Annotated in this window: 89 protein-coding genes and 2 pseudogenes (1 of these 91 running past the window's edge); 47 read left to right on the top strand and 44 right to left on the bottom strand. The window is 74.8% G+C overall.

The window, feature by feature from the left end:
* Both ACFU74_RS01960 and pntB read left to right on the top strand, forming a co-directional pair.
* Positions 1-1550: the 3' portion of a Re/Si-specific NAD(P)(+) transhydrogenase subunit alpha gene (locus ACFU74_RS01960; RefSeq protein WP_380750256.1), read on the top strand. Its footprint begins 22 nt before the window's first position; only the last 1550 of its 1572 coding nucleotides appear in the window; the start codon falls outside the window, past its left edge; the stop codon is at positions 1548-1550.
* 5 nt (positions 1551-1555) lie between these two features.
* A complete protein-coding gene (gene pntB, locus ACFU74_RS01955; RefSeq protein ID WP_380750229.1) occupies positions 1556-3013 on the top strand; it encodes a Re/Si-specific NAD(P)(+) transhydrogenase subunit beta in 1458 nt (485 codons plus the stop codon).
* A gap of 61 nt (positions 3014-3074) precedes the next feature.
* On the opposite strand, the gene ACFU74_RS01950 is transcribed toward pntB, so the two are convergent.
* Together ACFU74_RS01950 and ACFU74_RS01945 are read right to left on the bottom strand one after the other, a co-directional pair.
* Positions 3075-3782: a DUF3152 domain-containing protein gene (locus ACFU74_RS01950; RefSeq protein WP_380750226.1), complete on the bottom strand. Its 708-nt coding sequence runs from the start codon at positions 3780-3782 to the stop codon at positions 3075-3077.
* Positions 3783-3961: 179 nt separating this feature from the next.
* Positions 3962-4699: a class I SAM-dependent methyltransferase gene (locus ACFU74_RS01945; RefSeq protein ID WP_380750223.1), complete on the bottom strand. Its 738-nt coding sequence runs from the start codon at positions 4697-4699 to the stop codon at positions 3962-3964.
* A gap of 273 nt (positions 4700-4972) precedes the next feature.
* On the opposite strand from ACFU74_RS01945, the gene ACFU74_RS01940 reads away from it, so the two are divergent.
* Both ACFU74_RS01940 and ACFU74_RS01935 read left to right on the top strand, forming a co-directional pair.
* A complete protein-coding gene (locus tag ACFU74_RS01940; RefSeq protein ID WP_380750220.1) occupies positions 4973-6151 on the top strand; it encodes an FHA domain-containing protein in 1179 nt (392 codons plus the stop codon).
* A 31-nt stretch (positions 6152-6182) separates the two neighbouring features.
* On the top strand, positions 6183-6575 hold the full coding sequence (locus tag ACFU74_RS01935; protein WP_380750217.1) for a hypothetical protein: 393 nt from the start codon (positions 6183-6185) through the stop codon (positions 6573-6575).
* 17 nt (positions 6576-6592) lie between these two features.
* On the opposite strand, the gene ACFU74_RS01930 is transcribed toward ACFU74_RS01935, so the two are convergent.
* The 6 genes from ACFU74_RS01930 to ACFU74_RS01905 form a co-directional block, all read right to left on the bottom strand.
* Positions 6593-7276, bottom strand: coding sequence for a pyridoxamine 5'-phosphate oxidase family protein (locus tag ACFU74_RS01930; RefSeq protein ID WP_380750214.1), 684 nt, complete (start codon positions 7274-7276; stop codon positions 6593-6595).
* 91 nt (positions 7277-7367) lie between these two features.
* Complete coding sequence (locus ACFU74_RS01925) at positions 7368-7712, bottom strand: hypothetical protein (protein ID WP_380750211.1); 345 nt, start codon at positions 7710-7712, stop codon at positions 7368-7370.
* 269 nt (positions 7713-7981) lie between these two features.
* Positions 7982-9187 carry a PP2C family protein-serine/threonine phosphatase gene (locus tag ACFU74_RS01920; RefSeq protein WP_380750208.1) on the bottom strand — a complete coding sequence of 402 codons (1206 nt, stop codon included), beginning with the start codon at positions 9185-9187 and terminating at the stop codon, positions 7982-7984.
* A 75-nt stretch (positions 9188-9262) separates the two neighbouring features.
* Positions 9263-9880, bottom strand: coding sequence for a DUF1707 domain-containing protein (locus tag ACFU74_RS01915; protein WP_380750205.1), 618 nt, complete (start codon positions 9878-9880; stop codon positions 9263-9265).
* Between the two features lie 97 nt (positions 9881-9977).
* Positions 9978-11240 carry an MFS transporter gene (locus ACFU74_RS01910; RefSeq protein WP_380750253.1) on the bottom strand — a complete coding sequence of 421 codons (1263 nt, stop codon included), beginning with the start codon at positions 11238-11240 and terminating at the stop codon, positions 9978-9980.
* Positions 11241-11408: 168 nt separating this feature from the next.
* Positions 11409-13235, bottom strand: a complete 1827-nt coding sequence (locus tag ACFU74_RS01905; protein ID WP_380750202.1) for a CocE/NonD family hydrolase — start codon at positions 13233-13235, stop codon at positions 11409-11411.
* 318 nt (positions 13236-13553) lie between these two features.
* On the opposite strand from ACFU74_RS01905, the gene ACFU74_RS01900 reads away from it, so the two are divergent.
* From ACFU74_RS01900 to pflA, 4 genes are all read left to right on the top strand, one after another.
* A complete protein-coding gene (locus tag ACFU74_RS01900; RefSeq protein ID WP_380750199.1) occupies positions 13554-14429 on the top strand; it encodes a universal stress protein in 876 nt (291 codons plus the stop codon).
* A 160-nt stretch (positions 14430-14589) separates the two neighbouring features.
* Positions 14590-17238 carry a bifunctional acetaldehyde-CoA/alcohol dehydrogenase gene (gene adhE, locus ACFU74_RS01895; RefSeq protein ID WP_380750196.1) on the top strand — a complete coding sequence of 883 codons (2649 nt, stop codon included), beginning with the start codon at positions 14590-14592 and terminating at the stop codon, positions 17236-17238.
* 26 nt (positions 17239-17264) lie between these two features.
* Complete coding sequence (pflB, locus tag ACFU74_RS01890; RefSeq protein ID WP_380750193.1) at positions 17265-19544, top strand: formate C-acetyltransferase; 2280 nt, start codon at positions 17265-17267, stop codon at positions 19542-19544.
* A gap of 73 nt (positions 19545-19617) precedes the next feature.
* Positions 19618-20346, top strand: a complete 729-nt coding sequence (pflA, locus tag ACFU74_RS01885; protein WP_380750190.1) for a pyruvate formate-lyase-activating protein — start codon at positions 19618-19620, stop codon at positions 20344-20346.
* 28 nt (positions 20347-20374) lie between these two features.
* On the opposite strand, the gene ACFU74_RS01880 is transcribed toward pflA, so the two are convergent.
* Complete coding sequence (locus ACFU74_RS01880) at positions 20375-21703, bottom strand: hypothetical protein (RefSeq protein ID WP_380750187.1); 1329 nt, start codon at positions 21701-21703, stop codon at positions 20375-20377.
* Positions 21704-21938: 235 nt separating this feature from the next.
* On the opposite strand from ACFU74_RS01880, the gene ACFU74_RS01875 reads away from it, so the two are divergent.
* Positions 21939-22361 (top strand): I66 family serine proteinase inhibitor, encoded by a 423-nt coding sequence (locus ACFU74_RS01875; RefSeq protein ID WP_380750184.1) that lies wholly within the window; start codon positions 21939-21941, stop codon positions 22359-22361.
* Positions 22362-22385: 24 nt separating this feature from the next.
* Here the strand turns inward: ACFU74_RS01875 and ACFU74_RS01870 are convergent, their stop codons facing one another.
* The 8 genes and pseudogenes from ACFU74_RS01870 to ACFU74_RS01835 all read right to left on the bottom strand — a co-directional run.
* Positions 22386-22760: a VOC family protein gene (locus ACFU74_RS01870; RefSeq protein ID WP_380750181.1), complete on the bottom strand. Its 375-nt coding sequence runs from the start codon at positions 22758-22760 to the stop codon at positions 22386-22388.
* 10 nt (positions 22761-22770) lie between these two features.
* Positions 22771-23646, bottom strand: a complete 876-nt coding sequence (locus ACFU74_RS01865; RefSeq protein ID WP_380750250.1) for an alpha/beta fold hydrolase — start codon at positions 23644-23646, stop codon at positions 22771-22773.
* 146 nt (positions 23647-23792) lie between these two features.
* Complete coding sequence (locus tag ACFU74_RS01860; RefSeq protein WP_380750178.1) at positions 23793-24728, bottom strand: LysR family transcriptional regulator; 936 nt, start codon at positions 24726-24728, stop codon at positions 23793-23795.
* 214 nt (positions 24729-24942) lie between these two features.
* The gene (locus ACFU74_RS01855; protein ID WP_380750175.1) at positions 24943-25665 is read right to left on the bottom strand and encodes a DUF981 family protein; all 723 of its coding nucleotides are present in this window, start codon (positions 25663-25665) and stop codon (positions 24943-24945) included.
* A gap of 305 nt (positions 25666-25970) precedes the next feature.
* Entirely contained in the window at positions 25971-26873 is a 903-nt protein-coding gene (locus ACFU74_RS01850; RefSeq protein ID WP_380750172.1) for a hypothetical protein, read from the bottom strand.
* Complete coding sequence (locus tag ACFU74_RS01845; RefSeq protein WP_380750169.1) at positions 26870-27226, bottom strand: PadR family transcriptional regulator; 357 nt, start codon at positions 27224-27226, stop codon at positions 26870-26872. The genes ACFU74_RS01850 and ACFU74_RS01845 overlap by 4 nt, the downstream gene beginning before the upstream one ends.
* A 91-nt stretch (positions 27227-27317) precedes the next feature.
* Positions 27318-28271 (bottom strand): annotated as a pseudogene (locus ACFU74_RS01840) (chitinase); the annotation flags it as partial.
* Positions 28272-28466: 195 nt separating this feature from the next.
* A pseudogene (locus tag ACFU74_RS01835) lies at positions 28467-29000 on the bottom strand (carbohydrate binding domain-containing protein); the annotation flags it as partial.
* Positions 29001-29227: 227 nt separating this feature from the next.
* On the opposite strand from ACFU74_RS01835, the gene ACFU74_RS01830 reads away from it, so the two are divergent.
* From ACFU74_RS01830 to ACFU74_RS01815, 4 genes are all read left to right on the top strand, one after another.
* Positions 29228-30532, top strand: a complete 1305-nt coding sequence (locus ACFU74_RS01830) for a hypothetical protein (RefSeq protein ID WP_380750166.1) — start codon at positions 29228-29230, stop codon at positions 30530-30532.
* Between the two features lie 9 nt (positions 30533-30541).
* Positions 30542-31861: a hypothetical protein gene (locus ACFU74_RS01825; RefSeq protein ID WP_380750163.1), complete on the top strand. Its 1320-nt coding sequence runs from the start codon at positions 30542-30544 to the stop codon at positions 31859-31861.
* Between the two features lie 102 nt (positions 31862-31963).
* Entirely contained in the window at positions 31964-32485 is a 522-nt protein-coding gene (locus ACFU74_RS01820; RefSeq protein ID WP_380750160.1) for a pyridoxamine 5'-phosphate oxidase family protein, read from the top strand.
* Positions 32482-33465, top strand: coding sequence for an ROK family protein (locus tag ACFU74_RS01815; protein ID WP_380750157.1), 984 nt, complete (start codon positions 32482-32484; stop codon positions 33463-33465). Before ACFU74_RS01820 ends, ACFU74_RS01815 begins: the two co-directional genes overlap by 4 nt.
* A 169-nt stretch (positions 33466-33634) precedes the next feature.
* Here the strand turns inward: ACFU74_RS01815 and ACFU74_RS01810 are convergent, their stop codons facing one another.
* From ACFU74_RS01810 to ACFU74_RS01780, 7 genes are all read right to left on the bottom strand, one after another.
* Positions 33635-35161, bottom strand: a complete 1527-nt coding sequence (locus ACFU74_RS01810) for a GMC oxidoreductase (protein WP_380750154.1) — start codon at positions 35159-35161, stop codon at positions 33635-33637.
* Entirely contained in the window at positions 35158-36639 is a 1482-nt protein-coding gene (locus ACFU74_RS01805) for an FAD-dependent oxidoreductase (RefSeq protein ID WP_380750151.1), read from the bottom strand. The genes ACFU74_RS01810 and ACFU74_RS01805 overlap by 4 nt, the downstream gene beginning before the upstream one ends.
* Positions 36636-37058 carry a hypothetical protein gene (locus ACFU74_RS01800; protein ID WP_380750148.1) on the bottom strand — a complete coding sequence of 141 codons (423 nt, stop codon included), beginning with the start codon at positions 37056-37058 and terminating at the stop codon, positions 36636-36638. Before ACFU74_RS01800 ends, ACFU74_RS01805 begins: the two co-directional genes overlap by 4 nt.
* The gene (locus tag ACFU74_RS01795) at positions 37055-38485 is read right to left on the bottom strand and encodes an aspartate aminotransferase family protein (RefSeq protein WP_380750145.1); all 1431 of its coding nucleotides are present in this window, start codon (positions 38483-38485) and stop codon (positions 37055-37057) included. The genes ACFU74_RS01800 and ACFU74_RS01795 overlap by 4 nt, the downstream gene beginning before the upstream one ends.
* Positions 38482-39885 (bottom strand): NAD(P)/FAD-dependent oxidoreductase, encoded by a 1404-nt coding sequence (locus ACFU74_RS01790; RefSeq protein WP_380750142.1) that lies wholly within the window; start codon positions 39883-39885, stop codon positions 38482-38484. Before ACFU74_RS01790 ends, ACFU74_RS01795 begins: the two co-directional genes overlap by 4 nt.
* On the bottom strand, positions 39882-41117 hold the full coding sequence (locus tag ACFU74_RS01785) for a DegT/DnrJ/EryC1/StrS family aminotransferase (protein WP_380750139.1): 1236 nt from the start codon (positions 41115-41117) through the stop codon (positions 39882-39884). The genes ACFU74_RS01790 and ACFU74_RS01785 overlap by 4 nt, the downstream gene beginning before the upstream one ends.
* A gap of 149 nt (positions 41118-41266) precedes the next feature.
* Positions 41267-42493: a GNAT family N-acetyltransferase gene (locus ACFU74_RS01780; RefSeq protein WP_380750136.1), complete on the bottom strand. Its 1227-nt coding sequence runs from the start codon at positions 42491-42493 to the stop codon at positions 41267-41269.
* A 374-nt stretch (positions 42494-42867) separates the two neighbouring features.
* Between ACFU74_RS01780 and ACFU74_RS01775 the strand changes: the two genes are divergently transcribed.
* Both ACFU74_RS01775 and ACFU74_RS01770 read left to right on the top strand, forming a co-directional pair.
* Complete coding sequence (locus tag ACFU74_RS01775; RefSeq protein WP_380750133.1) at positions 42868-43179, top strand: hypothetical protein; 312 nt, start codon at positions 42868-42870, stop codon at positions 43177-43179.
* A 135-nt stretch (positions 43180-43314) separates the two neighbouring features.
* Complete coding sequence (locus ACFU74_RS01770) at positions 43315-46401, top strand: amino acid adenylation domain-containing protein (RefSeq protein ID WP_380750130.1); 3087 nt, start codon at positions 43315-43317, stop codon at positions 46399-46401.
* A 7-nt stretch (positions 46402-46408) separates the two neighbouring features.
* Here ACFU74_RS01770 and ACFU74_RS01765 read toward each other — a convergent pair whose 3' ends face one another.
* The gene (locus tag ACFU74_RS01765) at positions 46409-47350 is read right to left on the bottom strand and encodes a GlxA family transcriptional regulator (RefSeq protein WP_380750127.1); all 942 of its coding nucleotides are present in this window, start codon (positions 47348-47350) and stop codon (positions 46409-46411) included.
* A gap of 71 nt (positions 47351-47421) precedes the next feature.
* Here ACFU74_RS01765 and ACFU74_RS01760 point away from each other — a divergent pair, with 71 nt between their 5' ends.
* The 3 genes from ACFU74_RS01760 (at position 47422) to ACFU74_RS01750 (ending at position 50311) form a co-directional block, all read left to right on the top strand.
* A complete protein-coding gene (locus ACFU74_RS01760; protein ID WP_380750124.1) occupies positions 47422-48054 on the top strand; it encodes an HD domain-containing protein in 633 nt (210 codons plus the stop codon).
* 77 nt (positions 48055-48131) lie between these two features.
* Positions 48132-49262, top strand: coding sequence for a hypothetical protein (locus ACFU74_RS01755; protein WP_380750121.1), 1131 nt, complete (start codon positions 48132-48134; stop codon positions 49260-49262).
* A complete protein-coding gene (locus tag ACFU74_RS01750) occupies positions 49259-50311 on the top strand; it encodes a polysaccharide pyruvyl transferase family protein (protein ID WP_380750118.1) in 1053 nt (350 codons plus the stop codon). Before ACFU74_RS01755 ends, ACFU74_RS01750 begins: the two co-directional genes overlap by 4 nt.
* A gap of 7 nt (positions 50312-50318) precedes the next feature.
* Here ACFU74_RS01750 and ACFU74_RS01745 read toward each other — a convergent pair whose 3' ends face one another.
* Genes ACFU74_RS01745 through ACFU74_RS01735 form a run of 3 tightly spaced genes read right to left on the bottom strand, consistent with a single transcriptional unit; the run spans position 50319 to position 54402 of the window.
* Positions 50319-51269 carry an ROK family protein gene (locus ACFU74_RS01745; protein WP_380750115.1) on the bottom strand — a complete coding sequence of 317 codons (951 nt, stop codon included), beginning with the start codon at positions 51267-51269 and terminating at the stop codon, positions 50319-50321.
* Positions 51266-53389: a beta-galactosidase gene (locus ACFU74_RS01740; protein WP_380750112.1), complete on the bottom strand. Its 2124-nt coding sequence runs from the start codon at positions 53387-53389 to the stop codon at positions 51266-51268. Before ACFU74_RS01740 ends, ACFU74_RS01745 begins: the two co-directional genes overlap by 4 nt.
* Complete coding sequence (locus tag ACFU74_RS01735; protein WP_380750109.1) at positions 53386-54402, bottom strand: zinc-binding dehydrogenase; 1017 nt, start codon at positions 54400-54402, stop codon at positions 53386-53388. The genes ACFU74_RS01740 and ACFU74_RS01735 overlap by 4 nt, the downstream gene beginning before the upstream one ends.
* A 50-nt stretch (positions 54403-54452) precedes the next feature.
* Here ACFU74_RS01735 and ACFU74_RS01730 point away from each other — a divergent pair, with 50 nt between their 5' ends.
* Positions 54453-55310 carry an SDR family oxidoreductase gene (locus ACFU74_RS01730; protein ID WP_380750106.1) on the top strand — a complete coding sequence of 286 codons (858 nt, stop codon included), beginning with the start codon at positions 54453-54455 and terminating at the stop codon, positions 55308-55310.
* Here ACFU74_RS01730 and ACFU74_RS01725 read toward each other — a convergent pair.
* The 3 genes from ACFU74_RS01725 to ACFU74_RS01715 are packed head-to-tail and all read right to left on the bottom strand — an operon-like array spanning position 55307 to position 59430.
* Positions 55307-56542 carry a hypothetical protein gene (locus ACFU74_RS01725; protein WP_380750103.1) on the bottom strand — a complete coding sequence of 412 codons (1236 nt, stop codon included), beginning with the start codon at positions 56540-56542 and terminating at the stop codon, positions 55307-55309. The genes ACFU74_RS01730 and ACFU74_RS01725 overlap by 4 nt on opposite strands.
* 9 nt (positions 56543-56551) lie before the next feature.
* Positions 56552-57460, bottom strand: a complete 909-nt coding sequence (locus ACFU74_RS01720) for an inositol monophosphatase family protein (protein WP_380750100.1) — start codon at positions 57458-57460, stop codon at positions 56552-56554.
* Positions 57457-59430, bottom strand: coding sequence for an aminotransferase class III-fold pyridoxal phosphate-dependent enzyme (locus tag ACFU74_RS01715; RefSeq protein ID WP_380750097.1), 1974 nt, complete (start codon positions 59428-59430; stop codon positions 57457-57459). The genes ACFU74_RS01720 and ACFU74_RS01715 overlap by 4 nt, the downstream gene beginning before the upstream one ends.
* 212 nt (positions 59431-59642) lie before the next feature.
* Between ACFU74_RS01715 and ACFU74_RS01710 the strand changes: the two genes are divergently transcribed.
* Genes ACFU74_RS01710 through ACFU74_RS01700 form a run of 3 tightly spaced genes read left to right on the top strand, consistent with a single transcriptional unit; the run spans position 59643 to position 62130 of the window.
* On the top strand, positions 59643-60539 hold the full coding sequence (locus ACFU74_RS01710) for a PfkB family carbohydrate kinase (protein ID WP_380750094.1): 897 nt from the start codon (positions 59643-59645) through the stop codon (positions 60537-60539).
* A complete protein-coding gene (locus ACFU74_RS01705) occupies positions 60536-61249 on the top strand; it encodes an HAD family hydrolase (protein ID WP_380750092.1) in 714 nt (237 codons plus the stop codon). Before ACFU74_RS01710 ends, ACFU74_RS01705 begins: the two co-directional genes overlap by 4 nt.
* The gene (locus ACFU74_RS01700) at positions 61246-62130 is read left to right on the top strand and encodes a glycosyltransferase family 2 protein (RefSeq protein ID WP_380750089.1); all 885 of its coding nucleotides are present in this window, start codon (positions 61246-61248) and stop codon (positions 62128-62130) included. Before ACFU74_RS01705 ends, ACFU74_RS01700 begins: the two co-directional genes overlap by 4 nt.
* Positions 62131-62150: 20 nt before the next feature.
* Here the strand turns inward: ACFU74_RS01700 and ACFU74_RS01695 are convergent, their stop codons facing one another.
* A complete protein-coding gene (locus tag ACFU74_RS01695) occupies positions 62151-63188 on the bottom strand; it encodes a hypothetical protein (RefSeq protein WP_380750086.1) in 1038 nt (345 codons plus the stop codon).
* Positions 63189-63374: 186 nt separating this feature from the next.
* Here ACFU74_RS01695 and ACFU74_RS01690 point away from each other — a divergent pair, with 186 nt between their 5' ends.
* The 3 genes from ACFU74_RS01690 to ACFU74_RS01680 all read left to right on the top strand — a co-directional run bounded on the left by ACFU74_RS01690 (position 63375) and on the right by ACFU74_RS01680 (position 65672).
* A complete protein-coding gene (locus tag ACFU74_RS01690; protein ID WP_380750083.1) occupies positions 63375-63791 on the top strand; it encodes a hypothetical protein in 417 nt (138 codons plus the stop codon).
* Between the two features lie 88 nt (positions 63792-63879).
* A complete protein-coding gene (locus tag ACFU74_RS01685) occupies positions 63880-64764 on the top strand; it encodes a universal stress protein (RefSeq protein ID WP_380750081.1) in 885 nt (294 codons plus the stop codon).
* A 32-nt stretch (positions 64765-64796) separates the two neighbouring features.
* A complete protein-coding gene (locus ACFU74_RS01680) occupies positions 64797-65672 on the top strand; it encodes a universal stress protein (protein ID WP_380750079.1) in 876 nt (291 codons plus the stop codon).
* A gap of 147 nt (positions 65673-65819) precedes the next feature.
* On the opposite strand, the gene ACFU74_RS01675 is transcribed toward ACFU74_RS01680, so the two are convergent.
* Positions 65820-66386 carry a GNAT family N-acetyltransferase gene (locus tag ACFU74_RS01675; RefSeq protein ID WP_380750076.1) on the bottom strand — a complete coding sequence of 189 codons (567 nt, stop codon included), beginning with the start codon at positions 66384-66386 and terminating at the stop codon, positions 65820-65822.
* Between the two features lie 256 nt (positions 66387-66642).
* Between ACFU74_RS01675 and ACFU74_RS01670 the strand changes: the two genes are divergently transcribed.
* The 8 genes from ACFU74_RS01670 to ACFU74_RS01635 all read left to right on the top strand — a co-directional run bounded on the left by ACFU74_RS01670 (position 66643) and on the right by ACFU74_RS01635 (position 79538).
* Complete coding sequence (locus tag ACFU74_RS01670) at positions 66643-67185, top strand: GNAT family N-acetyltransferase (protein WP_380750073.1); 543 nt, start codon at positions 66643-66645, stop codon at positions 67183-67185.
* A gap of 667 nt (positions 67186-67852) precedes the next feature.
* On the top strand, positions 67853-68056 hold the full coding sequence (locus ACFU74_RS01665) for a DUF5988 family protein (protein ID WP_380750070.1): 204 nt from the start codon (positions 67853-67855) through the stop codon (positions 68054-68056).
* 150 nt (positions 68057-68206) lie between these two features.
* Entirely contained in the window at positions 68207-68629 is a 423-nt protein-coding gene (locus ACFU74_RS01660; RefSeq protein WP_380750067.1) for a nuclear transport factor 2 family protein, read from the top strand.
* A 348-nt stretch (positions 68630-68977) separates the two neighbouring features.
* Positions 68978-72130, top strand: a complete 3153-nt coding sequence (locus tag ACFU74_RS01655; RefSeq protein ID WP_380750064.1) for a type I polyketide synthase — start codon at positions 68978-68980, stop codon at positions 72128-72130.
* Positions 72131-72152: 22 nt separating this feature from the next.
* Positions 72153-76181 (top strand): SDR family NAD(P)-dependent oxidoreductase, encoded by a 4029-nt coding sequence (locus ACFU74_RS01650; RefSeq protein WP_380750061.1) that lies wholly within the window; start codon positions 72153-72155, stop codon positions 76179-76181.
* Positions 76182-76195: 14 nt separating this feature from the next.
* Positions 76196-76783 (top strand): carboxymuconolactone decarboxylase family protein, encoded by a 588-nt coding sequence (locus ACFU74_RS01645; RefSeq protein ID WP_380750058.1) that lies wholly within the window; start codon positions 76196-76198, stop codon positions 76781-76783.
* A gap of 7 nt (positions 76784-76790) precedes the next feature.
* Positions 76791-78128 (top strand): cytochrome P450, encoded by a 1338-nt coding sequence (locus ACFU74_RS01640; RefSeq protein ID WP_380750055.1) that lies wholly within the window; start codon positions 76791-76793, stop codon positions 78126-78128.
* 78 nt (positions 78129-78206) lie between these two features.
* Complete coding sequence (locus tag ACFU74_RS01635) at positions 78207-79538, top strand: hypothetical protein (RefSeq protein ID WP_380750052.1); 1332 nt, start codon at positions 78207-78209, stop codon at positions 79536-79538.
* 355 nt (positions 79539-79893) lie between these two features.
* Here the strand turns inward: ACFU74_RS01635 and ACFU74_RS01630 are convergent, their stop codons facing one another.
* The 6 genes from ACFU74_RS01630 to ACFU74_RS01605 all read right to left on the bottom strand — a co-directional run bounded on the left by ACFU74_RS01630 (position 79894) and on the right by ACFU74_RS01605 (position 87756).
* Positions 79894-80913 (bottom strand): helix-turn-helix domain-containing protein, encoded by a 1020-nt coding sequence (locus ACFU74_RS01630; protein ID WP_380750044.1) that lies wholly within the window; start codon positions 80911-80913, stop codon positions 79894-79896.
* Positions 80914-80995: 82 nt separating this feature from the next.
* Positions 80996-81811 carry a carbohydrate ABC transporter permease gene (locus ACFU74_RS01625; protein ID WP_380750041.1) on the bottom strand — a complete coding sequence of 272 codons (816 nt, stop codon included), beginning with the start codon at positions 81809-81811 and terminating at the stop codon, positions 80996-80998.
* On the bottom strand, positions 81808-82719 hold the full coding sequence (locus ACFU74_RS01620; RefSeq protein ID WP_380750038.1) for a carbohydrate ABC transporter permease: 912 nt from the start codon (positions 82717-82719) through the stop codon (positions 81808-81810). Before ACFU74_RS01620 ends, ACFU74_RS01625 begins: the two co-directional genes overlap by 4 nt.
* Positions 82712-83974 carry an extracellular solute-binding protein gene (locus ACFU74_RS01615; RefSeq protein WP_380750035.1) on the bottom strand — a complete coding sequence of 421 codons (1263 nt, stop codon included), beginning with the start codon at positions 83972-83974 and terminating at the stop codon, positions 82712-82714. Before ACFU74_RS01615 ends, ACFU74_RS01620 begins: the two co-directional genes overlap by 8 nt.
* A gap of 123 nt (positions 83975-84097) precedes the next feature.
* Positions 84098-84871 carry an alpha/beta fold hydrolase gene (locus ACFU74_RS01610; protein ID WP_380750032.1) on the bottom strand — a complete coding sequence of 258 codons (774 nt, stop codon included), beginning with the start codon at positions 84869-84871 and terminating at the stop codon, positions 84098-84100.
* 101 nt (positions 84872-84972) lie between these two features.
* Positions 84973-87756, bottom strand: coding sequence for an ATP-binding protein (locus ACFU74_RS01605; protein ID WP_380750029.1), 2784 nt, complete (start codon positions 87754-87756; stop codon positions 84973-84975).
* Positions 87757-87819: 63 nt separating this feature from the next.
* On the opposite strand from ACFU74_RS01605, the gene ACFU74_RS01600 reads away from it, so the two are divergent.
* Positions 87820-88305 carry an MBL fold metallo-hydrolase gene (locus tag ACFU74_RS01600; protein ID WP_380750247.1) on the top strand — a complete coding sequence of 162 codons (486 nt, stop codon included), beginning with the start codon at positions 87820-87822 and terminating at the stop codon, positions 88303-88305.
* A gap of 517 nt (positions 88306-88822) precedes the next feature.
* Here the strand turns inward: ACFU74_RS01600 and ACFU74_RS01595 are convergent.
* A complete protein-coding gene (locus tag ACFU74_RS01595) occupies positions 88823-89620 on the bottom strand; it encodes a hypothetical protein (protein ID WP_380750026.1) in 798 nt (265 codons plus the stop codon).
* A gap of 325 nt (positions 89621-89945) precedes the next feature.
* On the opposite strand from ACFU74_RS01595, the gene ACFU74_RS01590 reads away from it, so the two are divergent.
* Positions 89946-90449 carry a hypothetical protein gene (locus ACFU74_RS01590; RefSeq protein ID WP_380750023.1) on the top strand — a complete coding sequence of 168 codons (504 nt, stop codon included), beginning with the start codon at positions 89946-89948 and terminating at the stop codon, positions 90447-90449.
* 87 nt (positions 90450-90536) lie between these two features.
* Here ACFU74_RS01590 and ACFU74_RS01585 read toward each other — a convergent pair whose 3' ends face one another.
* The 3 genes from ACFU74_RS01585 to ACFU74_RS01575 all read right to left on the bottom strand — a co-directional run bounded on the left by ACFU74_RS01585 (position 90537) and on the right by ACFU74_RS01575 (position 93831).
* Positions 90537-91301 (bottom strand): aminoglycoside adenylyltransferase family protein, encoded by a 765-nt coding sequence (locus ACFU74_RS01585; protein WP_380750020.1) that lies wholly within the window; start codon positions 91299-91301, stop codon positions 90537-90539.
* Between the two features lie 91 nt (positions 91302-91392).
* Positions 91393-91851, bottom strand: a complete 459-nt coding sequence (locus ACFU74_RS01580) for a nitroreductase family deazaflavin-dependent oxidoreductase (protein ID WP_380750244.1) — start codon at positions 91849-91851, stop codon at positions 91393-91395.
* Positions 91852-91965: 114 nt separating this feature from the next.
* Complete coding sequence (locus ACFU74_RS01575; protein ID WP_380750017.1) at positions 91966-93831, bottom strand: BTAD domain-containing putative transcriptional regulator; 1866 nt, start codon at positions 93829-93831, stop codon at positions 91966-91968.
* A 199-nt stretch (positions 93832-94030) separates the two neighbouring features.
* On the opposite strand from ACFU74_RS01575, the gene ACFU74_RS01570 reads away from it, so the two are divergent.
* From ACFU74_RS01570 to ACFU74_RS01530, 9 genes are all read left to right on the top strand, one after another.
* Positions 94031-94894 (top strand): aminoglycoside phosphotransferase family protein, encoded by an 864-nt coding sequence (locus ACFU74_RS01570; protein WP_380750014.1) that lies wholly within the window; start codon positions 94031-94033, stop codon positions 94892-94894.
* Between the two features lies 1 nt (position 94895).
* Positions 94896-96170 carry an MFS transporter gene (locus ACFU74_RS01565; protein WP_380750011.1) on the top strand — a complete coding sequence of 425 codons (1275 nt, stop codon included), beginning with the start codon at positions 94896-94898 and terminating at the stop codon, positions 96168-96170.
* On the top strand, positions 96167-99370 hold the full coding sequence (locus ACFU74_RS01560) for an amino acid adenylation domain-containing protein (protein WP_380750008.1): 3204 nt from the start codon (positions 96167-96169) through the stop codon (positions 99368-99370). Before ACFU74_RS01565 ends, ACFU74_RS01560 begins: the two co-directional genes overlap by 4 nt.
* The gene (locus ACFU74_RS01555; RefSeq protein ID WP_380750005.1) at positions 99363-101657 is read left to right on the top strand and encodes a beta-ketoacyl synthase N-terminal-like domain-containing protein; all 2295 of its coding nucleotides are present in this window, start codon (positions 99363-99365) and stop codon (positions 101655-101657) included. The genes ACFU74_RS01560 and ACFU74_RS01555 overlap by 8 nt, the downstream gene beginning before the upstream one ends.
* Complete coding sequence (locus ACFU74_RS01550; RefSeq protein ID WP_380750002.1) at positions 101657-101926, top strand: phosphopantetheine-binding protein; 270 nt, start codon at positions 101657-101659, stop codon at positions 101924-101926. The genes ACFU74_RS01555 and ACFU74_RS01550 overlap by 1 nt, the downstream gene beginning before the upstream one ends.
* The gene (locus tag ACFU74_RS01545; RefSeq protein ID WP_380749999.1) at positions 101923-105369 is read left to right on the top strand and encodes an amino acid adenylation domain-containing protein; all 3447 of its coding nucleotides are present in this window, start codon (positions 101923-101925) and stop codon (positions 105367-105369) included. The genes ACFU74_RS01550 and ACFU74_RS01545 overlap by 4 nt, the downstream gene beginning before the upstream one ends.
* Positions 105366-108248 (top strand): type I polyketide synthase, encoded by a 2883-nt coding sequence (locus ACFU74_RS01540; RefSeq protein ID WP_380749997.1) that lies wholly within the window; start codon positions 105366-105368, stop codon positions 108246-108248. Before ACFU74_RS01545 ends, ACFU74_RS01540 begins: the two co-directional genes overlap by 4 nt.
* Complete coding sequence (locus tag ACFU74_RS01535; RefSeq protein ID WP_380749995.1) at positions 108245-109837, top strand: amino acid adenylation domain-containing protein; 1593 nt, start codon at positions 108245-108247, stop codon at positions 109835-109837. The genes ACFU74_RS01540 and ACFU74_RS01535 overlap by 4 nt, the downstream gene beginning before the upstream one ends.
* A gap of 200 nt (positions 109838-110037) precedes the next feature.
* Complete coding sequence (locus ACFU74_RS01530) at positions 110038-110532, top strand: GNAT family N-acetyltransferase (RefSeq protein ID WP_380749992.1); 495 nt, start codon at positions 110038-110040, stop codon at positions 110530-110532.
* 34 nt (positions 110533-110566) lie between these two features.
* Here the strand turns inward: ACFU74_RS01530 and ACFU74_RS01525 are convergent, their stop codons facing one another.
* Positions 110567-111751 (bottom strand): cytochrome P450, encoded by a 1185-nt coding sequence (locus tag ACFU74_RS01525; protein ID WP_380749989.1) that lies wholly within the window; start codon positions 111749-111751, stop codon positions 110567-110569.
* 178 nt (positions 111752-111929) lie between these two features.
* Between ACFU74_RS01525 and ACFU74_RS01520 the strand changes: the two genes are divergently transcribed.
* The 3 genes from ACFU74_RS01520 to ACFU74_RS01510 all read left to right on the top strand — a co-directional run bounded on the left by ACFU74_RS01520 (position 111930) and on the right by ACFU74_RS01510 (position 115324).
* Entirely contained in the window at positions 111930-112877 is a 948-nt protein-coding gene (locus ACFU74_RS01520; protein WP_380749986.1) for an LLM class flavin-dependent oxidoreductase, read from the top strand.
* A 122-nt stretch (positions 112878-112999) separates the two neighbouring features.
* Positions 113000-114280, top strand: coding sequence for an esterase/lipase family protein (locus ACFU74_RS01515; protein WP_380749983.1), 1281 nt, complete (start codon positions 113000-113002; stop codon positions 114278-114280).
* A gap of 12 nt (positions 114281-114292) precedes the next feature.
* Positions 114293-115324, top strand: coding sequence for an alpha/beta fold hydrolase (locus tag ACFU74_RS01510; RefSeq protein WP_380749980.1), 1032 nt, complete (start codon positions 114293-114295; stop codon positions 115322-115324).
* The last annotated feature ends 19 nt before the right edge of the window (positions 115325-115343 follow it).

Genomic DNA, 115343 nt, shown 5'->3' with positions numbered 1-115343 from the left:
ACCATCCACCGCAGCGCATCGGCGTGGTCGCCGAGTCGGCCGCCGGGGAGACCCGGGTCGCCGCGACACCGTCGACGGTGCGGGGCATCCTGGCCCTCGGCTACCGGGTCGTGGTCGAGTCCGGGGCCGGCGCGGCCTCCGGGTTCACCGACCGCGCCTACGCCGAGGCCGGCGCGGAGACCGGCGACGCCTGGGCGGCCGACGTCGTCCTCAAGGTCAACGCCCCCTCGACCGCCGAACTCGCCCGGCTGCGCGACGGCGCGACCCTGATCGGCCTGCTCGCCCCGGCGCAGCGGCCCGAGCTGCTGGCGGCGCTGGCCGCGCGCCCGGTCACCGCGCTCGCGCTGGACGCGGTGCCGCGGATCTCCCGCGCCCAGTCGATGGACGTGCTCAGCTCGATGGCGAACATCGCCGGGTACCGGGCGGTGATCGAGGCGGCCCACGTGTTCGGACGGTTCTTCACCGGCCAGGTGACGGCCGCCGGCAAGGTCCCCCCGGCGAAGGTCCTGGTGGCCGGGGCCGGCGTGGCCGGACTCGCCGCGATCGGCGCCGCCTCCAGCCTGGGGGCCGTCGTCCGGGCGACCGACCCGCGCCCGGAGGTCGCCGACCAGGTCAGGTCGCTGGGCGGCGAGTACCTGGCGGTGGACGTCGCCCAGGAGGCGAGCACCGACGGCTACGCCAAGGCGACCTCGGCCGACTACGACCGTGCGGCGGCCGAGCTGTACCACGCGCAGGCGCAGGACGTGGACATCGTGGTCACCACCGCGCTGATCCCCGGCCGGCCGGCCCCGCGGCTGCTCACCGCGGCGGACGTGGCGGCGATGAAGCCGGGCAGCGTCGTCGTCGACATGGCCGCCGCGCAGGGCGGCAACGTCGAGGGCACGGTCGCCGGCCGGACGGTGGTCACCGGCAACGGCGTCACCATCATCGGCTACACCGACCTCGCCTCCCGGCTGCCGGCCCAGGCCTCGCAGCTGTTCGGCACCAACCTGGTGAACCTGCTGAAGCTGCTGACACCGGGCAAGGACGGCCGGCTGGTCCTGGACTTCGAGGACGTGGTGCAGCGGGCGGTGACGGTGGCCCGCGCGGGCGAGGTCACCTGGCCGCCGCCGCCCGTGGCCGTCTCGGCCGCGCCCGCCCCCGCGGTGGCGGCGTCCGCCGAGCCCCCCGCCGAGCCCGGGCGGCCCCGGCTCACCCCGGCGGCCCGGTTCGGCCTGATCGGCGCCGGGATGCTGGCGATGTTCCTGCTGGTCGCCTACGCCCCGGCCCAACTCGCGCAGAACTTCACGGTGTTCGCGCTCGCCGTGGTGATCGGCTACTACGTGATCGGCAAGGTCCACCACGCCCTGCACACCCCGCTGATGTCGGTCACCAACGCGATCTCCGGAATCGTGGTGATCGGCGCGCTGCTCCAGATCGGGCACGAGCGCACCCTGGTCACCGTGCTGGCCTTCGTGGCGCTGCTGCTGACCAGCGTCAACATCTTCGGCGGCTTCGCCGTCACCCGCCGCATGCTGAGCATGTTCTCGACGTCCCCCGAAAGGCGCTGAGGCCGATGACCGCCACAACGGCAGCCCACGCCGCGGACCTGGTGGCCGCCCTGCTGTTCATCCTCAGCCTGGCCGGGCTCTCCCAGCACCGCACCTCGCGCGCCGGCGTCGTCTACGGCATCGCCGGCATGGCGCTCGCGCTGGTCGCCACCATCGTGGTGGCGGCGCAGAGCATCACCGCCGGCGCCGTCGCCCTGATCGTCCTCGCGATGGCGCTGGGCGGAGCGATCGGCCTGTGGCGGGCGCGGCAGGTCGAGATGACGCAGATGCCGGAGCTGATCGCCGTCCTGCACAGCTTCGTCGGCCTGGCCGCGGTGCTGGTCGGCTGGAACAGCTACCTGGAGGTCGAGGCGCACGGCGACGCCCAGAGCGCCGTCGCCGCCGACCTGCTGGGCATCCACCACGCCGAGGTGTTCATCGGCATCTTCATCGGCGCCGTCACCTTCACCGGCTCGGTCGTCGCCTTCCTCAAGCTGTCCGCGCGGATCGCCTCGCGCCCGCTGGTGCTGCCCGGCAAGAACGCGCTGAACATCGGCGCGCTGGGCGCGTTCGTGGCGCTGACGGTCTGGTTCACGGTCAGCCCCGGCCTCGGCCTGATGATCGCGGTCACCGTGCTCGCCCTCGCACTGGGCTGGCACCTGGTCGCCTCGATCGGCGGCGGCGACATGCCCGTGGTCGTCTCCATGCTCAACAGCTACTCCGGCTGGGCCGCGGCGGCCGCCGGGTTCCTGCTCGACAACAACCTGCTCATCGTCACCGGCGCGCTGGTCGGCTCCTCGGGTGCGTACCTGTCGTACATCATGTGCCGGGCGATGAACCGTTCCTTCCTGTCCGTCATCGCGGGCGGCTTCGGCATCGAGACCTCGTCGGGCGGCGGCGAGGAGCAGGGCGAGCACCGGGAGGTCCGCGCCGAGGAGGCGGCCCGGCAGCTGGCGCAGGCCGAGTCGGTCGTCATCACGCCCGGCTACGGCATGGCGGTGGCGCAGGCGCAGCACCCGGTCGCGGAGCTCACCCGGCGGCTGCGCGAGCGCGGCGTGCGGGTGCGCTTCGGCGTGCACCCGGTCGCCGGGCGGCTGCCCGGCCATATGAACGTGCTGCTCGCCGAGGCGAAGGTGCCCTACGACATCGTCCTGGAGATGGACGAGATCAACGACGACCTCGCCGCCACCGGCGTCGTCCTGGTCATCGGTGCCAACGACACCGTCAACCCGGCCGCGATGGACGACCCGGCCAGCCCGATCGCGGGCATGCCGGTGCTGCGGGTCTGGGAGGCGGAGCAGGTGATCGTGTTCAAGCGGTCGATGGCGTCCGGCTACGCGGGGGTGCAGAACCCGCTGTTCTTCCGGGAGAACAGCGCCATGCTGTTCGGCGACGCCAGGCAGAGCGTCGAGGACATCCTGCGCGCGCTGGACGCGGAGCTCCCGGAGCGCGCGGCCCCGGCCGCCGACCGGGCCGGCGTGTAGCGGGGCGGCCCTGACGGTCCGCCGGGCGGGGGCACCGGCCCGGCGGACCGCCAGGCGGGGGTCACGGCATCGGCGTGGCGCCCGCCACGACCGGCGGCCCGGCGAGCAGGGTGCCGTCCTCGCCGTACGGCCGGCCGTTCGGCACGCAGCCGTGCAGTCCCTTGATCTGCTGCATCATCACCGGCGCGGGCGCCCCGGGGCCGGGGCAGTCGACGTGGCCCTGCCCGAGGATGTGCCCCACCTCGTGGTTGACCGCGAGGGCGTGGTACTCCTCGGGCTTTCCGGTGTAGAACTCCGACAGCTCGGTCCAGCGCTTGAGGTTGATGACGACCTGGCGGTTGGCCGCGCAGTTCACCCAGCCGCCGGTGTCCAGCCCGTACTGGCCGCAGATCCGGTCGGTGGACGCGGGGGTGGCGAGGTAGACGGTGAAGTCCACCGGGTCGGCGGCCACCCGCTGGAACGATACCGCGCCGCCTGCCGCCCACCCGCGCCGCACGTCGCCGAGGACCTGGTCCACCTCGGCGGCGAACTGGTCCGGGCTGATCTTCAGCCCGTCCTCCGCCCGCACCTTGTAGTGGTACAGCTTCTCGCCGGTCCCGAACCGCGCGGAGCCGCCGGCGGCCGTGGTGAACGCCAACGGCTTCGGGCCCTCGTCACCGGCCCACGGCTTCCACCACAGCAGCCCCGCCGCCACGGCGGCCACCACCGCCAGCGCGACGGCCGCGTACCCCGTCCGGTCGCCGAGTACGCCGGGGCCCGGGGCCTTCACCCGGCACTCCGGGCGGGGGCGCCGGGTATCACGGCGCGGTCGGGCGGCACCGGGGCCCGGTACGGCCGAACGGTAGGCAGAACAGCGGTAAACAGTACGGTCACATCAGGAACGACGCACTGCGACCGCCGCGCGGTTCACCGGGCGCCGTTCCCGGGGCGCCGGCCAGGAGGCGGCTCTCAGGGCCGCCGGGCCCCGTCCGGGGCGACGGCCGCCCAGTGCGCCGGCAGCTCGATCCGCTCGCCTTCAGGGGTGAACTCGGTGGTGGCCAGCGGGAGTTCACCGGAGTCGAGGACAGCGAGACCGGCCTCGCGCAGCACCTCCCCGAAGGCCGCGTCAGCGACCTCTGCGGGCGCCAGGCCGTGGGCGAACACCGGGCGCAGCTTCGGGGGCGGGCCGCCCGGGCCGCCGGCGAGCGCGCCGAGGACACCCTTGGCCGCCTCGGAGAGTTCGACCAGGAAGGCGCGGCCACGCTCGCCGAGCAGGGCGGCGACGGCCTCGGCGACCGGACGGCGGTCGGCCGGCTCGCTCTGGTGGATCACGCCGCGCAGGTACACATTGGCGTCGCCGAGGCGGTCGTGCAGCGCCCGCACCGCCACCGGGTCGGTGGCGTCCAGCCGCAGGTACGCGGCCCGCTCCCCCGGGTCGGAGCGCCGGGCGATCTCGACGGCGGCGGCGGAGAGGTCGGCGCCGAGGACCCGGGCGAAGCGGCCGGCCAGGAAGCGGGTCTGGGTGCCGTTGCCGCAGCCGAGGTCGACGACCGGCAGCTCCGGATCGGCGAGGTGCGGCGCGAACAGCGCGAGGTGGCGTTCGGCGGTGAGGGCCGGATCCGCGTCCCAGATCACCGCGCCCTCCCCCTCGGGCGCGTCGCGCCAGAAGCCCTCCCAGGCGTCCCGGTACCGGTTCGTCACACTCATGAGAGCCTCCCGTTCGTCACGCACGGTGCGTCCATCGTATCGCTGCGTCCGCAGCCCCGGCCGCCGTTCGGCTGCCTCCGGGCCGTCAGCTGCCGACGGGAGCCCGCCTCCCGGCCGCCCGGCCGTCGGAAATGGCCGGCCGGGGCTGTGCTCCGGGCCCGAAGTGGCCTTTACTGGAAGTGAACGCATTCGACCCGGCGGGCGGCGAAGCGTTTCACCGCCCCCGGCGGCCCACCGGTTCCACCCGGTCGCACCCCGGTAGGAGGTCGCGCCATGAGCCCGCCCTCACAGGATCAGGCCTTACCCCGGCTGGTCGTCGACGGCCCGGACCGGGTCCGCGGCCAAGTGTTCAGACTCGACGACGAACCGCTCCTGGTCGGCCGGGACTCCACCTGCCGGCTCCAACTGGTCCACCCGCTGCTCAGCCGCCGCCACGCCGTGGTCTGGTGGGCCGGCGGCCACACCACCGTCGAGGACCTGAGCTCCACCAACGGCACCCGGCTGAACGGCCACCGGGTGCACGGCCAGCGGATCCTCCGCGACGGGGACGTCCTGGGCTTCGGCCCGCTGGAGGCTCACTACGAGGAGCCGGCGGAGGCGGTGACCGAGATCGCCGACCCGGACGCCTCCGACGAGGGGACGGAGCCGCCGACGGTCACCACCGGCGAACGGCCGCCGACCCCCCGGCACGGCGCTGAGGGCGTGTCGCAGCCCGAGCCGGTGGCCGCGTTCGTCGAGACGGCCCCGCAGGAGCAGGCCCGGCAGGAGCAGGCCCGTCCGCCGGAGATGCCTCCCGAGCCGGTCTGGCCCGGACCCGCCCCGCCGGAGCCGGGCGCCGGGCCTTCCGCGCACCGCGCGCCGCCGCCCCCGGCCGCGCCGCCCCGGCCGCACGCACCGCCGCCGGGCGCACCGCCTGCGGGCGCACCGCCTGCGGAGGCACCGCCTGCGGACGCAGCGCGGCACGGGGACGACCGCCGGTTCGACGTCGGCCGGCAGGGGGCGGCGGGGAACCTCAGCAACGTCGCCGGGAGCCAGTACAACGAGTCGCCGCACTTCGACCTCGGCAACCAGGTGGCCAAGGAGAACCTCAACAACGTCGGCCGGGACCAGGTCAACAACTTCTTCCAGAACGACCACATCCAGCTGGCCCGCCGCGAGACGTTCTTCCGCAAGATCGCCGCCGCCAGGACCATGGCCCGGCACCTGCTGGTCACCGGTCTCGTGCTCGCCCTGCTCGGCAGCGCCTTCCTCGGCTGGGAGGGCTCCTACCCGGAGGTGCTGAGCGAACGGATCCAGGGCATCGCGCACAACGCCAGCATCGTGCTCGGGGTGACCGGCGCGGCGCTGCTGCTCCTCGGCGGCGCGCTGCTGATCCGCAGCGTGGTCCGCCAGCGCCGGTACGAGAGGGACGAGGAGAGCCGGCTCAACCCGGGCCCGTCGCCGTCCGGCTGAGGCGGTCCGGGTCCCTGGCGAAGGGACCGTCATGGTCTTCAACATCGGCAGTCAGCAGGGCGGCGTCGTCAACAACGTCGCCGGGAACCAGACCGTCCACGGCGGCCAGACCGGCCGTCTCACGGCGGACGGACGGGATGTCCGGGAGCTGGTCGGCGACCTCCGCACGGCCGTCGAGCAGGCCCCGCTGCCACCGGCGGTGGCCCCCGAGGTCCGCTCCGAACTCGACGCGGTGGAGACGGAGGTCGCCCGCCCCGAGCCGGACCGCGAGGCGGTGGCGGGCCGTCTCACCCGGGTCACCCGGATGCTCAGCTCGGCCGGCGCCCTGGTGACGGCCGGCACCGCCCTGATCGGACCGCTCTCGGCGCTGGCCGGCTGGCTCGGCACCCTGGGCCGCCCGATCCTCCAGGCGATCGGCGTCTGAGCCGCGCCCCGGCGGGCTCAGCCCGTGCCGAGGCGGCGGCCGGTCACCTCGTCCGGGGTGATCCGCACCCACAGCGGACGGTCGCCGCCCGGCCACGGCGTCGCGCCGGGCAGCCGGGCCAGCCGCCGCTCCTGCTCGGCGTCGTCGACGTGGTGCGCCGTGCCCAGCATCAGCACACTCCAGCCCTCGCTCAGCCGGTCGTCGATGTGGTCGGCCTGGAAGGAGACGGGCGAGCCGTCCGCCGCCGCGGCGGCGCCGCGGGGCGAGGTGCGGTAGACGATCGTCCGGCCGTCGACCGCGTAGTTCACCGGGTAGACGGTGGGCGCCGGCGTGCCGGGCAGGCCCACCCGGCCGACCCCGTGGGTGCCCATCAGGAGCCAGCACTCCGGCTCGGAGAGCGGCACCAGCAGGGGCCGGGGGGACCCCGGCGGGGGCTGCGTCTGCCCCGGCGGAGCGTCCGTCCGGCCCTCCAGGAGTTCCGCCCAGGTCATCCGCAGCGCGGCCGCGATCCGGACGAACCCGGCCGGGTCGAAGGCCGGGCCCGCCTCCAGCAGGTGCCGGAAGTAGGCCGGCGACATGGCCGCCTGGTGGGCCAGGGCCCGGTCGTCCAGGCCGAGCTGGTCACGGTGCTCGGCGATCCGGCGGGCCACTTCGGCGGCGTCCGCCCGCCGGACGGTGTCCAGGTCGGGGGTGCGGTTCATGCTCGCAGGATCCCCGCTCCCGGCGCGGTCGGCGAGGCGCCTGGGCCGTTCGGCCCTGCGCCCCGCCGGGGTGCGGGAAGCGCCGCGACGCCTACGGCACGAGAACGAGGGAGTTGATCGGCCCGTAGTCGATCGCCGGGTAGTCACCGGTGGCGCGGTACACGGGCGAACAATTCCCTCCGTCGTACTCCAGGCACTCCCGGAAGCCCGCTCCGCCGGTCTGGTTGTTGACGACCACGCGGTACCCGGTGACGTTGTCGAGGTTGTGGGCGCCGTAGCTGTAGAAGATGTTCTTGCCCAGGATGTCGCCGTTCGCCTCGCGGATGCAGACCGCTCCGCTCGGGCAGGGCGTCGCCGCCGAGGCGCTGGGAGCCGCGGCGAGGCCCGCCCCCACGGTGAGCGACAGGGCCGTCAGGGTCATCGTGATCTTGCGCATGCGTCTTCCCCATCTCTACTCGGACGGTTTCCGGTGGCACCGGTGCCCGCTCGCACCGTCCGGCCGCCCGGGCGGCGATGGCCCGGGGAAGCGTCGGAACGGCGGTCGGCACCCTCGGCGCGACGAGGGGAGTCCAGTCAGCGTGGCAGCCGTATGAACACGCACAGCCCTACATTTGGCATGTACGCGCACAAGTGTGGGGGGCGGGGATGGCCGGTATGCCGCCCCCGTGGCCGACCGGAAGGCCTTGACCCCGCCGTCCGGAAGTCCTAGGCGGGCCGCCCGGGCCGGTGCGGGTGCCACTCCGCCAGCAGGATCGTGGCGTCGTCGCGCAGCCGGTGGTCCTGGTGCGTGACCAGGGCGTGGATCAGCTGGCGCAGGGCCTCGGGGGCGGGTTCGCCGCCCGCCATGTGCTGGACCAGGGTGTCGGCGAGGCGGCGTTCGCCGAAGAGCTCGCCGGAGGCCGAGCGGGCCTCGGTGACGCCGTCGGTGTGGACCAGGATCCGGTCGCCGGGCTGGAGCCGGGCGTGGTGCACGGGCTGCGGCCCGTGCTCGTGGAAGCCGAGCCCGAGCGGCAGCTCGGCCGGGCGCAGCAGGGCGTCCGGGACGATCCGGCGGCCCCGGACCAGCAGTGGCGGCGGGTGGGCGCAGTTGACCCAGGACAGCTCGCCGGTGACCGTGTCGAGGTCGGCGACCACCGCGGTCAGCAGCCGGTCCGGGATCCACTGGGCGAGCGTGCGGTCGATCGCGTGGACGATGTCGGCCAGGCCGCCGCCGGCCCGCCGGGTGGCGCGGCAGGCGGCCAGCGCGACCGAGCTGGCGCCGCCGGAGGCGAGGTCGTGCCCCATCGCGTCGAACACCGACACGTGCAGGTGTCCGCGCGCCACCGAGTGGTCGAAGGCGTCCCCGCCCACGTCGTAGGCCGGTTCCAGGACTGCGCTGGAGGTGACGTCGCGGGTGCCGATGGTGCGGGGCGGCAGGAACGCCCAGAGCAGTTCGGCCTGGAGGCTCATCCGGTGCCTGCGCCCGGCCTGGACGATGAGATCGCTGTACGCGCTCTTCGACACCGCCAGCAGGGCGACGAGGGAGGCGAGGGCCTCGAAGCGGGCGAGCGCACCCCCGTCCCGGCCTCCGCCCTCGATCCGCAGGACACCGATCCGCTCGGCCCCGTCCACCAGCGGGTACCAGCCGACCGGGGCCGCTCCGTTGGAGAGCTGGGTCCGCTGCAGGCGGTAGGCGCGGCCGCCGAGCGTCCCTTCGACCTCGATCTCGCCCGCGCGCTCGCCGTCCCCGTCCCCGGGCAGCGGCACGAGGTGGCGCTGCTGGACGTCGGCGAGGAGGATCCCCGCGCCGTCCGCGCCCAGCCCGCGGGCCGCCTCCCGCACCAGCCCGGGGAGCTCCGCCGGCCCGTGCGCCCGCGACCGGGCGAGCAGCCGGGCCAGCACACCGCCCAGCACCGCATCGTCACCACTCACCGCCGCCCACCTCCCGTCGGATCGGCGCCTACCCAGCAACGGCCCGATCCTGCGGGGCGGACCTGACGGTCTTGGTCAGCCCTGCGGCGGGTTGCCGCTCAGCTTGCGCCGTTCCCGGCGGCCGGGGTGGCGGATGACCACTCCGCCCACGCCCCCGGAGCCGGTGAGCCGGATCAACGGGGTCCCCGGGAGCCGGTCGGGGGTGGTCGCGTCCTTCAGCCCGCCGAGGCCGGGATGCATGCCGCCGGTCTCCGCCGCCCAGCCGTCGGGGATGACGATCGTCACGCCGGAGGTCTCCCCGTACGCCTCCACCACGACCTCCGCCCGGTGGCACTCGACCCGGGTGAAGTCGATCTTCACTCCCCCCATGCCGCCGTGCGCGATCACCCGCCCGGGAACCTCCCAGCGCCCGGGGCCCCGGGACGCACCGAACGCGCCGCCCTTGAGCACCAGCGGCGGCAGGCTCCCGGACGGGCCCGGCCCCGGCAGGTCGGCGGTCAGCACGGCCAGCTCGGCGTGCGTCCTGGCCGTCAGCGCCAGGCCCACGCGCTCATCCAGCTCATCGAGGTCGATGCGCCCCTCGGCCGCCGCGTCGCGCAGCCGCTCCACCACCGCTTCCCGTTCGCCGTGGGAGGCGCGGAGTCCGCCCGACGGGTCGGGGCGCGGGGGGAGTTCCGGAGGTGGCGTCGTCATGGCCACCAGGATAGGCAGCCGCCCGGACACCCGGCCGCGGGCCCCGAGCTGACGAGCGAACGGCACGCCCGCCGCCGGGCACCCGCGGAGCCGCCGGTCAGCGGGGCCTGGCGGTGGCGGCGATGGCGGGCAGGACGGCCAGCGCGAGCAGGCCGCCGGCGAGGGAGAGGACGGCGTAGCCGGCGGCGGAGACGACGACGCCGGAGGCGAGGCCGCCGGTCGCACCGGCGATCGCGATCGCGACGTCGACCGTGCCCTGGGTCCTGGCCCGGGTGGCGAGGGGCGCGGCGTCGGTGATCATCGCGGTGCCGGAGACCAGCCCGAGGTTCCAGCCGAGGCCGAGCAGGGCGAGCGCGAGCGCGAGGAGGGCGACGGAGTCGGCGGGCGCAGCGGCGGCGACCAGGCCGGCCGCGAGCAGGGTGAGGCCGGAGCCGGCGGCGACCGCGGTGGGGCCGTGCCGGTCGACGAGCCATCCGGTCAGCGGCGAGGGCAGGTACATGGCGCCGACGTGGACGGCGATGACGAGGCCGGAGGCGGCCGTCCCGTGGCCGTGGTCGTGCATGTGGACGGGCGTCATCGTCATGATCGCGACCATGACGAGCTGGGTGAGGATCATCGTCACCGCGCCCAGCAGCAGCGTCGGACGGCGCACCCGGTCCGGCCCGGTGGCGGTCGCCGCGGCGTCCCCCGCGCCCTGCTGCTCCGAGCGCTGCAACTCGCGGGCGAGCAGCAGCGGGTCGGGGCGCAGCCAGGCGGCCAGGACGAGGGCGGCCAGGGCGTAGGCGGCGCCGGCGAGCAGGAACGGCCCGGCGAGCGCGGGGATGCCGAGGTGCTCGGCGAGGGTGCCGGTGGGGGCGGCGAGGTTGGGGCCGACGACGCCGCCGAGGGTGGTGGCGACCAGGACGGTGGAGACGGCCCTGGCACGGTGGGCGGGTGCGGCGAGGTCGGCGCCGGCGTAGCGGGCCTGGAGGTTGGTGGCCGTGCCGGCGCCGTAGACGAACAGGGCGATGAACAGCAGCACGGGGTTGTCGAGGGCCGCGGCGGCGATGACGCCGGCGCTGCCGAGCGCGCCGGCCAGATAGCCCGCGGCCAGTCCCGGTCGGCGGCCCCTCGCCTGGGAGATCCGGCCGACCGCGACGGCGGCGAGGGCCGATCCGGCGGTGAACAGCGCGCTGGGCAGCCCGGCGAGGTCGGTGGAGCCGAGCATGTCCTGGGCGAGCAGCGCTCCGACGGTGATGCCGGCGGCCAGGCCGGCCCCGCTGAGGATCTGGCCGGCGACCAGCACGGTGAGGGTGCGGCGCTGTGCCCGGGCGCGGGCGGGTGCTGTGCCGGCGGTGGCGGCTGGACCGGTGGTGCTGATCACGGGGTGGTTCTGCTTTCGGGCGGGACGGTGGGGGCCGCTGACCGGCGGGGTCGGTGTCGCCGGCGAGCAGCCCCCACCGTAGGTCGCCCGAGGAGCGCCACGGTAGTGGATCATGGCTTATGGAGGTATGAGCAACCGCTATGGGCCCGGAGCGGGCACCTCCGCTCAGCCGAGCGGCAGTTCCAGGACGGCCTCCTGCCCGGTCTGCGAGCCGACGGTGGTGGTCGTGACGACGGCGAGGTCCATGTTCGCGTACGAGTACAGCGGGTCGCGGCTGTTGACGACCAGGGCGATCCGGTGGCCGGCCGGGAGGTCGTAGGAGGCGGCCTGGAGCCGCCAGTCGACGACGGCGTTGACGTTCGGGGTCAGGTCGGTGACGGTGTACGGCTCGTGGGTGATGATCCGCGCGGTGCCGTCCGGCGCGACGTCGAACAGATAGGCCACCAGGGTGGCGGCGGTGACGTTGCTGCGCACGCTGAGCTTGACGCCGGCGGCGCCCCGGATCCGGCGGGCGACCCCGCCCGAGCCGGAGAGCGGGTCGGTCGTCCAGACCAGCAGGCGCGAGCGGTCGAACGCCGCCAGGTCGTAGGACTTGGGGTTGCCGAACCACTCCTTCTGGCCGGTCTTCATGATCGCGTCCACCGCGACGGCCTCCGTCACGGTGCCCGCCTCGAAGTCCCGCGACCAGCCGGCGGCCGGCTTGTCGGAGAGCGCGCCGTCCCCGGAGCCGTTGCCGCCCGTGAGGTACCAGGCCTCGGCGGCGGTGGTGAAGTCGTCCCAGCGCGCCAGCGGTTCGCGACGCGCCGGGACGGTGATCAGCTTGCTGCCGCCCGGGATGGGGAGGGTCTGGTAGGTGAACATCGACTGGGCGTTCACCTCCGGCCAGTCCGGCACGCCGTTGTCGGCGCCCAGCAGGTAGTGGTCCAGCCACTCGTAGGCCTCCCGCATCGGCACCGCGATGCCGGGGAACGGCAGGCCGCTCAGCAGGCCGGTCAGGCCGGGGCCCTCGGGGGCGCCGTGGTCGCCGATCCACAGGTTCAGCCGCTTCGGCACGGTCAGCCGCTGGAACGTGTCGATCACCGTGCCGACCGGGAACAGGGTCTCGTGCCAGGTGTTGGAGATGAAGGTCGGAATGCCCCGGGCGTTGGTGCGGTCCACGTACGTCTGCGGGGATCGCCGGTTGCCCCAGTCGATCACGGTGTCCAGGTTCCGACCGGCCAGGAAGTCCTTGAGGATCTCCTGGGTCTCCTCGTCGAACTTCTCCTCCATCGGGCCGCCGGTGAAGTCGATCAGCAGCCGGACGGCCTCCAGGTGCCGGGTGCCGTTGTCGTAGAGGCTGGTGGCGAGGTTGCCCCAGGTGCTCCCCGCGACGACGACGCGCACGCGCTCCGCCGGGTCGTGCGCGGCCACCAGCTGGCTGATCCCCGAGCCGTAGGAGAGACCGAGGAAGCCGACCCGGGACGGCTCGAAGTAGTCCTCCGCGTAGTCGATCACGGCGGAGCCGTCGGCCCGGTCCTTCTCACCGGCGACGTCGACGAAGCCCTCGGAGGTGGACAGCCACCCCGGGATGCCGATACCGCGCGGGGAGTAGGCCAGCACGTGGTAGCCGCGCCGGGCGAGGGTGAGGTAGGCGTGGAGGAAGGGCAGCCACCCGTACGGGTTCCAGCCCGCGGGCACGATCACGACCGGGTGCGGGTTGCCGTCGTTCAGCTTGATGGTGAGCGCGGAGAGCCGGATCTCCCCGGAGTCGCCGGGCACGGTGATGCCGGTGACGTCGACCGTACTGGCCTGCCGGACATCGGCGGCCAACTCGGCGAGCTCCGCGGGAAGTTCGACGCCCGGCTCGCCGCGGAGGGCCGCCAGCAGCGCCCGGGCCAGGTCGGTGACCGATTCGCTGGGGGTGAGGCCCGGGCCCCAGATGCCGTTCGTCGCGATGTCGATGAGCGTCGCGTCGGTGACCGACGCGATCGGGTCCCCACTGGCAGTGGTCATGCAAGCCGTCCTCTCCGCAACGGAGGCCGCCCGAGCGGGCGCCACCCGGCATCCTGATCAACCACGGTCAAAAGAAACGGACTTGGCACCGAGGTTCACTCGAAAGGGGCCACTGGCACACAGTGAGTTGACACTCGACGGACCGTCACCCGCACCGGCCGCCCCGGGCCGGAAGGACGCCCCCACTCGGGACCTTCGGCGCCCGGATGGGGCTGCTCGGACCCTGGGGACGGGCACCGGGCCGGCGGGACGCTGGTCACCGGAAGGGACCGCGCGCACCGGCGTCGCGGACCTCCGAGGACCGGGGAGGTCGTCGGCATGGCGCACAACGTGACGGTGGGGATCGACGGTTCGGCGCCCAGCGCGGCGGCGGCCGAGTGGGCCGCCCGCGAGGCCCGCCGCCGGGGGCTCCCGCTGCGGATGATCCACGTGGCGGGAACGGAGGCCGACGCGCTGGAGCGCGACCTCGGCGGCGGGACGGCGCTGCCCGGCCGGGTGGCCGACCTCTGCGACGGGATCGCCGCCGCGCTGCCCGACCTGGAGGTCACCTGCGAGGTCCAGCCCGGCCACCCGGCCTACACCCTGGCCGCCGCGAGCGGGCGCGCCGACCTGCTGGTCCTGGGCTCGCGCGGCCTCGGCGGCTTCACCGGGCTGCTGGTCGGCTCGGTCGGGCTGCGCACCGCCGCCCGCTCGCAGTGCCCCGTCGTCCTGGTCCGCGCCGCAGCCGGACCGGCCGACCGCATGCCCGGCGACACCCGGGTGGGCGACGTCGTGGTGGGCGTCGAGAGCGACCAACCGTTCGACGAGGTCCTGGAGTTCGCCTTCCGGCAGGCCGCCGACCTGGGCGCCGGCCTGCGGGCGGTGGAGAGCCGGACCACCTCCCACGACACCTACGCCACCCGGGCGCCGGTCGAGCAGGCGGATATCCGGGAGGCGATGGCCGCCGCCGAGCAGCTGCGCCTGGAGGACGCACTGGCCCGCTGGCGGGAGAAGTACCCGCAGGTCAGGGCCGAGGCCGAGGTGTGCCCGTGGAGCGCGGGCCGGGCACTGGTGGAGGCCTCGCACGGCGCCTGCCTGGTGGTGCTCGGCCGGCGGGCGGCCAAGCACCCGCCGGTCGGCCCGCACCTCGGGCCGGTGGTCCAGTCGGTGCTGCACCACGCGCACGCCCCGGTCGCGGTCGTCCCGCACGACTGAGCCCCCCCTGACGAGACCAACCGCCCTTCAGGGAAGGGACCTTCGGTCCCCGGGCAGGTCCCGTTGGGCCGATGCCCGCCCCACCCCCGAGCAAGGAACCTGGAACCGAAGGCGCCAGCGGCGCCCGATGTCGGACGATGACCCGAAAGGCAGTCCACCAATGTCGACCCGCCCGAAGCACGACGCCGAGGCCTCGCCCACGAGCGCCGCTCCCGCCCCGTCCGACGCCGTCGACCGCCTGGTCGCCGCCGCCCTCACCGCCCTCGACGAGTACGGCTCGTTCACCCAGGAGCAGGTCGACCACATCGTCAAGAAGGCGTCCCTGGCGGCGCTGGCCCAGCACACCGGCCTCGCGGTGCTGGCGGTGGAGGAGACCGGGCGCGGCCTGTTCGAGGACAAGGCCGTCAAGAACGTCTTCGCCTGCGAGAACGTCACCCATGTGATGGCCCGGACGAAGACCGTCGGGGTGGTGCGCCGGGACGAGATCGACGGCATCGTGGAGATCGCCGAGCCGGTCGGCGTGGTCGCGGGCATCACCCCGGTCACCAACCCCACCTCCACCACGATCTTCAAGGCGCTGCTCGCGCTGAAGACCCGCAACCCGATCGTCTTCGCCTTCCACCCGGCGGCGCAGCGCTGTTCGGCCGAGGCGGCCCGGATCGTGCGCGACGCGGCGGTGGCGGCCGGGGCGCCGGCGCACTGCGTCCAGTGGATCGAGGAGCCGTCGATGGCGGCCACCGACGCGCTGATGCGCCACCCGGGCGTGGCGACGATCCTCGCCACCGGCGGCAACGCGATGGTGCGGGCCGCGTACAGCTGCGGCAAGCCCGCGCTGGGCGTCGGAGCGGGCAACGTCCCGGCGTACGTCGAGCGCAGCGCGGACCTGCGGCGGGCGGTGAACGACATCGTGCTGTCGAAGACCTTCGACAACGGCATGATCTGCGCCTCCGAGCAGGCGGTGATCCTGGACGCCGGGATCCGCGACGCCGCGCTCGCGGAGTTCCGCACCCTGAAGGCGCACCACGCGAGCGCCGAGGAGAAGGCGCTGCTGGAGCGGCACCTGTTCGGCGTGGGCGACGGCGTCTCCTGCGCGGGTGCGAAGCTGAACGCCGAGGTGGTGGGCCGCACCGCCGCCGAGGTCGCGGCGGCGGCCGGCTTCGAGGTGCCGGCCGACACCTCGGTGATCCTGGCCGACTGCGAGCGGGTCGGGCCGGCCGAGCCGCTCACCCGGGAGAAGCTCTGCCCGGTGCTCGCCGTGCTGACCGCGGGCTCCCGCCGGGAGGGCGTCGAACTGGCCGCCGCCATGGTGGAGTTCGACGGCCTCGGCCACTCGGCGGCGGTGCACACCGAGGACGCGGCGTTCACCGAGGAGTTCGGGCACGCCGTCAAGGCCTGCCGGATCATCTGGAACGCGCCCAGCTCGCAGGGCGGCATCGGCGACGTCTACAACGCGTTCACGCCCTCGCTGACCCTGGGCTGCGGCAGCTACGGGCACAACTCGGTGGCGGGCAACGTCTCGGCCCTGAACCTGGTGAACATCAAGCGGATCGGGCGGCGCAACACCAACATGCAGTGGTTCAAGGTCCCGCCGAAGATCTTCTTCGAGCGCAACTCCGTCAAGTACCTGGCGAGCATGCCGAACGCGCGCCGGATCGTGGTGGTGACCGACCACACCATGGTGGCGATCGGCCACCTGGAGCGGATCCGCGGCGTGCTGGACCGGCGCCGGGAGCCGGTGGAGGTGCGGGTCGTCGACTACGTCGAGCCCAACCCGAGCATCGACACGGTGCGCCGGGGCGCGGAGCTGATGCGGGAGTTCGAGCCGGACACCATCATCGCGCTGGGCGGCGGCTCGCCGATGGACGCGGCCAAGGTGATGTGGCTGATGTACGAGCACCCGGAGGTGGAGTTCGCGGACCTCAAGGAGAAGTTCTTCGACATCCGCAAGCGCGCCTTCACCTTCCCGGACCTGGGCGAGAAGGCCAGGCTGGTGTGCATCCCGACCACCTCGGGCACCGGCAGCGAGGTCACCCCGTTCGCGGTGATCACCGACACCGCCACCGGCCAGAAGTACCCGCTGGCGGACTACGCGCTCACCCCGACCGTGGCCATCGTCGACCCGGCGCTCACCACCCGGCTGCCGGCCGACGTCACCGCCGACACCGGGTTCGACGCCCTCACCCACTGCATCGAGACCTATGTCTCGGTCTACGCCAACGACTTCACCGACGGCCTGGCGCTCCAGGGCGTCCGGCTGGTCTTCGAGAACCTGGAGCGGGCGGTGACCGCCGGCCCGGACGACCCGGAGGCCCGGGAGCGGATGCACAACGCCGGGACGATCGCCGGCATGGCCTTCGGCTCGGCCTTCCTGGGCGCCGTGCACGCCATGGCGCACACCCTGGGCGCCACCTTCCACATCGCCCACGGGCGGACCAACGCCCTGCTGCTGCCGCACGTGATCCGCTGGAACGGCTCCGCCCCGGCGAAGGTCACCGGCTGGCCCAAGTACGGCAGCTACGCGGCGCCGGAGCGCTACCAGGCGATCGCCCGGACGCTCGGCCTGCCGGCCGCGACCCCGGAGCAGGGTGTCGAGTCGCTCGCGGCGGCGGTGGAGGAACTGCGCGACCGGGTCGGCATCCCGCGCTGCTTCAAGGACGCGGGGGTCGACGAGGAGGAGTTCCTGGCGGCGCTGCCGCAGCAGGCGATGAACGCCTACGAGGACCAGTGCGCCCCCGCCAACCCCCGGATGCCGCTGCTCGCCGACCTGCGGCGGCTGATGCGCCAGGCCTACTACGGCGACCAGGCCTGAGGGCCCCGGGAGAAGGAGAGACCGAGATGACCACCTCGCAGCAGCAGGCGCGGACCGCCCCGGCCCCGGCCGGAGCCTGGGACGGCTTCCAGGGCGGCCGATGGCAGGACACCGTCGACGTGCGCGACTTCGTCCAGCGCAACTACACCCCCTACGAGGGCGACGCCGCCTTCCTGGCCGGCCCGACCGAGCGGACCCTCGCGGTCTGGCGGCGGATCACCGAGCGCTTCCCCGAGGAGCGCGCCAAGGGCGTGTACGACGTCGCGTACGACGTCCCGTCCAGCATCACCGCCCACGCGCCGGGCTGGATCGACCGGGAACGCGAGCTGATCGTCGGCCTGCAGACCGACGCCCCGCTCAAGCGCGCGATCATGCCGAACGGCGGCTGGCGGATGGTCGCGGGCGCGCTGAAGACCTACGGCTACCCGGTCGACCCGGGACTGGAGAAGGTCTTCACCGAGTACCGCAAGACCCACAACGCCGGGGTGTTCGACGCCTACACCCCCGAGATCAGGGCCGCCCGCAAGGCCGGTGTCATCACCGGCCTGCCCGACGCCTACGGCCGCGGACGGATCATCGGCGACTACCGCCGGGTCGCCCTCTACGGCGTGGACCGGCTCATCGCGGCGAAGCTCGCCGAGAAGGCGGAGCTGGACGCCGCCCCCACCGACCCGGCGCGGCTGGAGGAGACCGTCCGCGGGCGCGAGGAGCTCGCGGAGCAGATCCGGGCGCTGGGCGAGCTCAAGCAGATGGCCTCGGCCTACGGCCACGACGTCTCCGGTCCGGCCGCGACCGCCCGGGAGGCGGTCCAGTGGCTGTACTTCGCCTACCTGGCGGCGGTGAAGGAGCAGAACGGCGCGGCCATGTCGCTCGGCCGCACCTCCACCTTCCTGGACGTCTACCTGCAACGCGACCTCGCCGCAGGCCGGCTGACCGAGGAGGGGGCCCAGGAGCTGATCGACGACTTCGTCATCAAGCTGCGGATCGTCCGCTTCCTGCGCACCCCCGAGTACGACGAGCTGTTCTCCGGCGACCCGACCTGGGTCACCGAGTCGATCGGCGGCATGGGCGAGGACGGCCGCACCCTGGTCACCCGGACGTCCTTCCGCTACCTGCAGACCCTCTACAACCTCGGCCCGGCGCCCGAGCCGAACCTGACCGTCTTCTGGACGCCGCAACTTCCCCGGGGCTTCAAGGAGTTCTGCGCCCAGGTGTCGATCGACACCTCCTCGGTGCAGTACGAGTCGGACGAGCTGATGCGCCCGCGCTTCGGCGACGACACGGCGATCGCCTGCTGCGTCTCCGCGATGGCGGTCGGCAAGCAGATGCAGTTCTTCGGCGCGCGGGTCAACCTCGCCAAGACGCTGCTCTACGCCGTCAACGGCGGCCGGGACGAGAAGTCCGGCGAGCAGGTCGGCCCCGCCACCGGAGCGATCACCTCGGAGGTCCTCGACCACGACGAGGTGTGGGCGCGCTTCGACGAGCAGTTGGAGTGGCTGGCCGGGACGTACGTCCACGCGCTCAACGTCATCCACTACATGCACGACAGGTACGCCTACGAGCGCCTGGAGATGGCACTGCACGACCGGGACGTGCGGCGCACCATGGCGTGCGGCATCGCGGGCCTCGCGGTGGCGGCGGACTCGCTGTCGGCGATCAGGTACGCGAAGGTCACCCCGGTGCGCGACGCGACCGGCCTGGTCACCGACTACCGGATCGAGGGCGAGTACCCGGCGTACGGCAACAACGACGACCGCGCTGACGCGATCGCGGTGCGGCTGGTCGAGGAGTTCATGCGCAAGGTGCGCAAGCACCCCACCTACCGGGGCGCCGAGCACACCCAGTCGGTGCTCACCATCACCTCCAACGTGGTCTACGGCAAGAAGACCGGCAACACCCCGGACGGCCGCCGGGCCGGCGAGCCGTTCTCCCCCGGCGCCAACCCGATGAACGGCCGCGACCGCCACGGCTACGTCGCCAGCGCCCTGTCGGTCGCCAAACTCCCCTACGCGGACGCCGAGGACGGCATCTCGCTCACCCACACCGTCGCCCCGGACGCGCTCGGCCGCACTCCGCAGGAGCGGGTGGCCAACCTGGCCGGGGTGCTGGACGGCTACACCGCCGTCGGCGGCTTCCACATGAACGTCAACGTCCTCAACCGGGACACCCTGCTGGACGCGATGGCCCACCCGGAGAAGTACCCGCAGCTGACCATCCGGGTCAGCGGCTACGCGGTCAACTTCGTCCGGCTCACCCGCGAGCAGCAGCTCGACGTGGTCAACCGCACCTTCCACGACGCGCTGTAGCCCCGTCCGCGCGCCGCCGGTGCCCCGGGTGAACCGGGTGCCGGCGGCGCACCACTGGAGAAGGAGACCCACCATGGACGGCAGGCTGCACTCCTGGGACCTGTCCACGGGCGTCGACGGCCCCGGGACGCGCTTCGTCGCCTTCCTGGCCGGCTGCCCGCTGCGCTGCCAGTACTGCCACAACCCCGACACCCGCTACCTGGCCGACGGCCGCCCGGTCACCGCCGACGAGGTCGTCCGGGAGGCCGCCGCGTACACCGCCTTCATCCGCGCCTCCGGCGGCGGTGCGACCGTCAGCGGCGGGGAGCCGCTGCTCCAGCCCGGCCTCACCGGTGAACTCCTGCACCGGTTCAAGCACGAGCTGGGGCTGCACACGGCCCTGGACACCTCCGGTTACCTCGGCGCCCGTGCCGACGACGCCCTGCTCGCCGACACCGATCTGGTGCTGCTCGACATCAAGTCCTGGGACCGCGCGCTGTACCGCCGGGTGACCGGCCGGGGCCTCTCCCCCACCCTGGACTTCGCCCGGCGGCTGGCCGGCCTCGGCACCGAGGTCCACGTCCGGTTCGTGCTCGTCCCCGGCCTCACCGACCCCGCCGCGAACGTCGAGGGGGTCGCTGCCTTCGCCGCCTCGCTCGGCAACGTCACCCGCGTCGACGTGCTGCCCTTCCACAAGCTCGGCGCCGCCAAGTGGAGCGCCCTCGGCCTCGACTTCCCGCTCGCCGGCACCCCGGTTCCGACCGCCGACCAGACCGCGGCCGCCCGCGCCGTGTTCACCGCGCACGGCCTGTACACGGTCTGACCGACGGTCCGGCCGTCCGACGGCCCGGTCACCTGCCGCCGAGCGAGCGGGCGTAGACGTGCCAGGTGACGACGCCGGGGTCACCGGGGACGATGTTGTCGCTGGCGCTGGTGAACACCACCGTGCGGCCGTTGTCGCTGATGGACGGGCCGGTCGCGGCCCCGTCCAGCTGCGTGCCGTCGGCGGCCGTGCTGATGAGTTCGACGCGGCCGGTCCTCAGGTCCTGGCGGTGGAGGTCGTACCGGGCCAGAGGTGCGCGGATGATGGTGTCGGAGCAGCCACCGGAGAAGTAGACCCAGCGGTCGTCGGCGGTGACGGCCGCCCCGGGGCTCCCCCAGCAGATCGCGTTCGGGTTGGCGGAGGTCCGAAGGCTCGTCACCCGACCGGTGCGCAGGTCGCTGAGGAAGAGCTCGGTGCGGGACTTGCCGCGCGGCAGCGGGGGCGCGCCGAGCCCGTAGACGGCGAAGCGACCGTCGGGGCTGAGGGTGAGCACCGGGTCCGCCGCCCCCGGCGTCCCGTCGGGGTTGAGGCCGGCCACGACGGTGGTGCCGCGGCGAAGGTCGGTCGCGTACAGGGTGGTGCGGCGCGGGCGGAGCAGGTCGGCGGTGTCCCCGGGCGCGGCCGGAAGGAGGTTGGTCGCCTTGGAGCCGTAGCCGACCGTGCGCCCGTCCGCGCTGATCGTCGGGTGCTCGGACGGGCCGTCGGCGGGCTGTCCGTCGGCTCCGACGCTGACCAGGCGGATGGCGCCGGTGACGCGGTCCAGGACGTAGACGTTGCGCGTGTCCGGGGTGACGGGGGCGCCCGGCACCACGTCCGCGTCGGAGGACGTGAAGGCGATGTGCCGGCCGTCGGCGCTGATCACCGGCTGGAAGGAGGCCTGGCTGCCGGTGGTGTAGCGCCGGGTGCGGTCCCGGACACGGTCGCGGACGTAGATGTCGAACGCACCGTTCTCCTCGGCGGCGAACACGATGTACCGGCCGTCGCCGCTGATGCCCGCCGAATCACTCATGTTGGTCAGCGGGGTGCCGTCCTCGGCGCGGCTGACCAGCTCGGTCCGGCCGGTGCGCAGGTCGCGCACGTACAGGCCGTTGGCGGGGGCCTCGGCGCCCGCCAGCAGGTTCGTCGCAGCGGAGCTGAACAGCGCGTAGCGGCCGTTGCCGCTGAGGCCCACGCTCATTGACTGGCCGTTCGCCCGGGCGCCGTCCGTGCCGAGGTCGACCTGGACGGTGGGGCGCCACGCGGGGGCGGCCTGGGCCGGTGCGGCGGTCGCCGCGAGGGCGGCGGCCACCGCGAGTACGCAGGTGGCACGGGCGACCCGGCGGGTGCGGCGGGTTGTTCGGATTGCCGGTCGGTGCATGGTGAAGCGTCCTCCCCTGGTCATCGGTCCGGCCCGCCCCCTGCTCCCCGTTTCCGCGGGCCCGGGGAGAGCCAAGCGCCGACACCGCCGCCGGTCAACAGTGCGTGCGGCCGTGACTACGAGCGGCCACCACTCTTTCGGGTGGCCCGTGCGCGGGTCCTCGCCCGGACCGTACGGGCGGCGCGTACAACGTCCGTGTACCGCTCACCCCTTCTGCGTAGGACGGACAGCACCCATGACCCTGGACTCCGGTCCCTACAGGATCCGCAACGCCGGACAGCCGGTCGGCCGCGCCAGGACCGAGGTGTTCGACCTGTCGCCCAAGGCGGTGTTCGCCAGGACCGACGACGAGGAGGCGATCTGGATCGTCGAGGCGCTGCCCGGCGGGCGCCACAAGCTGTACGCCAAGCGCGCCCCCACCGCCGTCGAGGACAACGAGCCGGCCGGACCGCTGGTCGCCCTGCTCGTCCACCAGGAGTACGCCGAGGAGTGGGAGCTGACCCCCGTCGACGGCACCGCGGACGGCTACGAGGTCCGCTCGCGCCGGGGCGTGGTGTGGCTCGCCCCGGCCGACGGCGAGCACGGCCGGATCGAGGTGCTGCCCGCCCTCGACAGCCTCGACCGCTCCACCTTCGTGTTCGAGCGGGTCGACCGGTAGCCCCCCGGTGTCGTGGCCCGCGGCTCAGACGGGCGGGACCCGGGTGCGCAGCAGGCAGAAGACGTTGCCCTCGGGGTCCGCGAGGACGTGCCGGCTCTCCTCCCCGGTCTGGCCGACGTCGGCGGCGCGGGCGCCGAGGGCGAACAGCCGCTCCAGCTCAGCGGCCTGGTCCCGGTCCGTGGCATTGACGTCGAGGTGCAGGGGCAGCTTCCCGGGCCGCGGGTCAGTGCTGGGCCTGAGGACCGGGGTGGGCTGCGGGCCTCCGCCGGGCGGCCCGATCCCGATGCTGCCATCCTCCTCCCGGCCGATTTCGACGTAGCCGAGCACCTCGCCCCGGAAGGCGGCGAGGCGCTCGGGGTCGGCGCAGTCCAGGACCGGTTCGGTGATGCGGCGTGCCATGCCCGTCAGCCTACGGGCGCGGCACGGGAGTTGCCCGGCGCCGCGGTCCGAGCGCGAGCATCGCGTCGGCGATCCCGCCCAGCGCTGCTTCGGGGAGCGCGGTGGCGGCCTCCTCAAGGACGAGCAGCCGTGCCCCGGGGATCTCCCGCGCGATCGCCTCGCCGTTGCCGACGGGGAAGAACCGGTCACGACGGCCGTGGACGACGAGCGTGGGGACCGCGATCCCGGGCAGGCGCTCGCGCCAGCGGGGTCCGCAGTCCAGCCTGGAGAACACCATGCGCAGCTGGTTGGCCATCTGGACCGGGGGCGCGGTGCCGGGCGTACGGTCCCAGATCCGTGCGGCGAGCGCGCGTGCGGCGACGGGGTCGTCGCCGAGGATCTCCGCACCGGCGGCGGCGAAGTCCGCCACCGCCTCGCGGTCGCTCCAATCGGGCATCGGACGCGCGAACAGCCGGCCCGTCGTCGCCCGGTCATGGTCGGGGAGGTCGTCGTCGGGCGGGCCGGGGGCGACCGCGCGGGTGCCGACCAGGGTGAGCGCCGAGAAGGCGCGCGGATGGTCGAGCGCGGCCACCTGGGCGACCATCCCGCCGACGCCGATCCCCGCGAGGTGCGCCGGTTCCCCGCCGAGCGCGGCGGCGAGGGCCGCCGCGTCCGCGGCGAGGCCGCGCAGGGTGTAGCCGGGCGCCTCCGGGTCCACCGTGGTCGACTCCCCGCTGTCACGCAGGTCGTAGCGCACCACCCGACGCCCGCCGGCGGCGAGGCGCTCGCAGAGCGCGTCGGGCCAGGAGAGCATCGTCGTGCCGCCCGCGAGCAGGACGAGCGGCGCGTCGTCGGCACCGAACGACTCGGTGCCCAGGGAGACGCCATTGGCGTTGACGATCGAGATCACGCTTCGCTGCCTCAATACGAGTCGGCTGCTTGACGGTTGCGGCCGGGGTCTCAGCCTACCGGGGCCGGGGTACCGGCCGGGAACGAGCCGGTACCCGCGCGGGTGACCGGCCGCCGTCGGGCCGACGGTGCCGTGCCGGTCCGTCAGTGCGGGACCACCCAGTCCGGCCGCCAGGTGCCGGGGGCGTCGTGGCCGGGTGAGGTGGCGGCGAGGTGGTCGCGGAAGGCGGCGAGGGCCGGGTGCGGGTTGTCCCGGTGCCAGAGCAGGGCGTGCGGGTAGACGGGCGAGGGGTCGGTCACCGGGATCAGGCGCAGGCCGTGCCCGGCGGGCCAGACCAGGCGGGTGAGGCCGCCCATGAAGGTGGCCAGCGCCGGGGTGTCGGCGACGGTGTCGAGGAGGGCGTCGGAACCGAAGTTGGGGCCGGTCGCCTCGATGGTGAGGCCGAACCCGGCGACCAGGTCGTCGTAGTAGGCGGCCCACTCGGAGCCCGGGAGCATGCCGGGCATCCAGATCCGGTGGCCGGCCAGCTGGGCGACGGTCACCGACTTGGCGTCCGCCAGCGCGTGGCCGGGGCCGGTGAGGAGGTGGAGGGGCTCGTCGGCCACCCGGGCGCACGCGATGTCCTCGGGCAGCGGGCGGCCGGGCATGGCGACGGCCCGGAAGGAGGCGTCGATCGTTCCGGCGCGGACGGCGTCGACGGCGGCGTCGATCTCCAGCAGCATCAGCACGTCCAGCTCGATCGCGGGGTGCGCCCGGTGGAAGTCGCGCAGCAGGCCGGACCCGGCGCTGCGCGAACTGAGCACGTCGACGCGCAGCGGCCGGCGGCCGGCGTGCACGGAGGCGGCCGCGCGCTCGGCGACGCGCAGCAGCTCGCGTGCGTGGGGCAGGAACGCCTGCCCGTCGATGGTGGGCTCGGCGCCGCGCGGGGTGCGGTTGAACAGCCGCACCCCGAGGTCCCGTTCCAGCACGGCGATGCGCTTGGAGACGGCCTGCTGGGTGATCGACAGGTCGGCGGCGGCCTTCTGGAACTGGCCCGCCTCGGCGACGGCGGCGAAGGTGCGTACGGCTTCGAGGTCCATGGCGGACCACCCTAGTGAACAACCAGGGGTTGTGGCAGGCAGGCCATTCGGTTGTTCGACCTGCCATTCTCTGGGCCGCCCGGCTCCCCTCAGGCAATGGTTGTCTGTACAGAGGCGGTGAGCCGTCCGCTCCCCCGCCGCGTGGACCGGGAGCCACGGCGCGAGCCGGAACCGCCCCCCGGCCGTCCGTGACCGGGCCGCGCCGCAGGGCCCGTCACATGGTGTTGACGATCAGTCCGATGTGGGTGAAGTAGTTGAGGCCGCCGAAGACGAGGAAGGCGAGCCCGGCGAGGCCCCAGGCGACACCGACCACCGGGACGGGCCACGCGGCCGGACGGCGCAGCGCGAACGGGAACAGCAGCGCGCCGATGCCGACCAGCACGTACAGCCCCGACATGAAGCTCGCCTCCAGCCACGGCCAGTCCGCGAACTCACCGGAGATGGGCTCCTCCGGCGGGGCCGCGAAGAGCGTGTACTTCCAGCCCGCGGCGGCGATGCCGAAGCAGGCGAGACCCATGCCGAAGACGTACAGCGACACCGGCCCGGCGATCCGGGCGGTGCGGGCCACCCGTTCCTCGCCGAGCAGTTCGGCGCCGCGCTTCCAGAGGTAGAAGCAGGCGGCGAGCAGGAAGACGCCGAAGGCGAGGGCGGGTTCACCGAAGATGATGTTGTCGAAGGGGAAGCCCTGCCCGGCGAGCGGCCAGGTCAGGGTCATGTGCAGCCCGGTGACGACGAGGGTGAAGCCGAGCGCGCCGAAGGCCAGCGCCCAGCCGTCGAGGGTGGCGATCGGCCCGGGCGCCAGGAACCTGCGGCCGAGCGCGACCACGAGGAGCAGGCCGGCGCCGGCGGCCACGGACATGATCGTGTTGTACGTCGGCATCCTGGCCCAGTCGATCTTCAGACCGTCCGCAAGGAGCGACAGAGCGTGCTGTTCCATGTGCGGATGGTAAGGAGACCGGCGCGTGCCCCAGCCGTGCCGTCGCCGTCCGGGGCGCCCTGTCACCCGGGCGGCCGAGGGCGGGAGGGCCGACGGCACCGGAAGCGGCCCGCCGCGCCGCAGAGCCTCCTGTGAGTTTCGGCCGGGCTCCCGGGGAGCGGTCGTGGCGCGGTCGCCCGCGGGCCCACGGGGGCGGACGGAGTTCTCAGAGGACTCACGGATTCGCTTCGGAGGTGATCAGAGAGGGCTGGCAGCGTCGGCGCGGTCGTCCCGATCCGCCGCGATCACCTCGCCGAGGAGGCCGCTCATGTCCGCCGCCCGACCGCGCCCCGGCGGCCGACCAGTGCGGTCAGCACCACGCCGGTCAGCAGAACGACCGCCAAGACGGCAAGCGCGGCCGCGTCGCCCCGGGCCGTGAGGTACGCGTCCGCGAGCAGCGGCGGGCAGGCCAGGGCCGTCGCCGCCAACACGTGGCCGCCCCGGATCCCGTGACCCCGGGTCAGCGCGGCCCCGGCCGTGCCGAGGACCAGCAGCGGCCAGCACCCGTAGTCGGTGCTGATCCACGGCACCAGGTGCGCGTCGAGGAGCGCCCGTGGCGCGACCACCAGCGCGACCACGGCACCGGCCACGCCCGCCGCCGGGCCCGGCGCGCGGCGCTCCGGGCGCCGGTCCGGCGGGCAGGCGAGCAGCACGGCCGCCGCCAGGACCGTCGCGGCCGGGGTGGCCACCGGGTCGCCGTAGGCCGGGCCGCTGGCCACCGCGGCCGCCGCGAAGGACAGCAGCCCCGCCACCGTGCACGGCAGCCCGGTCCGCCACCGGCCGGCCAGCGCCGCCGCCGCTCCCGTGAACACCAGCAGCGACGCGGCGAGCAGCGCGCCCCACGCCCCCGAGAGGTCGGCGCGCAGCTGCACCACGGCCGGGGCCGGCGAGGCGGCGAAGCTCGCGTACCAGCGCAGCAGGTGGAGGCCGCAGGCGGCGGCCGAGGCGGCCAGTGCGAAGGGGTACGCCAGGCCGAGCACCTGCGCCGCGGGCGCGGCCGACCCCGCCCCCAGCCGCATCCTCAGCGCGTGCGCCGCCAGTCCGGCGCCTTCCCGCAGCCGCGAGCCCCACGGCTCACCCGCCGTCATCTCCCGGTAGGTCGCGGCGATCTCGTCGCCGTGGGCCTGCCGGTAGGCGGCGGGGTACAGCCGCAGTACCCGCTCGATCACCTGGCGGACACCGAAGCGGACGCGGACGCGGACACGGAGGCGGACAGCCGGCGGCGGGCCTCCCGCGCCGTGTCGGCCAGGCGCTCGGCCTCCTCCGCCAGCCGCTCCCGGCCGGCCGGCGAGAGGGTGAAGATCCGCCGGGCGCGGCCGTCGACGACCTCCTCGCGGTCGATCGCGATCAGTCCGTCGGCCAGCAGCCGGTCCAGGGCCCCGTACAGGGCGCCGGTGCGCAGCGCGACCCGGCCGCCGGTGATCGCCTTGACCTCCTGCGCGATGGCGTATCCGTGCCGGGGTTCGTCCGCGAGGGCCGTCAGCACCATCACGGTCGGCTCCTGCATCGCGCGCTCGCTCATCCGACGATGATAGGCGCGACAGGGCCCCGGGGTCCCGCCGACGGCGGTCTCCCGGGGCCCTGCTTCACTCGCCCGTCACCTCAGCGGGACATCAACGGCCCTGGAGGGACTTGACGTTGTCGCCGAAGGACCAGCCCCTGGAGCCGTCCCAGTTGAGCGACCAGGTCATCAGACCCTTGAGCTGGCCGCTGAAGGCGTTCCACGACTGGCTGACCAGGCCCGTCCCCATGTGGCCGCCGCCCGCACCGGGCTGGGCCGGCAGGCCGGGGACCTGCTTGTCGTAGGGCACCTTGATGGTGGTGCCCTGGATGGTCAGGCCGTTGTTCAGGCAGGTGGTCTGCGCGGTGAAGCCCTGGACGGTGCCGGCCTGGTAGGAGTCACCGGAGCAGCCGTACATGCTGCCGTTGTAGTACTGCATGTTCAGCCACCACAGGCGGCCGTTGTCGGCGTACTTCTTGATGATCGGCAGGTAGGAGCCCCAGATGGAGCCGTAGGTGACGCTGCCACCGGTGACGTACGCGGTCTCGGGCGCCATCGTCAGGCCGAAGCCGGCCGGCATCTGGGCGAGCACGCCGTCGATGATGCGGATCAGGTTGGACTGGGAGGCGGACAGCGTGTTGATGTTGCCGCTGCCGGACAGGCCGGTCTCGATGTCGATGTCGATGCCGTCGAAGTTGTACTTCTTCAGGATCGGGACGACGGTGGCCACGAACTTGTCCGCGACGGTGCTGGAGCTGAGGTCGATGCCCGCGGTGGCGCCGCCGATCGACATCAGGAGGGTCGCGCCGGCCGCCTTGGCCTGGCACATCTCGGCGGGGGTCGACACCTTGACGGTGGCGTCCATGCCGTCCTCCCAGAGGACGGTGCCGTCCGAGAGGATCACCGGGAAGGCGGCGTTGATGACGTTGTAGCCGTGCGCGGCGATCCGGCTGTCGTTGATGGGGATCCAGCCCATGCCCGGGTGGACGCCGTTGGAGGCGCCGTCCCAGTTCTCCCAGTAGCCCTGGAGGACCTTGCCCGCGGGCTTGGGCTTCGTCGGGCAGGTGGAGCCCGGCGGCGTGGTCGGGCCGGTGGTCGGCGGGGTGGTGGGAGGCGTGGTCGGCGGGGTGGTCGGCGGCGTCGTGGGAGGCGTCGTCGGCGGGGTGGTGGGCGGGGTGGTCGGCGGCGTGGTGGTGCCGCCGGGGCCGGCCAGCTCCACGTCGTCCGCGTGGAACGCGGGCTGCCCGTACCAGCCGTGCAGGAAGACGGTCACCGAGGTGGTGTTCGCGCCGGTGGAGAAGGTGGTGCTGAGCTTGCTGTACGACGCGGCGCTCGCCGTCCAGGTGGACGTCGAACCGGTGAGGCCGGTGCCGGTGGCGCCCAGGTAGACGTAGCTGCCCTGGACGTAGGCGCTCAGCGTGTACTGGGAGTTGGGCTGCACGCTGATGGTCTGGGTGCACTGGCCCTGGTCCTGGCCGGTCGGCGAGACCTTGAGCGCCGAGGTGCCGCCGTGCACCGGGCTGCCGACGGTGGCGCCGACGCCGCCGGCGCAGTTCCAGTCGGAGAGCCCGCTCTCGAAACCGGGGTTGGCGACCAGGTTGGGGGTGGCGGCCCCGGCCGTGACGCTGCCGGCCGCGACGAGGCCGGCACCGACGACGACGGCCGCGCTCAGCGCGGCGAGGGAGCGCCGCGCGACACTGGATCCGGACGGGGCGCCGGTGATCCGGTGGGTCTGCGCTGCGCGTTCCACGACCGCTCGCTGCGGCGGTGGGGTGTGCGACCTCCGACGGAACATGCTGTGCTCGCTTCCCGCCGGGAGTCATGGGCATGACTGTCGCTGTGGGGGCGTGACGCCCGGCTCTGGGTGGGGACATGTGGGGGACGTGCCGGTCCGGATCGTAGGAGCGGCGGCAAGGTCCGTCAATAGGTCTGGACCAATGCCTACTTGAGGCGGAGTAGCGGTACCACTACCCTCGGTGCGCCATCCGGGCGTTCCACCAGTTGAGGGGCAGGGTCCTTCGCATGGCTGACGACACCGGCACCGAGGTTGACGGCTGGTCAGGACTGGACGAGGAGTTCACCCGGCGGGTCGCGGCGGTCGGCGGCACCGCGGAGGGCCGGGCGCTGACGGACGCCCACACCGTGGGCGACCCGGCCGCGGGGAAGGCGCGGCCGCTCGGGCTCCCGCTGCGGCTGCGGCCCGGCCTGCGCGAGGAACTGGAGGCCTTCACCGCCGCCTACCACCGGATGATCGAGGCCGTCGTGGCCGCCTGGGAGCACGATCCGCGGCTGCGCGAGGTGCTCACCCTCCCGCAGTCGCTGCGGATCGAGGCGGCGGCCGCCCGCGACACCCGGGTGCACCTGCTGCGGCTCGACCTGCTGCCCCAACCGGACGGCCGGCTGGGCGTGTTGGAGACCAACGCGAACGGCCCCGGCGGCCTCGCCGTGGTCGGCCGGGCCCGGGCCGCCTGGCGGCCGCTGCTCGACCGGCACGGCCTCGCCCTGCCCCGCCCGCTGCCCGCCGACGACGCCGGGTGGACCGGGCGCTGGCTGCTCGACCTCGCCGAGCAGGAGAGCGGCCGACGCCCGGACACCGTCACGCTGCTGTACCCGCACCGGGCCGACCGCAACGCCGTCCGCTCCTACGACGACGGCCTGCGCGCCCTCGGCGTCCGCGTCCTGCACGCCGACCCGCGCGAGCTGCGCACCGGCCGGGACGGCGCCGCCGTCCTGGCCGGCGAGCCGGTGCGGCACGCCTACGCCAAGATCAGCATGCGGGACCTCGGGCAGCTGGCCGGCGACCTGGGCCCGTACCTGCGGGCCGTGCGCGAGCGCGCCCTGTTCGTGCAGAACGGCCTGCGCGCCCGCGTCGTCGGCGACAACAAGCTCTGCCTCGCCGTCCTCTCCGACCCCCGCTTCGCCGGCCTCTTCGACCCGGCCGACCACCGGCTCGTCCAGCCCGCCGTCCCGTGGTCGCGCAACCTCGCCCTGTGCGACGGCCCGACCCTCCGCCGGATCGCCCGCGAGCGCGAACGGTACGTCCTCAAGAGCCCGTTGGACGCCAACGGCCGCGGCGTGGTGGTCGGCCCGGAGACGGGCGAGGCCGCCTGGGCCGAGGCCGTCGCCCGCGCCGCAGCCGGGGGCTGGCTGGTCCAGGAGTACCTGCCCAGCCCCCGGCTGCGCGGCGGCCCCGACGGGCCGCCCGTCCACCACGACCTGGCGCTCGGCGCCGTCAACGGCCGACTGGTCTCCGCCTTCGTCCGCACCGGCCACGAGGCACGGCTCAACGTCGCCCGCACCGGCCGCCTGCACCCGCTCTACCTCTGAGGACGGACCATGGATGACCTGCCGCTCTTCGACCCGGACCGCGACCTCACCGCCTTCCCGGGCGCGGGCCCGCACCCCTTGCACGCGGCGCTGCTGAGGGCCCACGACGAGGTCCGCCGACGGGTGAAGGAGAACGGACTGCCGGGCGCCCCGCCGTCCGCGTACAACCCGGTACTGCCAGCCGTCGGAGTGCTCCACCCGTTGGCAGAACCGCTACTGCGCCAGCGCGTCCTCACTGCCGTGAACTGCCTCGAACGGATCGTGCGGGCCTATCCCGGGAGCCCCGCTCTGCAGGGCTTCCTGGACGTGCCGCCGGTCCTGCACCGCTGGATCGTGCGCCGCCCGCACCCGGAATCCCTCACCGTCGACTTCTGCCGGCTGGACCTGTTCGGCGACCGGCTGGGCACCACACGGGTCCTGGAGTTCAACGCCAGCAGCCCCGGCAGCGTGATCGCCGCAGGTGCCATCGCCCGCATTTGGCGACGGACACCCGAGATCGGCGCAACACTCGACAGGTGGCAGGTTCCGGCGGGCCGGATCGAGGCGGAGAACTGGTTCGCCGCCTGGCTGGTGAAGCACGGCCGGGCCCGGGGCCTGACCGAACAGCAGACCCGGCACGCCGACCTCTTCTTCCCCTCCGCCGGACGGAGCCTCGACCAGTACCTGATCGCCGAGCAGGTCCGGCGCAGCGGTCGGAAGACGACCATGCGGCTTCCGCCCGACTACGCGCCCGGGGACGGCGCGAGGCTGGGCTACCTCAAGCACATCCCGGCCGACCCGCGCCCCGTCCACGGCTGGGACCGGTTCTGCGCGGCGGTGACCGACGGCGAACTGGTCATCCCCAACGTCCTCGCCCAGCGCTGGGTGGCGGAGAACAAGCTCTGCCTGGCGGTGCTGTCCGACCCCCGTTTCGAGGACCTCTTCCCGCCCGAGCACCGCTCGGGCCTGCGGACCATCGTGCCCTGGAGCCGCAAGCTGGGCGACGGCGTCACGGTCGAGCAGGCCGTCGCCGAGCGCGCCCGGCTGGTCCTCAAGGCGCCCTACGGGTACTTCGGCAATACCGTGCACCTCGGGCGCGAACACGGCCCGAAGGAGTGGGCCGAGCTCGTCGGCTCCCCTCGCCACCGGGGCTGGCTGGTGCAGGAACGCGTCGCCCCCGCCACCGTCGGCGCCCTCACCCGGGACCTGTGCGTCGCCGTCCTCGACCACCGCGTCCTCGGCTACTTCAGCCGGGTCAGTCCCAAGAGCGTGGTCAACCTCGCACAGGGGGGCGCGTTGCAGACCGTCCTCAGCCCGCTCCCCGCACCCGACGGCGCGGCCCTCTTCTGACCACCGCCCGACGTCGCTACAGTAAGGACGCGAAGAGCCGGCGTCCCTGCCGCACGGCCGCAGGACGCCCGGCGGAGCGACCGACACCGAACCGGAGGCACTGTGCCCAGCTCGGACGACGAACTCTGCACCTCCGCACGCGAGCTCCTCCGCTCCACCCGCTACCTCACCCTCGGCACCGCCTCGCCGCAGGCCGTCCCCTGGGTGGCCCCGGTGGCCCACGCCTGGGACGACGAGGACCGGTTCTACTGGCAGTCGGGCCTGGACACCCTCCACTCGCGGAACATCGCCGCCAACCCCGTGGTCTCGCTGACCGTCTACGACTCCAACCCGGCCGGCGGGGGCGGCGACGCCCTCTACGCGCTGGCGCGGGCCGAGGTGCTGGCGGGCGACGAACTGGCCGAGGGCTGCGACCTGTACTACCGGCGGCGCTACCCGGACGAGGCGACCCGGGCCCGGCGCTTCCGCCCGCCGCAGGACTTCGACGGGGACTCCCCGATCCGGATCTACCGCGCGAAGGTCACCGCCTACTCGATGCTCTCCCCCGACGGCCACCCGGTCCACGGCGACGAGGTCAACCACCGCGTCGTCATCCCCTTCAGCACCAAGCAGCTCGCCGAGTGAGTCCGCAGCCGCGACCGGCGGACGACGGCGCCGTCCTCGGCGTGGACCTGGGCGGCACCGTCGTCAAGGCGGCCCTGTTCGGCCCGGACGGCACCACGCTGGCCACCACCCGCCGGCCCACCGGGGCCAAGCGGGGGGCCGAGGCCGTCGTCGGGACCCTCCTGGACGTCGTCTCCGAGTCGCAGGCGGCGGCCGAGGAGCGCGGCACACCGGTCCGGGCGGTCGGCCTGGCCAGCTGCGGGATCGTCGACGAGCGTGCGGGCGTCGCGGTCTTCTCCGCCTCCTTCGGCTGGCGGGACGTGCCGCTGCGCAGACTGGTGGCCGAACGCGCGGGGGTGCCCGTGGCACTCGGGCACGACGTGCGGGCCGGCGGCATCGCCGAGGCCCGGCTCGGCGCGGGCCGCGGGCACGAGGTGTTCCTCTTCGTGCCGATCGGCACCGGCGTCGGCGCCGCCGTGATGATCGGCGGCAAGCCGTTCGGCGGCGCCCACTGGCAGGCCGGCGAGCTCGGGCACCTGATCGTCCGGCCGGGCGGCGAGTCCTGCGGGTGCGGCCAACTCGGCTGCGTCTCCACCGTCGTGGGCGGCCCGGCGGTCCTGCGCCACTACCGCGAGCTGGCCGGCACCGGGCCGGACGGTCCGGCGGACGCCGCCGAAGTCGCCGCACTGGCCCGCAAGGGCGATCCGGACGCGGTCCGGGTCTGGTCCGAGGCGGTCGACGTCCTGGCCGGGTCACTGGCCGTCGCCGTCACCCTCTTCGACCCCTCCGCCGTCGTCCTCGGCGGCGGCCTCGCAGGCGCCGGCGAACTGCTCTTCGCCCCGCTGCGCGAACGCCTGGCCGCCCGGCTGGCCTTCCAGGTCATGCCGGACCTCCGCCCCGCCGAACTCGGCTACGAAGCCGGCTGCCTGGGCGCCGGCCTCCTGGCCCGCGACCTGCTGGCCCGCGACCGAACGGCCCCGGCCACCGACCGGAACGGCTAGGCTCCCTCGGATCACGCCGGGCGGTCGCCGCCGGAGCACGCACGCCCCCAGCCTCCGGCCGGGAGGTACCCCACCTCCGCACCGCCGATGCACGCCCCCTCCTGCCCGCCCACGGGCAGGAGGGGCCCGTCAACGACGCCCACTGGTCCGACGTGATCCGGGCAAGGGCCTAGGCCAGGACTCCCCCGGCGATGCGGAAGGCGTTGGCGGCGATGGTCAGGGCCGGGTTGACCGCCGCCGAGGAGCAGAAGACCGAGGAGTCCGCCACCCAGAGGTTGCCGTGCTCGTGGGTGCGGCCGACCGGGTCGACGACACTGGTGGCGGGGTCGGTGCCCATGACGGCGGTGCCGCACTGGTGGGAGTTGGTCTCGATGCCCATCCGGCGGGTGAAGACCAGCGGGTAGCCGGCCGTGCGCAGGGAGCGGGTGGTGCGCCGGACCAGTTCGTGGTGGGCGCGGAGGTTGTTGGGCCGCCAGTGCACGGTGATCCGCCCGGCCGTGTCCAGGACGACGCGGTTGTCCGGGGTGGGCAGGTCCTCGCTGGTCAGGTAGAGGTCGAGGCTGCGGTCGGTGACGAAGCGGCGCACGGCGGCGGGCACGTGGGGCTGCGCCCAGCGCACCATGGGCTCCTGGAGCTTGCCCAGCATCTGGACGTTGCCCAGTGGTGCGCGGCCGCCGCGGGCGAGGTACCAGTCGTTCAGGCCGAGGGTCTTCTGGAAGACCGCCCGGTTGCGGCGGGCGGGGTCGGCGGCGACCAGGAAGGTGCTGTTGTGGACCATGTAGTTGCGCCCGACCCGGCCCGAGCCGTTGGCGAGGCCCGAACGCAGCAGCAGCGCCGCGGTGTTGACGGCGCCGCAGGCGAGCACGAAGCGTTCGGCGCGGATCGTCAGCTCCTTGCCGTCCCGGGTCGCCACCGCGTGCGTCACCCGTCCGGCGGCGTCCGCGTACAGCCGGCCGACCAGGGTGCGGGTGAGCAGCCGGACGCCGCCGGCAGCCAGGGCGGGGCGCAGCGCACGGACGTCGGCGTCGCTCTTGGCGCCGAGCAGGCAGGGGAAGCTGTCGCAGGTGCCGCAGCGCACGCAGTCGCCGCCCTCGCGCAGGTCGATGCCGGTGGGCAGGTGGAAGGGGCGCAGACCCTGGCCGCGCAGGCGGTGGGCGAGGTCGGCGACGGCTTCCTCGTGTTCGACGGCCGGGTGGGGGTAGTCGGTGGAGCGCCAGGGGTCGGTGGGGTCCTCGCCGCGGGTGCCGTGCACCCGGTAGAGGTCCTCGGCGCGGCCGTAGTGGGGTTCCAGGTCGGCGTAGTCGACGGGCCATCCGGGTGAGTCGCCCTCGGCGTGGGCGACCGGGCCGAAGTCGGTCTCGCGGAAGCGCGGGAGGGTGGCGCCGTAGACCTTGGTGTTGCCGCCGACGTAGTAGTGGACGCCGGGCCGGAAGGGCTGCCCCTGGGCGTCCTGCCACTGGTCGCCGTTGCGGTAGCGGCCCCGGACGAAGACGGCCTCCGGGTTCCAGTTCTGCTGTTCGCGCGGCAGGAAGTCGCCGCGTTCGACGACGAGGATCCGGGCGCCGGAGTCGCGCAGGGCGTAGGCGAGGGTGGCTCCGCCCATTCCGGAGCCGAGGATCGCGAGGTCGAAGGTGAGCTCCGGTCCGTCCGGTTCGATCACGCCCGGGGGCCGGTGCGGTGTCTGGTCGTGCGTCATCCTGTGTTCTCCCGTCGGGTGGGGTTCAGCAGGCGTTCGGTGATCTCGTGGGCGAAGGCCATCACGGTGCCCTGGGGGCTGATGCCGGTCGCGCCGGGGAGCACCGAGGAGTCGCAGAGGTGGAGGTTGTCGTAGCCGTAGGGCCGTCCCTGCGGGTCGCAGATCCCGCCGCGGGCGGGGGCGCCCATCGGGCAGGAGGCCATGGCGTGGACGGAGACCAGCGGCCAGTCGGCGAGCGCGCTGTGTTCGGCGCACTGCCGGGCCTCGTCCTCGGTGCGCAGCGGCGGGCCGGGGAAGGGCGGGTGGACCTCGCTGGCGCCGGCGGCCAGCAGCAGGCGGGCGGTGCGGTGCAGGGCGGCGCGCAACAGTCGGCCGTCGGCGGCGGTGATGCGGTGGCGCAGCAGGGTGTGGCCGCCGGGCAGGGCGGTGACGGCGACCGGTCCTTCCACCCGGACCTGGGCGGTGAACAGGGCGACCCGGTCGAGGTCGGCCAGCAGGGTGTGGACGGTGTCGGGGTCGTGGCCGACCAGTGCGGCGGCGAGGGCGCCGGGGGTGAGGTTGGCGGGCATCACCAGCAGGCCCTGGTCCTGGAAGTGCTGGAGCTGGGCGGTGAAGATGGTGCCGCGGGTGGCCCGGACGGGTTCGCGGAAGCGGGCGACGACCTTGAGGTTGACGTGGACGGCGGTGTGCCGGCCGGCGTGGCGGCGGTGGATGCCGCTGCGCTGGAGCAGGGCGGGGGTGCCGATCGGTCCGGCGGCGAGGACCACGGTGCGCGGCCGGTAGGCGAGCGGTTCGCCCTCGGGGCCGAGGGCGTGGACCTCGGTGACGGTCCGGCCGCGGTGGCGCAGTTTCAGCACGCGGGTGCGGGGGTGGATGCGGGCGCCGTGGCGTTCGGCGGCGGGCAGGTAGCTGAGCAGCATGCTCTGCTTGGCGCCGGAGGGGCAGCCGGTGGGGCAGCGGTTGGCGTGCGAGCAGCCGGGGGCGGCGCGGCGGGCCGCGGCCCAGTGCCAGCCGAGGCGGTCGGCGCCGTCGGCGAGCAGCCGGGAGTCGCGATTGCCGTCGCCGGGGTGCTGGGCGGCGACGCCGAGGCGGCGGGTGATCTCGCGCAGGTGGCGGTCCAGGTCGGTGCGGCGGTAGCCGTCGGTGCCGGCCCGGTCGGCCCAGCGGTCGAGGAGTTCGGCGGGCGGTTCCCAGAGCAGGCCGCCGTTGACGACGGTGGTGCCGCCGACGCAGCAGCCTTCGCCGAAGGCGATGACGGGCCGGCCGTGGATGGGGGCCAGTCCGGCGTGGCGGTAGAGGCGGCGGAGGTTCTGGGCGGGTGTGGAGGCGGCGATCTCGGCGGTGGTGACCCGGGGGCCCTCTTCGAGGACGACGGTGCGGCGGCCGGCCTGGGCGAGGCCGAGGGCGGCGACGCTGCCGCCCGCGCCGGAGCCGATCACCAGGGCGTCGCAGTCGATCGGGCGGGCCGCCCGGCTCATCGGGAGACCCTCCGGTCGGCGGTCAGGGGCGTCGGGTGGTGGCCGGTGGCGTCGAGGCCGAGGGCGTCGAGGGCGGCGGGGCCACGGACGGCGGGGGCGCCGGCCGCGGCGGCGTCCAGGCCGCTGTACAGGGCGAGGGTCTCGGCCGTGCGCACCGCGGTGCCGAGCAGGGGCAGGCGCTCCACCCGGCGCAGCCCGGCCAGCAGGGCGGCGGGCGGCGCGGCGGCCGGGCGGCGGCCGGTGAGCAGCAGGAGTGCGGGCGGCACCAGCCGCAGTGCCAGGGCGAAGCCGGCCCGGTAGTGCGGGGCGAGCCGGCCGAGGCTGCCGAGGACGTGGGCGCGGGCCGCCTCGCCGGGACCGGGCTCGCGCAGGGCGGGGTGGCGCAGCGACCAGATCCGCAGGAGCAGGTCGGCGTTCACGGGCGGAGCCTCCCGGCGGCCAGTTCCTTGGCCAGTCGGCCGAGCAGGCGGGCCGCGCCCTGTCCGAGCACGTCGTCCAGGGCCCGCAGGAAGGTCTGCGCCTCGGGTTCCTCGGCGACCAGCGGCGGGGCGACGATCAGCGGCAGGCCGTGGTTGGAGCCGAAGAAGGTGAGCACGCCGTGGTCGCGGTAGAGGGCGGCGATCACCGCTCCGGTGATGAGCTTGGTCCGCAGCCGGGGGTCGCCGCCGAGTGCTGCCGGGAGCAGCGGCAGCAGTCGGTCGAGCGAGGCGGGTCCGGCCTTGAGGAAGACGCCGTGCAGGGCGCCGCTTCCGGCGGTCGAGGCGACCAGGGCGGGGTGGCGCCGGGCGATGTCGCGCAGGCCCGGTTCCAGGACGGCGCCGAGTTTGCGGGCGCGTGCGGGGTAGTCGTCCTCGACGGCGACGGCGACGGCCTCCAGCGCGGTGGCGGTCTCCTCGCCGAAGCCGTAGTAGGTGGTGCTGTGCAGGGTGGCGTCCCGAAGGTTGTCGTAGGCGCGGCGGAAGACGGGTTCGCGGGCCACGTACCCGGCGATGGACGCCTTGCCCCCGCCGAAGGACTTGGACATGGTCACGACGTCGGGGACCAGCCCGGGGTGGTGCATGAAGTGGAAGAGCGCGCCGGTGCGGCCCCAGCCGGTGTAGACCTCGTCGAAGACCAGCACGATGTCCCGTTCGGTGCACAGCCGGCGGACCTCGCGCAGGAACGCCCCCGAGCACTGGCGCAGGCCGGAGGCGCTGAAGGGCTCCAGGACCACCGCGTAGACGTCGCTGCCGCCGTCGAGGGCCCGGTGGCGGTCGAGCGCGAGGGCGAAGGAGTCGGGGTCGTCGTAGCCGAAGAAGTCGGTGCCGGGGATCCGGGGGTAGTCGAAGTGGAGTTCGGGCGAGGCGGTGAGGCTGCCCGCGCCGAGGAGCTTGCCGTGGAAGGAGATGTCGGAGTGCAGTACCGTGCCGCGCCGGCCGCCGTGGTACTTGTAGGCGAGTTTGACGGCGCCTTCGACCGCCTCCGCGCCGGAGTTGGGGAAGTAGCTGATGTTCAGGTCGCCGGGGAGCAGCCGGGCGAGGTTGTGGCTGAGGGCGGCGACGTAGGGCGAGAGGTAGTTCTTGTGGACCTCCATCCGGCGCTGTTCGGCGAAGCGGCGGCGGGCGGCGAGGATCCTCGGGTGGTTGTGGCCGTGGTTGAGGACGCCGATCCCGCCGGTGAAGTCGAGGACGCGCCGGCCGTCGCGCAGGGTGATCCAGCAGCCCTCGGCGCTCTCGACCTGGTCGTGCCCGAAGCCGAACGCCCCGACCAGGGAGACCTGGCTGCGGCTGACGAAGCTCCGGTAGAGCGTGTGCACCTGCTCCTCGGTCAGCTTCTCGGCGGCCGCGATGTCCAGCAGGTCGTTCATACCGCCTCCTCGGTCGGTGTCGTGCGGAGTTCCGCGCGCTCGCGGGTGCGGATCCGGTCGGCGATCAGCCGTCCGGTGTTCCGGCCGTGGCGTACGGCGTAGTTGGTGCCGCGGTCCTCAGGGAAGACCTGCGCCATGCTCGACATGTAGAGGCCGGGCACGGCGCACTCGGCCTCGGGGACGCGCCGGGAGTACCCGGGGGTGATCACCGGCTGGGCGTGCTCGGCCCGCCAGACGTGGTAGCGGCGCACCCAGTCCTCGCGGAAGCGCGGGAACATCCGGCGCAGGTGGGGCAGGCTGTGGCGGTAGACCTGCTCGTCGCTCATCCGGTACAGCTCGGCGTCGACGGGGAGGTACTTCGACAGGTAGACGAGGTGCCGGCCGCCGTAGCGGTCGGGCGGGTCGAGGTTGGTGTGCTCGATGACGCCGACGTAGGGGAACGCCGGGTCGGTGACGTTGAGCCAGTAGGTGTCGGACAGGGCGCGGTGGTTCTCCAGGACCAGGCACAGGTTGGCCAGGTAGGGGACGGAGCGCAGCCGGCGGACCAGCCCCGGGAGGGCGGGGTGGGCACCGGGGTCGGCGTCGAGCATGCCGGCCAGCAGGCCGGGGGCGGTGGTCACCAGCACGCGGCGGGCGCGCAGGGTGCGCCCGCCCGCCCGGACGCCGCTCACCCCGTGCCGCCCGACCAGCACCGCGTCCACCGGGGTGCCGGTGCGCAGTTGGACCCCGAGTTGCCGGAGCCGGTCGCGCCAGGCGTCCAGCAGGGCACCGGAGCCGCCGCGCAGGTAGTGCAGCACCTCGCGGCCGGAGCGGGAGCGGCTGCCGCCGCGCAGGTGCAGCTTGGTCCACATCCAGGTGGCGCCGACCTGGGAGGCGTAGGAGCCGAACTTGCCTTCCAGCAGCGGGCGCCAGACCACCTCGTAGGCCCGGCGCCCGCCCAGCTGGACCAGCCACTGCTCGGCGGTGAGCGACTCCAGTTCCCGCCAGTGCCGCACCCGGCCGGCCCGCAGCGCGGAGAGGCCGAGGCGCAGCCGGTCGGCCGGCGGGAGCGGGGCGAAGCGCAGGACGTCGAACGGGCTGGAGAGGCGGTAGACGGCGTTGGCGTGGTAGACGCCGGTGCTGGTGGGGTGGCGTTCGATCAGGTCCGCGCAGCCGAGTTCGGCGCAGAGCCGGAAGATCTCGCGGTCGGAGTCGAACCAGTGGTGGTAGAACCGCTCCAGTTCGCGGCCGCCGACCGGGAAGGTGGCGGCCAGGCCGCCGATCCGGTCGGCGGCCTCGACGACCTGGCAGCGCAGGCCGGCCAGGGCGAGTTCGTGCGCGGCGGCCAGGCCGGTGAAGCCGGCGCCGACCACGATCACGTCGGCGTCGACGGCGTCGTGTGCTGGGTCGGCGGCGGTCACGGGCCCAGCACTCCGGCCACGGCGGCGTTGAACCGTTCGGCGACGGCGTCGGCGTCGGCCGGGGTGCTGCGGGTGGTCAGGCCGAAGTCGGCGCCCAGGTAGGTGTCGGTCAGGCCGATGGTGAGCGCGAGCGAGCGGGCCAGCACGGCGTCGGTCTGCGGCAGCGCGCCGGTGCGGTAGTCGTGCCGCACCTTGTCGGGCGGCCGGCGGAAGGGGCTCGGGCGGGGGTCGCCGGCCATCAGGGCGGCGAATTCGGGCAGGCCGCCGTAGTGGTGCTTGGGCGAGTGGAGCAGGGTGCGGGTGCCGAGTTCCTTGGCGACGGCGTCGGCGCTCGCCGCGTCGTCGAAGAGGTAGACCAGCAGGGTGGCGCAGTCGCCGTCGGCGTCGTGCAGGGGGCGCGGGCGCAGGCCGTCGCGGGCCGGGATCGCGGCGGACAGCGCCCGCGCCAGCGCCCGGTTGTGGTCCAGGATGGCGTCCAGGCGGCCGAGTTGGGCGCGGGCGACGGCCGCGGTGAAGGCGTTCATCCGCAGGTTGAGGCCGAACAGCTGGTCGCCGTCGCCGGTCTCCTGCCCGTAGGGGAACCAGCCGTGGTGGTGGAAGGAGTAGGCGCGCTGGAAGACGCGCTCGTCCGGGGTGAGCAGGAAGCCGCCGTCGCCGCCGGTGATCACCTTGAAGATGTTGGTGGAGAAGGCGCCACTCTGCCCGAAAGTGCCGACCGGACGGCCCCGGTAGGTGGCCCCGCAGGCCTGGGCGGCGTCCTCCAGGAGGTACAGGCCGTGGTCGTCGGCGATCTGCCCGAGGGCGGTCAGGTCGCAGGGCGCGCCGAGCATGTGGATCGGCATGACGGCCTTGGTGCGCGGGGTGATCCGGGCCAGCACGTCGGCCGGGTCGAGGGTCAGCGACTCGTCGACCTCGGCGATCACCGGGGTGGCGCCGGCGAAGACGACGGCCGACACCGAGGCGGTGTAGAGGTAGCCGGGCACGATGACCTCGTCGCCCGGGCCGATGCCGAGTGCGGCGAGGGCGGCCAGCAGGGCGGAGGTGCCGCTGTTGACGGCCAGGCAGTGCGGGCTGGCGAAGCGTGCGGACAGCTCCTCCTCCAGGCTGCGGACCTGGGCGTCCACCCCTGGTGGACGGGAGTGCGCGTCGGAGGTGGCGAGCCAGGAGTCGACGACTTCGAGGAGGTTGCGGCGCTCCTCGGCGCCGAAGTACGCGTATCCGGGACCAGGCATGCAGGCTCCTAGGGCGGAGGTCGATCGGTGGTCGGTCGGATGTCGGAGCGGGGGCCGGCCGGCGCGCTCGGCGGGCCGGCCGGGGGCGCTCCGGTCGGGAAGCGCTCCGGTCGGGGGGCGCTCCGGTCGGGGGCCTTCCGGGAAGCGCGTCAGAAGACGACCGGGCAGAACGGGGCCGGGTCGTGGCGGAACGCCGTGGCGGCGGCCCGGACGGCGCCGGGGCGCAGCTCGCGGACCAGGCCGGCCCGGGCGAGCTGCACCAGGGAGGTGCCGCCGAGGTGCAGCGCGCCCAGCTCGCGGGCCGTCAGCTCCAGGTCCGCCGGGGCCGTGGTGGGCCGGCACTCGCCGCCCTCGGGGCCGGTGCGCAGCCGGAAGCGCCGCTCGTTCCACGGGCAGAGCGGGTCGGTGACGTCCAGGACGATCTCGGTCTCGGTGGCGTAGCCGCGCTGTTCCAGCGCCCGGTCCACGTCCACCAGGCGCACGTGCAGCTGGTCGCGCAGGACGGGTGCGGCGCTGCGGGGGTCGGTGAGCAGGGCGAGCACCGGGTCGTCCACCGGCCGGTCGGCGACCACGCTGCCGGCCAGGTCGACGTCGAGCAGGGCGCGCCACAGCGCCGCGTGGGAGGCGGGGTCGCGGGCGAACAGCTCGCGCACCGACACCTCGTAGCGCGGCACCGAGTCCTCCCAGGCCGCGGTCAGCCGGTAGAGGGCGTAGCCGGAGGGCTCCCCGTCCGCCTCGGCCACCATGCAGAGCAGCCGTCCGGAGCCGCCGCGGTGGTCGGGCAGGTCGAGGACGGCGCGGGCGGCCCAGGCGGCGTTGCGGCCCAGTGTCCCGGGGCGCTCGCCTGCGCACTGCGCGTAGACGGCGGCGAGCGCGGCGGTGTGCTCCGCCGGTTCGCCGATCCGGACGGTCCGCTCACCGGCGTCCACCCGCAGGTCACGGGCGTGCCGGTGGATCCGCACCTTGGCGGCCTGGCTGGCGAGGCCGAAGCCGAAGCGGCCGTAGATGCCGGCCTCGGTGGTGTTGAGGGCGGCCACCGGTTCGCCGCCCTCGTGCAGGGTGTGCAGGACCCGGCGGACCATCGCGCTCATCACGCCGCGCCGCCGGTGCTCGGGCGCGACGCTGACGTAGCCGAGGCCGGCCACCGGCCGCGGCCCGCCCGGCAGGGTCATCTCCAGGGAGTAGACGGCGCAGGTCCCGCTGGTGCGGCCGCCGGTCCTGGCGACCAGGGACCGTTTGGGTTCGAAGACCGACGCGGCCGAGGCGTGGTAGTCCGCGGAGTGTCCGTAGCCCCCGTACGCCAGCTCCACGACCGGAGCGATATCCTCCCAGGAATCTGCGGCGGATATCTCCGGAGCGGACATGAATTCGGGCATGCTGATCACGCTCTCCTCGCATACTGAAGATTTCTGGAATTCAGATCATGACGTACCGGAATATGAGACAGCGCGTTTCCAGAGACTGGTGGACCAGCGCACACGGGGGCCCGGTGACCGGACCACGTCAGAAGCCACAGGTATAGCACGATCGAACCACGCGACGTCAAGGATCCGGAAGGGCAGTGTTGTTGATCGGAAAAGCAGGATTGGCCGGCCGTCGGAACCGGAATTCAATGGTTCGCATCCAGCGCTCTTGTGATCAATGAAACATTCACTCAGACTCGGCTGCGGCGGATGATCCCTGGTGCAACCGGCGATCCATTCTGATCCGCCCCCCTGCCCGTTTCTCTGATCCCAGCGAGGAGACAGGTATGAGCAACCCCAGGTTCATCGCCGGCAACACGGCCATCGACGAGTGGCAGCAGCACGTGGAGGAGGACAACGGCACCGGCATCTACATCGATGTCGACACCTCGGCCGGCAACTTCGCCGAGACGCCCGTCTACACCGCCAACCTCTGCGGCCGCGACTCCATGTGGACGACCACCGGCGGCAACACCATCTACACCCCGACGGCGAAGGGCTTCCGGATCTACGTCCGCTGGCAGGACGGCCGTCCGCTGCCGGTCGAGTACGCCGTGAGCCACGGCTGGTACATCAGCTGGGTGGCGACGGAGGTCTGAGACCCGCCGCAGTGCCGTTGAGGCTCTGATCCGCTCCCGGGCCGGCCGGCGCCCGCACCTGCTGCGGCCGCGGGCCGGCCCGGTCGCGCCGGGCCCGCCCCGTCCTCGTCCTTGTTCGGCAACCAAGGGAGATCCATGCGAGCCCCGACCGAGCGGAAGCTGGGCCAGTACTGCGGCGACACCGTCCCCCGCCACCCGGACGTCACCGCCTGGAGCCTCATCGAGGCGGCGGCCGCCCGCACCCCCGACGCCGTCGCCGTCGAGCATCCCGGCGGCACCCTGACCTACCGCGCGCTGCTCGACCGGGCCGACACCCTGGCCGCCCGGCTGGCCCGCGCCGGGGTGGGCCGGGGCGACCTCGTTCCGCTGGTGATGGCCGGCGGGCCCGAACTGCTGGTCGCCATGCTCGCCGTGATGCGCTCGGCCGCGGTGTTCGTCCCGCTGGACGAGCAGTGGCCCGGCCCCCGGCTGCGCCCCATGGTCGACGCCTGCCGACCCGCCGTCGTCCTGCTCTCCCCGGGCGCCGGCACCGACGGCTGGACCGTGCCTGCGCTCGCCGTCGACCCGGTCCCCGGTCCCGTCCCCGACCCCGCACCGCCCGACCCGGCGCCGCCGTCGCCGCTGCCGCCGCCACTGGCCGCGCGGACGCCCGAACCGCCGTCGCCCGAACCGCCGCGGCCGGACGAACTCGCCTACGGCTTCTACACCTCGGGCTCCACCGGGACCCCCAAGTGCGCCCTCAACCTGCACGGCGGCCTGGCCAACCGGCTGCTCGCCATGGGCCGCCGGTTCGGCACCTCCCCGCACAACGTGGTGCTGCAGAACAGCCGGCACACCTTCGACTCCTCACTGTGGCAGCTGCTCTGGCCGCTCACCTGCGGCAGCCGGGTGGTGATCCCCCGCCCCCACGACATCCTCGACCTGACCGCGACCGTCGAGGTCATCCGGCGCCACCGCGTCACGATGACCGACTTCGTGCCCACCATCCTCACCGCCCTCGTCGAACTGCTGGAGTCCCGGCCCGAGTTGGTGCCCGGTCTGGGCAGCCTGCGGATGCTGCTGGTCGGCGGCGAGGAGATCGCCCCGGAGAGCGTGCGCGCCCTGCGGGGGCTCCTCCCGCAGCTGCGGGTGACCAACACCTTCGGCCCCACCGAGGCCTCGATCGGCTCCGTCTTCCACGAGGTGACGCCCGAGGACTCCGTCCCCGTGCCGATCGGCCGGCCGATCGACAACACCTGGGCGATCGTGCTGGACGAGCACGGACGGCCGGCCCCCGACGGGGAGATCGGCGAGATCTGCATCGGCGGCGCCTGCCTGGGCACCGGCTACCTCGGCGACCCCGAGCGCACCGCCCTGGCCTTCGTCGGCAACCCCTTCCCCGCGCTCCCGGGCGAACGGATGTACCGCACCGGCGACCTCGGCCACTACGGCGCGGACGGACTCCTCTACTTCGACGGCCGGCGCGACCAGCAGGTGAAGATCGGCGGCGTGCGGGTGGAGCTCTCCGAGATCGAGCACGCGATCGCCTCGCACCCGCTGGTGCGCGAGGCCAAGGTGCTGGTCGGCGACCAGGGCGGCGGACAGCACCTGGCCGCCTTCGTCACCCTGCGCGGAGAACTGACGACGGAGCGGCTGAGGGCGCACCTGCGGACCCTGCTGCCGTCCGAGCTCATCCCCAAGCGGTTCCTCCGGCTCGACGCCGTCCCGGTGAACGGCAACGGGAAGACCGACCGCAAGGCCCTCGCGGAACTCCTCGCGACACGCGCCCCGCTGGACCCGAGCGGCTGGAGCGCTGCCGGGAGCAGTACCGAACGCACCCTCGCCGAGCTGTGGAACGCCCTGCTGCCGGAACCCGTCACCGGCCCCGACGCCGACTTCTTCGACAGCGGCGGCGACTCGCTGCGCGCCCAGCGGCTCGCCCTCGCCGTCTCGGCCCGCTTCGACACCCCGCTCTCGATCCGGGACATCGTCCACGCGCCCACCATCGCCCTCCAGGCCGCCGCCCTCGACGGCCGCCGCACCCCGCCCGCCGCCCCGCCCGCCGACGCGGCCTCCGCCGGCGACCTCACCCTGCCCGCCGACATCCGCCCGGCCGGCGTCCCGGCCGACCCGCCCCGGCACCTGCTGCTCACCGGTGCGACCGGCTTCGTCGGCGCCCAGCTGCTGCGCGACCTGCTGGACGGCACCGACGCCACCGTGCACTGCCTGGTCCGCGCCGACGGGCCGGCCGCGGCGCGCCGCCGGCTGGCCGACGCGCTGCACCGGTACGGGTTGTGGTCCGAACGGAGCGGCCACCGGATCCACGCCGTCCCCGGCGATCTGGGCAGCCCCCGGCTCGGCCTCTCCCCCGCCGACCACCACCGGCTGGCCGAGCGGATCGACACCGTGGTGCACGCCGGCGCCATGGTCAACCTGGTCCGCGGCTACCACGCCCACCGCCGCACCAATGTGACCGGCACCGTCGACCTGCTCCGGCTCGCCGCCACCGGCCGCCCCACCATGGTGCACTTCATCTCCACCCTGGCCGCCTGCCCGGCCGGACCGGTCGGCGACACCCCGCTCCCCGAGCTGCCGGTCCCCGCCGACCGCACGCCCGACACCGGCTACGGGCAGTCCAAACGGGTCGCCGAACACCTCGTCCAGCTCGCCGGCGACCGCGGCATGGCGGTCGCGGTGCACCGGCTCGGCGAGGTGATGCCCGCCACCGGCACCGGGATCCCCAACCCCGGCTCCCGGGTCGAGCTGCTCATCCGGGCCTGCCTGCGGGTGGGCGCCTACTTCACCAGCGACCTCAGCACCGACTACACCCCGGTCGACCACGTCGGACGGCTGCTGGTCGCCGCCGTCACCCACCGCCAGCCCGGCTACTTCCACCTGCTGCGCCCCGGTCCGCTGCCGCTCGACGACCTGCTCGGCGCCTTCGGGGCCGCGTTCGGCCTGCGCAAGGTCGAGTACCGGGACTTCTGGCAGGCCGTCCAGCGGACGGCGGCCGCCGAACCCGACGACCGCCCGCTCGCGGGGGCGCTCGCCCTGCTGCCGGTACCGACCACCCGCCCCGACCGCTCGCCGATGGCCTTCGAGGACGCCGCCGCCCGCTTCAGCACCACCCGCGCAGCCCACCTCGCCACCCTCGCCGCCGCCCGCCCCCTCCCCTCCAACCGCGACGGCCTGCTCCGCTACGTCGCCTACCACGCCGACCAGCTCGACCGCGCCGACCGCTGACCGGGGGCTACGCCCGGAAGGTGACCCGGTACTCCGCCGGCGAGGTGCCGACATGGCGGTGGAAGGCCGCGCGGAAGGCGGCCGGACTGCCCAGGCCGCTGAGCCGGGCGACCTGCTCGACGGGCGTCGCCGTGGTCTCCAGGAGCTCACGGGCCCAGTCGATCCGGACGGCGGTCAGCCAGGCCATCGGCGAGGTGCCGGTCTCCTGCTGGAAGCGGCGGATGAACGTCCGGCGGGACATGTGGGCGCGCCGGGCCAGCTCGTCCACGCCCTGCCGCTGGGCGAGGTTCTCCAGCATCCAGGCGCGCAGCGGCGCGAGCTCGTCCCCGCGCGGGGCCGGGCGGAAGCGCTCGATGAACTGCGCCTGGCCGCCGGGGCGCTGCGGCGGGGCGACGAGCGCCCGGGCGCGGGCGTTGGCGGCCGCCGCGCCGTGGTCCCGCCGGATGACGTGCAGGCAGAGGTCGATGCCGGCGGTCACCCCGGCGGAGGTGAGGATGTCGCCGTCGTCGACGAAGAGCAGGTTCGGCCGGACGTCGACCAGCGGGTGGCGGCGCTGGAGGGCGGCGGCGTCCCGCCAGTGGGTGGTCGCGGGCCGCCCGTCCAGCAGCCCGGCGGCCGCCAGCGCGAACGCCCCCGTGCAGATAGACACCAGCCGCGCGCCACGCGCGTGCGCCGAGCGGAGCTCCGACAGCACCGCGGCGGACGGCGGGGTCTCCGGGTCCGTGTATCCCGGGACGACGACGGTGTCGGCCTCCCGCAGCGCCTCCAGCCCGGCCGACGTGACGACCGTGAACCCGCCGCTGACCACCGGCCCGGCCGACGGGTCGGTGCAGACCGTCACCCGGTAGTGCGGGTCCGGCCCGAAGGCCTGCACCGGAATGCCGAGGTCCAGCGGAAGGACTCCTGGAAGCGCCAGCACCACGACCCGGTGCTCATCGACGGCCGTCATGGCACGATCCTAGCGGTACCCGGTCCTGGTGCCACTGTCGGGGACGGGCGGAGGATCCCTAGCCTGCGGTCATGGACTTCTCACTCGACCTGCCGACCGGCCCCCTCGCCGAGGCGGTCCTCTCCGCCGTGCACACCTCCACCACCCCTTCGGTGGCCAACCACAGCCTGCGCAGCTTCCTCTTCGCCCAGCTCGTCGCCGCCCACGAGGGCTGCCTGGAGGACGCCGCCTACGACCGCGACCTGCTGTTCGCCGCCACCGTCCTGCACGATCTGGGCACCGGCGACCTCGCCCCGGGCGAGGCCCGCTTCGAGGTCGAGGGCGCGGACCTGGCGGCCGGACTGCTGAGGCGCCACCAGGTCCCCGAGGCGGACGTCGACCGGGTGTGGGAGGCGATCGCCCTGCACACCTCGCCCGGCATCGCCGAGCGCCGGGGCCTGCTCTGCCACCTCACGCGCGAGGGCGTGGGCGTCGACTTCGGCCGCAGGGCGGAGGTCGTCGCCCGGTGGGAGCCGCGGATCCACGCCGCCCACCCCCGCCTCTCCATGGTCCGTTCCCTGGTCGACGCCATCGTGGAACGGGCCGCCCGCTCCGAGGCCGCGGCCCCCCGCTACTCCATCGGCGGCGAACTGCTCCGCGAACGCCGGGCCCACGGCGTGACCGAACTGGAGCGGGCCGCCCTTTCCTCGCCCTGGGGTCCCTAGGCCCGCGCGGGTGGACACCGGGCGTGTGCGCGCGCCGCCGGGCGGGCGGGGCGGGGCGGGCCTGGTAGAAGCGGATGGTGAGCTGCCGCAAGGAACTGGTCGTCGAGGATGTCAGGTGCGAACCGACCGCGCGCGGTTGGCAGTTGTCGGCCGCCGTCCGGTCCGGGACGCAACTCCCGGCGGCGCGGCTGCACTTCACCGTGCCCGGGGGCGAGGACGGGTGGCTGGCCGAGCGGGGTGACGCCTTCCTCGCCGCGCTGCTGATGCCGGCGATGGGCCTCGGCGCGGAGCTGGTGGTCGACGCCCCGGTCTCCGGCCGGCTGCTGCGGTCGGCGCGGACCGTGATGGAGGTCTACGCCGCCTGGTGGGAGCGGCTGCGCGAGGTCCGGGTGGCGGCGGGCGAGCCGGTCGGGGCGCGGCCCGGGCTCGATGCCACGGGGCTGTTCTTCACCCTGGGCGTGGACTCCTTCTACAGCCTGCTCAGGGACGGCGAGCGCCGCGCCGAGCCCGGCCACCGGCCGGTCACCGAGCTGCTGTTCGTGAACTTCGAGCAGCACACCGGACCGGACCACGACCGGCTGCTCGACCGGGTCCGGCGGGTGGCGGAGCACAGCGGCTGCCGGGCCGTCGTGGTCGAGACCAACGTGCGCGCCCTCACCGCCCCGCTGGTCGGCTGGGAGGACTACCACGGGGCCGCGCTCGGCAGCACCGCGCTGGCGTTGCAGGGCCTGCTCGGCCGCTGCCTGGTCGCCGCCAGCTTCGAGTACCGCCATCTGCCGCCGTACGGCTCGCACCCGGTGCTGGACCACCTGTGGTCCACCGAGGCACTGGACGTCGTCCACGACGGCGCCGACGCCACCCGGGCCGAGAAGGTGGCACGCCGCCTGGCGCACTCCGACCTCGCGCTGCGGAACCTGACGGTGTGCTGGCGCGACCGGCCCGGGCGCAACTGCGGGGCCTGCGAGAAGTGCCTGCGGACCATGGTCGCCCTGGAGCTCGCCGGAGTGCTCCGGCGCTGCGGGACGCTGCCCGGCGTGCTCGACCTGGAGCGGCTGCGCACCGTCCCCATGAGCACGGCGGACGCCCGCGACGCCATGCGCGAGACGGGCCGCGACGCCGGCGCCCGGGGGCGCGCCGACCTCGCGGAGGCGGCCGCACTGGCGGCGGACCGCCACGGTCCGGTGCCCCCGGCGGCGGTGGCGCGGTGACCGGGCTCGGCCGGTGGGCCGGCGACCGGCGCCGGCTCGCCGAACTCCTCGGCTCCTTGGTCGAGCCCTCGACCCGCTGCGCGCTGCTGGGCTTCCCGTACTACGCCAACGTCGGCGACAGCGCCATCTGGCTGGGGGTGCGCGCGCTGCTCGCCGAGCTGGGCGCCGAGGTCGTCTACACCGCCGACCACCACGACTTCTGCCCGGCGACGCTCGCCCGGCGGCTGCCGAGCGGCACCATCCTGCTCACCGGCGGCGGCAACCTGGGCGACCTGTGGCCGAGCCACCAGCGGATGCGCGAGCAGGTGGTCGCCGCCTTCCCCGGGCACCGGATCATCCAGCTGCCGCAGTCCGTCCACTTCGGCGACCCGGCCGGCCTCGAACGGGCCCGGGCCGTCTTCGACGCGCACCCCGACCTGACCCTGCTGCTGCGGGACGAGCCGAGCCTGCGCACGGCCCGCCGGGCCTTCCGCGCCCCCTCCTCGCTCGCCCCGGACTGCGCCTTCGCGCTGCCCGGCCTGCCCCGGCTCCCGCAGCCCGAGCGGCGGATCCTCTGGCTGCGGCGCGGAGACCACGAGTCGGCCGCCCCCGGCGAGCCCCGTCCGGACGGCGAGGTGCACCGCACGGACTGGACCGCCCAGGAGGGCGCCGACGCGAGCTGGACCGCCGCGGCCCGGCGTATCCGGCGGCGGCTCGAACAGGCCTCGGCCGAGCTCCGCCGGACGTCTGCCGACAGCGCGGCGGCCGAGCTGGCCGACGCCCAGGACCGCCATGCCGAACTCCAACTCCAGCGCGGCTGCCGGCTGCTCGGCAGCGCCTCGGCGGTGGTCACCGACCGGCTGCACGGCCATCTGCTGAGCCTGCTGCTCGGCCTGCCGCACGTGGTGGTGGACGACCGGAACGGCAAGATCAGCGGCTACTGGCAGACCTGGGACCACGACCGGCACCGGTCCGTCGCCCGGCGGGCGCCGGACGCCGACGAGGCGCTCCGGACGGCCGCCGCGCTGCTCGCCGACCCGGCCACGCCCCGGCCGGCCCGCGCCCGCTGAGGCAGCGTCAGAGGAAGCGGTCGATCGCCAGCAGCCCCGCGCCGATCGCGCCCGCGTCACCGGCGAAGCGGGCCGCCAGCACCGGCACGGGCGGGCGGTCGCCGGGCGCGTACAGCCCGTCGGCGAACGCGGCACGCGCCGGTCCGAGCAACAGGTCCCCCGCCGCGACGGGCCCGCCGCCGACGACCAGCACGGCGGGGTCGAACACATTGGCCAGGGCGGCCAGGCCGATGCCGGTGAGCGTGCCCACCCGCTCCAGGATCGCCAGCGCCTGCGGATCGCCGCGGCGGGCGGCCTCGGTGACGGCCCGGCCCCCGTCCGGCGGGCCCTCGCCGAGCAGCCGGGCCAGTGGCGAGGCCGGGCGGGCCGCCGCTTCCGCCCGCCCGCGCCGTCCGATCGCGGCGCCGGACGCCGTCTCGCCCCAGCACCCGCGGCTGCCGCACTCGCACAGCGGCCCCCCGGGCTCGACGACCAGATGGCTGGCCTCGGCGGCGAAGCCGTGCGAGCCGTGCAGCAGCCGCCCGGCGACCACCGCGCCGCACCCGAGCCCGGTGCCCAGCGTCACCAGCACCAGGTGCTCGTGCCCGCGGCCCGCGCCGAGCCGGTACTCGGCCCAGGCGGCGGCGTTGGCGTCGTTGTCGGTCACCACCGGGAGCCCCACGGCGTCCGCGATCAGCTCCCGCAGCGGCGCCCGCGCGAACTCCAGCCCGGGGGCGAAGGCCAGCGCCCCGCTCCGGGCGTCGACCATCCCCGGAAGCCCGACGCCGACCGCCGCCGACCGCTCGCCGCGCACCCGCGCCACCAGGCCCGCGATGGCGGCGACCAGGTCGGCGGCCGTGCGGCGCGGTGTGGCGCAGCGGGCCCGCGCCGCCACCGTGCCGTCGGCCGCCACCCGGACCGCCGCGATCTTGGTGCCGCCGACGTCGATGCCGACCGCCTCCGCCGGGGGCTCGGTCACGGCCCCGCCGGGAGGAACACCCTGGCCTCGCCGCGCTCCGCCGAGGTCCGTACCGCGAAGCCGTCCGGCGCGCGGAGGGCGGACAGGTCGCACGGGCGGTCGGTGCTCAGCAGGTCGCCGCCCACCTGGACCCGGACCGGGACCTGGGCGCCGGTCCGCTCGTTGCGGCCCTTCACGTAGCAGGCGCCGAGCCGGCCGTGCGTCACCTGGACGACGGCGCACCCGCCGCCGACCAGGTCGGCGGTGACGGGGTGTCCGCCGTACGCGGTGCGTGCTCGCACGGGGGCGTCCGAGCGGTTGAAGAGGAATACCAGTGCCTCCCCGGGGTCCTCGGTGGTCCTGCGGAGGTCGAGCCAGGGACCCGGTCTGGCCCGTACGGCGGTGCCGGGCCGGTCGGCCAGCCAGTCCTCGACGGCCGCTGCGACGGGCTGCCCGTCGAGGGCCACGACACCGGTCCCGCTCCGCCGCACCGCCTCGGCCAGTTCGGCGCAGGGGTTCAAGTGCTCGTCGAGCGCGGGCGGTTCACCCACCAGCAGCAGGGAGCCGCCCCGCGCGGCGAAGTCCGCGAGCCGCTGTTGCAGGGCCCGCTCCATGAAGCGGCCGGAGGCGGCGACCAGTGGCCCGGCCGCGGGGTCGGGGGCCGTCCGGCCGGTGAGTTCGGTCAGCCGGAAGGGCAGGTTGCGCCGCAGGCAGTGGGTGACGAAGGGCACCAGGGTGCGGTCGGCCGAGGGCGCCGGCCGGTCGCCGTCGCGCGCCCAGTCCCAGGCGCCGATCGCCGCGTACGGCGGATGGACGCCCCACCGCACGCCGGGTTCCGGGCGGGAGAGCGCGAGCGCCTGCTGCCGCCCGGCCAGGAAGTGGGTCAGCACCCGCAGCGCGGCGAAGGCCGGGCCGGGGCGGGCGTCGAGCAGGATCGGCGCGGCGTCCCCGTACGGCGGCTCGAACGGCGCGAGGTCCCCGGCCGTCTCCGTCGGCAGGGCGCGGTCGACGGAGAGGTGCCGGCCCCAGCCCTCGGTGGCGCAGGCCGGGTAGACGCTGACGCCGGTCGCCCCGCAGGCGACGCCGAGCAGGGTGTGGTGGACCGGCACCACCGGGAAGGCGCAGCCGGCGTCCGCCCAGTCCAGGCCCCAGTTCTCCTCGATGTTGGGGCCCGGTCCCGCCTTGGCCGCGAGCACGTAGTCGACCAGGGCCTCCTCGTCGCGGAGCACGTCGCCCGTCCAGCTGGTGTAGGCGCGGGGCAGCGCGCCGGCCGCGCCGATCCGGTTCCTGGCCAGCCAGGCGTCATGGCGTCCGGCCTCCCGGCCGGGGACGCGGTCCGCCCTGGCCGGCGGCGCGCAGGTGGTGAAGACCGGGACGTCCGTCCCGAGCGCCTCGGCGAGGCCCGCCATCCCGGCGGCGAGTGCCTCGGCCGACCACCTTCCCCAATCCACCTGGGAGCGCAGCCCGTTGGCGGACCTTCCGCCCTCCGCCGGGCTGGGCGGGGCGGTGCCGGGGGCGAAGCGGGCGAAGGCCCCGGTGCCCGGCGGCGAGTAGTCGAGCGCGTCGATCGGCAGGGCGCTCTCGCCGTAGTGCCCCTCGTTGCCGATCTGGGCGGCGACGACCGGGCCGCCCGGGTGGGCGAAGGGGCGAAGGAAGCGGCCGACGGCGCGCAGCCAGTCCGTCGCATCGGCGAGGAAGCCCGGGTCGTGGGCGGAGGGCAGCGTGTACTGGCGGCAGGGCAGCGGCCGGCCGTCGGCGGACCGGGCGGCGGGCCGGCGCGGATCGAGCGTGGGGCTGACCCGGTCGGGCAGTCCGCCGTAGGGCAGTTCGGCGTGGACGAAGGGGCCGGGCTTCACCACCGCGAGCAGCCCGGTGGCCGCGACCAGGTCCAGGAAGCGGCCCAGGTCGCGGCTTCCGTCGCCGTCGCCGTCGAAGCACCACCGCCGACCGTCGCCGTCGGCGACCTCGTGGTGCCGCCAGGGGACGTAGCAGGTGACCACCTCGATGCCGGCCTCGCGGACGGCCGCGAGCTTGGCGGCCCACCGGCCGGGGCGGTCCCGGTAGTAGGGGTACTCGCCGGTGATCAGGAACCGCGGGCGGCCGTCCAGCCAGAGGGTTCCGTCGACGAAGCGGGGCTTCACGGGGCGAGGCCTTCGTCGGCGGCGAGCAGCACCTTCATGGCGCGGTAGCCCTCCCCCGGCGCGACGGCGAGCAGGGCGAGGGCCTCGGCGTACCGTTCGAGCGGCAGGACGTGGGTCACCAGGTCCTCCAGCGGCAGCTCCCGGGCGAGGTCCACCGCCAGCGCGAAGTCCGCCGGCCGGTACGGTCCCGCCCCCACCAGCCGGATGCCCCCGGCCACCAGGGCCCGCAGCGGCACGGTGGCGACGCCGGCCTCCTTCTCGCCCATCACCACGACGGTGCCGCCGGGCGCCGCCGCGCCGAGCAGGCCGCCCGGCAGCGCCCCGGTGGTGTCGACGACGACATCGGGCCGCACCGCCCCGGCCGCCTCCTGCTCCGTCAGCACCCGGACCGTGCGCGGCAGCAGCAGCCGGGCGAGGTCCACCCGGCCCGGGTCCCGCTCGGCGAGGGTGACCCTGGCCCCGCGGCGGGCCAGCACCAGCGCGCACAGCGCCCCGATCGGACCGGCGCCGACCACCAGCACCCGGTCGTCCCAGCGCGGCCCGGCCGCCGCGAGGTTGTTCAGCACGCAGGCGAGCGGTTCCACCAGGGCGCCGCGCCGGTAGGACACCGAGGCGGGCAGCCGGTGGACGAAGCGCTCGGGCACCACGGCGTAGTCGGCCATCGTCCCGTCCCGGTCGACGCCGACCTCGCGGCCCGCCTTCGCCCCGCAGTGGGCCGGCATCCCGCGCCGGCAGGGGCGGCACCGGTCGCAGTGGTAGGTCGGGTTGATCACCACCCGGTCGCCCGGCGCCACCGAGCCGACGCCGGCCCCGGCCGCGGCCACCGCGCCGACCGCCTCGTGCCCCAGCACCACGCCCCGGCGGGCGGGGAACTCCCCCAGCAGGATCGCCCGGTCGGTGCCGCAGATGCCGGTGGCCGCCACCTTCACCAGGACCTCGTCCGGTGCGAACGCGGGGACGGCTCGATCGTGGATCCCGGGCCGGCCCACGTCCTCGAACACGACGGCCTTCATGCGCAGCCTCCCAGCGGATCGTTCACCCACGGTCGCATAGGGTGTCCGGTATGAACCCGTTCTGGCAGCCGAGCGGGTGGCCGCCGCCGTCGGACTCCCGGCCGCGGATCCTGCTGCTCGGCGCGTCGGGCTTCGTGGGCGGCGGCCTGTGGACCTCCCTGACACCGCGCCACGAGGTCGTCGGCACCTACGCCACCCGGCCGCTCCCGGGACTGGTCCGGCTGGACCTGCGGGACGAGCCCCGGCTGGCGGCGCTCGCGGCCGGCGGCTTCGACCTGATCGTCCACGCGGCCGGCCTGGTCCCGCTGGAGGCGGCCGAGGCCGACCCGGCCCTGGCCCACCGGCTCAACGTCCGCCCCGTCGAGGTGCTGCTGGACGCCGTGCGCGGCTCCGCCACCAAGCTGCTGCTGCTCTCCAGCGACAACGTGTTCGACGGCACCCGCTCCCGGTACACCGAGGACGACCCGCGCTCCCCGGTCAATGTCTACGGGCGGACCAAGACGGCGGCCGAGGACCTGCTGCTGGCCGAGGGCGGGCACCTGATCGTGCGCATTCCGCTGGTCTTCGGGCGCGGCCCCTGGGCGAACACCTTCCTGGACCGGCTGGCCGGCCCGACGACCGCCGCCCGTACGGACCTGGTCTGCGCCCCCGTCTACCTGCCCAGCATCGGCCCGGCGCTGGCCCGGCTCTGGGACCGCACGGGCGTCGTGCACTACGGCGGCGCCGACGTGCTGACCCGGTTCGCGCTGATGTCCGCGGTCCGGCGGGCCCTGCGCCTCCCCACCCGGGTGGTGCCCACGGAGGGCGGTTCCGGCTGCCGCCGCCCGCCGCGGCTGGTGCTGCGCAGCACCCGGCACACCCTGCTCGGCCCCGGCCTGGACGAAGCGCTCGCACATCTGGCGGCCTAGAGATCGGCCACCAGGGCGAGGTGGCGCTCGGCGTCCACGGTGCCGGGGCGGGCGAGCCGGGGGGCGAGGTCGTTGATCAGGAGGGTGCCGAGCAGGTAGTGGCCGAGGGCGAGTTCGGCGGGCGTGGAGTCCCGGCCCCGCAGGTCGGGCTTGGGCTTGCGGTCCGAGAGCCGGCACGGGGCCTCCGCCAGGACGTGCAGGGCGTGGGTGAGCAGCAGCCGTTCGTGCCAGAGCGGATCGCCGTGGAACAGGGCGGCCAGGCCCCGGTGGGAGGCCAGGTGGGGCAGGAACCGGTGGATCGCCGCGCGGTAGCCCGGGAACACCGGCTGCCGGAAGCCGACCTCGTAGCCGTGCCTCGACCTGTGCACCGAGAAGCCCGTGCGCAGCGCCGGGTCCCAGACGGTGAGGCTGAACAGCGTCTTCGCCAGGTCGTAGACCGGGTCCCACGGTTCGACGGAGCCGCGGGGGTCGATCAGCCGGAAGTCCTCCACCGCCGCCCCGGGGCGGGCGGACAGCAGCACGTTGCGGGTGTTGGCGTCCCCGTGCCCGGGGGCCATCAGCCGGGCGGGTGCGAGCCCGGCCGGCAGCCGCCCCGTCAGCCGGCGCAGGACCAGGTGCGGGGCCTCGCAGGGCACGCCGTTGACGGTGAGGCGCTCGGCGGCCGTCAGCTCCGCCGGCAGGGCGCGGGACAGCACGGGCAGGCGTCGCAGGAACCGGCCGACGACGACGTCCGCCAGGTGGCCGGGCGGGGTGGGGTGGGAGCGCGCGGCGTAGCCGTCCAGGACCAGGGCCTGGACGAGGGCGGTGCAGTGGCGGAAGAACTCCCCGGTGCCCTGCGGGGAGGCCCGCAGGGGCGCGGCCAGGTCCGCCGAGTCGTAGTACGGCGTGGTGCAGGCCGACCAGCCGTCACCGTCCAGGACGTGCGGCACCGGCAGGTAGTGCGCCGCCAGCCGCGGGGCGACGGTGCGCAGCAGCTCGATCTGGCGCGGCTTGCGGCGGAAGGAGGCCAGGTCGTGGCCGTCCACGGCGCCCGGTGCGGGCACCAGGACCTTGACCACCAGCCGCTCCCCCGCCGGACCGGTGGCCCGGTGCACCCGGGCGGGTGACCCGCCGTCCAGGATCTCCTCCCCGACGGCGAGGGAGAGGGTGTCGGCGACGGCCGCCAGGACCGTCTCCCCGGTCCACCCGCCGGGCGGGCGGGCGGCGGTGACCCGCCGGTGCTCGGTCGGCACGGCCGCCTCCTACCAGCGGATCGAGTCGATCAGCGCCGCGTGCAGCTGCGGGGTGCAGGCGGCGATGCAGGAGCGCTGGTTCAGCGGGCCGATGTCCAGCAGCAGGGTGTCGTGCAGCGGTTTGCCGTAGGCGTCGGTGATGGTGACTCCGGCGCGTTCCGCCAGGTACACCGAGGCCGCGATGTCGTACGGGAACAGGTGCAGCACGCTGCCGTGGCCCACCCGGCGGAAGTCCGCCTCGGTCTCGGGGCGGTCGCGCAGCAGCCGGTTCCCGATGTCGACGTAGGCGTCCATCTGGCCGGTGATGATCCGTGAGATGGAGAAGGAGGCGCTGTTGAACACGTAGACGCCGCCGGTGTTGGCCGAGGCGTCGATCAGGTGGCCGTAGGCGGCGGTCATCAGCTGCGCCGGGTGGCCGTTGAACTCCAGCGACCAGAACATCCGCTCCGGGTCGGCGGTGGCGGAGAGGCGGGGCACCGGCACGGGGTAGCCGGACGACTCGATCCCGCCGCCGTCCGCGTCGGCGTACAGCCAGTTGCCGGTCTTGATCTCCTGGAGCATCGCGTACCGGATGTCGCCGATGACGGGCGCCTCGCCGAACGGGGCCGCGGCGATGGAGACGCAGGCCATCTCCAGGTCGGCGGCGGCGCCCCGGGTGCCGTCGATGGGGTCGATGATCAGCACGTACCCGGGCGCGCGGCCGATGGTGCGCAGCCCCTCGCTCTCGGTGTAGACGGCCACCGGCTCGCCGCGCTCGCGCAGGAAGTCCCAGGCGGCGCGTTCCGCGAGCACGTCGACGGGGAACTCCGCGTCGCCGCCCTTCGCGGTGCCCGCCACGTAGCGGCTGCCGACCTGGTGGAGTCCGTCGCGCACGGCCGTCCGGATCCGCCCGGACAGCTCCTGGACGAGGCCCCTCATGAGACCGAGAGGAGGAGTCGTTCCAGCAGGTCGCACATCTCGTCCGCCTCCTGACGGGTCATGATCAGCGCCGGGCGGACCTTCAGCACGTTGCCGTGCCCGTACAGCGAGGTCCGCAGCAGCAGTCCGTGGTCCATGCCGAGTCCGGCGAGGTGGTTGGTGAGCGCGGGGTCGGGGCGGCCGTCGCGGTCCACGATGTCGATGCCGATCATCAGCCCGACGCCGCGGACCTCCTGGACGAACGGCACCCTGGCGGCCAGGTCGCGCAGCCGGGCGAGGACGTACGCGCCGACGTCGCGCACGTTCTCCAGGAAGCCGGGGCGGCCGATGATCTCCAGGGTCTTCAGGGCGGCCGCGGCCGCCAGCACGTTGCCGCCGAAGGTCGAGTTGATGTGGTGGCCCTCGACGCCGGTCAGCCGCTCCTCGGTCAGGATGCCGGCGATCGGCAGGCCCGCGCCGCCGAGGCCCTTGCCGAAGGTCATCATGTGCGGGGCGACGCCGAAGTGGTCGGCGGCGAACATCCGGCCGGTGCGTCCGAAGCCGGTCTGGATCTCGTCGAAGACCAGCACGATGCCGCGTTCCTCGCACAGTTCCTTGAGCGCCTGGAGGTAGCCGTCCGGCGGGACGACGTTGCCGCCGTTGCCGCTGATCGGCTCCAGCACCACGCAGGCCACCCGGCCGGTGCTCGCGTAGTCGATGAAGTCGTTGATCCGCTCGACGCACAGCAGGCCGCAGGTGGCCCGCTCCTGCCGGTAGAAGCAGCGCAGGCAGTGCGGGTCCGGGACGTGCACCACGCCGGGCAGGTGCGAGGGGAAGGGGGCGCGCCGGAAGGCCGCACCGGAGGCGCCGATCATGCCGAGGGTCTGGCCGAGGTGGCCGCGGAAGAGCGTGACCACGTCGGACTTCCCGGTGTGCACCTGGGCGATCTTGACGGCGCCCTCATTGGCGTCGGAGCCGCTGGCCGACTTCAGGTGCACCCGGGTGAGGTTCGCCGGTGAGACCTCGGCCAGCTTCGACACCAGGGCGTTCAGCGGCTCGGTCTGGAACTTGGAGGTGACGTGGATGAGCCGGCCGGCCTGTTCGCGGACCACCTCGACGATCTCGGGGTGGGCGTAGCCCAGGCTCAGGTTGAACGTCCCCGATGAGCAGTCGAGGAAGCGCCGCCCGTCCTCGGCGTAGAGGTGGACGCCCTCGCCGCCGACCACCCGGAGGTCGTCCGGCAGGTAGTAGTAGTGCTGGAGCGCCGCTGCGGCGTCCCCGCCGGACGGGGCCTTCGGCGTGGCGGCGCGTGCCGCGGGGCTGGCCTGTCTCATCGGCTTTCCTCCGACAATTCCTGGCAGATCGACCTGCTCGAAGGATTCGAAACGCAGATCCGCCTCGTGGAGATCGAGTGCGGCGGTCATCGAGTTCGGTATTGCGACGCAGCGGATTCCCGCCCTTTTCGCGGCGCGGACGCCGCTGGGCGAATCCTCGAACGCCACCGCCCGCTCGGCGGGAATTCCCAGCGAGGCCAGTGCCGCGACATAGAGATTCGGCTCCGGTTTCGCGCTGGCGCGGTCGCCGTCGGCGCACTGCACAGTGCTCCAGCCGTCCGCGAGGCCGCATTGCCGCGCGTACCGGGCGACCCATTCCCGGGTCGAGTTGCTGACGATCCCCCGGGAGATCCCGAGGGCGTCGACCGCGCCCAGGACCCGGTGCACACCGGGTCTGCCGCCCAGCCCGCCGAGCAGCCGCGACTGCCGGCGGCGGACCCGTTCCTGCAGTTCACGGCGGTCCGCCGTGCAGCCGGTGACCCGTTCGAGCTCCGACCACAGGTCGGGCCCGATGGTGCCGACGAGCGACGACCACACCTCGGCCGGGAGCCGGTGGCCGAATTCCAGAAAGGTCTCCGCATGGGCCCGGAATATCACGGCCTCCGGATCCCACAGGGTCCCGTCGAAATCGAAGAGAATCGCATCAACGTCCTTCACGTACACCTCCGTCGAGCGGCGGACGGCCGCGCGGCCAGGGTCAGTGCACGGAGCCAGGCACCAGGGGTCCATCATGGCCCAGCCCCACCGGGCCCGCCATTCATGGTTCGTCGACGCACCCACGACAGGCGTAGGAAACCGTGCGCGCGCGAGAACGGGGTGCTCGACTGGAGGGCAGGCCGGTGAAGGGCCGGAGCGAGAGTCGAGGAACGATGGACGCAGACAACCGCCCCGCCGCGGCGGCGGCTCCCCCCGGCGGCCCGCGCCCCCGGGTCGCCGTGGTGGGCCACGTCGAGTGGACGACGATCGCGGGCCTGGACCGGGTGCCCGCCGCCGGCGAGGTCCTCCACGCGGACCCGCTCTGGCGGGGCCCGGCCGGCGGCGGCGCGGTCGCGGCCGTGCGGCTGGCCGAACTGGCCGGCGGCTGCACCTTCTTCACCGCACTCGGCGACGACCACGCCGGGCGGCGCTCGCGGGCCGAACTCGAACGCCGGGGCGTGCGGGTGCTCGCCGCGCCCCGCCCCGGCCCCACCCGGACGGCGGTGAGCATGGTCGACCGTTCCGGCGAGCGCACCACCGTCACCCTGGGCGAGCGCCTGCAACCGGCCGCCGCCGACCCCGTCGACTGGGGGCGGCTGGCCTCCTTCGACGCGGTGTTCTTCACCGCCGGGGACACCGCCCTGCTGCGCCTGGCCCGGCGGGCCGGGGTGCTGGTGGTGACCGCGCGCGAGTTCGCCACCGTGCGGGAGTCCGGCGTCCGGGTCGACGCCCTGGTGGGCAGCGCCTGCGACCCCGCCGAGCGCTGCGACCCGGCGCTGCTGCGCAGCCTGCCGGACCTGGTGGTCAGCACCGAGGGCCGGCACGGCGGGGTGTTCACCCGCTCCGGCCGGCCGCCCCGGCGCTACCGTCCCGCCCACGCGCCCGGCCCGCTGGTGGACACCTACGGCGTCGGGGACAACTTCGCGGCCGTCCTCACCTACGCGCTCGCCACCGGCTCGGCCGCCGCCGACGCACTGGACCTCGCCGCCCGGCACGGCGCGGCCTGCACCGCTCGGCGCGGCCCGTTCGCGGCCGGACCCGCCCCCCGGCGGCAGGAGGTCGGGGCGTGAAACGGCTTCTCCTGCTGTGGGACATCGACGGCACCCTGATCGACGGCGACCGCGTCTGCGAGGCGCTCTACCCGCACGCCTTCGAACGCCTCACCGGCCGCCCGGCGCTGCACCGCGTCACCATCGCGGGACGCACCGAACTCGACATCATGGACGAACTGTTCGCCCGGCACGGCGTCAGCGCGGTCGATCCCGGCCTGGTCACCGCCGAGCTGGCCGCCCAGCTGCGCCGGCGGGCCCCCGAGCTCCGGGCCACCGGACGGGCCCTGCCCGGCGCCGTCGAGGCGCTGCGGGCGCTGGCGGCGCGGAGCGACGTCGCCCAGTCCGTGCTCACCGGGAACCTGCGGGCCAACGCCGAACTGAAGCTGGGGCTGTTCGGACTCGCCGCCTTCCTGGACCCCTCGGCCGGCGCGTACGGCGGCGACGCCCGCGAGCGGGCCGCTCTCGTCCCGGTCGCCCGGCGGCGCGCGGCGGCCGTGTACGGGGCCGGCTTCGACGCCGGCAGCACCGTCCTGATCGGCGACACCCCCCGGGACGTACGGGCCGCACGGGTCGGCGGGGCGCGGGTGATCGCCGTCGCCTCCGGCGCGAGCAGCGCCGCCGAACTGCGGGCGGCGGGCGCGGACGCGGTGCTGGCGGACCTCCGCGACACCGCCGCCGTGCTGCGCACCGTCCGGGCGGTGGGGCCCACCGCGGGGAGCCCCGGATGACCGGGGGCGTCCGCCCGGTGGGCCTGGTCTCGGTCGTCATCCCCGCCCGCAACGCCGAGGCGACCATCGCCACGCAACTGGAGGCGCTGTGCGGGCAGACCTACCCGCACCCGTGGGAGGTCATCGTCGTCGAGAACGGATCGAGTGACGGCACCCGGGCGCTCCTGCGGTCCTGGCAGCGCTGCATGCCGCGGCTGCGGGTGGCCTGCGCCGGGACCCCCGGCGTCAACCGGGCGCGCAACATCGGCTGCCGCCGCGCCGAGGGCGAGTTCGTGCTGCTCTGCGACGCGGACGACGTGGCGGCCCCCGGCTGGGTGACCGGCATGGTCGACGCCCTGCGCACCAGCCCGGCCGTCGGCGGCGCCCTCGAACGCCGGCTGCTCAACGGACCGGTGGCCCTCGCCGCGCGACCGCCGAAGAAGCTCCCGGCGCTGCTCGACACCTTCGGCTTCCTGCCCTACCCGGCGGGCGCCAACTGCGGCTTCCACAAGGAGCTGTGGCACCTGCTGGGCGGCTTCGACGAGAGCTACGGCGGCGGCGGCGACGACACCGAGTTCTTCTGGCGCGCCCAACTGGCCGGGCACCGCCTGGCCTTCGCCCCGCACGCCGTCGTGCACTACCGCCACCGCGGCGACACCCGGGGCATCGTCCGCCAGTCCTACGGCTACGGGCGCTCGCACCCCAAGCTCTACCGCGACTTCGCCCGCGCCGGCATGCCCTCCTCCCCGCTCGCCGACGCCGCCGCCGCCTGGTGGCGCCTACTGCTGCGCACCCCCGACCTCCTCGGCCCCACCGACCGCCGCGCCGCCCTCCTCGCCCAACTGGCCCTCCGCACCGGCCGCCTCACCGGCAGCGCCCGCCACCGCCGCTGCTACCTGTGAGGAGCCCCGGTCGTCGACCGCTACGGCCTGCTGTCGTAGAGGTTGAGGCCGCCGATGATGTCCGAGCCGTCCACCCAGAACTCGCTGCGGTTCCCGTACTGGTCCCACGCGGCGATCTCCAGGGTGAACCACTCGTTCCAGGTCGTCAGCGGGCCGTTCGGGATGTGCCAGCCGTCGCCGCCGGTGGTGGAGTGCACCCAGGTGAAACAGAGGTAGCGCTCGGGGTAGCTGCGGTCGTAGATCCTCGCGTAGTCGGACCACAGGTTGCCGTCGGGGAAGTCGACGACCTGCCCCAGGCTGTGCCCGTCGTCCGGGTCGTAGTACGCGGAGGCGTGCGGCTCCTGGCTCCAGACGTAGCCGCCGTAGAAGTTCGCGCGGTGGTTGTCGGACGGGATGTGGCTGGAGAAGAACCCCTTGTAGCCGTCCTGGCTGAAGCAGTTCCACACCTTGAAGGTGACGAAGTGGTTCTCCGCGGAGTTCAGCGACAGGTAGTAGTTCCAGGCGTCCGTGGTGACCCACTCCGTGATGCCGCCGAGCGCGGTCGTCGTGCGCGCGTACTCCCAGCTGACGTCCCCCCGCCGGTGCACCGTGGCCGACAGCGGAGTGAGGACGATCTTGTCGTGGAACGTGCCGTTCAGGGAGCTCGTGAAGCTGTCGCCGGTGTCGGTCTTGACCAGGACGCCGATCGACTTCGCGTTCGTCACCCCGGAGCCGCAGTAGACGTAGAACGTCACCTGCTGGACGCCGCGTTCCGCGGAGGAGACCTCGGCCTTCTCGCGGGAGCTCCCGGGAGTCGCGGTGAACTGGTTCGCGCTGTCCGTGTAGGACCAGGTCGAGCCGCTCTTCCAGGAGAGCGTCGACTGGTCGACGTAGTCGATGAGCCACAGCCGCGAGAGCAGGTGCCCGGGATCGACGTCGATGATCCCGCCCTTCTCGTCGGTCGGCCGGACGCTGACCGTCACGGCGATCCGGTTCTGGCCGTTCGCGTAGATGTCACAGGCCTCGAAGCCGCTCTCGATCACGACCGAGAGCTTCGAGACGCTCGTCCATGTCGGCATGTCCGGTCTCCTTCGTCCGTGTCGCGTCCCACCAGCCTGACGCCCCGTCACCGTGCGCGGCACGGGGCCTCGTGGATTTGGCCGATTCCCGCCGAGGCCCATCCGGCCCAGCCCGCCTGGCGATTTGTCGGCACATCTCCGACTGTTGGCCTGTGCCGCAGTCCCACCGACCCCAGGAGGAACGGAATGGACGTCATGGAATTGACCGGGACGTACACCTACCGGAGCTTCCTCGAACTGCCGGACCCGGTAGACGACTTCAACCGGCTCCGGTTCGCCCAGGCGACCTTGGGGCTGACGGCCGGGCCGGACGGCGCGGTCAACGGTGAGCTGATCCTCTCGGAGCCGGGGGAGGACCCGCCGATCATCATGGACATGTCTGGAACGGCATCGGCCTCGTCCCGCCTCTCGTTCACCCTGACCGGCCGGGGCCGCCCGCCCATCGCCGACTTCCACTACGAGTACGACGGCGCCGTCCTGCGCCACTGGGAGGCCGGCGTCGGCCAGCGCGCGGTCCTCGCCGGGACGGTGCTGCGGGCGGAGCCCCACGGGGGCGCGCCGGCCGGGCGGACCGCGAGCTTCCTGGCGGTGCGGCGCGACTGACCGGGCCGCGGCGCGGTGGCCGCGCCGCCCGGCGGGCGAGCAGCATGGAGGCGGGGACCGACGTCGAGCCGAGCGGTGCGGAGGAGCCATGACAACCACCACCCCGGACCACGGGAACCGTCCGATCGTCCTCGGCGTGGACCGCGAGCCCGGGCCGGCGGCCACCGCCTGGGCCGCCGACGCGGCCGACCGGCGCGGGCTCCCGTTGCGGCTGGTCCACGCCGTCCCGTCGGCGGCCCGCGAGTTCCGCCCGGCCGACGAGGGCCGCTACCACAAGGCACTGCGCGAACGCGCCGACGAGGCGCTCGACCGGGCGGCCGCCGAGGCCCGCGCGCGCCATCCCGGCCTGGCGATCACGACGGTGGTCGAGGAGGACGTCCCGGCGCCCGCGCTGTGCCGGGAGTCGGCACACGCCTCGCTGGTGGTCCTCGGCACCCGGCGGCTGAGCCGGGTCGCGCAGGTGCTGAGCCTCGCCTCGGTGACCGTCCCGGTGAGCGCCCAGGCCCGCTGCCCGGTCGTGGTCGTGCCGGGCCCCGAGCACATCACCCAGGACCCGTTGTCCGTCGTGGTCGGCGTCGACGGCAGCCCCGCCGCGGCCAACGCCGTCCGCTTCGCCCTCGGCCTCGCGGCGGAGCGGCGGGCCGACCTGCGCGCCGTCCGGGTCCGCCAGCGCTCCCCGTTCGACCGGACCGACCCGCTCACCGTCGAGGCGGAGCTGCGACGGGAGCTGGTCGCCGGTACCGCGGGCCTGCACGCGCTGCACCCCGAGGTCCGCCTCACCCACGAGGTGGTGCACGGGCACCCCGTCGAGGAGCTGGCGCGGGCGTCCGAGCACGCGCTCGCCGTCGTGGTCGGGCGGCGGGGCGAGGGCGGGTTCACCGGCATGCGGATGGGCTCCGTGCCGCACGGGCTGCTCCGCCGCGCCCGCTGCCCCGTCATCACCGTCCCGGCACCGCCGGACGACGGGCGCTGACCAGCACCGATCCCTTCCGGAAGGAGGACGCCGTGAACGAACCGCCCGCCACCGACGGACCCGTCGTCGTCGGGTTCGACGGTTCGCCCGAGAGCCTCGCCGCCACCGGCTGGGCGGCCGGCGAGGCGCGGCGCCGCGGACTGCCGCTGCACCTGCTCCAGGCCTGGCCGTGGCCGAAGACCGATGTGCTCGGCACGGACGAGGTGATCAGCCGGAGCCGGCGGCGACTGGCCGACCGGGAGGCGGAGCTGCGCGCGGCGCCCGCCGGGGGCGAGGTGACCTCGGCCCAGGTCTCCGAGGACCCGGTCGAGGCCCTGGTGGCGGCCGGGCGCACCGCCTCCCTGCTGGTGCTCGGCTCGCGGGGGCTGGGCACCGTGCACGGCTTCCTGGTCGGCTCGGTGAGCCACCAGGTGCTGCGCCGGGCGGCGTGCCCCATCGTCCTGGTGCGCGCCGCCGCCGAGGGGAAGCCGGCCCCGGAGGGCCGGGAGGTCGTGGTGGGCGTCGACCTGAAGCACCGGTGCGACGCGCTGCTCGCCTTCGCCTTCGAGGCCGCCGGCCTGCGCGGGGCGCCACTGCGGATCGTCCACGGCTGGGAGCCGCCGATCGGCAGCGAGTACATGGCCTCCCCCGCGGTCGACGGCAGCGCGGGGGACCTGTCGGCGGTCGACCGGGACGCCATGGACGCCCTGCTGGCCACCTGGCGCGACCGCTACCCGAAGGTCGAGGCGACGACCGTCCTGGTGCACGCCCCGCCGCCCGCCGCCCTGGTCGAGTCCTCGGCGACGGCCGGGCTGGTGATCGTGGGCCGGCCCGCCCGGCGGTGGCCGCTCGGCACCCACCTGGGCCCGACCGCGCACGCCGCCGTCCACCACATCGGCTGCCCGGTCGCCGTCGTCCCGCACGACTGACCGCCGCGCCGCGGGGGCGCCCGCCCTCGCGCCTCCACGGAGCCGTCCCCGGCCCCGGCACGGGACCGGCCGCGCACGGACCTGCCGCTCGAACCGGCGCTCAGCGCCCGCGACCGAGCGGCCGCCGCGGGCGGCGGTCCCGGCTTCTCAGCTCGGGTCCCTGCGCATGCACCAGGTGCGGGGGCCGCCGTCGGAGGACGGGATGTCGGCCGTGACCCGGAAGCCGAGCCGCTCGTAGAACCGCACGTTGGCCTCGCTGGAGGTCTCCAGGAACGCCGGGTACCCGGCGCGTTCGGCCTCCTCGATGCCGGGGAGCAGCACCGCACGGCCCAGGCCCCGCCCCTGCACCTCCGGAGCGACGCCGACGGTGCTGAGGAACCACACCGGCTCCTCGGGCCGGTGCGGCTCCACGGCCTGCTCGGCGGCCTCGAAGGCGCTCTGCCGGTCGCCGGCGAGCTCGCCGAGCAGCGGGCCGATCTCGGCGAAGGCGGGCGAGGGGTCCTGGCCCGGGACGGACCAGGCGGCCACGGCCAGGCCGCCGTCGGCGACCCACACCCGGCCGTAGGGCACGGCGATGCGGGTGAGGCAGAGCTCCTGGAAGCGCCTGACCCGCGCTTCGTGGCCGTCGGCGGCGATCACGTGCCGGGTGAAGGGGTAGTCGGCGAAGGCCCGGCCGAGGGTGTCGACCGCGACGGGGACGTCTGCGTCCGTCATGGGACGCACGATGGGGGCGATTTGAGTCGTTTCGTCGTTCACCGTACCGAGCCTTTCACCGGGCCGACCCCTCCCACAAGGCGTTTTACCCTCGGGGAGGCACCCGCCGAGCCTTCGAGCGAGCCCCACCGACCCCCTCCTCCCGAGGATCGGCGTGGCCGGCTGGACAGGGCCCGGCGGAGCTGGGCGCGGGCCCGGGGCAGGCCGGTCGGGGCCGGGCCGGGGTGCCTGCGGGGCGGCTGCGACAATCCGGATCATGACTGTGGACTGGAACAAGGACGGCGTGGCCTTCCGGCGCGCCGCCGGTGAGCACATGCACGAGGTGCTCGGCGTGCTGGACGAGGCTGCGGCCTGGCTCGGCGGGAAGGGCGTCCGGCAGTGGCCGGCACGCTTCGACGCGCACTGGGTGGAGGGCGCGATCGCCCGCGGCGAGACCTGGCTGGTGGACGTCGACGGCGAGCCCGCGGGCACGTTCACCCTGGACTGGGCCGACCCGATGTGGGCGGAGCTCGGCGGCAGCGCCGGGTACGTCCACCGGCTCGCGGTGCGGCGCCGGGTGCCGGGGCTCGGCGCGGTGATCCTGGACCGGGCCCGCGAGGAGGCCCGGGAGCGGGGCGTCGACGCGCTGCGGCTGGACTGCGTCCGGCACAACGGACGGCTGCGGGCGTACTACGAGGGCCGGGGGTTCGTGCACCGGGGGGACGTGCCGGTGGACGGCCCGCCCGGGGAGCGGCCGGAGGACGGCCGTCCGACGGTCTGGCTCAGCCGCTACGAACTGGTCCTGCCTCCCACGGCGTGACCCGGCGGTGCACCGGTGGGCCCACCGGGCAGCCGCCCGCCGCGGGGCGGGGCGCGCGGGCGGGAGGACTCCCGACCAGCGCCCGCCACCGCCTGTTCCGGCGGCGCCGTCGCGATGCGCCAAAACGGCGAGCTCAGGACGCGAAGTCGCACCGGTTCAGGTCGAGTTGCTTCTCCGCACGACCACCCGCCGAGGCTGACACACGTTCGAGGAGGTCTACCGCGTTGGCCGGCGAGATCTCATCGTGACGCCGAAACCACCGTCACCTCAGGGCGAGGACAGCCGACTCCGACTCCGATGCCGCCGCCCGCCACCCCTTGACACGGCCCAATCGGGACGGAATGGTTGTTTCCGTACATACCAACTGGTTATCAACGGGGTTTGACGCCGCAGAGTCAACACTCTCCCTGGGCGAAGCTCCCGGCCCGGGTGTCGGCTTTCGGGTTTCGCGCCGGAGGTACGACGTTGCGCCGGTCACGGATGTCGCACAAGCGGGGTCCCATGGACACCGATCTTCCCGTACGCGAAGCGCTGTGGTGGGAACCGGATACAGGCTCGCGGGGGGATTCCGATCCTCCCGGAGCGGGCTGACCACCTGTCGCGCACCCGGCCGACGGCCGACATCCTCCGGACCCGCTGGATCCTCAGCCGAGGGGATGAACGAACGATGGACAGATTCACCGCACCCCACCTCGTCGGGGGCCCGCAGGAACTCCTGCAGACCCCGCCGCCGCCCCTCCGCGAGGACGCCGACCGGCTGACGTTCCGCTGGCGCAACGGCTACGAGCACTACGAACGCGAGGAGCGCGCCACCGACGCCGAGTACGAACCGACGTATCGGTGGGCCTACCACACGACGATCGCCGAATGACCTGCCCGGCAGGCCGGAGGAAGACCGCGACCCGCGCCCGGGGACCGGCTCCGACGCTGACCGCTCGACCGCCCGACCGCTCGACCGCTCGACCGCTGGATGAGCGCTGGATGAGCACTTCTCCCGCCGATGTCCGACAACGGAGGAACCATGAACATCCCGGCAGAACGAGACGAACTGTTCCGCACCTGGGCGCATGCCATATCCGCCGACGACCTCGAAGCGTACCTGTCGTGCTACACCGACGACGTACGCGTGGAGGACCTCGCCATGGAGATCGCGGTGGAGGACAAGCCCGGGCTCCGAAAGGCCGGAGAAGTCTGGTTCACCGCGTTCCACGATCACCAACTCACCCTCGACGGCTACCTCGTGGGGGAGAACGGCGAGATCGGCACCAAATGGACGCTCTCCGCCACAGTGGCCGGACGCTTCCCCCACCTCACCGAGAACGCCGTGATGGGCCGCCGCTTCACCAAACACGGGCTGAGCATCTTCACCTTCTCGCCCGACGGGCGCTTCCACTCCGAGACCGCCTACTGGAACGCCGCCACCGTCATCCGACAGATCACCTGACCGACCGCTAGCCGCCCCGTGGCGGAGCCGCCGGGCCGCCCGGGAACCGGTACGGGCCGACGTCCCTCCAGGGCCCACCCGGGTTTCAACGCTTTCACACATCGACCGGCGCGGAAGTCTAGGCCGCCCCAGCGGAATCGTGCATCGTTTCCTGTATCGGCGGCTTCACTTCGGAAGCGGCACCGGCCCGGACGGGCAACGGTGCGCCGTTCCTCACCGGCAGCGGACCCCCGTGTCCCCCCGCTCTCCGGGCACGCCGTCGAGGCGCGGGCGCCGGACCGTCCAGCACCCCGGTGACCGGGTTCTGTCGCACGCGCCGCCGCGGCCTCTGCGAAAGGAGCGGTCCTGATGTCCACCGAACCGTCCACCGAACCGTCCACGGCTGCGGCGTCCGGCGAGCAGGCACGGGTCCCGATGGCCGTCGTGGGGATGGACTGCCGATTCACCGGGCCCGCGACGTCCCCGGAGGGGCTCTGGCGGATGCTGGCGGCGGGCGAGCACTCGGCCACGGGGCTGCCGCGGGACCGCGGTTGGAAGCTGGACGGGCTCTACGACCCGGACCACACCGTCGAGGGCACCACGTACGTGCGGGCGGCGGGCTTCCTCGACGACGTGGCGGGCTTCGACGCCGAGGTGTTCGGGATCGGCCCGCGTGAGGCGTCCGCGATGGACCCGCAGCAGCGACTGCTGCTGGAGAGCACCTGGCACGCGCTGGAGCGGGCTCGCATCGCCCCGAGGGGCCTGGAGGGCAGCCGCACCGGCGTCTACGTGGGGATGAACGACAGCGGCTACGACCAACTGACCGGCAACGCCCCGTCCGGGCTCGAAAGTTACCTCCTCACTGGCACGCAGGCCAGTGTGGCCTCGGGCCGGATCGCCTACGCCCTGGGGTTGAACGGTCCGGCACTCACGGTGGACACCGCGTGCTCGTCCTCCCTGGTGGCCCTGCACCTCGCCGTACGGGCGCTGAGGGTCGGCGAGTGCGACGTGGCGATCGCCGCCGGCGCCACCGTGATCGCCTCGCCCGAACAGCTGAAGTGGTTCTCCCGGCTGAAGGTGTACGCCCCGGACGGGCGGTGCAAGGCCTTCGCCGCCGAGGCGGACGGGTTCGCCCCGGCCGAGGGCGTCGCCGCGGTGGTGCTGATGCCGTTGGAGCGCGCCCGGGCCGGCGGGTACCCGGTGCTCGCCCTCGTGCGCGGCAGCGCGATCAACCAGGACGGGGCCAGCGACCGGCTGACGACCCCGAGCGGGCCGGCCCAGCAAGCCGTCATCCTCGCCGCGCTGCGCGACGCCGGCCTGGAACCGGGGGACATCGGGGTGGTCGAGGCGCACGGCCCGGGGACCCGCGCGGGGGACCCGGTGGAGGCGGCGTCGCTCCAGGCCTGCTACGGCCGCCACCGCACCCCCGAGGACCCGCTGTGGATCGGTTCGGTGAAGACGAACATCGGGCACACCACCGCCGTCGCGGGCCTGGCCGGCGTGGTGAAGATGGTGCTGTCCCTCCAGCACGAGCACCTGCCCGCCACCCTGCACGCGGAGAACCTCACACCGGCCGTCGACTGGAGCGCGGGTACGGTGCGGCTGCTGCGCGAGCCGCGGCCCTGGCCGCGCGGCCCGCGCCCGCGCCGGGCCGGGGTCCTGGCGTACGGCATCAGCGGCACCAACGCGCACGCGGTGCTGGAGGAGGCGCCGGCCGACCTGCGGACCGCCGCCCCCGGACACCCGGCCGAGGACGGCGGGGCCGGGAACGGCAGGGCCTGGAAGGACGGGACCGGGGTCTGGCTGTGGCCGCTGTCCGGAGCCGGCGAGGAGGGCCTGCGGGCTCAGGCCGCCCGCTTGGCCCGGCACGTCCGCACGACGCCGACGGTCGACCCCGCCGACGTGGCCTGGTCCCTGGCCACGACACGCAGCGCGCTCCCCCACCGCGCCACCACGATCGGCGGCGGTGTCGACGAACTGCTGGCCGGGCTCGATGCCCTCGCACGGGGAGAGGCGTCCACCTCGGTGGTGAACGGAAAGGCCCTGCCCGGCACGGCCCCCGTCTTCGTCTTCCCCGGACAGGGCGCCCAGTGGCCGGGCATGGCCGCGGCGCTACTGGAGGCCTCGCCCGTCTTCGCGTCCGCCCTGCACGCCTGTGGCGCGGCCCTGCGGCCGTGGCTCGATGCCGACATCGAGGACGTCGCGTGCGGATCGCCCGGCGCGCCGCCCCTGGAGCGGGCCGAGTACGTCCAGCCCGCCCTGTTCGCCGTGTACGTGGCACTCGCCGAGCTGTGGCGTGCGCACGGTGTCCGGCCCGCGGCGGTGATCGGGCACAGCCAGGGCGAGATCGCCGCCGCGCACATCGCCGGGGTGCTCTCCCTGGAAGAGGCGGCCCGCGTCGTCGCGCTGCGCAGCCGGGCCCTTCGGCACGTCACCTCTCGGGGCGGGATGGCCTCCCTGGCCGCTCCCGCCGCAACGGCCGCGCTCCTGATCGCCCCCTGGGCGGGCCGGGTGGAGGTGGCGGTGGAGAACGGCCCGGCGGCGACGGTGGTGGCCGGGGACACCGACGCCCTCGCGGAAGTACTGGAGTGCTGCGCCCGCGAGGGGGTTCGCGCCCGGCGGCTGCCCGTCGACTACGCCTCCCACAGCCCGCACATGGACCCCGTCCGCGAGGAGGTTCTCACTCTGCTGGAGGACGTGGCGTGCGGGCCCGGCCGCATTCCGGTGTTCTCCGCGACCCTGGGGCGCCGCGTCGACCACACCGCGCTGGACGCCGGGTACTGGTACCGCAACCTGCGGCAGACGGTGCGTTTCGACGCGGCCGTGCGGGAGGCGGTGGCCGCCGGGCACCGGCAGTTCGTCGAGGTCTCCCCGCATCCCGTCCTGGCCGCGGCCGTCGCCGACATCCTGGCCGACGCGGGCGTCGAGGGCGCGGTGGTGCCCACTCTGTACCGGGACCGGAGCGACGCGACGGCCTTCGCCACCGCGCTCGCCCGTGCCAACGCTTCGGGTACGCGGTTGGACTGGGGCGCCCTGTACCCCGGGGCGCGCACCGTCGACCTGCCCGTCCACGCCTTCCGGCACCGCCGCCACTGGCTGCCCACGGAGCCGGCCGGAACCGGCCTGCGGGACGCGGGTCTTGACCCCGTCGGCCACCCCTGGCTCGCCGCGGCGGTCGACCTGCCGGACGGCGGCACCGTGTTCACGGGCAGCCTGTCGCTGTCCGAACACCCCTGGCTCGGCGGCCACGTCGTGCACGGCACGGTCCTGCTGCCCGCCACCGGCATGCTGGAACTGCTGCTCCGGGCGGCTGACCGGCTCGGCTGCGAGCGCCTGGAGGACGTCGTCCTTCGGGCACCGCTCGCACTGCCCTCCAGCGGCGCCGTCGACGTCCGGGTGAGCTGCGCTCCCCGGGCGGCCGACCGCCACGCCCTGACGCTGCACTCCCGTACGGCCCTGGGACGGTGGACGTGCCACGCCCAGGCCACCGGCGCGGGGGCCGTCGAGGCGGAACAAGGATGACGGACCGAGGATGTGAGGACGCATGACGACCTGGCCGCCCGCTTCGGCGGAAGAGGTCCCCGTGGAAGGGCTCTACGAGGACCTTCACGCACGCGGTTACGTCTACGGCCCGGAGTTCCGCCTCCACGGCCTGTGGCGCGACGACGCCGGGTTCCACGGCGAGGTCGCGCCGAGCGGTCATGTCGGCACCGACGCGGCCCTGTTCGAGCTCCACCCGGCGCTCATGGACGCGGCCCTGCACCCCGCCCTCCTCGCCCTGCGGCGGGCGGAGGCGCAGGAGGCGCAGGAGGCGCAGGGCGTCCAGGGGGCGCAGGAGCCGGACGGGGAGTACCGGACGCTCCTCCCCCACTCCATCGGCTCGGTGCGGCTGTACACCCGCGGGGCCGGTGCCCTGCGCTCCACCGTCACCGCCGCGGCGGGCGGCGGCTTCGACATCCGCGTCACCGACCTCGCGGGACGGACCGTGGCCGTCGTCCACGACCTCCAGGTACGGCCCACCACGACCCGGGCCCTGCGCGCGGCGCTCGCCGCCGCCGAGCCCAGCGTCTTCCGGATCGTCTGGCGGCCGTTGGCCGGGCCCGCCTCGTCGGAGGACGGTTCCCGCTGGGCCGTCGTCGGGCCCGGCCGGGACCTGCCGGGAGCGACGCGCTTCCCCGACCTCTCCGGCCTGGTGGCGGCGCTGGCTGCCGGAGCGGCCGCGCCCGACGCCGTCCTGCTCGACCGGCGCACCGCTCCGGACGTCCGCGGCGCCACCGTACGGGCCGACGAAGTCCACCGACGCCTCTCCGCGCTGTTGGACGACCTGCAGCGGCACCTGGCGGACCAGCGGCTCCGCGGGACGCGGCTGGTGGTCCTGGTGCGGGGCGCCCACAGCGTCCGGTTCGGGGATTCCGTGACCGATCTGCCCGCCGCCGCCTGCGCGGGACTGATCCGTACGGCGCAGCGGGAGAACCCGGGCCGGTGCCAGCTGATCGACCTCGACGGCGGCCCGGTGCCGGTCCCCGCGCTGGCCGCGGGAATCGCCGGCGGCCACCCGACCGTGGCACTGCGCGGAGGCACCGCCTACGTGCCCCGCCTGGTCCTCCCCGACGACGGCGACCTGATCTCGCTGCCCGCCGACGGCAGGCCCTGGCGGCTGGCCCCCTCGCACAGCGGCACGCTGGACGGTGTGGCGGCCGTTCCGGCCCCGGACGTCCTCGCGCCGCTGGAGCCCGACCAGCTCCGCGTCCGGGTCCACGCCAGTGGACTGAACTTCCGCGATCCGATGACCGCGCTCGCCAAGGTGGACGGCACGTCCATCGGGTGCGAGGTCGCCGGGGAGGTGGTGGCCGTCGGAGCGCGGGTGACCGGCGTGCGGACCGGCGACCGGGTCGCGGCCTTCGCCGGCGTCGGCGGCCGGGACGGCCTGCACGCCGCCCTGGCGGTGGTCGACCGCCGCTCGGTGCTGCCGGTGCCCGCCCACTGGAGCGACCAGCAGGCCGCCGGGGTCACCGGCGTCTTCGTCACCGCGTACGAGGCGCTGGTCGAGCGGGCCGCCGTGCGCAGCGGCGAGAAGGTGCTGATCCACGCCGCCGCCGGCGGATTCGGCATGGCGGCCGTCCAGTTGGCCTCCCACCTGGGCGCCGAGATCCACGCCACCGCCGGCCGGCCCAAGTGGCCCCTGGTGGAGTCCCTCGGCATTCCCGCGCACCGGATCGCCGACTCGCGGAGCCTGGACTTCGAGGAGCGGCTGCGCTCGGCGACCGGAGGCACGGGATTCGACGTGGTCGTCGGCAGCCTGGCGGGCGACTTCGTGGACGCCTCCCTGCGGCTGCTGCGTCCGGGCGGCCGCTACGTGGAGCTGGGCAAGACCGACGTCAGGGAGGCCGAGGCCGTCCGTGCCCGTCACCCGGGGGTCACCTACCACGTCGTCGACCTGCTCAGCACGCCGCCCGACCGGCTGGGGGCGATCGTCGGGAGGCTGAGCGCGCTGTTCGCCGCCGGGGCCCTGCGGCCGCTGCCCACCCGGTCCTGGAACGTCCGCCACGCCCGCCCGGCCATGCGTCACCTCAGCCAGGGCCGCTCCACGGGCAAGCTGGTCCTCACCCAGGGGCCCGAGCGGCTGGGCCCCGCCGGCACCGTCCTGATCACCGGAGGGACCGGGACGCTCGGCGCGGAACTGGCACGGCACCTGGTCACCACCCACGGGGTGCGCCGCCTGGTCCTCGTCGGCCGCCGTGGTGCCGCAGCCCCGCACGCCCGGCAGCTCGCCGAGGAACTGTCGGCGCTCGGAGCCGCCGTCGAACTGCCGGCCTGCGACGCGGCCGACCGCTCGGCGCTGGCCGAGGTCCTCGCGGCGGTCCCGCCGGAGCACCCGCTGAGCGCCGTCGTCCACGCGGCGGGCGTCCTCGACGACTGCCTGGTCGCCGACCTGACCCCGGAACGGCTGCGGACCGTGCTGCGCGCCAAGGCCGAGGCCGCCCTCAACCTGCACGAGCTGACCCTCGGCGGCGGCCTGCGGGCCTTCGTGCTCTACTCCTCCATGAGCAGCCTGCTGGGCTACCCGGGCCAGGCCAACTACGCGGCCGCCAACGCCTTCCTCGACGCGCTGGCCCACCACCGGCGCGCCATGGGGCTGACCGCCACCTCCGTCAACTGGGGCCTGTGGGAGCAGGCCAGCGGCATGACCGCCCATCTGACGCAGACCGACCTGCGCCGGGTCCAGCGCCACGGTCTGCTGCCCCTGTCCACGGCACGCGCCCTGGCCGGCTTCGACCTGGCCCTGGAACTGGACGAACCGCAGCTGGCGGTGGCGCCCATGCCGTCCGCCGCCGCGGGGGAACCGCTCCCCGACCTCTTCACCGACCTGTCGGCGCACACCCCGCAGCGCGGCGCGGCACGGGCCGCGGCCTCCGACGCGGACACCGCGGCGGAAAGCGCCCCGGAGGAGACCGCCCGGCTCCTGCGGCTGGAGCCCGACCGGCGCGCCGAGCGGCTCGTCGCCCTCGTCCGCGCCCACACGGCGACCGTCCTGGGGCACCCCGGCCCCGAGGCGGTCGACGCCGAAACGCCGTTCCGCGACGCCGGACTCGATTCCCTGGCGTCCACCGAGCTCCGCAACCGGCTGGGCGCCGCCCTGGGCGCCCGGCTGACGGCGACGGCCGTGTTCGACCACCCCACCCCCGCCGCACTGGCCGGCCACCTGGACCGGGTGCTCACCGCGGCCGGCCCCGACCCCGCGCCCGCACCCGCGCCCTCCGGCGCACGGCACGCCCGGCCGGACGGGGACGACGGCGACCTGGTCGCCTCCTTCCTCAAGGCCTGTGGGGCCCGCCAGTACGAGCGGGCGGTCCGGCCGGTGGAGCTGCGGGCCCGGCGGCGCCCGGTCTTCCGCAGCGCCGCCGGGGCTCCGGAGCACCACCCCCTCCTGCTCGCCGACGGTCCGGACCTCCCGGCCGTGGTGTGCGTGCCCAGCATCGGGTCCCCGCCGGACGGCTCCCCCTTCGCCCGGCTGGCCTCCGGATTCACCGGACGGCGCGCCGTCCGGGCCCTGGCGGCACCGGGCTACCGGGACGGCGAACTCCTACCGGCCTCCCTCGATCTGCTGCTGGACCTCTGGGCCGGGGAGTTGGCCGCCCCGCCGACCGCCGACCGCGTCGTCCTGCTCGGTCACTCCTCCGGCGGCTGGTTCGCCCACGCCCTGGCCGAGCGGCTCCGCGGACGCGACGCACCCGCCGCGATCGTGGTCCTCCTCGACACGCTCCCCCCGGGCACCCGGTCCCACCCCCTCATCGAGGAGGCCGCGTTCCGCGTCGCCGACCACGCGACCGCCGCCTTCCCCACCGCCGCGGCCCTGACGGCCGGGATCGCCTACCGCGACCTGATCGCGAACTGGTCCCCGGCCGCCGCCATCGCCCCGACGCTGTTCCTCCGCCCCCGGGACAGCTCCATGGGCCTCCCCTGGCCCTTCCCCCACCACGCCGTCGACGTGCCCGGCGATCACTTCTCCGTCCTCGGCCGGCACGCCCGGCCGGCGGCCGACGCCGTGCAGGCCTGGCTGGAATCCCTGTGAAGGAGCGCGCACCGATGCCCCCGGACGACACATCCGCACAACGGATCGCCCCCCTGCCCGCCGACCACTGGGACGAGCGGCACCGCGCCCTGGCCGCTCGCGTTCCCGAGGTCCTCGGCCCCGGCGTGCCCAACGTCGTCGGCACGCTCCTGCACCACCCCGACCTGATGGAGGCCGTCGCACCGCTCTCGCTCTTCCTGTTGACGCGCGGGCGCCTCCCGCACCGCGAACGGGAACTGCTGATCCTGTGCACCGTCTTCCTCGCCGGGGCCCGGTACGAATGGAGCCGCCACGTCCCGCTCGCCACGAGCGCCGGTCTGCGGCAGGCGGAGATCCGGCGCATCCCGCGCGGACCCGCGGACCCGGCGTGGTCGGACCAGGACCGCCACCTGCTCCGGGCCGCGCACGAACTCCACCGGGGCGCCCGCCTGTCCGAGCCCACCTGGCAGGCCCTCGCCGCCCGCTACGACCACGCCGGGATGATCGAGATCACCATGCTGGCCGGCCACTACCGGATGTTCGCCTACCTCCTGAACTCCGCCGGAACGGACCTCGATCCCGGGTTCACGTCGGAGGCCATGGACTCCTCCGGAGGAGAGTGAGGGCACCATGATCACCAGCCCGACGGACACCGTGCGGATCGCACCCCACCGGCTCCCGGTCGTCGGACACGCGCTGCCCCTGGCTCGGGAGACCCTGCCCTTCCTGCGCTCCCTGCACGCGGCGGGGGACCTGGTCCGCGTGGACATCGGACCGTTGCCGGTGTACTTCGTCACCACCCCCGGCCTCTTCCACCAGGTGCTGGTGAAGGACGCCCACTCGTTCGCCCGCGGCCGGTTCTTCGCCCGGACCCGCCGCCTCCTCGGGGACGGCCTCGCGACCTCCGACGGGGAGAACCACCACCGCCAGCGGCGGCTGATGCAACCGCTCTTCCACCAGAGCCGGATGCCCTACTACGCCTCGGTCATGACGCGGCACCTCCAGGCCCTCACCGACTCCTGGAGGCCCGGCCTGGAGGTGCGGGTCGAAGAGGAGATGATGAACACGGCCATCGGGATCATCGCCGACGCGATGGTCTCCTGCGACCTCGGGCCCGAGGCGGCCGCGGAGATCCGGCACTGCATGCCCGTGCTCGACAGGACCATCGTCACCCGCGCCCTGATGCCGAGGTGGCTCGACAACGTTCCGATCCCGATGAACCGGCGGTTCGACTCCGCGGCGGACCGCATGCGGCGCACCACCGACCGGCTGATCGCCGAGCACCACTCCGCCGACGCCCACGACGATCTGCTGTCGTGGCTGCTGACGGCACACGACAGCGCGACCGGCAAGCGCATGAGCGACCTCCAGGTCCGCGACGAGATCACCACGATCCTGGGCGCCGGAAGCGTGACGACCGCGCACACCATGGCCTGGGTGTTCCACGAACTGGCCCGGTACCCCGAGGTCGAACGCAGGCTCCACGCGGAGCTCGCCGACGTCCTCGGCGGGCGCCCGGCCACGTACGCCGACATCCCGGACCTGGAGTACACCGGCCGCCTGATCCAGGAGGTGCAGCGGATGTACTCCCCGCCGCTGGGGACCCGGCGGGCCCTCACAGCGCTCCGGATCGACGGCGTGCGGATCCCGCCGGACACCGAAGTGGGATTCAGCTTGTACGCGCTGCACCGCGACCCTCGGCTGTACGCGCAGCCCGACCGCTTCGACCCCGACCGGTGGCTGCCGGAGCGCAGCCGGCAGCTCCCCCGGGGAGCGTTCATCCCCTTCGCCGCCGGCTACCACCGCTGCATCGGCGAATTCTTCGCGAGGACCGAGATGGCCCTGACGGTCGCCCACATCGCCACGCACTGGCGCCTTCGCCCTGTGCCCGGGCACCGGGTCCGCCCCGTCGCGGCCCTGGTCCCGCGCCCCGACAGACTGCCGATGACCGTGCTGGCCCGCGACTGACGGTCCCGGTCGGCGAAACCGCCGAACGGCCCTCGTCAGCCCGGCCACCGGCTGTCGGCACCGAGCCAGGAGGGACACATGAAGGAGCGCAAGCCGAACCTGTTACTGGCCGCGCTGCTGTCCGAATCCCGGTGGAGCACCGGAGAACTGGTACGGGCCGTCATCGAACTGGCCCGCGCACAGGGCCTCGAACTGTCCTACCACCGAACAGCACCCGCCCACTGGCTCACCGGCACCAGGCCCAAAGAACCGACACCCAAGCTCATCGCCGAGGCCTTCAGCCGACGCCTCCGAAGGCCCGTCGGCACGGCCGACATCGGCTTCGGGCAGCAGGGGGCCGCGCAGGGGGGCGGGCCCTCGGCCGCCGAACCGCAGGGCCTGCCCCGCGTCATGGAACTCGCGCGCACCGACCTGCACCCCGAGCAGGGCCCACGCTTACGGGAGCGGATCTACGACTCCGCCCGGCTTCCGTCCCGATCCACCGCGCGCCCGGACGACCGGCCGCCCCTCGCCGCCCACGGGGCGACCGGCGACCTGGTAGCCCTGTTCAAGGAACTGCACGTCAGGTACGGCGGCATCAACATCCGCCCGATGCTCGCCGGCTACCTGGCCCACGCGGACCGTACGAACGGCCCGGCCCTGTGGGGACAGCCGGCCGACCAGGCCCGGCTCACCTACCGGATGGGCGCGATGACCGTCGACGCCGGACACCACCACCTCGCCCAGCAGTACCTCCTCTGCGCCCTCGACCTCGCCGCGCGGTGCGGCGACCGGGCCACCTACGCCCTCTCCCTGCGCATACTGAGCTTCCAGGCACTGTCACTCGGCTACACCGCCCGGGCCTTCCAGCTCGCCGAACAGGCCACCGCCGTACGGATCCCCGACGGCCCGCTCCGCGCCCTCCTCCTCGGCCAGCGCGCCGTCTGCCGGTCCGCCACCGCCGAACGGTCCGACGCCGTCGCCGACCTCCTGGCCGCCGAACGCTGCTACGACGTCGCGCCCGACGACGACGACCCCTTCCTGCAGTGCCCCCGCGCCGAGTTCGACTACTGGAGGGGCATGGTGCTGTCCGCCTGCCGGGCGGCCCGGCCCGCCGTCAAGGCGTTCGAGGAGTCCCTCCGGCAGTGGGCCGACGACGAGCACATGGGCCTGGCCATGACGTACTCCGCCATCGCCCGCTCCGCCGTGTCCTCGGGAGCTCCGGACCAGGCGGCGGCCCACTGCGAGGCCTTCCTGGCCCACTACGGGAGCACCGCGTCCGTCTACGCCGACCGCGAGTTCGCCCGGGTGCGGTCCCTGCTCCGGACCTTCCGGCGCAACCGGGCCGCCGCCGAAGTCCTCGACCGGGCCGACAGCCTCTTCCCGGTCGTGGGCCCGCCGCCCCCGAACGCGGCCGGCCCGGGCCGCTGAACCGCTCCGACCCGCCTCCCACAGCGCGGCTCCGCCCGAGAACCCGTCGGACGTGCGGGGGCGGACCTCGACGGCGGACGGGTGCGTCCGACGGGGTGGCGACCGGCGACGCGGCGGTGTCGCGAATGCGCCTCGGCTCCGCCGTCGTGCCCTTCGCGGCACCCCGGCTCCTCGCCTCGGCCAGGTCCGCGGGGGCGGCGGCCCCGGCCGCGCGCAGCGCCGCGACGATCGCCCGGAACGACACGACGATGCTGCTCTCGGACGCGGTCCTGACGGAGGCCCGGATCGCGGCCGAGGCCGCGGCGGAGGCCGGGCTCGCGTTCGGCCGACCGGCGGGTGCGAGGGGTCGGGCCGTTCAGGCCTCGACCAGGTGCGCGGACGCCGTGGGGCCGGCCGGCGCCTTCTCCTGGATGCCGCGCCACTCACGCGGGGCCATGCCGTAGGCGGCCCGGAACACCTTGCTGAAGTGCGCGGCGCTGGTGAAGCCCCAGCGGTGCGCCACGGCGGAGATCGTGGTGGTCCGGTGCAGCGCCAGGTCGTGCCGGCACTCCTTCAGCCGGCGTCGCTGGATCCACCGGCGGACCGTCGCCTCCTCGCCCTCGAAGAGCTTGTGCAGGTAGCGCAGGGAGATGTGGTGGGCCCGGGCGATGGTCTCCGGGCTCAGGTCGGGGTCCGCGAGGTTGCGGTCGATGAACTCCTGGATCCGCGCCAGCAGTGCCCGGTCGCCGCCGGAGGCGTCCGCGGCGGCCCGGCCGAGCACCTCGTCGGCCAGCATGGCGAGCAGGTCCACGACGTTGCGGGCCATCAGCTTGAGGGTGTGCGGCCCGTAGTCCCCGGCGCCGTCCACCAGTCCGGCCAGCAGGGGCGAGAGCAGGCAGCCGAGCGGAGTGTCGGCGCCGAAGCGGCGGGCGGTCACGTGGGCCGTCTCGGACTCGCTCAGGCCGAGGACGTCCCTCGGCAGGACCAGGGACTTGGCCCGGAAGGCCCCGGGGAAGGCCAGCTGGAAGGGGCGGGCCAGGTCGTGGACGAAGACGTCCCGGGGCCCGAGGACCGCTTCGCGGCCGTCCTGTTCCAGGCGGGCGGCGCCCGTGTCCAGCAGGGTGACCACCAGCCGGCCGTCCTGCCCGTCCTGGACGGTCAGCCGCTTCGTCCTCAGGGCGGACAGGCCGTCGCCCTCCACGGTGGCGGTCCGGAGCCGGCCGAGCGACGCGGTGCGGACCGTCCCGCAGGACGGCTCCCCGGGGACGGCCAGGGGCACGGCGCCGAAGGTCCGGGACAGCTCATCGTGCCAGGCCGCCCGCCTGCGGTGGGCGAACGGCGAGCCGGTCGCGCGCGAGCCGCCGTGAGCGCGTTCTTCGTGGACATCCGGTGCCATGATCCCCGTCCTTCGGCCGGTGTGCCTTTCGCACCACCGTGCCAGCGGACCCGGGTCGGGCACATCGCGTGAACCCGCTAGATCAGCGGAGGGCTCCCTCGGTCGCGCCCGAGGTGACGAAGCGCTGGGAGACGGCCAGCAGCAGAACGGCGGGCAGGGAGGCCAGCACCGAGGTCGCCATGACGGCGTTCCACTGGTCGGTGTGGGCGCCGAGGTACTGGTAGACGCCCAGGGTGACCGGACGGACGGACGGCGTGGTGGTCAGGGTGAGCGCGAAGAGGAAGTCGCCCCAGCTGAAGAGGAAGGTGAAGACGGCGGCGGTGACCAGCGCGTTGGTGCTCAGCGGCAGCACCACGGACCGGAAGACCCGCAGCCGGCCGGCGCCGTCGACCCGGGCCGCGTCGATGATCTCCCCGGGGATGGTCCGCATGAACGCGTGCAGGACGACGATCGCGAAGGGGACCCCGGAGGTGGAGTCGGCGAGGACCAGCCCGAGGTAGGAGTTCAGCAGTCCCAGGTCGGCGTAGGCGCCGTACAGCGCGTTGGCCACGACGATGCCGGGCACCATCTGGGTGACCAGGACCCCGAGCAGCACCAGGCGGGTGCCGCGGAGGGAGAACCGGGCCAGCGCGTGGGCCGCCGGCGCGGCGAGCCCGAGGCTGAGCGCCACGCTGCCGAGGGACACCAGGAGGCTGGTGACGAGGTTGCCCCCCTGCTCGCGCAGCGCGACGGCGTAGCCGCCGAAGTCCGGCGGGTGCGGGAACCAGCCGCCCCGCAGGGTGTTGCCCGCCGGCTGGAGGGAGGCGTTCACCATCCAGTAGACGGGGAAGAGCATCAGCGCCAGCAGCACGATCCCGACGGCGGTGGACAGCGGGCCGCGGCCCGGGGCGCGCTTCACCCGGACACCTCCCGGAGCGCCCGGGCGCGGCGGTCGGCCCGCAGGTGGACGAGGGCGAGGACGAACGAGACGGCGATGAGCACATTGCTCAGCACGGCGCCGCGCCCGAACTCGAACTGCTGGAAGGAGAGCTCGTAGGCCCGGGTGGCGAGGGTCTGCGTGGCACCGGCCGGCCCGCCGCCGGTCACCACCAGGACGACGTCCAGCACCTTGAGCGTGTAGACCACGCTCAACAGCAGCACGACGCGCGCCACCGGGCGCAGCAGCGGCCAGGTGATGTGCCGGAACGAGGCCACCGGTCCGGCGCCGTCCAGCCGCGCCGCCTCGTAGAGGTGCGGGGGGATGTCCTGCAGGCCGCCGTAGAGGATCGTGGTGGCGAAGGGGATGCCGACCCAGACGTTGACGAGGACCACCGACAGCAGGGCCTGCGAGGTGCCGGTGAGCCAGGGGACGCCGTCCGAGGAGAGGTGGAGTCCGCGCAGCACCGTGTTGACCACCCCCGTGTCGGGGTCGAGCATCCACCGCCAGGTCGTCCCGGAGGCCACCAGCGGCAGCAGCCAGGGCAGCAGCAGGAGCGAGCGCAGCAGGCCGCCGAGCGGGAAGCGGCGCTGGAAGAACAGCGCGAGGGCCAGGCCGACGGCGAACTGCCCGAGGACGGAGCCGGCGGTGAACAAGGCCGTGGTCGGCAGGGCCCCGGTGAACGCCTCCGAGGAGAGCACCGTCGCGTAGTTCCGCAGGCCCGCGAACGGGGCGGAGCCGGTGTAGAAGGTCGTGGCCGAGTACTCCTGGAAGCTCATCACGGCGTTCTTGACGACGGGGTAGCCGAAGAAGAGCAGCAGGTACGCCACGGCGGGCAGGACGAACAGCCACCGGGACAGCCGGGCCCCGGGGCCGGGCCGGTCAGTCACCGGTCGCGGTCCGCTGCGCCTGCCTCAGGGCCTCCTCGGGCGTCTGCCGCCCGGTCAGCGCGGACTGGATCGCGGTGTAGATCCCGGTCGCCGCCTTCGGCCACCTGACGCCGAGTTCCCCGGTCCGGGTCCGCGCGTTCTCCACGCCCTTGACGAAGACGGCCCTCGACGGGTTCTGCTCCGCGTACCGGGCGGCGGCGGCCGTCCGGGAGGGGACCGTCACGTGCCGGCCGGCCAGGGTGAGCATGTTGTCGGGCTCGGTGAGGCAGGCGAGGACCTGGGCGGCCTTCCGCTGCCGCTCCGCGGACGGGTTCTGCGGGAGCGTCCACACCTCGCCGCCGAGCGGGGTGACCGGGGTCTGCCCGGCCCGGGGCACGGGGATCGGGGCCACCGCCCAGTGCAGGCCGGGGTCCTTCTCCAGGGCGGGGATCCGCCACGGCCCGTTGATCATCATGGCCGTCCGTCCGGCGGCGAACTGGTCGTGCAGGTCGGCCTGCGTCCAGTTCAGCACCGACTTGGACATGGACCCGCTGTTCACCAGGTCGACCCAGAGCCGGAGCGCCTCGGCGGCCTCCGGGGTGTCCAGCCGCTTCTCGTCGCCGCCGTTGGACCACAGGAAGGGCAGGAACTGCCAACTGCTCTCGAAGGTGGCGTTGGCGTCGACCGCCATGCCGTAGCGCCCGGGGCGGGTGAGCCGGGCCGCCGCGTCCTTCAGGTCGTCCCACGTCCGCGGCACGGCGACACCGGCCTCGGCGAGCATGTCCTCGTTGTAGAAGAGGGCGACCGTGCTGACGTAGGGCGCCAGCCCGTACACCTTCCCCTGGTGGCTGCCCGCGGACAGGATGTGCTCGGCGAAGCCCCCGGTGTCGATGCCGTACCGGTCCAGCGGCGTCAGCGCGCCGGTCTGCGCGATCTGCTGGAGGTCGGCGTTGTCCAGCATCAGCAGGTCCGGCAGGGTCCGCGACGAGGCCTGCTGCAACACCTTGGGGACGAGCGACGCGCCCGGGACGCTGGTGTGCTCGACGCCGACGCCGGCCCGCTCGCCGCAGGCGGAGAGCATCTCGCTCCACTGGGCGTGCTCGGTGGCGTCGGTGTAGTAGTCGAGCACCGTGATGGAGGTGGCGCCCTCGGCGGAGCCGGAGCCGGAACCGGAGCCGGTCCCCGCGGCGCATCCGGTGGCGGCCACGACCAGGGCCATGGCTCCGGCCAGGCCGATGACGAAACGTCGAGTCGGCCGTCCGACCGGTGAAAACATGCTGGGTGCCTTGTCGAGTGACCGTCAGCGGCCGCGGAACGGCGCTGTCGCGGGAATGGAGGGTGCGGCGGATTCCCGTGACGTCTCGATGACCCGAACCGGTGCCTTCCGCTCGAACCCATCTTAAACACCCCCGGCGGGCGGCCGACGCACGGTGTCCGGGAGCCACCGCGGCGACCGCCGTCCGAGGCCCGCGGCCTCCCGGATCATCGCCGCCACGGCGTCCGGCCGGGACAGCGCGACCGCGTGCGAACCGTCCAGCACGTGCTCGGTGGCCGCCATGCGCTGGGCCATGAAGCGCTGGGCGGTGGGGTTGACGACCCGGTCGGCGGTCGCGATGGCGTACCAGGACGGCCTGGACGCCCAGGCCGGCGGGCCGGGTCTGCCGGTCAGCGCGCCGCACGCGATCGGGCGCTGCGCCGCGGCCAGGGCCCGCTGGACACCGGACGGCAGGTCGGCGGCGTAGACGTGCGGGAAGCGTTCCGCCCGGACGAGCAGCCCGCGCTGCGGGCCGCCCGGCAGCGGGGCCCCGGCCAGCACCTCGGCCACCGGCGCCGGGGCGAAGCGGCGCACGACGTCCAGCACGCACTCGCCCTCGTCGAGGCCGAAGCCGGCGACGTAGCAGAGCGCCACGGCGTTGTCCGCGTCGGCGGCGGCCTCGGTGACGACCGCGCCGCCGTAGTCGTGGCCGGCCAGCACGACGGGTCCGCCGATCCCGCGCAGCACGCCCGCGAGGCGGGCGGCGTCGTGCGCCAGTCCGCGCAGCGGGTTGGCGGGGGTTCGGACGGTCAGTCCGTCGGCGCGGAGCAGTGCGGCGACCGACGCCCACGTCGAGGAGTCCGCGAACGCGCCGTGCACGAGCACGACGGTCGGCAGTAAGGGGCTGGGTCTGGGCACGTCGGCGACCTCCGGCTCGGTGGTGGTCCCCCAGCCAAGCCCGGCCGGGGGGAGCCGCGCATCGCGTGGACGTACCAGAAACGCGGGTGCCGGAGAAGCCGTCAGTCACCGGGCAGGGTCAGCACCAGGTTGGCGAGCTGCACCCGGGAGTTGACCGACAGCTTGCGGAAGGCGGACGTCAGATGGGTGTTGACGGTGTGCGGGGAGAGGAAGAGCAGTTCGGCGGCCGACCGGTTGGTGTGGCCCTGGGCGACCAGGCGCGCGATCTTCTTCTCCGAGGCGGTGAGGGCCTCCCAGCCCTGCACGGGACGCGGCGCGGACGCCGCCCGGCGACCGCCGCCGGCCCCCGCGCGCTCCAGTGCGCGCTGCACCCGCGCCGCCGCGCCGTGGCCGCCCGACTCGGCGAAGGCGTCCCGGGCACCGGTCAGCGCGGCCACCGCCGCACTCGTCCGGCCCGCGGCCAGGAGCGCCCGGCCCAGGTCGGCTGACGCGTCGGCGCGCACCAGCGGGCGGGGGCTCGCCGCGAGCAGGTCCACGGCGTGTTCGAGCAGGGCGGGGTCGTTCCGCACCAGTCCGAGGGCCTGCGCGGCGAGACCGGTGGCCGTCGGCACGGCGGGGTTGCGTTCCGCGTGGGCCTCGGCCTGGGCGGCGAGGTCCTCGGCGAGTTCCGTTTCCCCGCCGCGCAGTGCCGTCCGGGTGGCGAGGGCCACCGAGTCGCGCAGGATCCGCCAGCGCATGAACGGGCCCTCGCGCTGCACCCGCCGGATCCCGTCGACGGCGAGGGCGAGGTCCCCGTCGGCGGCGGCGTGGACGGCTTCGAGGAAGCGCACGGCGGCGGTGTTGCCCGGGTTCGGCTTGGCCGCGAGGAGTTCCCGCGCGGCGGCCAGGTGCTCCCCCGCCGTCTGCCGCTCCCCGCGCAGCAGCGCGATCCGGGAGCGGAGCACCCGGCCGTTGACCTGCTGGACGGAGATCCCCACCTCGTTCTCCAGGCGCTCCATGGTGACCAGGTCGGCCTCGGCGTCGTCGAGTCGGCCGAGGCCCAGGTCGTACCGGCCCTGGGCCCAGGACGTCATCGCCTGCCGGGCCGTCCTGGCGTCGGTCGCCCGCAGCAGCAGGCGCCCGGCGGACTCGAAGTCGTCCAGGTGCAGGTGCGCGACGATCTCCTCGGGCAGGAAGGCGGCGTCGACGGCGCTCAGCGCGGCGAAGCGCTCCAGCGCGGTCGCGCCCTCCCCCGCGTTCTGCGCGATCTCGCCGAGCGCGGACAGGGCCAGGACGTGCGCCTCCCGGTCGCCGGCGGCGGTGGCGGCGCGCAGCGCGGCCTCGCCCGCCTCGCGCGCCGCGGCCAGGTCCCGCTCCCGGGACAGCGCCAGGGTGCGCAGGGCGGCGAGGCGCGCCTCGACCTCCGCGGCGGCGCCGCCCGTGGCGAGGGCGGCCTCGGTGCGGCGGCGCAGCTCGCCGGCCAGGTCCAGGTCCCACAGCGTGCCGCCGAGGGCGGCCTGGAGCCGGCCGAACACCTCCAGCGGCGGGCGTGCGGCCAGCAGCAGATCGCCGGTCGCCAGGGCCTCCCGGCTCCGGCCCGCCCGGGTCAGGAAGCGGACGGCCTGCTCCCCCACCGTGAACCGGAGCGGGCGCGCCGGGGGGACGAGTTCCAGGGCGCGCGTCATGAGGTCGGCCGCGAGGTCCGGTGTGACCGGCAGCACGTCGTCGGCGGCGCGGCGCAGCAGTGTCACGGCCTCCTCGTCACCGGGCAGGGCGCCCCGGAGGATGTGCGGCACCGCGTCGATCGGCCGGTGCCCGGCGGCGACCAGGCTGCGGGCGGCCTCCCGGTGCAGGGCCTTGCGGGCGGACGGCGGGATGTCGGCGTAGACCGCCTGGCGCAGCAGGTCGTGGCGGAACGCCAGCCGCTCGCCGTCGTCGTCGAGGAGGCCGGCGCGCAGGGCCTCCTCCAGTGCCGGGAGCAGGTCGGCGGCGGGGCGCCCGCAGAGCGCGGCGGCGGCGTCGAAGCCGAAGCCGCGCCCGAGGACGGCTCCCATCTGGAGGAAGCGCAGGGTGTCGGGCCGCAGGGAGCCGAGTCGGCCGCGCACGCCCACCACCAGGCCGGGCGGCACCTGGTCGTCCGGCGTCCGGGCGTGACGCAGGCCCGTGAGCATCTCGACGGCCAGGAACGGGTTCCCGCCGGCGCCGTCGAGGAGGTCCCGCACGCGTTCGTCGATCGCCGTCCCGAGCGCGTCGCCGGCGAGTTGGCCGATGGCGGAGCCGGACAGCGGTCCCAGCGGGACGGTGACGGTGCGGAGGTGGCCGGCGGCGGCCGTGACGATCTCCCGCGCGGGGCCCGAGGGTTCGCGCCGGCCGGCCAGCAGCCAGAGCACCGGCGAGGTGCGCAGCCGGGCGGGCAGCTGTTGCAGGGCGAAGCGGCTGAGCGCGTCGGCCCACTGCACGTCGTCCAGGCCGATCAGGACGGGCATGCCGCCCGCCCGGGCCTCGATGGCCTCGGCGAGCCGTTCCACCAGCCAGATCCGCTGGTCGTGGTTGCGGGCGAGGTCGGCGAAGTCGTCGCCGGAGAGCAGCGGCCGGTCACCGTGCAGCACGCTGGTGGCGAGCGAGGAGAGCGGCACGATGTGGTGCAGTTCGTCGGCCTTGCCGACACCGGCGGAGAACCCCGCGGCCTCGGCCCTGGCGACGGCTTCGGCGAGCAGCGTGGTCTTGCCGATGCCCGGTTCGCCCTGGATCAGGGCCAGCCCGGCGCTTCCGGTGCGGGCCACCGAGGCGATCAGCGCCGCCAGCTCGCCGAGTTCCGCCTCCCGGCCGCGCAGACCGCTGCGGGACAGCGGACCACCTGCTCCCGCCATCCCCGACTCGTCCCGTCCGCCCGGTTCGCTCCTCATCGCCTCGGAGAGTGTACATACCCCGGGTAACTGCTCTGACCTGGGCATTCGCACCCGGAGGTCCTGGACGCGAACGCGGCGGGGCGCCGACGCCGTGGTCGGCACCCTGCCGCGTTCCCGGCCGCCCGGCGCGCCGAACCCTTCGAGCCCGACCTCGTCCTCCACGGCGAGACCGCCCTCGCGGACCTCGGCGTCGACGGCCGGATCATCCCCGCGCCCGGCCACACCGCCGGCTCCGTCGCCGTGCTCACCGACGACGGCGCCCTGGTGGCCGGCGACCTGATCGCCAACTCCTTCATGGGCCTGGTCCGGGGCCGCCCCGCCAGCCCTCCCTTCCACGACGACCCGCTCGCCAACCTCGCCGGCCTCCGCGCGATGCTCGCCCTCGGCCCCACCCGTCTCCACGTCGGCCACGGCACCCCGCTCGACCCGGCCCGCGCCGCCCGCCGGGCGACGGCCGAACAGCGCCGGCTGGAGCGCCGGGCGGCCTGGGGCCGGCTGCGGAACAGGCCCCAGGACCAGGCCGGCGGACCGGCCCGGCCCGTGTGATCCCGGGGGTCTCCGGCGTGACGGCGCCGCGGGCCCGCGGGGCTCGGGCGTCGATGCCCCTGCGCGCGGGCTCGACCGCGATGCCCTCCAGGACACCGGTCGGCCCCGACGCCGACAGGGCGTCGAGGTCCCGGGGTCGGCACCCGCGCATCGCGCCGGCGAGACGTGGATACGCCCCGGGCTCGTACGGCGGATCCCGCACGTGGGGGCCGTGGGAGTCGGCCGTGTGGTCGCTGCCCACTCTCCTGGTGACGCCCCTGGGCATCACGCCCGCCACCGCGACCCGCATCGACGAGCCCAACGGGGTCGTCGCCGGACTGCTCGTGGCAACCGCCGGCCGCCTCGTCCCGGCCCTGCTGCCGACCGGTTTTCGGGACGACCTGTGGCAGGCGGCCTTCGACGCCTTCGTCGGGAGGCCGGATCGCCTCGGTGGTCAGCGCCGTCCTGATGGCGGGCGCAGCGGTCCTCATCGCCGAGGAGCCGCGCTCCCGAACAGCCGGGCCCGCGCCGCCGCGGGTCAGACGGTGCGGTTCCCCTCGTCGTCGCAGGGGAGTCGGCCGGTCGGCTCGTTGGCGTGGAAGTCCCGGTCGGCCTGCTTCTCCACCTCGGTGATCGCGGTGGGCTTGACGTTGATGATGCCGCCGAAGGGGCGGTCGACGTCGCGGATGAGGACCAGGGTGGTGGTGAGCAGCGCGGTGATCACGACGAGGGTGATGACCTGGCCGCGGTTGTTGCGGCGGGGGAGGCAGACCGCGAGGGCGACGACCGTGATGATCAGGGTGGCGAGCAGGAACCAGAGGATGGCGCCGGGGATGCTGGCGGAGGCCTGGGTGAGGCGCTCCTCGCGTTCGTCGGAGCGCTTGTTGTCGGCGGCGACCAGCATGCCGAAGACGGGCTGGCCCTGGAGTTCGGCGAAGGTCTGCCGGAAGTCGGTCGACCAGACGCTGGGGGCCGGGGACCCGTTGCCGTCCGCCATGGCCGGCCACTCCTGCTCGCGCACCGCCCGGGCGTAGCAGACGGCGCCGGCCTGGATGCGGGCTCGCTGGGCGGCGGGCGCGTACTCGGCGGTCTCGACGAGTTGGTCGAGGGCGCGGGCCTCGCCGCGGGAGGAGACCTCGGCCTTGCCGTAGGAGCCGTTGGCGGTGACCAGGACGAAGGCGAGCAGCAGCACGGTGAGGGTGAGCAGCGGGCCGACGAGGTCCTTGACGGCCATGCCCTCGTCGTCGTTCGCGGTGATCAGCCGGGGGCGCAGGTAGCGGTTGGCCGCCAGGCCCACGAGCAGGGCGATGACGGCGACGACGATGACCAGGAGCACGGGGCGGGCCGCCTTCGGTGGAGGGGAGGAACCTCCGGATCATCGCCCGCCGCCGGCGCCGCCCCGATGACGGACCCGTCCGGGTACGCAGGACGGGGGTGCGGTTTGCTCCGCCCGGAGCAGGAGGCGGCCCGCGGTGGGCCGCCGGCGGGAGGGGTCCGCCACCCCGTCCTGTGAGCCGGTGCACGGGGCCGGACCACCCGAATGCCTCACCCGGGGAGCGGCCCACGGGCGGGCGCGGACACTCGACGTGTGGCGGCCGATTCACCCCCGGACCGGGGGGTCGCGGGCCGCCGACTCCCCCGTACCGGTAGGAGGTACGCGCATGTCCATCAGGAATCTCGGCGGCGCCCTGATGCTGGTCGCCGGCGCGCTCGCGTTGCAGACGACACCGGCCCAGGCGGTCGCCGAACGGATCCCGGCGAACTCCTGCCCGGGCGACGACCGCGCGAGAATCGTCTCGACGTTCTACGACGCCCTCCCCCCGGGCAACGGCGACGGCCGCCGGGTGTACCTGCGGTGCGGTGTGCACACGGGCCCGAACTCCGGCTACGGGCTGCGGCACATCGACGCGGGCCACGGGCCCGGGCCCAACGTCGACGTCGACGTGGGGCAGGTCAACCGCTGCATCAGGGCGATCGCCGAGCACTACCGGCCCCAGAACGAAGCCGGCCAGTGGGTCTACCGGACCGACCCGAACAAGGCGACGCAGTGGCGGCTGGTCGTCGATCCCGTGCACGACGAGCGCGGCGTCGTGACCCTCTTCGCCGAGAACAACACCCAGAACGGGTACCGGGACTTCGGCCGCTGTCCCACCGACGTCCAGTAGTCCGAGCGGGCCGCCGCCGGGAATCCGGTGACGGCCCGCTCCACCGGATTGCCCGGCCCCCGGACAGCCGCACGCCCAGCCGCCGCATCACCTCCCCCGGTGGCGCAGGCCGGCGATGCGGGCGAGTACCTCGTCCACGTGGGGGCGCACTCGGCCCTTCAGTTCCGGGCTCCAAGCCTCTTCCTCGTAGTGGCAGTTGAGGTACAGGTACCTGGCGTGCTCCAGGACCGGGCGGTGCTCCGGGGGGAGGTGGGCCAGGGCCCAGTCCGCCGCGGCGTCCTTGGGTTCGACCTCGCCGGTGGCGAGGGTCGTCCAGATGCGGGCGAGGGTCAGCAGGACGTTGCGGGTGTCGCCGGGCAGGTCGTCGAGGAGTTCGGGGATGCCCAGGACGCTGGCGCGGACGAGGTCGGCGTGCGGCACGGGGTCGAGGAGGCGGCCGGGCGGCGGTCCGGTGAGGGGGTGGTCGCCGGACAGGACCATGGTGAGCGCGAGGGCCAGGTCCGGCATGGGGCCGGGCTGCGGCGGGCCGCCGTCCTGGAGTTCGCCGCGCAGCCACTCGCCGAACAGGAAGTCCCCTCTCGGCGGGAACCGCCAGGGCCGGACCTCGGACTGGACGACGACGGTGAGTTCCACCGGCCGGACGGTGGGCGAGAGTCCGGAGATCTCCAGCAGGCCTTCCGTGAGCGCCCGCCGGCCGCGGTCGTCCAGGCTCTGCCGCGTGACGGCCAGGACGTCCAGGTCGCTGGCCGCCCTGAGGCCGCCGAGTACGGCGGAGCCGTGGAGGTACGTGCCGAGGAGGTCCGACGACAGGACGCCGCGGACGAGTCCGACGGTCCGGTCGAGTTGGTCCATCACCGCATTCTCCCCCGTGGGGCGGAGCGGGCCGCAGGCGGCGCCGGAGCCGCCCCGCACCGGCCGTGCGGGGCGGCCCGTGGGCCGGGGCCTACGCCGGGCCGGACGGCTGCTCGGGTTCGAGGACGAAGACCGGGATCACGCGGTGGGCCTTCTCCTGGTACTCGGCGTACGGCGGAAACGCGGCGACCGCGCGCCGCCACCACTGGTCCCGCTCCTCCCCGGCGAGCTCACGGGCCGTCATGCCCCGGCGTTCGGAGCCGTCCTGGAGGTCGACCCGCGGGTCGGCCCTGAGGTTGAAGTACCACTCCGGGTGCTGCGGGAAGCCGCCCTTCGAGGCCACCGCCGCGTACCGCCCCTCGTGCTCCACCCGCATCAGCGGGATCTTGCGGATCCGGCCGCTCTTCGCGCCGCGCATCGTGACGACGACGACCGGCAGGCCGGTGTCCCGGAGCGTGGTGCCCCGGGTGCCGCCCGAACTCTCGTACAGCTCTACCTGTTCGCGGATCCACTGCACCGGACTCGGCTCGTACTCGCCCTCAAGAGGCATTGCCATTCACCTCGTTGTCGCGTGCGGACTGTGCCGGACCAGTCCAGCACAGTCCGCACGGGAAGGGGAGACGCCACTCCCGCTCCCGGCGCCGACCCCCGGCGCGCGGCCGGATCAGGGACGTCCTGCCGGAGGTTCCTCCGTTCCCGGGTGCGCGGCGGCGGTCTCGACGGCGAAGGCGTGCAGCAGGTCGTGCAGCCGGTAGTGCTCGGCGCGGTCCTGGATCAGCAGGTTCTCGTCGACCAGTGACTCCAGTGCCTCGCGCGCCGAGGCCGGGGAGAGCGCGGCGAGTTCGGCGGTGGAGTGCGCGGTGTAGTCGCGGCCCGGGTGGACGGCGAGCAGCCGGAAGAACCGCCGGGCGGGTTCCGGCAGGCCCCGGTAGGAGTGGTCGAAGGCGGTGCGCAGCGAGCGGTCGCCCGCGACGAGGGCCCGGATGCCGCCGTGTTCGAGGTGGTCGGCCAGGTCGGGAAGGCCCCAGGCGGGGCGGGCGCGCAGCCGGGAGGCGGCGAGGGCGAGGGCGAGCGGGAGCCGGCCGCAGAGCCGGGTGATGCGTTCCGCGGCCTCCCCGGCGGCGGCGACCCGGTCGGCGCCGACGGTGGCGGCCAGCAGGGAGACGGCCTCCGGCGGGCTGAGCGGGTCGAGGGGCAGGGCGCTCGCGCCGTCCAGGCCGGCCAGTCGGCGGCGGCTGGTGACCAGGACCAGGCAGCCCGGCCCGGCCGGTACGAGCGGGCGCACCTGCGGTTCGCCGGCGGCGTTGTCGAGCAGCAGCAGCGCCTCGCGTCCGTGCAGGCGGTCGCGGAACAGCGCGGCGCGGGCGTCCAGCCCGGCCGGGACCCGGGACTCGTCCACGCCGAGGGCGCGCAGCAGGCCCTCCAGCACGTCGGACGGGTCGAGGGGGCGGTGGTCCCGGGAGAAGCCGCGCAGGTTGACGTAGAGCTGGAGTTGGCTGAACCGGCCGGCCCGGGCGAGTTCGTGGGCCGCGCGGACGGCGAGCCTGGTCTTGCCGACGCCGGCCATCCCCTCGATCACGGTGACCTGGACGGTGGCGGGGGAACCGGCGGGGCCGGTGGCGGCGTCCAGCAGGGCCGCGAGTTCGGCGCCGCGCCCGGTGAAGGTCGCCAGATCGGCGGGGAGTTGGCGCAGCACGGTGACCGGTCCCGCACCGGCCTGGGAACGGCGGACCGGTTCGGCCGGACCGGCGGGCGCGCGGCGCGGGCCGCGAGGTGGCTCGGCGCCGCCCGGTCCGAGCACCCGCTGGTGCACGGCGGCGATCTGCGGACCGGGTTCGATGCCGAGGTCGGCGGCGAGTGCCGCACGCACCCGGCGGTAGACCGCGAGCGCTTCGGCGCGCCGCCCGGCGGCGGCCAGGGCCTCGATCAGCAGGGCGTGCACGCCCTCCCGGTGCGGTTCCTCGGCGCCGAGTCTTCGCAGCCCCCGGATCGCCTCGGCGGTGCGGCCGAGCCGCAGGTCGGCGTGGGCGGCGAGTTCGGTGAGCTCGATGCGGGCCTCCAGCCAGCCCGGCACCTCGTCTCGGTGCAGCGGATCCGACGGTACGTCGGACAGCGGTACTCCGCGCCACAGCTCCAGGGCGGCGGCGGCCGAGTGGGAGACGGTCGGCCAGTCCTCGCGCCGGGCGGCGCCGCGGGCGGACTCGCCCTTCGCGGTGAAGATGGTGGCGTCCAGTTCGGTGTGCGGGTCCAGGCCGATCCGGTAGCCGGATCCGGTGGTCTCGACCCGTTCGGCCGCCTCCCCCAGTAATCGGCGCAGCCGCAGGACATGGCTGCGCAGGGTGGTGGTGGCGGCACGCGGCGGCCGGTTGCTCCAGACGGCGTCGGCCAGTTCGTCCACGCCGACCGTCTGGTTGGGACGGCAGAGCAGGCTCGCCAGCAGGGTCCGGACCCGGGACGGCACCATGACCGCGGCTCCGGCGACGCGGATCTCCAGGGGCCCCAGGAGGCCGAACCAGATCGTTCCACCCACCGTATCTCCCCAAGATCTGCACGGTTGCGGCTGCGATTGAACCCATATTGAACACGTCCAGTCAAGGAGTGACGCATAAAGAACATCTTTGAACAGGACTTGCACGCGGGTTCCATCGGGCTTGAACGCGGGTCCGTCACGCTGTCGACGTTGATCGCGTCAAAGATCGTCCGCCGCCCGCCGATTGGTGATGATCCCGTTGCTTGATCTGGAAGAGATAACCGCGAGGTTCCAAGCGATCGCCGACTACGCCCGCACCGGCAAGGTCAACCACCGCTGGCTGGGCGCCCTGCCCGGCCAGGTGGCGGCCCTGGCCCGGGAGTGGGAGCTGGAGATCGGCACCGACGTCGAGACCGACTTCACCTCGGGGGTCTCCTCCGTGGTGCTCGCCTGCACCGGACCGCGCGGCGCGGCGAGCCTGAAGCTCGCCGCCGACTCCTACGCGCTGGCCGAAGAGGTCGCGATGCTCCGCCAGTTCGCGCCCAGCGGGCGGGTCCAGGAGGTGCTCGCCACCGCCCGCGGCGCCGCCCTGCTGGAGGCCGTGCACCCTGGCACTCCGGTGGAGGACCTGCCCGAACAGCCCGGCCCTGCCGAGTACGCCCGCTTCCTCGGCGAACTGCACGGGGCCGGTGACCCGGAGGCCTCACCGCGCCGGATCACCGACTGGCTGGAGCTGATGTACGGCTGGACCGAGCGCGGCGGCCTGGACTGCACCGCCTCCCGCCGGATCACCGCCGAACTGCTCGCCGACCCGGCCGACCGGGTGCTGCTCCACGGTGACCTGCACCTGGGCAACGTCCTGGCCTGCGACACCCGGGGCCTGGTCGCCCGCAGCCCGATCGCCTGCGCCGGCGAGCGCTGCTTCGACGCCGCCGACTACGTCCTGGAGGGCCGGGAGCGGTCCGTCATGGTGTGGCGGCGCGACGAACTCGCCCGCGCGGCGGGGCTGGACGTCGACCGGCTGGACGCCTGGTGCCGGGCGATGGCCCCGCTCGGCGCGTCCCGCTCCCCCAGCCCCGAGCGCGCCTCCGAGCTGCTCGCGTTCGGGCGCGGTGAGTACTGACGTGAGCGCCCACGACACGGTGCCCGCCGGCCGGCTCGCCCGGCTGGTCCCCGCCGACCCGCTGCGCCGCCGCCTGCTGGCCATCCGCTTCGCCGGGGCCACCGGCAAGGGCGTGTTCCTCAGCGGCAGCGTCGTCTACTTCACCCTGCACGTCGGGCTCTCCGCCGCCCAGGTCGGCATCGGCCTGTCCGCGGCGGGCTTCGCGGGACTGGTCTCCTCCGTCCTGTTCGGCATGATCGCCGACCGGATGCCCAAGCGGACCCTGCTGTGCGCGCTGTTCGCGGCGGTCGCGCTCGGGTTCGGCCTGTACTCGGTGGTCTCCGACGCAACGGGCTTCTACGTCCTGGTGGTGCTGATCGCCTTCCTCGACTACGGCACCGGCCCCACCGAGAGCGCCATGGTCGCCACCCTCGTCCCGGACGGGGAGCGGGTCCGGCTCAACGCCATGATGCGCTCGATGTTCAACATCGGCTTCAGTGTCGGCATCGGGATCGCCGCGCTCGCCGCGCTCAGCCCCCGGCTGCTGGTGGCGATCCCGGTCGGCTCGGCGGTCCTGCTCGGCGCCGCCGCCGTCCTGGCGACCCGGCTGCCGGCCGGCGCGCCCGGCTCCGCCGCCCGCCGCCCCCGGCCGTTCGGCGCGATCCGCGACCTGCGCTACCTGAGCGTCGTCGGAGTGTCCGCGCTGCTGGCCTCGCACATCAGCCTGCTGATGGTGGTGCTGCCACTGTGGACGATCAACCGGACCGAGGTGCGGCCCTTCCTGGTCCCGCTGCTGCTGGTGCTCAACACCGCGTTCGTGATCCTCTTCCAGGTCCGGGCCAGCAAGGGCGCCGAGACGCTGGAGGGCGCCGCCGCCACCGGCCGCCGGGCCGGCCTGTGGATCGCGGCCGGCTGCCTCGCGGTGTCGCTGACCGCCGTCTGGCACCACACCGCGCTGGCGGTGGCCGCGATCGTCGCCACCGTGCTGGCCCTGTCGGTGGCCGAGGTGATGCAGTCCGCCTCCGCCTGGGGCCTGGCCCTCGGCCTCGCCCCCAAGCACGCCGAGGGCGAGTACCTGGGCACCTTCGACCTGCACGTGGCGACCCAGAACGTGGCCGGCCCGGTGCTGTTCTCCGGCCTGGTCATCGCCCAGGGCTTCTGGGGCTGGGCGGCGCTCGCCGCGCTGATGGCCGTCGCCGCGCTGCTCATCGGACCGGCCGCCCGGCGCAGCGCCGAGGCGATGGCGGGCCTGGCCGCCGCGCACGACACCGCCGTGGACACGGAGGAACCGGTATGACCCGCACCGCACGCGCTTCCTTCGCCCAGGAGCGCTTCTACTTCCTCAACGAACTCCAGCCGGGCAACCCCGCCTACGTGGTGGCGTTCGCGCTGCGCATGGAGGGCGTCCTCGACCGCGCCGCCCTGAGCGGCGCGCTGCGCCGGGTGACCGCCAAGCACGAGGTGCTGCGGACCGGGTTCGCCCTGCACGACGGCGAGCTGGTCCAGCGGGTGATCGAGGACGCGGAGCCCGAGATCACCCTGCGGGACGGCGGCCCCGCCGACCGCGCCGGGCAGGACGCCCGGCTGCGCGAGCTGGTGGCCGCCGAGGCCGCCCGCCCGTTCGACCTGGCCGGCGGCCGGGTGCTGCGCGCCCACCTCCTCTCCTGGGACCGGGAGCAGCACGCCCTGGTCGTCCTGGTGCACCACATCGCCTGCGACGGCTGGGCGGTCGGCCTGCTGCTGGACGACCTGGCCGAGGAGTACGGCACCGGGTCGGGCGCACCGGCCGGACCCAGCTACCTGGACTACGCCGAGGCGCAGCGGGCGCTCTGGTCGAAGAACACCCGCCGGCTCGAGAACTGGCGCCGACTGCTGACCGGCACGCCTCAGCTGACCCTGCACACCGATCACCCCCGGCCGAGCGTGCTGAGCTTCGCCGGCGCGGTGCTGCGCCGGCCCCTCGACCCGGAGCTGGTCGGCCGGCTCACCGCCTGGGCCAAGGAGCACGGCACCACCCTGTTCGGGGTGGCGCTCACGGCGTACGCCAGGGTGCTGGCCGGGTACGCCCGCCAGCAGGAGGTGGTGATCGGCGTCCCGGTGGCCAACCGGCTGGACGAGGCCGAGGAGCGGCTGGTCGGCTGCCTGGTCAACACCCTGCCGATCAGGGTCGACCTGTCCGGCGACCCGGACTTCGCCGAGCTGGTCGCCCGCACCTGGCGCACCGCGCTGAGCGCGCTCGGCCACCAGGACGTGCCGTTCGAGCAGATCGTGCGGGCCGTCGGGGAGGAGCGGCAGCTCAGCCACGCCCCGCTGTTCCAGACCATGCTGACGGTGCAGAACTTCACCTTCACCGTGCCGGAGTTCGCGGGGCTGCGGACCACCGAGGTGGACGTGGAGATCGAGGCCGCCAAGTTCGACCTCGCGCTGACCCTGGACGTCTCGACCGGGGCGCCGTTCCTGCGTGCCGAGTACTCCACCGAGCTGTTCGAACGGGCCACCGCCGAGCGGCTGCTGGAGCAGTACCACACCCTGCTGGCCACGGTCGTCGAGGACGGCGAGCCCGGCCCGGTCTCGCCGCAGGAGCACCACCGGCTCACCGTCGGATGGAACCCTCCCGTGCCCGAGCGGCCCGCCGGTCACCCCTCGGTGCTGGGCGCGTTCCGCGGCCATGCCGCCCGCACCCCGGACGCGGTGGCGCTGGTGCACCGGGGTGCCCGGGTGACGTACGGCGAGCTGGAGGGCTGGTCCGACCGGATCGCCGCCGGGCTCGCCGCCGCCGGACTCGCCAGGGGCGGGCACGTGGGCCTGCTGCTGGGCCGCTCGCCGGCCGTGGTCGCCGCGATCCTCGGCGTCTGGAAGGCCGGCGGGGTGTACGTGCCGCTCGATCCCGAGTACCCGAGGCAGCGGCTGGAGCTGGTCCTGGCGGGCGCCGCACCCGCCGTCCTGCTGGTCGAACCGGAGACGCTCGACCTGGCCCGCGAGCTGGCCGGGGAGCGGCCCCTGCTGGACGCCCGGACGCTGGACGGCCCGCGGCCCGCGCCCGAGGCGCTGCCCGGACCGGACGACCTCGCCTACCTCATCTTCACCTCCGGGTCCACCGGCGTCCCCAAGGGCGTGATGGTCCGCCACCGCGGCCTCGACGCGCTCTGCGACCCGACCCCGGCCGGTCTGGAGACCGGTCCCGGCGACCGCTGGCTGGGCGCCCACTCCTTCTCCTTCGACGTCTCGGTCTGGGAGATGTGGGGCGCGCTCTCCTCCGGCGCCCGCCTGGTGATCGCCGACCAGGCCGACCTGGTCGACCCGCCGCGCCTGGCCCGGCTGGTGCACGCCGAGCGGGTGACGGTGCTGAGCCTCACCCCCGGCGCCCTGTACCGGGTGCTGCCGCCGTTCTTCGACACGCTCGGCCCGGAGAAGTCCCCGGTGCGGTACGTGGTGCTGGCGGGCGAGGCGCTCAGCTGGTCGCGGCTGGCCTCACTGGTCGACCCGGAGCGGCTGCCCGCGGTCTTCGTCAACATGTACGGGATCACCGAGGGCACCATCCACGTCACCGTCGCCGAGGTCCCGGCCGACCGGCTCGGCGGGGCGCGGGAGGGCGACATCGGGGTGCCGCTGCCCTCCGCCCGCTGCTACGTGCTGGACGCCCGGAAGCGGCCGACCGGGATCAACGTGCCCGGCGAGCTGTACGTCGGCGGCGAGCTGGTCGCCGCCGGGTACCTCGGCATGCCCGAGCTGACCGCCGAGCGCTTCGCCGCCGACCCGTACGCCCCCGGCACCCTGTACCGGACCGGCGACCTCGCCAAGTGGGCGCCCGACGGCCGGCTGGTGTACCTCGGCCGGGAGGACGGCCAGGTCAAGGTCCGCGGCTTCCGGGTGGAACTGGCCGACGTGGAGGCCGCGTTCCTGCGCCAGGCCGGCGTACGGTCCTGCGTGGCCGCCGCCGACGGGGACGAACTGCTCGCCTTCGTGGTGGCCGACCCCGGCCTCGGCGGCGAGCGCGAGCTGCGCGCCCTGGTCCGCGACGAACTGCCCGGGTACATGGTGCCCTCCCGGATCGTCCCGGTGGAGCGCGTCCCGCTGAACGCCAACGGCAAGGTCGACACCCGCCGGCTGCTCGCCGAGCGCACCGCGCCGGCGGCCGCGCCGCCCGCCGCCCCGGTGCGCTCCGGTGCCGGCTCGCCGGCCGACTCGCTGACCGAGCGGATCCGGGCGCTCTGGGCCGAGGTGCTGCGCCGGCCCGACCTGGAGCCGGGCGACAACTTCTTCGACGTGGGCGGACACAGCTTCGCCCTGATCACGGTGCAGCAGCGGATGGCGGAGATCGGCCTGGAGATCTCGGTGACCGACCTCTTCCGCTTCGGCACGGCGGCGGCCTGCGCCGCCCACTTCCGGCCGGCGCCGACCGCGCCGGCCGCCGACCAACGGCTCGCACAACGCCGGCAGGGCCGCGAACAGCTCGCCCGCCGGCGGCGACTGAGCAGAGGGGACGAGCATGCCTGACGACCTGGGAGAGGACCGGATCGCCATCATCGGGATGGGGATCCGGCTGCCCGGCGCCGGCCGGGACCTGGACCGCTTCTGGCACAACATCGAGCACGGCGTGGAGGCGATGAGCTTCTTCGACCGCGAGCAGCTGAGCAGCTGGGGCTACCCGGACGAGGTGATCGACCACCCCGACTTCGTCCCGGCCCGCTCCGTGCTGGACGACTACGACCGCTTCGACGGCCGACTGTTCGGCTACTCCCCGCAGGACAGCGTCCTGATGGACCCGCAGCAGCGGGTGCTGCTGGAGTGCGCCTGGAGCGCCCTGGAGCACGCCGGCTACCCGCCGATCGCCCCGGACGGCAACCGGATCGCCGTGCACGTCGGCACCGGGCTGAACGTCTACCTGCTGGACGTGCTGTGGCCCAACGCCCGCGCGGTGAAGTCCGCCGGCGGCCTGCAGATCCTGATCTCCAGCGACAAGGACTTCGCCGCCACCCGGATCGCCTACAAGCTCAACCTCCAGGGCACCGCCTTCACCGTGCAGACCGCCTGCTCGACCTCGCTGGTCGCGGTCCACCTGGCGGTGCAGAGCCTCCTCACCCACGAGGCCGACATCGCGCTGGCCGGCGCCGCCTCGGTGGCGCCGCCCACCCGGCGCGGCCACTTCCACGAGCCCGGCGGGATCTTCTCCCCCGACGGCCGCTGCCGGACCTTCGACAGCCAGGCCCAGGGCACGGTGGACGCCGACGGCGGCGCCATCCTGGTGCTCAAGCGGCTGGAGGACGCGATCCGGGACAACGACACCGTGCACGCGGTGATCGCCGGGACCGCGGCCGTCAACGACGGCGCCCGCAAGGCCGGTTTCACCGCCCCCGGACCGGAGGGCCAGGCCACCGCGATCCGCTCCGCGCTGGCCGTCGCCGGACTCGAACCGGACGCCATCGGCCTGGTCGAGGCCCACGGCACCGGCACCGTCCTGGGCGACCCCATCGAGGTCTCCGCGCTGCGTACGGTCTTCGACACCGACCGCCCGGAGCGGCAGCCCGTCGCGCTCGGCGCGCTGAAGTCGATCATGGGCCACCTGGACACCGCGGCCGGCGTGGTCGGCGTGGTCAAGACCGTCCTCGCCCTGAAGAACCGCACCATCCCCCCGGTCGCCCGGTTCACCGAGGCCAACCCCGCGCTGGAGCTCGACAAGTCGGTGCTGTACGTGCCCACCGAGGCGCACGAGTGGCCGGCCATCGACGGCGTGCGCCGGGCCGGCGTCAGCTCCTTCGGCATCGGCGGCACCAACACCCACGTCGTGCTGGAGGAGGCCCCGCCCGTCCCCGGCACCGGGCGCGGCCGCCGGGAGGGCAGCGAACTGCTGCTGGTCTCCGCCAAGACCGAGGAGTCCGCGACACAGAGCCTCGCCCGGATCGACGAGCACCTGGCCGGCCTGCCGGCCGCGGACCTGCCCGACCTCGGCTACACCCTGCGCACCGGCCGGGCCGTGCTGCCCTGGCGCGGCTGCCTGATCCGCACGCCCGACGAGGAGTTCAAGCCGCTGCGCCCGGTCCGCCGGGCCACCGCGCAGCACGCCGAACGCGGCGTCGGCTACTTCCTCACCGGCGGCGGCCGCCTGCCCGGCAGCCCGCACACCTACAACCTGGACCCCCACTTCCGGCAGATCGTCGACCGGGGCTACGCCGCGCTGCGCACCGCGGACGGCGAGCCCGACCTGGAGACCCGGGAGCTGGCCGGCCGCTTCGCGCTCGCCCAGGCCTGGATCGACGCGCTGCGACGGCGCGGCGTCCGCCCCTCCGCCCTGATCGGCCGGGGCGTCGGCGCCCTCGCCGCGGCCTGCGCGGCGGGCGTGCTGGACTTCACCGACGCGATCGGCCTGACCCTCGGCCGGCCCGCCGACGGCCTGCGCTGCGCCGAGCCGGCCGTCCCGCTGTACGCCCCGGACGGCACCCCGGTCACGACCGAGCAGGCCGTGGACCCCGGCTACTGGGCAGTCCGGCTGCACGAGGAGCACGACCGCAGCTTCGCCCCGCCCGCCACCGGACCCGACCCGGCCGCCTGGCTGGAGATCTCCGCCCAGGTGCTGCCGCACGTCGACGTCGAGCCGCCGCCGCTGTCCAACGGCTACGACCGGCTGCTCGCCTCGGTCGGCCTGCTCTGGGAGATGGGCATCGGCGGGCCCTGGGACCCCGCGCTCGACGAGGGGCTGCGCCGGGTCCCCGCCCCCGGCTACCCCTTCGCCCCGACCCGCCACTACCTCGACATTCCCCCCACGGCCAAGGAGAGGCACCTGTGATGAGCGAGCACCTGGACACCGCACGGGCCGCCGAGTTCGAGCAGATCTGGATGGAGGTCCTCGGCGTGGACGCCGTCGACCGGGACGACGACTTCTTCGACCTCGGCGGGCACTCGCTCAGCGCCCTGCGGCTCTCCACCCTGGTCCGCCAGGAACTCGGCCTCGCCGTCGAGCTCAACCACGTCCTGGAGAACCCGCGCTTCGGCGACCTGCTGGCCGTCGCCGCGAAGGCCGGGCCGCAGCGGGTCGCCGAAGGTGGGCGGGCATGACCCTCCCGGCCGGACCGCTCGCCGAGTGGCTCCCGCTGGCCGCCGACCTCCTCGGCCTCCCGGCCGAGGAGGTCGCGGGCCGCGCCCCGCGGGAGTCCTTCACCGCCCTGGGCGGCACCTCGCTGCAGGCGATCGCGCTCAGCGCGGGCGGCCAGCGCGAACTGGCCAGGGACGTCGAGGTCGCCCGGCTGCTCGGCGCGCTCCCGCTGGCCGAGGCTCTGGCCGGGGCGCGCGACTACGTCCGCACCGAACCCGCGCCCCGCGAGGAGGGCGCCGAAGCGCTCGACCGGGAGCTGCTGCCGGGCCAGAAGGCCATGCTGGCCGCGCACCTGGCCGGCCGCGACCGGACGTACCACCTGATGTTCACGCTGGAGCCGCCCGGCGGGCTGGACCCCGCCCGCACCGAGGCCGCCCTGCGCGCGCTCACCGCCCGGCACGAGTCGCTGCGCACCCTGTTCCACGAGCACGGCCGGGGCGCCCGCCGGACCGTGCTGCCGCCCGGGCGCACCCCACGGCTGCTGCACCAGCGCCTGCCCGCCGGCACGGACCCGGTCCGGGCCGTCCACGAGCTGTACGGGCGGCGCGCCGCCGAGCTGCTGCGCCCCTTCGAGGAACCGCCGGTGGTGTTCGTCCGCACCGAGGCGGGAGAACCGACCGAGGAGGGGGAACCGACCGGGGCGGGGGAACGCACCCTGCTCACCGTGCTGGTGCACCACGCGCTGGTCGACGGCTGGAGCATCGGCGTGCTGTGGCGCGAGTTCGCCCGCCTCTACCAGGACGGGCCCGCCGCGCTACCCGCCGCCGCCCCGTCCCCCGAGTGGACGGCCACCCGGCTCGCCGCCAAGGAGGCCGCCGGTGAACTCGCCGCCGCCACCGAGCGGGTGACCGCCCGGCTGGCCGGCGCCCCGCTGGTCGCCACCCTGCCCACCGACCGCCCCCGCGCCGAGGAGGCCGACGGGCACGGCGAACGGCTGGTGTTCGAACTGGAGCCCGCCGTCGCCGAGGGCGTGGAACGGCTCGCCCGGCACGCCCGGACCACCGTCACCTCCGTGCTGCTCGCCGCCTGGGCCCTGGCCGCCGCCCGCCGCGCCGGAACCGCGGACCTGCTGCTCGGCGTGGCCGCCTCCGGCCGGTTCGAGGCCGGCATGGCCGACCTCGTCGGACTGTGCACCCGGATCGTCCCGGTCCGCTGCCGGACCGGGGACCTCCAGACCGGCACCGCCTACGTACGCGCCACCGCGGCCGCGCTCGCCGAAGCCGTCAGCGACGCCGACCTGCCCTTCGCCCGGGTGGTCGGCGCACTCGCCGGCGAGGTCGACGCCGCCCGCAACCCGGTCGCCCAGCTCGGCTTCGCCGCCCACCACGACCTGGTCCCGGACCGGTTCGGCACCGAGGACGGGGAATGGCGGGTGCACGAGGGCCACTGCCACGGCTCCGTCTTCGACGCCGTGCTGTTCGTCCAGGACTGGTCGCGGCGGCCCAGACTGGCCGTGGAGTACGCGACTTCGGCGCAGGACGCATCCGACATCGGCGAGCTCACGGAGTCCTTCCGGAGCGTCCTCGCCGAACTCGCCGCCCGGCCGGACGCCCCGCTCGGCGAGGTCGCCGGGCTCTCCGCCGGACAGCGGCGAAGGCTCCGGCAGCTCGGCCGGAGCGGCGAGTCCACCGGTGGCGACGACGACCTGTGGACCCGGTTCGAGCGGCAGGCCGCGCAGCAGCCCCACGCGGTCGCCGTCGACGACCCGTACAGCGGAACCATTCTGACGTATCGTCAACTCCACTCCCAGGCCCTCACCCAGGCAGACCGGCTGCGCGCCCTCGGTGTCCGACCCGGCGACCGGGTGGTGCTGGAGGTGCCGCGTTCGGCCGCCGAGGCCGTCGCCGTGCTCGGCGTGCTGAGCCTGCCCGCCACCTACGTCGCCGTCGACCCCACCGTCCCCGCCGACCGCCGCAGCCGGATCGCCGAGGCCGTCGCCCCGGCCGCCCGCATCGGGGGCGCCGCGGACGACCCGGCCCTCGCCGCCGTCCCCCGCTGCCCACCCCCTGACCCCGCATCCGACACCGCAGCCGACGCCGCGCCCGCCCCGCTCCGGACCGGGGCGCCGGCCGGACCCGGCGCGGCCGCCTACATCTCCTTCACCTCCGGCACCACCGGTGACCCCAAGGGCATCGTGGTCCCGCACCGGGCGGTGCTGCGGCTGGCCGACGACGGCCGGCTGTTCGCCCACCCGGCCGGGGCGCGGATGCTGCGGCTCTCCCCGCTGGCGTTCGACGCCTCCACCTTGGAGCTGCTGGTGCCGCTCGCCACCGGCGCCACGGTGGTCGTCCACCCGCCCGTGGAGCCCACCCCCGCCGGCCTGGCCGACTTCCTCCCCGCCTCCCGCACCACCCACGCCTGGCTCACCTCCGGCCTGTTCCACCTGGTCGCCGACCACCGGCCGGAGGCGTTCGCCGGCCTGCGCCAGCTGTTCACCGGCGGCGGCGTGGTCTCGCCCGACCACGTCCGCCGGGTCCTGCGGCGGTGCGGCCGACTGCGCGTCACCAACGGCTACGGGCCGACCGAGAACACCACCTTCACCACCGTCTGCCACGCCGACGGCGCCCACGAGGTGCCCGACCCGTTCCCGATCGGCACACCCGTGCACGGCACCGGCGTCCGGATCACGGACGACGCCGGCCGCCCCGTACCGCCCGGCGCCGTCGGCGAACTGCGCACCACCGGCGCCGGCCTCGCCGACGGCTACCTCGGCGACCCGGAGCGCACCGCCGCGGCGTTCACCGGGCACTCCGGCGAACGCGAGTACCGCACCGGCGACCTGGTCCGCTGGGGCGCCGACGGACGGCTGCGCTTCCTCGGCCGCGCCGACCGCCAGCTGAAGATCGCCGGCCACCGGGTCGAACCGGTCGACGTGGAACGCCGCATCCGCGAGCGGCCCGGCGTCCTGGACGCCGTGGTGTTCGCCGCCGACGGACGGCTGTGCGCGGCCGTCAAGGCGCCCGCCGACCTGCTCGACGCGGTCCGCGCCGCCGTCGAACCCGGGCTCGCCCCCTACGAGCGCCCTCAGCGCTGGCTCGCCGTGGACGCCTTCCCGCTGGACCGCAACGGCAAGGTCGACCTGCGCGCCCTCGCCGCGATGTACGCCCCTGCTCCCGCCGCCGCCCCCTCCCCGGTCCCCGCCCTCGCCGCCGATCTGGAGGAGCTGATCTCGGGGATCTGGGCCGGAGTGCTCGGCACCGACGACTTCGACACCGACGAGGGCTTCTTCGACGTCGGCGGCGACTCGCTGGGCGTCGCCCTGGTCCGCCGCCGGCTCCAGGAGCAGCTGGGCGGCCGGCCGATCCCGCTGACCGACCTCTACCGCTTCCCCACCGTGCGGACCATGGCCGCACACCTGCGCACGACGACCACGGCTGTACCGACGACCACGGGAGCACCCAGATGAGCCAGGAGATCGCCGTCGTCGGCATGGCCGGCCGGTTCCCCGGCGCCGCCGATCTGGACGCCTACTGGTCGAACCTGCTGGCCGGCCGGATCACCGTCAGCCGCCTCGACCGCGAGGAACTGCTCGCGGCCGGCGTCCCCGCCGCGCGGCTCGACGACCCCGGCTACGTCCCGGTGCGCGGCACCGTGGCCGACCCGGAGCTGTTCGACTCCGCCTTCTTCGGCATCCCTCCCCGCGAGGCCGACCTGATGGACCCGCAGCACCGGCTGCTGCTGCAGACCGCCTGGGAGGCCCTGGAGTCGGGCGGCCTGATCACCGACGCCCCGCCGGGCCGGGTCGGCGTGTTCGCCGGCGCGGGCTACAACTACTACCTCCAGCAGCACGTCCTGGCCGACCCGGCCGTCCTGGAGACGGACGGGCTGCTCTCCGTGGTGCTCGCCAACGAGAAGGACCACCTGGCGACCAGGATCGCCTACCGGCTGGGCCTCGGCGGTCCGGCGATCACCGTGCAGAGCGCCTGCTCCACCTCGCTGGCCGCCGTCCACCTGGCCTGCCAGAGCCTGCGCACCGGCGACTGCGACACCGCCCTGGCCGGCGGCGCCTACCTCGCGCTGCCGCAGCAGTCCGGCTACCAGTACGAGCCCAAGGGCATCATGTCCCCGGACGGAAGCTGCCGGCCGTTCGACGCCACCGCCAACGGGACCGTGCCCGGCAGCGGCGTCGGCGTGGTCGCGCTCAAACGCGCCGAGGACGCCCGCCGGGACGGCGACCTGGTGCACGCCCTGATCTCCGGCTCCGCGATCAACAACGACGGCGCCGCCAAGGTCGGCTACACCGCGCCCGGCGTGGCCGGCCAGGTCGACGTGCTGACCCGCGCCTACGCCGCGGCGGGCGTCGACCCGGCGACCGTCGGCTACCTGGAGGCCCACGGCACCGCCACCGAGGTCGGCGACGCGATCGAACTCGTGGCTCTGCACGAGGTGTTCAAGCCCGGCGCGGCCCGCTGCTCGCTCGGCTCGGTCAAGGCGAACATCGGCCACCTGTCCGCCGCCGCCGGTGTGGCCGGGCTGATCAAGGCCGTCCTCGCGCTCCGCACCCGGCGGCTCCCACCGCTCGCCGGAGTCGGCCGGCCGCGCGCCGAACTGCTGGACCCGGCAAGCCCGTTCACCGTGGACACGGCCGCCCGCGACTGGCCCGGCACACCAGGGACGCCCCGGCGCGCCGCCGTCAGCTCCTTCGGCCTCGGCGGCACCAACGTCCACGTCGTCCTCACCGAGGCCCCGCCCGCCGAGCCGGCGCCGCCCCCGGCCGAGGGCCCCGAACTGCTGGTGCTCTCCGCCCGCAGCGACGACGCCCTGCGGACCGCCGCCCGGCGACTCGCCGACCACCTGGCCGAGCGGCCCGGCCTGCCGCTGCGGGACGCCGCCGTCACCGGCCGCGAACACCGCCGGCACTTCCCGCACCGCCTCGCCGTGGTCGCCGGCGAACCTGCCGCCGCCGCCCGGGCGCTGACCCGCGCTCCCCGCCGCACCGCGCTGCGCCGGCCCGAGGTGGTGCTGCTCTTCCCCGGCCAGGGCGCCGAGGCCCCCGGGATGGCCGCCTGGGCGTACCACCGGTTCCCGGGATACGCCGCCGACCTCGACCGGGGCGCCGACCACGTCCACGGCCTGCTCGGCGTCGACCTGCGCGAACTGCTGCTCGGCGACGACCCGCACGGGCTGGTCCACCGCACCGACCTCACCCAGCCCGCCCTGGCCCTGCACGAGTACGCGCTCGGCCGGCTGCTGCTGTCCCTCGGGGTGAAGCCGGCGGCGCTGATCGGCCACTCGGTCGGCGAGTTCGCCGCCGCCGCGCTCGCGGGGGAACTCACCCCCGACGAGATGGTGCGGCTGGTGGCCGAACGCGGGGCACTGATGCAGCGGGCCCCCGAGGGCCGGATGGTCGCCGTCCTCGCCTCCGAGCCGGAGGTCCGCCGCCTGCTCGCGGACTTCGACGCCCTGGACCTCGCCTCGTTCAACGCCCCCGAGGTCGTCGTGGTCTCCGGCCCGGTCGCCGAGATCGGCCGGCTGCGTGAACGGCTGGCGGCCGAGGGCGTCCAGCACCGGCCGCTGCCCGCCCAACGCGCCTTCCACTCCCGGATGATGGCCGACGCCGCCACCGCCCTCGGTGCCACGGCGGCGGGGGTCCCGGCCCGCCCGGCCACCGTCCCGGTGGTCAGCAGCGTCGACGGCAGCCTGTTGCCCGTGGGCGGCGTCCGCCCGGCCGGCTACTGGGCCGGGCAGCTGCGCAGTCCCGTCCGCTACCAGGCCGCGGTGGAGGCCGTCGCGGACCGCGCCCGGCTGGTCCTGGTCGAGGTCGGTCCCGGCACCGGACTGATCGGCAGCGCCCGCCAGATCCCCGCGGTCCGGCACGCCGCCATGGTCGCCCTGCAACGCCGGCGCGCCGACCTGCTCGACGGCCTCGGACAGCTCTGGGCGCACGGCGTCGACCTGGACTGGCCCGCCGTCCGCGCCGGCGCCCCCGCCGCCCGGACCGCGCTGCCCACCCACCCCTTCGCCGCCACCCGGCACTGGCTCGACGGCTCCGCGCCCTCCGGTCCTGCCACCGCCCCCTCCCCCACCGCCCCTTCCGCCGACGCCGACGGCGCCGTGGACACGCCGCTCGGACAGGTCCTCGCCATCTGGCGGACCCTGCTGGGCGTCCCCGACATCGGTGCCGACTCCGACTTCTTCGCCCTCGGCGGGGAGTCCCTGCTCTTCATCCGGATGATCTCCCAGGTCCAGCGCGCACTCGACGCCCCGATCGACATCGCCGCCCTCGCCGGCTCCCCGACCCCGCGCGCGATCGCCGCCCAGGCGCTGGAGGTGGTGGCCGGATGAGCGCCCGCACCGACCTGCCGACCCTGCTCGGCTTCAACCCCGACCCGACACCCGCCCCGCGCACCCCCGTCCACGAGGCGATCTGCCGCCAGGCCGCCCGCACGCCCGACGCGACCGCCCTGCGGTACGGGGACGACGTCCTCACCTACCGCCGGCTCCTCGACGACGCCGCCGCCCTGGCCGGCCGGCTCACCGCCCGGGGCATCGGCCCCGGCGCGGTGGTCGGCCTGTCCGCCCGCCGCGGCCCCGCGATGGTCACCGCCGTCCTCGGGATCCTGCTCTCCGGCGCCGCGTACGTCCCGCTGGACCCGCAGCACCCGCCGGTCCGGCTGCGCGCCATGCTGGAATCCACCCGGGCGGCCCTGCTGCTCACCGACGGCACCGCGCCGCCCCTGCCGGACGGGCGCCCGGTCCCGGTCCTCCCGCTGACCGGCCCCCCTGATGACGCCCGGGCCCCGCTCGACTGGCGCCACCACCGTGCGGAGCCCGCCGTCGTCGACGGCCTCTGCTGCGTCATCTTCACCTCCGGCTCCACCGGCGAGCCCAAGGGCGTCGAACTGACCCACGCCGCCCTCGCGAACCGGCTCGCCGGGATGCTGGAGCGGCACCGGCTCGGCCCCTCCGACGTCCTGCTGCAGAAGACCCCGTACACCTTCGACGTCTCCATCTGGGAACTCCTGCTCGCCTTCCTGGCGGGCGCCACCCTGGCCGTCGCACCGCCGGACGCCCACCGCGACCCGCAGGCCCTGGTCGAGCTGATCCGGCGGCACGAGGTCACCATGGTCCACTTCGTGCCGTCGATGCTCGCCCTGTTCGCCACCGAGCCCGGAGCCGGCCTCTGCACCACCCTCCGCACGGTGCTGTGCGGCGGCGAGGCCCTGCCGCCCGCACTCGCCAACACCCTGACCACCGCCCTGCCGCAGGCCGCGGTGCACAACATGTACGGACCGGCCGAGGCCACCATCGACGTCACCGGCTGGCACTGCCGGCCCCACGAGGACGGGGACCTGGTGCCGATCGGCCGCCCGCTCTCCAACGTCCGCGCCTACGTCGTCGACGAGTCCGGCGGCCTCGCCCCCGTCGGCGTCCCCGGTGAACTCCTGCTCGCCGGCCCATCCCTGGCCCGCGGCTACGCGGGCCGCCCGGACCTCACCGCCGAACGCTTCGTCGAACTGCCGATCGCCGGCCGCACCGAACGGGTCTACCGCACCGGGGACCTGGCCCGCTGGTCGCCGACCGGCCACCTCGACTACCTCGGCCGGATCGACACCCAGGTGAAGATCCGCGGCCAGCGCGTCGAACTCGGCGAGATCGAGGCCACCCTGCGCCGCCACCCCCGGGTCCGCGACGCCATCGCGGCCCTCCGCGACGGCCGCACCCTGGTCGCCTACGCCGTCCCGGCCGCCGGCGCCCCGGACGAGCTCGACGAGGCCGTCCTGCGCGGCCACCTCGCCGAGCACCTGCCCGAGCACATGGTCCCCGCCCGCGTCGTCCCGCTCACCGCGATCCCCACCACCGCCCACGGCAAGGCCGACCGCACCGCCCTGCCACCCCCACCCCGCCGCCGCCCACCCCGCCCCGGCCACTGAACCCGGGGACCTCGGCCACACCCGTGCCGAGGTCCCGCCGGACGTGTGATCACCTGTCGGCATGCCGTGGCACTGTCGGTGCGGAGGGCCTGGCGCAGCGGAGGGGTCGGGCCCGCTGCGGACGGCGCACCGGACGGACTCCCCGGAGAACGGGGACGGAGCTACGGTGTGGGCGGGTGGACACGGACGAGGGGGACCGCATGCTGCTTCGCGATGTCGGGTACGGCGACGTCGACGCCTACGTCCGGATGCGCTGCGACCCGGTCATGATGGCCGGGTTGGGCGGGCCGCTGCCCCGGGAGGGGATGGCGGCGAAGGTGGGTCGTGACGTCCGGCGGGCGGCGGCGGACGCGGACTGGATCAAGATGATCGTGCCCGACGCGGCGGCGCCCGGGGTGGTCGCGGGGAGCGTGACCCTGTGGGCGCACGGGGAGGACGGCGCGCGGGTCTCCGAGATCGGGTGGATGGTGCTGCCGGAGTTCCAGGGGCGGGGGCTCGGCAAGCGGGCCGTCGGCGCGTTGCTGGGGCTGGCCCGGGAGGACGGCCGCTGGGGGCCGGTGCACGCGTACCCGGCGACCGGGAACGCCCCGTCCAACGGCATCTGCCGCGCCCTCGGCTTCCGGTTCCTGGGCGAGCGGGACGTGGTGTTCGCCGACCGGGCCATCCGCAGCAACCACTGGGTGGTGGAGACCTGACGGCGACGGCCGCGCCGCCGGGCGGGCCGGGTGGTCACCAGGTGACGGGCAGCGCGTGCAGGCCGTAGACCTCGTTGTTGACGCGGTAGGGCACCTCCCCGGCCGGGCACGCGAGTGCGAGGCCGGGCAGCCGCCGCAGCAGCGCGGGCAGCGCGATGCGCAGTTCGGCGCGGGCCAGCGGTGCGCCGAGGCAGTGGTGCGGGCCGTGCCCGAAGGTCACGTGCGACACGGGTTTGCGCTCGATGTCGAGGCGCTCCATCCCGGTGCCGAGCGCCGGGTCGCGGTTGGCCACCGGCAGTTGGCAGACGACCTGGTCCCCGGCCTTGACCGGCACACCGCCGATCTCGGTGTCGCACCGGGCGGTCCGGGCCAGCGCGGTGCTGGACACGGACAGGTAGCGCAGCAGTTCCTCGACGGCGGTGTCGACCACCGGATCGCCCTCGCCGGCCTCGCGCAGCCGGTCGGCCTGCTCCGGGTGCGACAGCAGGGCGAGCACGCCCAGCCCGATCGTATTGGACACCGTGACGTGGCCGGCCAGCAGCAACAGCTCGCAGACGCCGACCAGTTCGGCGTCCGACACCGCGCCGCCGTGCTCCCGCACCAGCATGCCGATCATCCCCTCGTCCGGGCTGCGCCGCTTCTCCGCCACCAGCGAGGCCATGTACGCGTGCGACTCCCGGCCGGCCGCGAGCCGCTCCTCCATGGGGAGCCCGAGGTCCAGCGTGACCCGGGACCAGCGGTGGAACTCCGCCTGGTCGAGGCCGGGCACGCCGAGCATCGCGCAGATCACCCCGAGCGGCAGCGGCAGGGCGAAGTCGGCCATCAGGTCCGCCTCCGGCCCGCGTGCCTCCATGGCGTCGACCAGCTCGCCGACCAGGGTGCGGATCATCGGCTCCAGCGCGCGGATCCGCCTCCCGGTGAACTCCGGCGTCAGGACGTGGCGCAGCCGCGTGTGCTCCGGCGGGTCCATGTTGAGGAGTTCGTTCGGCAGCACCGGGGCACGGTCCGGGTCGTACATCGCGAAGGTCTCCTGGTCGGCCAGCACGCGCCGCACGTCCGCGTGCCGGGTGACCAGCCAGAACTCGCCGACCCGGTGCAGCCAGAAGTCCCGGACCCGCTGCACCGGCTCCCCTCGCTGGGCCTCCCCCAGCGCCGCGCCGGGCCCGAGGCCGTCACGGCGGTAGAAGATCGAGACCGGTGACGCTTCCTGCTCGCTCACAGAACCTCCCGAGACCGTCCGCTTCCCACTTCCCGATACCCGGGCGCTCGTGCCGCTGCGCGCCTCACCCGCGACCCCGTGCAGCGCGCGGGAGCGCGGAGCTCCCACCCGCACGCCCTCCCCCGAGCCGGAGCCGCCCCCTGCGCCCGGGCGGTGCGGGGAGGTAGGTTGACCGGTCATGACGGCCTTTCGTATCGGTGTGATGTTCGACCGCTCCTGGGACCCCGCCGGGCTGCCCGCCTTCGCGCGGGAGGCCGAGGCGCTGGGGGCGGACGACCTGTGGGTCGTCGAGGACCTGGGGTGGAACGGCGGGGTCTCGGCGGCGGCGGTCGCGCTCGGGGCGACCGAACGGCTGCGGGTCGGCATCGGGATCGCGCCCGCGCCGCTGCGCAGTCCCGCGCTGCTGGCGATGGAGGTGGCCACCCTGGCCCGGGTCTTCCCCGGTCGGCTGGTGGCCGGGATCGGCCACGGGGTGCGGGAGTGGATGCGTCAGGCCGGCGTGGCCCCGCGGTCGCCGTTGGCGTTGCTGGAGGAGGCCCTCACCGCGGTGCGCGGTCTGCTGCGCGGCGAGCGCGTCACCGTGGACGGGCGTGAACTGCGGCTCGACGGCGTGCAGTTGGTCCACCCGCCGGCGAAGGACGCGGTTCCCCCGGTGATCGCGGGCGTCGTCTCGCCCAAGTCCCTGGAGCTGGCCGGCCGTGCCGCGCAGGGCACGCTGGTGGCCGAGGGCCACGGTCCGCGGGACCTGCTCGCGGTCCGCGCGGCCGCGGAGCGCGGCGGCGCCGGCGCGGACCACACGGTCACCGTCTTCACCTTCCTCGGCGTGGGAGCGGCTGCGGCCCCCGCGCTGCGGGAGGCCGTCGCCGGACACGCGCAGTGGCTGGGGCGCGACGAGGCCGCGACGTTCGCGGCGGGCGGTACGGCGGCCGAGGCGGCGGCGGCGCTGCACGCGCTCGGGGAGGCGGGCGCGCAGACGGTGGTGCTCCGGGTCTGCGGCCCGGAGCCCCTCGCCCAGCTTCGCGAGGTGATGGCGGCACTCGGCAGGGGCGCGGCAGCGCCGCACGTCCCGCCACTCGCCCGGCAGAGCTCCGCCGGACGGTCCACCGCCCCGGCCGGCCGCTCCTGACCATGTGGCCGACCCCCACACCGTGACGCCCGAGGTGGGTGCCGCCGCCATAGGGGGACGGCCGCGCCGTTCCTAGGGTGTCACGCACGCACTGGACCTCGGCGTGGAGGAGTGAACGCGGCATGTGGGGAAGCGGACGTGGTAGGCGCAGGGGCTTCGGCTGGCTGCTCGCGAGCGTGCTCGCGCTGATCGGCGCGGTCGTCCCGTCGGGGTCCGCTTCGGCGGCGGTGCCGTCCTACCTGACGCTGGAGGCGACCTACGGCAGTGTCGCCAACGGCTGGGACCGCGTCGAGCGCTACCTCGACACCACGACCGGCTTCAAGCAGGAGCAGTACCCGCCGGACGGCCGCGGCAACCAGGACGGCCAGCGGCTCACCTTCTTCGGCGGCGTCAAGCAGCCCTACTCCGGCCGCTTCCTGCTCTACTCCGCCCCGGGCTGGAACACCGGCGCGCACCAGGTCCCGGTGCTGCTGGTGCACGGCGCCAACGACAACCCCGACCGGGCCTGGGCCAACCCCGGCGAGAGCGGCGGCTACGGCTGCGGCTCCCTCTCCTGTCCGAACACCGGCCTGATGCAGTACCTGTCCGGGCGCGGCTACCGGGTCTTCGCGGTCGGCTTCGCGCACAAGCAGGGCGACAACCTGATGCAGGCCCAGGCGGTCGGCGACGCCGTCGCGCTGATCCGCGCCAAGCTCGGCGTCCCCCAGGTGGACGTGGTGGGCTGGAGCAAGGGCGAGATGTCCGCCCGCTCCTACGTCTCCTCGGTCAAGCCCTCCTGGGGCCGCCCGTTCGCGGGCGACGTGCGCAAGCTGGTCACCGTCGGCGGCCCGAACGGCGGCTACGACTACCCCTTCGCCCACGGCTGGGCCCACGACTTCTCCATCTGGCCGCAGTGCGGCGGCCAGGTCAACGCCCCCGCGCCGCACCTGCGGATGACCTGCTACGGCACCTACACCGCGCACCCGGAGTTCTCCTTCGCCCCCTCGGGCGGCTACGACGTCTACCCCGGGCAGCGGCAGATGCTGGCCCGCTGGGACTCGGTCTTCGGCATCGACCAGACCCAGCAGGACTGGTACACCACCTACCACGGCGGTCAGGGCTTCTACACCGAGGGCGGCGGCATCCAGGCCGCGATCAACGCCGGTTCGCTGATCGCCCCGCTGCACCAGGCCGGGGTGCCCGCCTCGGTGACGACCTACCTGATGGCGGGCGGCGCGCCCAGCGTCGTCGGCATCTTCAACGAGAACCGCGGCCCCAGCGACGGCGTGGTCTTCGTGGCCAGCGCGCTGGACACCACCGGCATCGCCACCGTCGGCGGCACCGCGCTGATCACCCTCGCCAACCACCTGCAACTCGGCTGGGACGGCGCGGCGAACGCGCAGGTCGCCGGCTGGCTGAACTGAGGAACACGCCCGATGATCACCGATCGACCGACGGCCACCGGCCGGCTGACCGTGAACCACGCCGAGATCGAGGGCCGCACGACGGGCGAGCCCGTCGTCCTGGTGCACGGCAACGTCTCCTCCGGTGTCTTCTGGCACCCGACCATGGCCGCCCTGCCCGACCGCTTCCGTCCGCTGGCCCCCGACCTGCGCGGCTTCGGCGGCACCGAGCCGCTGCCGGTGGACGCCACCCGCGGCCTGCGCGACCACAGCGAGGACCTGCTCTCCTTCCTCCGGACGCTGGCCCTCGGCCCGGTGCACCTGGTCGGCTGGAGCATGGGCGGCGGGGTGGCGCTGCAACTGCTGCGCGACCACCCGGAACTGGTCCGCTCGCTCACCCTGGTCAACCCGGTCTCCCCGTACGGCTTCGGCGGCACCCACGGGGTGGACGGCAGGCTCAACTCGCCCGACGGCGCGGGCTCCGGCGCCGGCGGCGCGGCTCCCGAGTTCGTCCGGCTGCTGGGCGAGGGCGAACCGGGCGCCGGGTCGCCGTTCGCGCCGCGCTCGGTGCTGGACACCGCCTACGTCAGCGAGCCGCTCGCCGATCCGGACCGCTACGTGGCCGCCATGCTGACCACCCGGACCGGGGAGGACCACTACCCCGGCGACGTCCGGCCGAGCGACACCTGGCCGGGCTCCGCGCCCGGCGGGCGGGGAGTGCTCAACTCCATGGCGCCGACCCACTTCCGGATCGACGACCTGGAGCTGGTCGAACCGAAGCCGCCGATCCTGTGGATCCGCGGCTCGGCCGACGTGATCGTCTCCGACACCTCGCTCTTCGACCTCGCCCACCTGGGGTCGCTCGGCGCCGTCCCGGGCTGGCCCGGCGCCGAGGCCTGCCCGGCGCAGCCGATGGTCGCGCAGACCCGCGCCGTCCTCGACCGCTACGCCGCCGCCGGCGGACGGGTGCGCGAGGTGGTCGTCGAGGGCGCCGGGCACACCGTGCACCTGGAGCGGCCGAAGGAGTTCCTGGCGGCGCTGCTGGAGACCCTGGACGGGGCCTGACGGGACGACGACCCGGCGC

This window comes from Kitasatospora sp. NPDC057500 (genome assembly GCF_042802195.1).
Taxonomy (GTDB): Bacteria; Actinomycetota; Actinomycetes; order Streptomycetales; family Streptomycetaceae; genus Kitasatospora.
Note: the sequence above shows the minus strand (reverse complement) of the source record. Positions and strands in the feature narration are given on the sequence as shown.

Excerpts from the sequence above, each read along its gene's own strand:
- ACFU74_RS01580 (WP_380750244.1), bottom strand. The coding sequence starts at position 91,851 with ATGCCTCTTGAGGGCGAGTACGAGCCGAGTCCGGTGCAGTGGATCCGC.
- pflA (WP_380750190.1), top strand. The coding sequence starts at position 19,618 with ATGGACGGCAGGCTGCACTCCTGGGACCTGTCCACGGGCGTCGACGGC.
- ACFU74_RS01930 (WP_380750214.1), bottom strand. The coding sequence starts at position 7,276 with ATGAACCGCACCCCCGACCTGGACACCGTCCGGCGGGCGGACGCCGCC.
- ACFU74_RS01515 (WP_380749983.1), top strand. The coding sequence starts at position 113,000 with ATGTGGGGAAGCGGACGTGGTAGGCGCAGGGGCTTCGGCTGGCTGCTC.
- ACFU74_RS01805 (WP_380750151.1), bottom strand. The coding sequence starts at position 36,639 with ATGAGCCGGGCGGCCCGCCCGATCGACTGCGACGCCCTGGTGATCGGC.
- ACFU74_RS01545 (WP_380749999.1), top strand. The coding sequence starts at position 101,923 with ATGACCCTCCCGGCCGGACCGCTCGCCGAGTGGCTCCCGCTGGCCGCC.
- ACFU74_RS01700 (WP_380750089.1), top strand. The coding sequence starts at position 61,246 with ATGACCGGGGGCGTCCGCCCGGTGGGCCTGGTCTCGGTCGTCATCCCC.
- ACFU74_RS01875 (WP_380750184.1), top strand. The coding sequence starts at position 21,939 with ATGACCCTGGACTCCGGTCCCTACAGGATCCGCAACGCCGGACAGCCG.
- ACFU74_RS01730 (WP_380750106.1), top strand. The coding sequence starts at position 54,453 with ATGAACCCGTTCTGGCAGCCGAGCGGGTGGCCGCCGCCGTCGGACTCC.
- ACFU74_RS01760 (WP_380750124.1), top strand. The coding sequence starts at position 47,422 with ATGGACTTCTCACTCGACCTGCCGACCGGCCCCCTCGCCGAGGCGGTC.
- ACFU74_RS01560 (WP_380750008.1), top strand. The coding sequence starts at position 96,167 with ATGACCCGCACCGCACGCGCTTCCTTCGCCCAGGAGCGCTTCTACTTC.
- ACFU74_RS01900 (WP_380750199.1), top strand. The coding sequence starts at position 13,554 with ATGGCGCACAACGTGACGGTGGGGATCGACGGTTCGGCGCCCAGCGCG.
- ACFU74_RS01925 (WP_380750211.1), bottom strand. The coding sequence starts at position 7,712 with ATGCGCAAGATCACGATGACCCTGACGGCCCTGTCGCTCACCGTGGGG.
- ACFU74_RS01695 (WP_380750086.1), bottom strand. The coding sequence starts at position 63,188 with ATGCCGACATGGACGAGCGTCTCGAAGCTCTCGGTCGTGATCGAGAGC.
- ACFU74_RS01535 (WP_380749995.1), top strand. The coding sequence starts at position 108,245 with ATGAGCGCCCGCACCGACCTGCCGACCCTGCTCGGCTTCAACCCCGAC.
- ACFU74_RS01605 (WP_380750029.1), bottom strand. The coding sequence starts at position 87,756 with ATGAGGAGCGAACCGGGCGGACGGGACGAGTCGGGGATGGCGGGAGCA.
- ACFU74_RS01780 (WP_380750136.1), bottom strand. The coding sequence starts at position 42,493 with ATGCCCGAATTCATGTCCGCTCCGGAGATATCCGCCGCAGATTCCTGG.
- ACFU74_RS01530 (WP_380749992.1), top strand. The coding sequence starts at position 110,038 with ATGCTGCTTCGCGATGTCGGGTACGGCGACGTCGACGCCTACGTCCGG.
- ACFU74_RS01590 (WP_380750023.1), top strand. The coding sequence starts at position 89,946 with ATGTCCATCAGGAATCTCGGCGGCGCCCTGATGCTGGTCGCCGGCGCG.
- ACFU74_RS01795 (WP_380750145.1), bottom strand. The coding sequence starts at position 38,485 with ATGAACGACCTGCTGGACATCGCGGCCGCCGAGAAGCTGACCGAGGAG.
- ACFU74_RS01940 (WP_380750220.1), top strand. The coding sequence starts at position 4,973 with ATGAGCCCGCCCTCACAGGATCAGGCCTTACCCCGGCTGGTCGTCGAC.
- ACFU74_RS01735 (WP_380750109.1), bottom strand. The coding sequence starts at position 54,402 with ATGAAGGCCGTCGTGTTCGAGGACGTGGGCCGGCCCGGGATCCACGAT.
- ACFU74_RS01905 (WP_380750202.1), bottom strand. The coding sequence starts at position 13,235 with ATGACCACTGCCAGTGGGGACCCGATCGCGTCGGTCACCGACGCGACG.
- ACFU74_RS01660 (WP_380750067.1), top strand. The coding sequence starts at position 68,207 with ATGAACATCCCGGCAGAACGAGACGAACTGTTCCGCACCTGGGCGCAT.
- ACFU74_RS01880 (WP_380750187.1), bottom strand. The coding sequence starts at position 21,703 with ATGCACCGACCGGCAATCCGAACAACCCGCCGCACCCGCCGGGTCGCC.
- ACFU74_RS01675 (WP_380750076.1), bottom strand. The coding sequence starts at position 66,386 with ATGACGGACGCAGACGTCCCCGTCGCGGTCGACACCCTCGGCCGGGCC.
- ACFU74_RS01860 (WP_380750178.1), bottom strand. The coding sequence starts at position 24,728 with ATGGACCTCGAAGCCGTACGCACCTTCGCCGCCGTCGCCGAGGCGGGC.
- ACFU74_RS01690 (WP_380750083.1), top strand. The coding sequence starts at position 63,375 with ATGGACGTCATGGAATTGACCGGGACGTACACCTACCGGAGCTTCCTC.
- ACFU74_RS01630 (WP_380750044.1), bottom strand. The coding sequence starts at position 80,913 with ATGGCACCGGATGTCCACGAAGAACGCGCTCACGGCGGCTCGCGCGCG.
- ACFU74_RS01665 (WP_380750070.1), top strand. The coding sequence starts at position 67,853 with ATGGACAGATTCACCGCACCCCACCTCGTCGGGGGCCCGCAGGAACTC.
- ACFU74_RS01650 (WP_380750061.1), top strand. The coding sequence starts at position 72,153 with ATGACGACCTGGCCGCCCGCTTCGGCGGAAGAGGTCCCCGTGGAAGGG.
- ACFU74_RS01845 (WP_380750169.1), bottom strand. The coding sequence starts at position 27,226 with ATGAGCGAGCGCGCGATGCAGGAGCCGACCGTGATGGTGCTGACGGCC.
- ACFU74_RS01775 (WP_380750133.1), top strand. The coding sequence starts at position 42,868 with ATGAGCAACCCCAGGTTCATCGCCGGCAACACGGCCATCGACGAGTGG.
- ACFU74_RS01540 (WP_380749997.1), top strand. The coding sequence starts at position 105,366 with ATGAGCCAGGAGATCGCCGTCGTCGGCATGGCCGGCCGGTTCCCCGGC.
- ACFU74_RS01615 (WP_380750035.1), bottom strand. The coding sequence starts at position 83,974 with ATGTTTTCACCGGTCGGACGGCCGACTCGACGTTTCGTCATCGGCCTG.
- ACFU74_RS01825 (WP_380750163.1), top strand. The coding sequence starts at position 30,542 with ATGGATGACCTGCCGCTCTTCGACCCGGACCGCGACCTCACCGCCTTC.
- ACFU74_RS01550 (WP_380750002.1), top strand. The coding sequence starts at position 101,657 with ATGAGCGAGCACCTGGACACCGCACGGGCCGCCGAGTTCGAGCAGATC.
- ACFU74_RS01770 (WP_380750130.1), top strand. The coding sequence starts at position 43,315 with ATGCGAGCCCCGACCGAGCGGAAGCTGGGCCAGTACTGCGGCGACACC.
- ACFU74_RS01655 (WP_380750064.1), top strand. The coding sequence starts at position 68,978 with ATGTCCACCGAACCGTCCACCGAACCGTCCACGGCTGCGGCGTCCGGC.
- ACFU74_RS01635 (WP_380750052.1), top strand. The coding sequence starts at position 78,207 with ATGAAGGAGCGCAAGCCGAACCTGTTACTGGCCGCGCTGCTGTCCGAA.
- ACFU74_RS01685 (WP_380750081.1), top strand. The coding sequence starts at position 63,880 with ATGACAACCACCACCCCGGACCACGGGAACCGTCCGATCGTCCTCGGC.
- ACFU74_RS01645 (WP_380750058.1), top strand. The coding sequence starts at position 76,196 with ATGCCCCCGGACGACACATCCGCACAACGGATCGCCCCCCTGCCCGCC.
- ACFU74_RS01810 (WP_380750154.1), bottom strand. The coding sequence starts at position 35,161 with ATGACGCACGACCAGACACCGCACCGGCCCCCGGGCGTGATCGAACCG.
- ACFU74_RS01520 (WP_380749986.1), top strand. The coding sequence starts at position 111,930 with ATGACGGCCTTTCGTATCGGTGTGATGTTCGACCGCTCCTGGGACCCC.
- ACFU74_RS01915 (WP_380750205.1), bottom strand. The coding sequence starts at position 9,880 with ATGACGACGCCACCTCCGGAACTCCCCCCGCGCCCCGACCCGTCGGGC.
- adhE (WP_380750196.1), top strand. The coding sequence starts at position 14,590 with ATGTCGACCCGCCCGAAGCACGACGCCGAGGCCTCGCCCACGAGCGCC.
- pntB (WP_380750229.1), top strand. The coding sequence starts at position 1,556 with ATGACCGCCACAACGGCAGCCCACGCCGCGGACCTGGTGGCCGCCCTG.
- ACFU74_RS01765 (WP_380750127.1), bottom strand. The coding sequence starts at position 47,350 with ATGACGGCCGTCGATGAGCACCGGGTCGTGGTGCTGGCGCTTCCAGGA.
- ACFU74_RS01830 (WP_380750166.1), top strand. The coding sequence starts at position 29,228 with ATGGCTGACGACACCGGCACCGAGGTTGACGGCTGGTCAGGACTGGAC.
- ACFU74_RS01670 (WP_380750073.1), top strand. The coding sequence starts at position 66,643 with ATGACTGTGGACTGGAACAAGGACGGCGTGGCCTTCCGGCGCGCCGCC.
- ACFU74_RS01785 (WP_380750139.1), bottom strand. The coding sequence starts at position 41,117 with ATGCCTGGTCCCGGATACGCGTACTTCGGCGCCGAGGAGCGCCGCAAC.
- ACFU74_RS01935 (WP_380750217.1), top strand. The coding sequence starts at position 6,183 with ATGGTCTTCAACATCGGCAGTCAGCAGGGCGGCGTCGTCAACAACGTC.
- ACFU74_RS01945 (WP_380750223.1), bottom strand. The coding sequence starts at position 4,699 with ATGAGTGTGACGAACCGGTACCGGGACGCCTGGGAGGGCTTCTGGCGC.
- ACFU74_RS01510 (WP_380749980.1), top strand. The coding sequence starts at position 114,293 with ATGATCACCGATCGACCGACGGCCACCGGCCGGCTGACCGTGAACCAC.
- ACFU74_RS01720 (WP_380750100.1), bottom strand. The coding sequence starts at position 57,460 with ATGAGGGGCCTCGTCCAGGAGCTGTCCGGGCGGATCCGGACGGCCGTG.
- ACFU74_RS01870 (WP_380750181.1), bottom strand. The coding sequence starts at position 22,760 with ATGGCACGCCGCATCACCGAACCGGTCCTGGACTGCGCCGACCCCGAG.
- pflB (WP_380750193.1), top strand. The coding sequence starts at position 17,265 with ATGACCACCTCGCAGCAGCAGGCGCGGACCGCCCCGGCCCCGGCCGGA.
- ACFU74_RS01710 (WP_380750094.1), top strand. The coding sequence starts at position 59,643 with ATGGACGCAGACAACCGCCCCGCCGCGGCGGCGGCTCCCCCCGGCGGC.
- ACFU74_RS01640 (WP_380750055.1), top strand. The coding sequence starts at position 76,791 with ATGATCACCAGCCCGACGGACACCGTGCGGATCGCACCCCACCGGCTC.
- ACFU74_RS01585 (WP_380750020.1), bottom strand. The coding sequence starts at position 91,301 with ATGGACCAACTCGACCGGACCGTCGGACTCGTCCGCGGCGTCCTGTCG.
- ACFU74_RS01855 (WP_380750175.1), bottom strand. The coding sequence starts at position 25,665 with ATGGAACAGCACGCTCTGTCGCTCCTTGCGGACGGTCTGAAGATCGAC.
- ACFU74_RS01555 (WP_380750005.1), top strand. The coding sequence starts at position 99,363 with ATGCCTGACGACCTGGGAGAGGACCGGATCGCCATCATCGGGATGGGG.